Below are 115343 nucleotides of genomic sequence, written 5' to 3'. Positions count from 1 at the left end.
TTCCAGACAGCCAGTATATCCGCTATCCTCAGAAGGAAGGTGAAACTCTTATTGAAGAGTCAATTTATTTTGATTCAAATGGACTTCAGATTCTTTCGCTGACACTTGCAAACGGTGTACCTGTAAAAATGATTGCAGATGCAGAAGGAACTGAAGTAATGGTTTATGCCGGTGAAAATGAAAATATTTACTGGATAGACGAAAAAGGTTTACCTGATGAAGAGCAGGCAATTTTGAACTATGTTTCTCACGGACTTGAGCAGGGTAGAATTGATATATTTGATTACAAAGAAGAAGAAAGAATATCTGTTATAAAAGTTGGTGCTGCTTATTACTGCAGAAGAGTTCCTTTAACTTCTGTTCCATTAGATGAAGAAGGAGCTTCAAAATAATATGCAGCGTTTAATAAAATCTTTCTCATCTGCAGTTTTTTTAATCAGTGCACTTTTGTGCATTTCCTGCAGAACTATCCGCCAGCCTTCTTCAGTACCAGAGCCATTAAATTATTCTGATGATGACATTGTTCAAAATGAAATTGGCCGCATAGACGCCTTTATGGAAAGTGAACCTGTAAGAGCTCTGTGGCGTGCAAAACTTCTTGGCCGCGAAGAGGTAATCGACCGCTGTTTTTCAAATCTCGAAGAACTTTTTAATAAAGCTCTCGAAGAAGAAAAATATCTTGATGCAAAAAAATATTATATTTCTTTGAAGGCACTAAAGCCGGACTGGAAATCAGAAAAGCTTTCTTTTGGGGAGGTTGAAACTCTTGCCTGGAATAATGTTCCAGGTTTCTGTAAAAACACAACTCCTCCTTCAAAGATTTCTGAATGTATGAAGGCCGCTGTTACTATCTGGGTAGACCGTGGTGTTACAGTAAAACACGGCGCCGGCTATGCAGATGTTATTATTGGTTCTGGCTTTTTTATTGACAGCCGCGGTTATATCGTTACAAATCATCATGTAATTGATTCAATGGTAAATCCAAAGTATGAAGGCTATGTACGTCTTTATATAAAGCTGCCGGATGATAATATTACAAAGATTCCAGCCAAGGTTGTTGGTTATGATGAATTAATGGACCTTGCTCTTTTGAAAGCAGAAATAACTCCACAATATGTTTTGAATCTTGGTTCCAGCAGTGACCTTGAAATAGGAGATAAGATTTCTGCAATCGGAACTCCTGTTGGACTCGAGGGAACTCTTACTTCTGGAATAATTTCTTCTTTTGACCGCAAGCTGCTTGCTCTGGGAAATGTATTTCAGATTGATGCTGCAGTAAACTCTGGAAACTCTGGTGGTCCTCTTATTGATCAGAATCTTAAGGTACAGGCAATTGTATATGCGGGAATGCTTCAGCTTCAGGGATTAAACTTTGCAATCCCGGTTGAATACTTAAAACAGGAACTGATTTATCTTTATGGACGTGGAGAAATTGTTCATTCATGGATTGGCTGTTTTGGAAATACAAAACGCGAGAACAGCAAGAAACTTGGTCTTGAAGTTCAATATGTTCTTCCGGGTGGCTCTGGTTTTATGGCAGGTCTTTCTGAAGGTGATGTAATTACTTCTCTTGATGGTAAAAAAGTTTCTTCAATTGATGATTTCAATTTTCTCATGATGGGTTATGAAACTGAAACTATTCTTGAATGCCGTTATATTTCAAAAGATGATGGTACAGAAAAAAGCTGTCTTGTTTATCTTGATAAACGACCAGAAAATCCGGCACTTACAGTTTTTGATTCAGATTTGATTACAACATCATTTGTGCCTCTTTTTGGAATGAAATTAATTCCTTCATCGACAACAAACAAAAATTCCTATACAATAGAAAAAATTATTCCGGGCAGTTCCGCAGATGATTTAAGTTTTTCTGAGAACGATACAGTTACAGTACTTGATGTAGTTGTTGATCAGAAAAGCAAGGCAATTATCACTTCAGTTTCCACTAAGCGAAAGAAAAAGGCTTTCCTTGATGTAGTGATAAATCTTGGAACAAGTTTTGAAAGCCCTTACTACTTCTAACTCAGGAGCATATTAAAATGACCGAAATGAAATTCAAACGCAACTTCTGTATTGTTGCCCATATTGACCATGGTAAATCAACTCTTTCAGACCGTCTAATTCAGAAGGCAAAAATTATTGATGACCGCAAGATGATGAACCAGATTCTCGACAATATGGATATTGAACGTGAACGTGGAATCACAATTAAAAGTCAGGCAGTTACAATTCCTTATCATGCAAAAGACGGAAATGATTACGAGCTTAATTTCGTAGATACACCGGGCCACGTAGATTTCTCATATGAAGTTTCCCGCGCAATTGCATCTTGTGAAGGTGCTCTTCTTTTGATTGACGCAACTCAGGGTGTAGAAAGCCAGACTGTTTCAAATATGTATATGGCACTGGAACACGATCTTACAATGGTTCCGGTAATCAATAAAATTGACCTTGCTTCTGCAGATATTCCTTCCTGCAAAAATCAGATTGATAATGAGCTTGGACTGGATTCAAGTGAAGCAATGTGTGTTTCTGCAAAAACTGGTGAAGGAATCGATGAGCTTCTTGAAGCTATTGTAACAAAGTTTCCGGCTCCTAAAGGAAATCCTGATGGAAAACTTGCTGCTTTGATTTTTGACTGCCATTACGATGTTTACCGTGGCGTTGTTGTTCACGTACGTGTAATGGAAGGACGTCTTAAGACTGGTGACCTTATCAAGATGATGAGTACAAATACTCAGTACAAGGTAGAGCAGTGTGGTATCTTCAAGATCAACTATGAAGAAACCGGAGTGCTTGAAGCCGGCGATGTAGGTTATATTATCTCAGGTCTTAAAACTGTAAGTGATGTAAAAGTTGGTGATACAATTACTTCTGTTGAGGGCGGTGTAGAGGAGCCTCTTCCTGGTTTTAAGGAAGTAAAGCCTGTTGTTTATTCTTCAATTTATCCTATGGATTCAAATGATTATGAAGAACTCAAAGACAGCATGGAAAAACTCAAACTCAACGATGCAAGTTTGATTTATGAAAAAGATAATTCTCTTGCTCTCGGTAACGGTTTCCGCTGCGGCTTCCTTGGTCTTCTTCATCTTGAAATTATTCAGGAACGCCTTGAACGCGACTTTGACCAGGCTGTAATCTTTACTGCACCGTCTGTACGATATCTGCTTCATCTTCAGAATGGTGAAGATATGTATATCGATAACCCTTCTGAATATCCTCAGGGAAGAATACATGATGCAGAAGAGCCATATATCAAGGCTTCAATCATTACACCTGCAGAATACCTTGGTTCAATAATCGCACTTTGTACAGAAAAACGTGGTGTGCAGACAAACATGCAGTATCTTGATACAAAGCGTGTTGAACTTACTTACGAGATGCCGCTTGCAGAAGTTCTCTTTGATTTCTATGACCGTCTTAAGAGCTACAGCCGAGGTTATGCTTCTTTTGATTATGAAGTTACAGGATATCGTGCAACTGATCTTGTAAAGGTTGATATTCTTTTGAATGGTAAGATTGTGGATGCTCTTTCTCTTTTGACCTTCCGTCAGAACGCAGTAGATCGTGCTCGTAAGGTTTGTGAAAGACTTAAGAATGAGATTTCTCGTCAGCAGTTCAAGGTAGCAATTCAGGGTGCCATCGGCGGCCAGATTATTGCCCGCGAAACCGTAAACCCAGTGCGTAAAGACGTTCTTGCAAAATGTTACGGTGGTGATATCACTCGTAAGCGCAAGCTTCTTGAAAAACAGAAAGAAGGTAAAAAGCGCATGAAGATGATTGGTGATGTAGAACTTCCACAAAGCGCATTCTTAGCAGTATTGAAAGAGAACGACGATCAGTAATAGGTTAATTTATTAGAACACCGTAAGTTTATATAAAAATCGAGGTGTGGGACGCAGGCAAAATGAAAAAGAGGGCCCCAGGGTTGCGCAATTATTCTGGCGAAGCCAGAATGAAGCGCGATGGGACCCTGGGAGATTGCTTTTTCAGTTTTGCCGTCGCTGGGACCCGCACCTCGATTTTTATATATAGTTAAAGATATTTAATAAAGAAATCGAGTTCTGATCGTATTCTATTTAAAAACGACTGATTTAATTCAAACTTATGTCCATCTGGGAAATGCAGATATAAATATTCCCTTGGTTCAACAATTCTTCTGACTTCTTCAGATAACTTATCACCCTGTAATTCAGTTTTTCCGGTCAGTAAATCACGTAGTTTTTCAAGTGCATCTTTTTCTGACTGAAGATAATTCTTAATATCATTTTTCTGAATCTCAGAATATTCTGTGTCTTTGACGTTAATCTCATTCTTTTCTAAAGGCTCTGGGAAGGCTCTAGGAATTGCCAATGGTATACCGCATTCACCAGAATCAAAAAGATTTTTGGTCTCGCCAAAGAAGTTATTAAACATCATAGCATAGCTTTTAAGGGAAGGTGAGGTAATGAAGATTTTACTGCTTTTATCAATAAACTTTTCAGTTCCTGTTCCATAAGCCGCATTGTAATTTGCAATGCTTGTAAGTCTGTTTCCTGTAATGAGGCGGAGAATATGTGCAAGTGCATTCTTTGTGTGAGTGATTCCAGTTGAATAGGAAAAGTCCAACCCTGTAACATACACTGGAACAGAATCGTCTTTGCGGAACTTTAAGGCATAATGCACTGCTGTGAGTCCAACAGAGCCAAACGGCATGTTTGAAGGCGGCATAAAGTTTCTGCTTTTGAGATTATCTAGGAAAGCTGCCTTTGTGTATTCAGTAAAGAAATATGAAATATTTTTATTATCTGTTTTATGTGCAAGAGCTGGAATTGATGAAAGCCCTGCGAAAATCCGTATATCATCAGGCACTCCAATAAAGGCCTTTGAAATTACGGTCTGTGCTTCTTCAATAAAAACTCCATCTGGTTTGATTCCGTTTTTTAAGAGTGGTTGGAGGGCAGTGTCTGCGCAGAGAATAAAATAATCAGAAAAACTTGATTTCTTCGCATTTTGTGTTCGCAATGATGAGATAAGTTTCTGAGTACTTTCTCCGGCACCGAATACAATAATCGGTTTATTAACTGCTCCAAAGAAATCAGTGATTGGTTTTGATTTTCCAAGATAATGAAGATTTTCGAAAAGATTCTTTGAGTAGCGGCGGCCAAACTTTGTGAGTGTAATACGGTTTTTCCAGAAGGTCATTACAGAATCTGAACAGGCAGAGAAAAGTCGGTCGTAAAAATCTTTGTTGAAAGCTGTTCCTGCAGACATATCAAGTCTTTGAACACGCTTGTATACGCCTGTGGTAGCTAAATCATAAAGTTGTAATGGCAGGTTATTTAAGTTTTCTGGCTGGTAGCAAAGAACTCTTTTATCAGAAACATCCAGACATTTTTCAGTGACAGTAAAATCATAAAGTTCCTTTTCTGCTTCGCATAAAACAATAAGGCAATTTTCTGGAAGGTTAGAAAGAAGTTCTGAAAGGCCGTAGCCAAGTAGAGGAGAGCAGCACAGAATTATTGTGCCGGGGAGCAGCTGAAGGTTTTCAACTGCGGTGATTATATTTTTACTAGGATTATATTTTGAATAGAGAAAGTGTTCTTTGTAGGAAACAGAAAAGCCCTGAGACGTCTCGATTTTCTGAACGGCACAGGGCTTTTGAATAATCTTTTCTTCCAATGATTATCTCAAGTAGTTGTCAAAATAAACTGAAATGAAGTTGTCTTCCAGCTTATCACTATGCATGATTGAGTCTGCTGCAGAAGACTGGTCATGAGCAACAAGAAGGTTTACATTTACATCATCATCAGCAGCAGTTCCTGCTGTAGTGTACTGCAAAACTACAATGTTGTTGTTGACAACCATAGGTTCTGAGTATTCGTTGAGCTTGAGAGAGAAAGCAGCCTTAAGGAAGTTTTCATTCTTCTCAACATTTGACATTCCGTCTTCAGTAGTGCTCAATGTGTTCAATACATCAACATTACCATAGTTAAGAGGGAACTGAGCAATTTCACTTGTCTTTACAGAAAGCTTAGCTGCAGCTGAATCGAAATCAGATGCCTTAGCTTCTTTTACGAAATCATTAGCCTTTGCAAAGAAGTAGTCTTCAACAAGTGTCAATTCATAAGTATTGATGTAAGTAGTAACAACTCTCTGTGAATCTTCTGTATTGAAGTCTGGCTTTGTTACAGCAGCGTTGTTCTTGAAAATTGTGTAACCTGTGTTTGTCTGAATAACATCACTTACAGCACCAACTGCAAGACCTGTAACAGCTGCAAGGTCTTCTTTATTCTGAAGAATTGTTGAAATCTGATACTGGTAAGAGTTTGTAAGTTTACCTTCTGATGTAGAATAGCTCTTGTCTGAATATTCAGAAATTGCATCTTCGAATGTGATTTCATTGTTAGCAATGCGCTTAGCAATTGATTCAGCATTTGATTTTTCTTCTACAGTGATAAGTGACATATCATATTTGTTGAACAAAGCAGCGTTCTGATTAGCGAACTTAAGTTTTTCATCTAATGGATAATCGTTCTTAGAGAAAGCAGCCATTTTGAAACCGCGCTGTTCCTTGTTCATGTTTGCAATGAAGCTCTTTTCTGCGCTTGAAGTCTTCAAACCATAGAGTGGGTTAAGACCAACTGTTTCGCTGCTAGAAGCAAAGTTATCATTAGCAAAACGTTCAGCAGCAATAGAAGATTCTGCAGAGTCGTGGAGTTCCTGTTTGATTTCGTCAGAAGCCTGTTTGTAAAGCTTTGAAGAATAGTTTCCATTTTCATCTGAGAAGTATGGAAGAATTTCTCTTGTGATTGCAGACTGTGGAACTACATATCCAGATTTTTTTACTGCATCTGTATAAGCATAGTTCAATACAGTTGATTTGAAAGCCTGATTGAAAATCTGATAGTAAGTTGACTGATCAAGCTGCTGACCATACATCTGGTACATCTGGCCATACTGAGATACGAAGTTAGCGAACTCAGTTCCCTGCTCATATTTGATTTCCTTTCCATCATATTTTCCGAAAACTGGAATGTCAGCACCCTGCTGGCGGCTTGTTCTGCCTTCAACTGCCGGAAGAACGACAAAACAGAATGCACAGATCAAAAGAATAATTAATGATCCGAGTGTGTAAACAGTATTTTTTTTCATAATAAAAAGTCCTTTTTTTTATGATATTTTGATAAAAATGTGAAAATATTTTACCATATAATCATTGTGAAGTCTAGTTTTAAATTCTGCTGGTAGTCAGCTTGCTGTGTGCCTCGTAGCGGGCAACTGCTTCCTTAATCAAAAGCTCAACGAGGTCTGCAAACTTAAGGCCTGCTGCATCGCACATCTTAGGGAACATGCTGATTGGAGTAAAGCCCGGCAATGTGTTGATTTCATTGAGGTAAACAGCTTTTGAATCACGGTCAATAAAGAAGTCTACGCGTGAAAGTCCGGTTGCATCGAGCACTTTGTAAGCAGCACAGGCAGTTTTTCTGATTTTTTCGAGGTCATTTTCGCTGAGCTCAGCAGGAATAATCAGATTAGCTCCGTCAGGATCATTGTATTTTGCATCAAAATCATAAAAGTCATGATTTGGAATAATTTCACCAGGAATATAAGCAGTTACTTCTTCTACGTCACTGTCTGCAGGGAAGGTTACCGAGTTACCTGTAACGCTGCATTCAATTTCGCGTGCGTTATTCAGAGATTTTTCAATAAGAACTTTGTCATCCCACGCAAATGCTTCCATAATTGCAAAGTGTAGTTCCTTGCGGTCGTTTGCTTTAGAAGCACCGTTTGAGCTACCTGCGCAGCAAGGCTTTACGAACATTGGGTAGCCAAGTTCTTTTTCTGTTTCTTCGATAACTGAATCATAAACAATGCTGTCGAGAACAACCGAGCGTTTTACACAAACGTAAGGTACAACTGGAAGACCAACGCTCTGCCAGATCATCTTTGTCTTTTCCTTATCCATTGTGATTGCAGATGCGAGTGGTGTACAACCAACATAAGGAATGTCTGCCATTTCAAAGAGTCCCTGAATAGTACCGTCTTCACCATAAGTTCCGTGAAGGGCAGGGAAAACTACGTCGATGTCTAAAGGCTTGCCGCCTGCAACAAAGGCATTTTTACCACCGGCAGGAATAATGCTTACGGCCTTGCTTTCATCTTCTGTGATTGTAAGAACTGCCTTTGTGTCTTTGCAGATTCTTTCGTATTCTGATTCCGGCTGCAAATACCATTTGCCGGCCTTTGTAATACCAATCAGGATTACTTTGTGCTCTTTGCTAATTCCGCTTGCAACAGCCGCTGCAGAAATCAAACTTACTTCGTGTTCGCCTGAACGGCCTCCGTATATAACTGCGATATTCATTACTGTATCTCCTTTAATGCCTTTTTAGCCTCAGAAATTTCATCATAAGGCATAACGTGGTCTTTATAAATTATGCTGTTTTCATGCGACTTTCCAAGCAGAAGAACAATGTCTCCCTTCTGTGCCATTTTGAAAGTTTCGCGGATTGCCTGTGGTCTGTCGTGGATAATGAAAAGATTCTCATCCATGACTTTTCCTTCTTTGATGGCACCTTCTGCAATCATCTTAAGAAGTTCAACCGGGTCTTCACCGCGTGGGTCTTCATCTGCAAGCACAACTACGTCGCAGAACTTTGCCGCAATCTGGCCCTGAAGAGGACGCTTTGTAAGATCACGTTCTCCTCCACTACCAAACAAAGCAAAAATGCGGCCGTTACAGCGTTTGCGCAGCGGCGGGAAAATTGTTTCAAAACTAGAAGGTGTATGTGCGTAGTCTACAATCAGTTCAAAAGGCTGACCTTCATCAATAACAGTCATGCGGCCTTTGATTGGTGTGAGCTCTGGAACCTTTGCAGCAACTTCTTCAAAAGTAAGGCCGGTAACACTGCTTACTGCAGTAATTGCTGCCATCAGGTTGTATGCGTTGAAAGCTCCCGGAAGAGCGGCCTTTACGCTGAAGTGTGTGCGTGGACGTGGCTGAACCGGATCATAGTTTTCCGGATAAATACCGGTTTCGCCGTCTGCATCAACATCAAAAGTAAGACCGTAAGTTGCAGAAGCAATATTGCGCGCTGTCATATAGCGGAGGTTTTCTGGAATTGGTGGGAGCGGGGTAGCATCAATGCCACTTTCTGCCGCTGCCTTTCCAGCCTTACCTTCAGTTGTAAAGCCGTAAACATTGTGTTTTGTTGCTTCAATAAAATACTGAGCCGAAGGATCTTCCAGATTTACAATTCCAATAGAATTGATTTTCTGTTTTTCTCCTGCGATTGTTTTAATGTGATTATGCTTGTCGAGCGCGCGGAAAAGATTTGCCTTATCGTTGCGGTAAGTTTCAAAGTTTTTGTGGAACTCAAGGTGCTCGAGGGTAACATTCATAAATACGCCGCAGTCAAAAAGAATCTCGCCGCAGCGGTTGAGCTTTGTAGAAAGTCCGTGAGAAGAAGTTTCTACAACTGCGTACTTACAGCCGTTTTCAAGCATTTCATTAAGATGATGTTGAATGATTGGTGCCTCAGGAGTTGTCTGATGCTGAGGGTTTGGAAGTGCGTCTCCGCCAAAAGAATATTCAACAGTAGAAATAAAGCCGGCCTTGTGGCCGCAGGCACGAAGCAGCTGCCAGATAAAGCTTACAGTGCTTGATTTTCCTTCTGTACCGGTAACACCAATTACGATAAGACGTTCACTCGGGTTATCATAAAAGCGGGCAGAAAGCGGCGCCATTGAAAAACGTGCATCCGGCACATTGATGAGGGCAGGGGCAAATTTTGGAGTTTCATTTGATATTGCGTTATCAATTGTACGTTTAATGATTGCCTGAGCTACATCTTCTTTTTGAGAAGCGGTGAGTTCACCCTGGAAAACAACTGCATTTGCTCCGGCAAGAATAGCCTGCTCAATGTAATTGTTGCCGTCGGTATGTGTTCCCGGCAGCGCAAAGAAAAGCGAGCCCTGTGTTACTTCGCGTGAATCAAACACAAGGCTTGAAATCTGTATATTATTAATTTCTGATAAATCAGTTATTGTACTTCCGTCAGCTGCTACAACAGTATTCTTAAAAGCCGGCAGAATCTGTGAAAGTTGTTTTGTCATTCTTCTATTATATATGTTTGCTCAAAAATATAAAAGTGATATAATCACCTTATGTTTGAAGTACGCGTTACAGCCGATTTTGCGGCAGCACATTTTTTAAGAGATTACAACGGCAAGTGCGAAAACCTCCACGGCCATAACTATAAAGTTTACGCCCATGTTCGCGGCGAAGTGTTAAATGAAGGCGGCATGCTTTTAGACTTCACAAAACTAAAAGCTGCTCTTCGAAAAGTCTGCAAAGAACTGGATCACACAAATCTGAATGATAAAGAAGTTTTTGATCAGAATCCGAGTGCAGAAAGAATTGCAATGTATATTTTTCATGGTATAATAAATGAACTTAAAGATGAGGGTGTTGATTTAAGTTTTGTCCAGGGGAAAAAAGATCCGTACCTTTTTGCTGTTGATGTTTTTGAAACGGATACTTCCCGAGCAAGATATTCTATTTTATGAAAACAATTGACTTTGTAAGACGTCATGTAGAGCGTCTTGAAAGAAACGGAAGATTTTCACTACAAAAAGGTTTTATACAGCACGGAGTCTGCTCTGTATACGACCACAGCGTTCAGGTTGCAGTTTTAAGCGTTAGCCTTACAAGATGTCTTCGCCTGCCCGTAAATTATAATATTCTTGTGCGGGCAGCCTTACTTCATGATTATTTTCTTTACGACTGGCACTTGCCGCACGGAAAGCTTCACGGCTTTTTCCATCCAAGAGTAGCCTTAGAAAATGCCAGAAAAGATTTTCTGCTTTCGATTCGAGAAGAAAATACAATTTTAAGGCATATGTTTCCGCTAACCCCAATCCCTCCAAAATTCCTTGAAGGCTGGATTGTGTGTATCTGTGACAAAATCTGCGCAATCCGCGAAGTTTTCAAACGAAAAGTCCATAACTAGAAAAAGTGTTTGCTTTTTTTTGCGGAATGTGATCATAAATCAGTTTCTCGACGAGTCGTGTGGTAAGCGGTTCGCTTTGGATTTCCATTGTAATTATAAGATTGCGGCCGGCAAGAATTCCGTTTTCTGTGTAGAGGCGGAGTTTGCCGGCCGCATTGTTTGAGTAGTCTGGATTATCCATAAGACCAAAGTGTTCCCAGTAGAACTCGGTACGGCTTTCTACATTGAGGCAGAGAAAATCCGGGTGAAGTGTCACGATGTCTCCTGACGGGCGGCGAAGCTTCAGGGGATATTCGTAGCGAAAGGGAATATTATGGCGACTCAGAGCTTCTGCTATGAGTACTTCGGATTTTGAACGGACTTGGATTCCGCTTGTCGTGGTGTGGACAGGCGTGTCTGGAGAGAAGGGCCGCCGCGGCCAGGTTACGCTGAGCCACTGTTTTGCGTATTGTTCCGCTGTCAGGGTAACTGGGGTGACAAGGCTCTGGCGGGCGGGGCACATTTTAGCGTAGAGGTCCCCGAGCTTTGTTGCGGCGGAAGAGTTAGCCGTGGGGAGGCGGCCACCTCGGCAAATTTGGCGGAGGCAGCGGGTCATTGCGTGGATTTCATTTTCTAAAAGTTTTATAACCTTCAAATCATAATCTTTCTGTGCCAATTGTCTTGCTAAGTCATCATCACTACGTGGTATAAAGACCCCTTTGAAATCTTTTGGTTCAATGTAATGATAGTACTGAGGTTTATGCGAAGTCTGCGCTATTCGCAGATGCCCTTCGGGAAGTTCTTTTAAATCTTTGCGTTTTTGTTCCAGAGCAATATTCAATGCTGCAAGTCTTTTCCTCAAAGTATCTACTGTAAAATCCGGAGATAATAATTCTTTTGACATTTTATAAGCCTCCTCTTGGCTTTTTTTTAGCCTCTTATTTAATTGAATTACCTACAGAAGAATAAATAATATTTGTTTTGTAGGTATATTTCTTTTTTATCTGATAATTCTTTTTTATTACTGCCTACAGAAATATAAATATGAATAAATCTGTAGGTAATATTTAAGTTTTTCCTTCCAATATTTTTCCGAAAATACCTACAGAATAAGAGAAAAATTCAAAACTGTAGGTAATTTAAGAATATTTCTTGCCTCAGATTTTTCAAAATTACCTACAGATAGAATTAAATTTCCTATTCTGTAGGTAACTTTGCTTATTCCATATCTACCTTATTATGATTTTTTACCTACAGAATCCACAATTATTGTAAAACTGTAGGTAAAACCCAAAATGAGTTCATGTAATTAATTAAAAAAAATACCTACAGAACAAAAGAGTTCCTACTATCTGTAGGTATTCTTCAAAAATCCCTATATATAATATTGTCCAAACCTGTTCTTTTTTGACAAAAATTTTCGAAAATAAAGCAAAAAAATAAAAAAAATCCTGCTAACATCAAAGTCAGCAGGATTCTCATCTTAAATAAAACCATCTTCAGCTTTAAGTTACATTCTCATCGGAACGCCCATCTTGTTCAGTTCATCTTTTATCTGACCAACGGTATAAGTTCCGTTATGAACCATGCTGGCAACAAGTGCTGCATCAGCCTTTCCTTCTGTAAGGGCATCTGCAAGATGAGCTGGAGTTCCGCCGCCGCCGCTTGCAATTACAGGCACAGGAACATTTTCGGAAATAAGGCGGGTAAGCTCGATGTCGTAGCCATTCTTTGTTCCGTCCGCATCCATAGAGTTCAAAACAATTTCGCCGGCACCAAGTTCAACGCCACGTTTTGCCCATTCAAGAGCGTCCAGACCAGTGTCTACGCGGCCACCATTGATTGTTGTTCCAAATCCGCTTGGCTTTGTTGGGTCACGGCGAACATCCATACCAAGAACAATAGACTGACTGCCGAATACCTTTGCGCCTTCTGTAATCAGTCCCGGATTACGAACAGCCTGCGAGTTCAAAGAAACCTTTTCCGCACCCGCAAGAATAGTAGAGCGGATATCTTCGATTGTTCCGATTCCGCCGCCAACACAGAAAGGAATAAAGACCTGCTGGGCAACGCGTGAAATTAAATCCAGAATTGGTCCACGGCCACGGGCAGAAGCAATGATATCATAAAATACCAGTTCATCTACGCCTTGACGGTAATACTCAGCGGCCATTTCAACCGGGTCACCAATATCTATATTATTCTGAAATTTTACACCTTTAGTTGTACGTCCGTCTTTTACATCCAGACAAATTATAATTCGTTTTTTTAACATATATTCTCCAGGTTATAGGTGTCAGGTTCTAGGTTTTAGGGGGGGGGGAAGTCTCCCCCTCGCTCGCACTTCGTTGCTCGCTACCCCTTCTAACGGGGGACACCCCCGTAACGCCCCCGTCTATAATTTACAGAAATTCTCTATTATTCTTAATCCAGTCACTCCACTTTTTTCCGGGTGGAACTGGCAGGCAAAAACATTTCCTTTCTGAATTACAGCCGGAACTTTAATTCCGTATTCTGCGCTTGCTTTTACTATCGAACGGTCGTTAGGACAAATCACAAAGGAATGAACAAAGTAAACATCAGAATCATTTTTGATTCCTGCCAGAATAGGGCAGTTACCATTTTCAAAAGAAATGTTATTCCAGCCCATATGAGGAACCTTGATTTTATCTTCCTTCATCTTTGGCTCAATCGTATAAAAATGTTTGATTTCGCCTTCAACAAGCCCAAGACACTGAGCATCGCCTTCTTCTGAATGCTCAAAAATAATCTGCGAGCCGACACAGATTCCAAGCAAAGGCTTTCCGCCAGCAGTCTGCTCGCGCACAAATACATCAAAGCCGCTTTTTTTCAGCTCAGCCATAGCGTAGGAATCATCACCATCGCCAGGGAACATAAAGCGGTCGCAGTCTTTTAATTCAGAAGGATTTTTAGAACGGATATAAGGAATCTTCAGATAGTCCAGAGCCCGCTCCAGACTTGTGATATTTCCCGCATTAAAATCAATAATTCCAACCATGTTTCTAATTATAGAAAAATTTACAGGGATTGTGAACTATAGTGGAATAAAAAATCGTTATAAGATCGTCATTGCGAGCGCAGCGAAGCAATCCATATGAATAGATTGCTTCGTCGCATTCGCTCCTCGCAATGACGGTGATGGGGATTAATTAAACGTGAATTTATCAAATTCTGCAATTATTTCTTTTGAATCTGAAATAAATTCAAAGTAAACGGCGTGTTTACCAATGACACCAGAACTCAGCGGTGCAGTTGAAGTTTTGTCGCCTTTTTTCATCTTGAACGAAGCAATCACCTTGCCCTGATAGTTATCTACGCGGACATTTACAGTAAGATCTTCCTTAGCAAGAATATCTGCTGTAATAGTCTTAGGTGTATTTGCACCAAACTGAAGATAGCGGAAGCCTACAGTCAAAGCATTTGTAATATCAACAATCGGAGAACTGATATTATCATCCTTTTCGTAAACAGGTTTGATATAAGCGCCGCCCATACCACCGTTGTAGCCGCCTTTTGCTCCACCGTAAATGTGAACGGCATAGCCGGCAGAAATCCACTTGCGGGCATCCAGACCGTTGATATGGGCACCCTGGCTGGTCATCTCAACTGGTTCCGAAGCTACAGGCTCGCCATCTTTGTAAGTAATCTTACCGGCAAAAATACGGCCGTTCTTATCCATTGCTACATCAACAGGTTCAAGCATTGCCTGACGTGCATACTCATCAGTTCCAATCTGGCGGTGATAGAAAATGTACCACTGTCCGTTAACTTCCATAAGACTTCCGTGGTTGTTACCCCAGCGGTAGCTCATCTGATTTTTGCCATCCGGGCCAGGAAGAATCTCGCCGCCGTTAAAGCTGATGTCTCCTCCCATCTTGTAGTCTCCGAGCGGGCTATCTGAATATTTGTAAGACAAGAAGCCGTTACAGTCTTCATAAACTCCGTACTGAGGCTGATGAGTGTAGTAGCGCTTAGAATAAATGAAAACATATTTGCCGAAAAGCTTGCGAGGTGAAGATGCCTCAAAGAAAGCATCGTTTTCATCTTCCATATTATCTTTTGGAGACCATGGCGCAATACAGTGTTTTACAACATTTTCGCGCAAAGTTTCCTTTTTGATTGTAGCCATATCATCATTCAGTTCTGCGCAGTACTGCTTACAGAAGCCCCAGAAGGCATAAACTCGGCCATCATCATCAACTAAAATACCCGGGTCAAAACCAAGTTCAGTTTTTACAGGATTCGTAAAAGGACCGGCCGGATTCTTACTTGTTGCAAGCATGATTCGTGAGCCCCTAGCTTCTGCCGCATACATATAAAAAGTGTCTCCCTTTTGAACAACATCAGGAGCATAGAGAATGCCTCCGTCTGTTGCAGTGTAGCAGACTCCATGGCACTTCCAGTTAGTCAAATCGTCAACCGGAGCCGACCATACAACCTGGTCAGGTCCGCAGTATTCAGTTTTTACAGTATCGTGCGAACCGTAAAGATAAACGCGCTTTTCTCCATTGTATTCAAAAACACGAGGTTCCCCGTCAGGAACATGCTCCCAAAGCGGCATGTAAGGATTTGCTCCCTTAATGTATTCTTTTTTATTCATTTTATACTTCCTTTTTGTTAAACGTTTAATTTAAGATAAATTAGAAAACGTAATGTTTCAAGTATTACAGGCCGATAAAATGATTATGACAATAAAAGAATATATTCCGGTAATATTAGGTGTTCTCAAAGATATACGCGTTATTGGAACTGTTATTGTCATGATTCTTGTAATTGAGTTTGCAAAATTTGTAACAACTTACAGGAAAAAGCCTCCTAAGCCTAAAAAGTCTAAAGCCGCAAAAGCAGCTGCGCCAGCAAAAGAAGAAAAGAAAGAAGAAAAGCCTGCCGAAGGTGGAGAAGCTGCTGCCGGCGACTCAAAATAGTAAAAAATCCCGCTAAATTCTCAAAAAACTTCCTGAAATCACAACTCTTGCACCATATTATATATATGGAAACGCAGGAAAAACTTGAAAATCAAAATGAAGAAATCTCTGATGATTTTGTGACCCAGACTGCTTTTAAGAATTTTGGCATAAAGTATCTCTATCCCTGGCAGAGGCTTGTTGTAGCAAATATTCTTGAAGCCTATGAATATCACAAAAATATTGCTGATTATGAAGATCTAGGGGAGGCAGATGATTCATTCTGCAAGGGGCGTCAGATAGTTCTTTTGCCAACGGGAGCAGGAAAATCATTGTGCTTTCAGATTCCGGCACTTTTGCTGGAAGGACCATCCCTGATTATTTATCCTCTTCTGGCCCTTATGAGTGACCAGCAGAGACGAATGGAAGAGGGAAGCCTTCGCAGCGTTACCTTCAGGGGCGGACAGACTGAAGAGGAAAGGGAAGAAAATTTCCGAAAAATCCGGGAGGGCGCTCAGATTATTCTTGCAAATCCGGAGGTTCTTCAAAGCGAGACTCTTCTAAATCAGCTTAAGGAAGTTGGAATCAAACATATTGCAATTGATGAAGCGCATTGTGTTTCAGAATGGGGTGATTCTTTTCGTCCGGCATACCTCGGGCTTGGGAATGTAATTAAGGTTATAAATCCTCCTGTGATTACAGCCTTTACTGCAACAGCTTCTCCTCAGGTGCTTTCACGTGTAGCCGAGATTTTGTTTGATGGTCAGGCTCATATAGTTCGAAGCGAAAGTGACCGTAAAAACATTATTTACTACGTGCGTTATGCAGCTGCCAAGAAAAAGGAAGCTCTGCTTCTAGCCTCTACAGAGCAGCGTCCCATGATAATCTTCTGCGGGACGCGTAATAAAACTGAAGATATGGCTCGGGAACTCAACTTATGTTTTGGTGATGGAACAGCCCGTTTTTATCACGCAGGTCTAGAAAAAGCAGAAAAGGATGAAACTGAAAAATGGTTCTACGATAGTAAGGACGGAGTGTTATGCGCCACCTGCGCGTACGGAATGGGCGTAGATAAAAAAGACATTAAGACTGTTGTTCACTTAGTGCCATCCGCAACCGCTGAGGCCTACATTCAGGAAGCCGGCCGTGGCGGCCGCGATGGCAGCATCGCTAAAGCAATACTTTTATGGAGTCTCGCAGACTCCCTCGATTATTCAGTTTACGCACCGGGCTCTCGTCAGGCTGCCATGAGAGACTTTGCCGAAACCAAAGAATGCCGCCGCCAGGTTCTGCTAGACGCTCTGGGCGCCGAACAGACCGTATGTAGCGGCTGCGACCTCTGCGACGCCCGCCGTGCCACCACGAAGTCCACAAAGACAGCAGACTCAGACTGGCAGTTAGCCTTTAATATCATACGAAAAGCACGAAATTATTTTTCCGAAGATGATATAGAAACAGAACTATATGAAAAAATGAATGAACGAACACGTACATTGTTTGGACTCAATGTTTGGACTCATAAAGATACGGTGGAAGTTGTTCAGCAGTTGAAGGATAGTGGCAAAATAGAATTAGATAATTTCTTATGGAAAGGAAGATTAAGAGTTACGAAAGCGGGAAGAATAAAAAAACAACCTGAAATATCATAGAAGTCCGAATATTAAAAAACTTAGGTGCGCGAGCGAATCGAGACTACAAACTGCTTTGATGAGCGCGAGCCGAAGGCGAGTCAAATTTCCACTAGCTCATCACTGCAGTTTGCAGGCTCGAGCAGCGGAAGCACCTAAGTTTTTTAAGTGTACGGTTAATCCATAATTGTGATTTCAACTCGTCTATTTTTTATTCTTCCCGCTTCCGTATCATTAGATGCCACAGGCTCTGTCGCACCCTTACCCTGCGTAAAAATATGATACTGATCCCTGATTCCATTAGCTACAAGGAACTTCGCAACAGCGTCTGCGCGTTCTTCTGAAAGTTTCTGCTGTGCGCCTACAGTTCCGCGGGCAGCGCAGTGGCCTGTAATCAAAAGATCATTCTGGAACTCTTTGAGGATTTCACCAATCTTTTCAAGCTTTTTCTTTTCAGAAGGCATAAGAACATCCGAATCCGGTTCAAACTGAATGTTATCAAGACTGATTGTAAGTCCCTTGTCGCCCTGTTTTACAGAAATATTGTCGAGCTTGTATTTTTCAACTTTCTTCTGAAGCTTTTTGAGGTTATCTTTATTATTTACAGATTTGTATTCAGTAACTTCACCGTGAGCTGTTCCGCGGAAAGCATAGGTGTTGTTATAGGTGTCGTACAGATAAATCACAAATTCTTCGATGTAATGATCCAGTTCGCCTTTTTCATTATCCCACCAGATTTTCTGAACGGCCTGTCCCTGGGCACCTGCATATGTGCTGCCACTTGCAGTGCCATAAAGATAGCTGTCATACCAGTCCTGGCCGAGACTGCCTTTGTCACCTGCTTCTCCAGCATCCTGAAAGAATTTATATTCAACTTCAATTACATTAAGTTTTTTTCCATCAATTTCTTCGTCACCAGTGTATGTGTAAGTTGCAGTAAAAGGAACCTGAATGGCGTCTTCCATATTAAAAAGGTCGCGGCAGTCATGAACTTCAAGGCCTTCACTTGTCCATGATTCTCCAATTTTTACGGGTTTATCAGAAAAGGAAGGAACACTCTGAACAGTTGGCAGAAAATCATTATCAGAATCATGAAGATGGCCGTTTTTGTCGCGGTAGAGTCTTACAGATTCTTCTTCACCCCAGGAAAGCATTCTTCCTGTTGCATTGATAAAGTTGTTCTGAGTTGTCATATAGTGGGTAAAGAGTTTTGCCGAACCGTCTTTTTGAGTATCAGTAACAGTGGTTGAAGTGCGGTTAATGAACTCTGTGCGGTTATGGAGTCTGCCGTTTACATATGCTTCTTCTTCAACAGTTGCAACGTGAACAACTGCGTCGTCTTTAGTATGTTTGAATTCAAATAAAATGCCATCGTCTTCAGCGAAAGCAGATGCTGAAAAGAACGTAAGAATTGCGAAGGGAAGTAGTGATTTTTTTAACAATTTATTCATAGATAATAACCTCCGAAAATTGTAGATTGCCACGTCGCCTGAAGGCTCCTCGCAATGACAGTCATTGCGAGCGAAGCGAAGCAATCTATACTCTTTATGTATCGGTAAATTCATTGTATATTGTAAAAATGATTACACAGATTTTAGGTTACATAAAAAATACAGCCAGAGCAATACCTTTACCAGCCCTTATACTTCTTTGTATTCTGCTATTTCTTTTGATAATACAGACCATCCGCCTGCATTCGGGTAATTCAAAAGTACGAAAAGATGCAATAAAGCGTTCCCGTTCTGTGCTTGGCGGCCAGCTTGCAGAACAGGTTGCACCTTTTTTGCCGGGCTTTCCGTGCCATCCGGGAGATGCCCGCTTTATCGGTAAGCCTGTAGATTTCATTGCATTTCCGGGCCTCACAGAAGATAATACAGTACACGAAGTTCTGCTGATAGAAGTAAAAACCGGAAAATCTGCCTTAAGCGGACGAGAAAAAGAGATAAAACGGGCCGTTGCCGAAGGCCGTGTACGTTATGTAGAATACAGGGCCGGAGAATAAGGTTCGGTTAGTTTTTTAACAGTGCATTTACATCCCCTGCAAGGTATGCGTCGCAGAGGTTGTATGGCATTGGCTTTCCGCGTAAGAATCCCTGAACAAAATTACAGCGGAACTGATTGAGCATATTAAGCTGCTCATTGTTTTCAACACCTTCTGCAATTGTTTCAAGTCCCATTTTTTCTACCATATCAATGATAGAGCGGGTGATTGTAGCCTGAACTCCGTCTTCAGAAGTAATATCATTAATAAATGCTTTATCAATCTTAAGTGTATTCAAAGGAAGCATCTGAAGGTAGCTCAAAGAAGAATAGCCTGTTCCAAAATCATCAAGGGAAACACGGCATCCAAGCGCCTTAATCTGGCGGAGTTTTTCTATTGCATCTCCCATGTTATTAATCATAACGCCTTCTGTAATTTCAATTTCCAGAAGACTTGGATCTACCTTAAAGGTTTCAATCATATCCAGAAGCTCTTCAATAAAGCCGTCTCCAAGCAGCTGAATAGGCGAAACGTTTACAGAAATAATTCCACGGAAGTTGTATTTTGCCTGCCAGGTTTTAAGTGTATTGATTGCGGTGTACAAAACCCAGCGGCCGATTGGAACAATTAAGCCGGTTTCTTCTGCCAGCGGAATAAAAACCGAAGGCGAAATATTTCCAAGCTCATCATCATTCCATCTGATAAGGGCTTCAAAACCACGGAGCTGTCCGGTCTGAATATCAAACTGTGGCTGATAATACTGGGTAAAGTTACTTTCGAGGAGGGCAGCATTCATTCTTGTCTGAATTGTAAGATGCTGAATAAATACTCTCTGCATTTCCGGTTCAAAGTAAATAAAACTGTTCTTTCCATTTTTCTTTGCATAATGAACAGCCATATCTGCAAAGCGGATCATTTCATCTTTCTGTTCTGTATTTGTAGGGAACATAGAGATTCCACCCGAAACAGAAATTTGCTTAAGCTGGAAAGCGTCATAAATACAGTCTATAAAGTTTACAAGGGAATCCTGAGACTCAAAGTTTGTGATTATAACGGCAAACTCATCATCTCCATAGCGGAAAATCTGAATGTATTCTCGCTGAAACTGCTTTAATACCTCTGCTACATCAAGAATAACCTTGTCACCAGCCTGACTTCCAAGAGAATCATTTATGTTCTGAAGGTTATCAATATCTATTACAAGAAGTGCTGCATAGTATTTCTTAAAACGGGCTGTTTCAAGTGTGATTGCAAAAGAGTCTGCAAAGCCTGTGCGGTTCGAAAAGCCTGTCATAGGGTCTGTAATAAGTGTTTTCTTAAGCTTTCTGTAGTATTCCCGCTCAGAAGTTACATTAATAAAGGTAATGATGATATATTTATCTTCAGGAAGCCATTTCATTTCGATTTTGTACCAGGCTTGAGTTGAAGGAGAAAAATATCTTACATCATCATGGAAACGGCCGGCAATGGCATCAAGGGCCATCTTAAACCATGGAATGTCGGAAGTAATATTCATTGCAAAATCAGACCATCGTGGTTTGTTCTGCATTGCATAGCCTGACGCTATCTTTACTTCTTCATTTGTGTAGATTATATCAAAATCGATTATTTTGCCGGTGTGATCTTTGATAGGAGTTGCAGCAACAACAGGCGCTGCGATGTTGTCGAGAATGGTGGCAATGTTTACGCTCATTTTTTACCTACTATATTTTTAATTCCCTCTCGGCAATTATTATAGTAAGTCTAAAATGAGCATAAGTCAAATTATTTTTAATGTCTTGTTATTAGTCAGCAGTGAATCTAATGGTTTCCCATTTTTCATTAAATTTCTCGAGGTCTTCACCTACATCAAGCTTAAGTTCACCAGAAGCCATTTCCTCTGCCTTGTACATTGGAACTGTTGTACGGTGTTTTTCTGCTTCGAGGTTTACATAACCTGGGAAACGGAAGTCATCAAGGAACATTGCATAGATTTCTGGTCTGTGAATGAAGTTGATGAACTCGTTGGCGCGTTCGTAATGCTTTGCACCCTTAAGAATAACCATTGAGTCGAGGTACATAGGACCACCTTCTTTTGGAATAAAGAAGTCGATCATATCTTCCTGTTTTTCTTCTGGAACTTCGCCGAATACAACTTCTGCATAACCCTGGCAAACCCAGAAGTCACCTGCAGCAAATGATTTACCAAAACCTTCTGCGTCAAACTTTACAAGATTTGGCTTCCATGAAGCGTTGATAAGGTCTGTAGCAGCCTGAAGTTTTGCATCATCAACTGTGTTTACAGAAAGTCCCTGGAATGCAAGAGCATCACCAATAACTTCACGCATATCATCCATCATAGACATGTGGCCCTTAAGGTCTGTACGTGCAAAAATATTCCATGATTTTTCGTAGTTAGTTACCTTCTGCTTGTTTACGGCAATACCAGCCATACCAAGATAGTAAGGAACCTGCCATTCCATTTCCGGGTCAAAAGTCATAAGCTTTTTGCAGTCAATGTTGATGTATTTTTTGTTTGTGAACTTAGTCTGGTCAATCTTCTGGAGCATCTTCTGATTAATCATGATAGAAGTGTAGTCCTGTGAAGGGAATGTGATGTCGTAACCCTTAGCACCAGCCTTAAGCTTTGCATACATAACTTCGTTTGAATCGAAAGTATCAACTTTTACTTTACAGTTGAATTCTTTTTCAAAAGCTTCGAGAACTGAATCTGGAGTGTAATATGTCCAGTTGTAGAGGTAAAGGGTTCCGTCGTCTTTTTCGTCTCCACATGAAGTGAAACAGAATGAGGCAGCAACGAGTGCCATAATTGCAAGTGCAATCTTTTTCATAAAATGTGTCTCCTTTATGATTATGGATTGCTTCGCTACGCTCGCAATGACGTCATTGCGAGGAGCGCAGCGACGTGGCAATCCATTAATTACTATTAGTGTCCTGCGGCAAAACCTTTAAGTCCCTTACGGCAGATAAAGGCAACAGCACAGGTAAAAATAATCATAATAACTGAAAGTGAGTTTATTACAGGTGAAACGCCAAAGCGAATCATAGAATAAACGTAAAGCGGCAGGGTAGTAGAACCCGGTCCAGAAACAAAGAAGGTGATTACAAAGTCTTCAAGGGACATTGTAATTGCCATAAGGAAGCCCGAAAGAATTCCAGGCATAATTGCAGGTACAACAACCTTAAACATTGTCTGAACTTCAGTTGCTCCAAGGTCGTGTGATGCTTCTACGATAGAGTAATCAAACTCATCAAGACGGGCATTAACCATAAGGAAAACAAATGGAAGACAGAAGGTTGTATGTGCAGCAAATACGGTAAAAAGTCCAAGCGGCATATGAACACCACTAAAGAAGATTACCATAGAAATACCAATGATAACTTCCGGTAAAACCATAGGAAGGTAGGTAAGGGTCTGAATGAACTTCTTACCGCGGAACTTATACCAGTTTACGCCGATAGAAGCCATTGTACCAAGAACTGTAGAAACTACAGCAGAAGAAAAAGCTACCAGAATACTGTTCAAAAGAGCCTGCCAGAGGGCTTTTGAGTTGAAGAAAAGCTCTTTGTACCAGGTAAGGCTTACCTTTGTAAATTCTGCACCTTTGCTTTCATTGAAAGAATAAACAATGATTACAAAGAGAGGCAGGAAGAGGAATATAATTGTAAGCCAGAGAACCAGCTTAGAGAATGAGAATTTATGACCATGACGGCGCCATGCACGTTTTGCGTGGCGTGCATTTTCTGAGCGTGGTCTATTCATGCTGGAGAAGGCGTTATGAAGTAATACACCAAGAGTTCTTGCCATTACTGTACACCTCCAACATAGTTATCTTCTTTTGTGTTCTTTTTCTTGAGCTGTGCTTCCTGAGAGTTAGAACGTGTAATCATCATAATTCCAATTACAGAAATCAGAGTAATTACCATAGAGAAAGCAGCAGCAAGAGGCCAGTTACGGGTCTTCTGAACCTGGTCAACAATGATGTTTCCAAGCATGTAAGAATCCTTTCCACCAACGAGGAGAGGAACCGTATACGCACCGAAAATCGGGATAAATGTAAAAATCAAAGCAGAAATAATACCGCTGCGGATTCCAGGAATCAGAACCTTGAACATAGACTGAGGTTTTGTTGCTCCAAGGTCGCGGGCAGCTTCTAGAAGGGAGAAGTCAAAGCGGTCTACTGCAGTAAAGATTGGAAGAATTGCATACGGAATGTACATGTAAACGCTTACAAGAATTACAGCCTTGGTATTATAGAGGAAAGGCAGATAATCCTTAATAAGATGCAGCTTCATCAAAATCTGATTGAGAATACCGTCGTTGTTCAAAATGCTCATCCAGGCAAAAATGCGGATAAGAGAGTTTGTCCAGAACGGAATGATAATCATAAAAAGGAAGAGAGTCTGATGACGGCTGCGGGCCATTGCATAGGCACTCGGAATCGAAACTAAAATCGTTATTATAGTAGAAATAATAGTGATTTTGAGAGTTCTAAGTAAAATCAGACCATATTCCGGCTTGCACATCTGCTTGTAAGCCTTAAGAGAGAACTTCCATTCAACACCACCGTAAATACCTTTCTTCAGAAAACTGTAGATAAAGATGATTACAAGTGGAGCAACAAAGAAAATAATAAACCAGAGTCCCATCGGCCAGCCGTAGAATAATCCTACACGGCCGTCGCGGGCTGCTTTAGTGAGCTTCTTATCTTTCATTACTTGTTAATGTCCTCAACGATATATGCGTCTTCTGCAGACCAAGAAACATAAACCCTGTCTTTCCACTGAATAACAGGACCGTCATCCATGTAGTCCGTATGCTGCTTGAAAACCTTGATGATTTTACCAGTATCAAGCTTTACATAGAACTTAGACTGGAAGCCCGAATAGATAGGCTCCTCTACGATTCCAGAAAATACGTTTATATCTGTTCGGCCACCAGTTGAAGGCGGTTCAAGAGTAATTCTGATTTTTTCAGGGCGGATAGTGAAGGCAACCTTCTGGCCCTTGTCTGTGTGCTCGTAATCTGTAACCTGCATAAAGCGGTCGAGTGCAGCTTCTGCGGCAGTATCTGTTGCCAATGGAGCCTGCTTTCCGAGTTCCGGTACACTGAGGGTAGCCATAAAATCATCGTTACCGGCAGCGTCCTTATGAGGAACACAGTCAACAACTTCAGCATCAAAGAGGTTAGTTTCTCCAATAAACTGAGCAACAAACTGAGTTGCAGGACTTTCATAAATTTCGTATGGAGTACCAATCTGAAGTACATGTCCTGCGTTCATAACTGCAATGCGGTCAGAAACAGAAAGAGCTTCACTCTGGTCATGAGTTACATAGATAAATGTAATACCAATCTGATCATGGAGGCGGTCCAGGTCAATAAGAAGATTGGCGCGGAGCTTTGCATCCAGGGCAGAAAGAGGCTCATCAAGAAGAAGAACCTTAGGCTCGTTAATGAGGGCGCGGGCAATAGCAACACGCTGCTTCTGTCCACCTGAGAGCTGGTTTGGCTTTTTGTTAATATGCTGATCCAGCTGTACAAGGTGTACGTATTCGCGAACCTTTTTATCAATTTCATCCTTAGGGAGTTTTTTCAGACGCAGAGAGAATGCTACGTTTTCGTAAACTGTCATATGAGGAAAAAGAGCATATGTCTGGAAAACTGTGTTTGAGGCACGCTTGTCCGGTGAAAGAGGAATTACGTTCTTGTCATCAAAAAGAACAACTCCGTCATCTGGAGACTCAAAACCTGCAATTATGCGGAGAAGTGTAGTTTTTCCGCATCCAGAAGGACCAAGAAGAGAGAAGAACTCTCCCGGTTCAATAGTAAAATTGATGTCATCCAGGGCAACAAAATCGCCGAATCTTTTGGATACATGATCAATGGTAACCTGACTTCCTTTCACCAAGCAACCTCGAAAAATAATAATAATTTATAAGTGTAAAATGATACATATATGTGATTATGTCAATAAAAAAATGGAAATTAATTAAATTTTGTTAAGTCTTATTTGTTGCAATAGAAATCTTATTTTTTTATATATCCCACAGGTATATATAAAAAAGAAGCTCTGTGATTTTTTTATAATTATTTAATTAACTGTTAAGTATTTTATGGATGGACTGGGGAAGGGCGCTTGGCTGCCTCGAGGGTTTTTGGCGCTTAGCCATAGAAAACAATTAACATTTTTAGCGTGCTAAAAATGTTAATTGTTAACACAAAAAAACAGCTCGCGAGCAGCCAAGTGTACTTTCCCAGTTCGTCCATAAAATAAAGACTTAAATAATGTTTTAGTATCAAAAAATTAATTGAAAGATTTCAGAAATTGAATTATTCTAATTTATAGAGGTTTATATGGTATCTATTATTCTTGGAATTATTTTTATTGCGTTTACAGTTTTTGCGGTATTGCCAATGGGCCCGCTCGCTTGGGGCGCAGAAGTAATTGCATTTTTGAAAGGCGGCGCACCTGTAATCGCTGCATTTATCGGACTCATCTGCCTTTTCATTGGTGCAGCAGATATTAAAGATAAAAAAGAAGCAAAAAAAGAAGATGCTGCTAAAAACGACCAGCAGTAGTATTGACTCAATCTATTGAAATCTGATAATATACTTTACCCGTTATTGGATTTTTGACTGCTCATCTTAAATCCAATGCAGTTTCAGTTCAGATGCAAGGTTCTGAAGCCGCAGATAAACTTTAATTTTTAGTAAGGTATATCATGGAAACTATTTTCGTTAAAGAATACGAACAGGCTCGCAAATGGTACGTAATTGACGCAGCCGGAAAACCACTTGGACGTGTTGCTGCAAAGGCAGCTTATATTGCACGTGGAAAGAACAAAGCAACTTACACAAAGAATCAGCTTATGGGTGATTTCGTTGTAATCATCAATGCAGAAAAAGCTGTTGTAACTGGCGGTAAGGAACAGAAGAAGATCTATTACCATCACACAGGTTTCGTAGGTGGACTTCGCGCTCACACTTATGAGAAGCTTCTTGAAAAGCACCCAACAGATCCTATGGCAATTGCTGTAGCTGGTATGCTTCCACACGGAAGACTTGGTCGCAAGATGATGGATAACGTAAAGATTTACGCTGGTGCTGAGCATCCACATGCTGCACAGAATCCACAGCCAATTGAACTTTAATACGGGAGTTAGAAAATGGTAAAGAATATTGCTATTGGAACAGGAAGAAGAAAGACTGCTGTAGCCCGCGTTTTTGTTCGCGACGGCTCAGGAAAAATCGTAGTAAATGGTAAAGATGTAAAAGAGTATTTCGTAACTGCAGAACAGATTCAGATTGTTCAGCAGCCACTTCTCGTTACATCAATGAATACAAAGTATGACGTTCTTATCAACGTACAGGGTGGCGGTATGAACGGCCAGGCAGCTGCTTGCTTGCATGGTATTTCACGCGCTCTCGTTCAGATTGATCCAGATGCTCGTACATCTCTCAAGGCTAACGGATACCTCACACGCGATTCACGTATGGTTGAGCGTAAGAAGTACGGACAGAAGGGTGCTCGTCGCCGCTTCCAGTTCTCAAAGCGTTAGTATACGTTTTCTTCGGGCCCGACCCGAAGATCTTCAAAACACGGTCTTTTGGCCGTGTTTTTTTTTGCCCGTTGTCATACTGAACTTGTTTCAGTATCTTAATTATATGATTATCAAATCGATTGCAGAAACATCATACAGCGGAATGTTCAAAGTTGCACCTGAAGAGGGAAGTGCTTTTTATATACGTAAGGAATATCTTCCGGATGGGCTTTTTGAAAGAATCGATGTTGGTGCAGAGTTTGATCAAACTGAAACTGACAGTCTTATGGATGCGGGGCTTACCTGTGCTGTAGAACTCAAGGCTGTTTCATATCTTGCACGTGCTGAACAGAGTCGTTTTGGACTTACACGTAAATTAACTGAAAAAAAGTATGATAAAAAATATGTAGAAGCAGCGCTTACGTACCTTGAGGTTTGCGGTTATTTGAGCGACCAGCGTTATGCAATTGCCTGGCTGAATACAAGAAGTACAAATCATTATGAAGGCCGCAGCCGTTTGTCTGCAGAGCTGGCAGCCCGCGGAATTGCCCGCGATGTGGCAAACCAGGCTCTCAACGAGTTCTTTACAGAACACGACGAAGATGAAATCTGCCGCAAAGCGTATGAGAAATTATCGAAAACAAAATCCGGCGATAAATTAACCGAAGCCATGATGCGGGCCGGATTCTCATTTAAACAGATTAAATCTCTTCTATAAAAATCAGCTGTGCACGGAAATCTCCCCAGTCGCGGCGGATTGGGAGACCTGCGTTTGCCAGAGTTCGGCCGAAAAGTTCCATTGCAGGGAAGTCTTCAGCTTTTTCATCAGGCCAGGTAATGCGGTATTTTGATTCCGGCTTGAGTCCGTTAATCTTAAGGAATCGTGTTTTATAGTTTGGATGATTTAGAACCTGAACGAAAGTTACGAGAGCCTTTGTCTTATCTTTTGAGATGCTTGCCCAGCAGTCGTATTCGTTGTTTTCTCTGTAACTTGCAATTCGGCTGTAGTCCCCATTGCGGATGAGGCTGCTGAACTTTTTGTAGAGAGCGACCTGTCCCGGAATCATAGCACGTTCTTCTGGCGGAAGTTTTGTGATGTCCAGCTCGTAGCCAAAAGTTCCTGAGAGTGCAACATAACCTCGAGTCTTGAACGGAGTTACGCGACCGCAGGCGTGGTTAGGGCAAACGCTGACATGTGCTCCCATTGTAGATAGCGGATAGATGAGGGCAGTTCCTTCCTGAATTGCAAGGCGTTCGATTGCATCTGTGTCGTCGCTGCACCAGATCTGCGGGCTGTAGAAGAACATGCCTGGGTCAAAGCGTGCGCCACCGCCTGAGCAGTTTTCAAGCAGAAGTTTTGGGAACTCGGTGAGTAAGCGTTCCTGCAGACGGTAAACGGCAAGAACATAGCGATGGTAGAACTCGCCGATGCGGTCGGCCGGAAGGTTCACAGAACCGATGTCCGTTAATTGGCGGTTCATATCCCATTTTACATATTCAATGTTTGCGCTTCTTAAAATCTTTGCAAGGCTTTCGTAAGTATAGTCTTCAACTTCTTTTCTTGTGATGTCGAGGACAAGCTGTGCACGGCTCATACCAGGCTCGCGGCCAGGAATCTGAATTGCCCAGTCCGGATGTGCGCGATATAAATCTGAATCTGGAGAAATCATTTCCGGTTCAAACCAGATACCAAATTTCATTCCAAGCTTGTTCACTTCATCAACAAGATGTTTGAGACCACCTTTGATTTTTTCTTCATTTACAATCCAGTCGCCAAGAGAACTGTCGTCGAACGAGCGGTGACCAAACCAGCCGTCGTCCATAACAAGCATTTCAATTCCGTCTTTAGAAGCCTCGCGTGCAATATCAATCAGCTTATCTGTATCGAAATTAAAATAGGTTGCTTCCCAGTTGTTGATGAGGATAGGGCGGTCTGTCTTTTTATATGGAGAGCGGATAAGGTGCTCGCGGTAAAGGTCATGGAAGGTGCGGCTCATTCCGTTAAGACCCGAATCAGAATAAACCAGAACTGCCTGTGGTGTATCAAAAACATCTCCATTTTCAAGCTTCCAGGTAAAGCCTTCCGGATTAATTCCCATCACGGCACGTATATTTTCAAACTGATTTTTCTGAACATCCGCAACAAAGTTTCCGCTGTAGATAAAGTTCATTCCGTAAACTTTGCCGGAATCCCAGTCTGCGTTGTGGTCGAGCAGGGCAACAAAAGGATGTTCCTGATGGCTGGTTTCTCCGCGAATAGAAACTACACCTTGTTTTCCCATATGAACCGGGTGTCGCTCCATGTGGCGTTCGCGGGCCCATGAACCGTGCAGGGTAATCATATCATAATTATCATTATCAAGGTCGAGGGCGAGTGAAAGTGCCTTTTTGATATAGAGAGGTTTTGCACCATTATTTTTGATTCTTACAGAGCGAACGATTGCATCAAGCTTTTCGAAAACTGTGTATACGAGCGTAACTTCAGCTCCAAGAATATCGTCAGTGGCGGTAAGCTCAAGAACAGAGCAGTCTTCTGCTCCGCCAAAAACTGCAGGAAGTCCCGGAAGAGCCTTAGCACCGCCGGTAATTTTATGAGACTTATATTTTAATTCAATTGCGTTGTGTCCTTCGCTGTCGCAAACTGCAAGCGCAGACTCGCGAAAATCTCCAAGTCCTTCGGTAGGAAGTTCCTGAGGAAAGAAGTCTAAGAAAGAACCCTTTTCACGGAAAATCTTATTGTCAGAAAATCCGTATTCTTTGTTGCGGGTCAGATAAGAGACGTCATCATCCCCAATCTTGCTGCCATAATAAGCATGCCCAATATAGCCGCGTTCGTTGATAAAAATACTGTAAGTTGAGTTAGGAGTATCAAGTCTGAATGAGTTAGTTTTTGAATTGAATGAAATCATAAGAACCTCGTTTCAGAATTGTATATTTAATAAAACTGAAAAGCAATAAGAAAAATAACGTATGACTTCCTAAAATTGAAAGGTTAAATCTATATTATATATAGAGTTTTTGCAAATATAGATTGCTTCGCTACGCTCGCAATGACGATTATTTGAGCGCAATGACGTGTAAATGACAAAATAAACTAAAACCTATATAATAGAAGAATGAATCACAAGAGTTTTGTTTTTTTTGACTGTGAATGCGCGAATACTTTTGACGGCGTTGGAAAAATCTGTTCGCTGGGGTATGTTATCTGCGATGATGATCTGAATATTATTGAAAGCGAAGATGTTGTTATGAATCCGGAATGCGATTTTGACTGGTACCTGCTTTCTGGTAAGGGTGACTGCAAGCTTGCGTACTCTAAGGATTATTTCCGCACTAAGCCGAACTACGAGGCTTATTATAAAGATATCAAAAAACTTTTTACTACGGGTAACCGCTATATTGCAGGCTTTGCAGTTAGTAACGATGTTGGTTTTGTAAATGATGCTAATGAGCGTTACGAGTTGCCGTACATTCAGTTCCGCGCTTTTGATCTTGAGCGCTATCTTGAACGTAAATATGAAAAGAAGCAGAAGCTTGTTGAATGGGCTCAGGAATTTGGAGTAAATGTTGTAAAGTATCAGAGTCATAAATCTGAAGATGATGCAATTATGACTATGCTTTGTCTGAAGGCTGAATGCATGAAAACAGGGCAGAGTGTTGAAGAGATTATGACTTCTCCTGAAGGTAAAAAATGCTTTGTTTCAAACGAGCAGATTCTTGAGCAGGCTGCTGAGCGTGCATACCGCCGCGAGATGACAGAAAAAATCAAACGACTTTACGGCAAAAAATCTCCTATGCCTCATTTTAAGACTGTGCTCGGTGAACGCTTTGAACTGGATAATAAAATCCTTCGCGATGTAGATTATGCTTTCGGACTGGTAAAGCAGATTTATGATAATGGCGGCGTAATCGGTGAACATCTTACTGCCAGCGGCTGGGTTGTTTTTGAAAATATGCCTAACCCGGAGCACGTAAAGAAAATTGAAAAGCGCGGTCTTAAAGTAATGCTGTTAAAAGAACTGGCGGAAAAACTAAAGTAGCCTTATAATATTTTAGAGGCTGCATTTCAAGTGAAATTTCAGAGAGACATTTTTACTCATAGACAGAATAATGTTCGTACTCGGCAGGTTTTGCTTGTAACAGCGGCAACTTTACTTAACGTTCTTTTGTCATTTGCGGCTTATAAATTTGGCCTTCCTTTCTTTCTTGATTCTCTTGGAACTATACTTGTTTCTGCTGTAAGCGGAATGCTTTTGCTTGGTATTTTGACGGCAGTTATTACAAGCCTTGTCTGTTCTTTATTTAACCATCTTGCTTTATATCTGGCCTTTAGCAATGCACTGCTTGCAATTTTTACAGTCTGGTTTATTCAAAAATACACTTTTAAGAAATTCCGCAGAAACCTTGTATATGTTTTAATAGCTTCTGTTTACTCTGCAATTGTTATTTCTCTGGTTCATTTTGCAATTTACAAACAGACACAAACTTCTTTAATTACTTATCTTGCGCATTCCTGTTCTTCGGACACTGGCTTACCATATCTTCTTTCATTATCTTTAATTAATTTGATCTTACAGTTTGCAGATAAAAGTATTTCCTGTCTGATAGTTGTAACTATTTTTAGATTTATTCCGAAAGAGAAATTTAATATTTATACTCTTGGTGCCTGGCTTCAGAGACCTCTTACAGAGCAGGAGTTAAATGAAATTAAAAATATGCGCAAGAAGGTTAAACGAACCTTGCGCTCAAGAACCACAAATACTCTTGTAATTACTTCTTTTATGGTAATGTTTCTTACAGGATGGACTGGTTTAAGTATTTATTCAGATAACGAAAAAGCAAAGAAAACAGAAGCTGCCTGGAGTACCGTTAAGACTGCGGCTTCAATTATTGATGTTGATAAAATAGATGATTATTTACTGTATGGAACTGATGCAGAAGGCTACAACGAAACTTCTGAGCTTCTAAACAAAATGTTTAGATGTTCTACAGATATTGCCTATCTTTATGTTGTGAAACCAGAAGGTATAAACGGCAGGTTTATTTTTGATGTAGACACACGATTTATAGATCCGGATGCAGAACCTCCATACGTTCCGGGAGAGCTCGTTCCGTTTGAAGAATCCTTTAAGCCATATTTTAATGATATGCTGGAAGGAAAAGAGATTGGTCCTATTGAAACAGATGATGTATGGGGCTGGCTGCTTACTGTTTATTACCCGGTAAAAGATTCTGACGAAAATATGAGATGCTATGTTGGTGCTGATGTTTCCCTAAAATATATTGCAGACTATACAGTAGTTTTCTTCCTTAAGATTATTTTAACAATGGCAGGATTCTTTATTCTGATTGTTGCCTTTGCGTTATGGAAAACCGGAGTTTATACTTCAATTCCTATCAGTTCAATTTCTTCCTGCCTTGAACGTTTTGCCTTGTCTGGAGAAGACCAGGCAAAGCTTGATGAAAACGTAAAGATTATCCGTTCTCTTGATATTCATACTCAGGATGAGGTTGAAAGACTTTATTCTGCTATCTGTGAAATGACTCTTAAACAGGCCGAGCAGATGCGTGATATCCGTCACCTTTCTGAATCTACACTTAAGATGCAGGACGGACTTATTATCACAATGGCAGATATGGTTGAAAGCCGCGATTCTGATACAGGCGCTCACGTACAGAAAACTTCAGAATACGTAAAGATTATTGTTGAAGGACTTAAAAAGAAAGGCTATTACGCCCAGAAGATTACTCCAAAATTTATGTCTGATGTAGTGCGTTCAGCACCTTTGCACGATGTTGGAAAAATCAATATTCCTGATGGAGTCTTAAATAAGCCTGGAAAATTAACTCCTGAAGAATTTGAAATTATGAAGAAGCATACCATTGCCGGTAAGGTTCTTCTGGAAAATGCTATCAGTACAGTTCAAGGCGAAAACTATCTGAAGGAAGCAAGAAATATGGCTGCCTATCACCATGAAAGATGGGATGGAAAGGGATACCCAGAAGGTTTGCACGGCGAACTGATTCCTCTTTCTGCTCGTATTATGGCTGTTGCCGATGTTTTTGATGCTCTTGTTTCTCCACGAATTTATAAACCTGCCTTTACAATGGAAAAAGCAATTGAGATTTTACAGGAAGGCTCAGGTACTCAGTTTGATGCAAAATGTGTAGAAGTCTTTATAGATGCGCTTCCTGAAGTAAAGGAAATTTTGAATAAATACAGCACGAATGTCTGATTGGGAGTTACAGGTATGTTTGAGTTTATACGAAATCATCAGATGAACATGATGCTCGTTCTTACTGCTATTTGTACAATAATGGCATTTTTGCTTCTTATCACAAGATTTCTTCCAAAGCGAAGAAAGTGGATTCTTATTATTCTTGAATTAATTGCCGCTGGTCTTATTGGCTTTGACCGCCTTACATATATTTATAATGGAGATACTTCTGAGTTTGGCTATGTAATGGCAAGAGTTTCAAACTTTTTTGTATTTTCATTTACAGCCGGAATAGTTCTTATTTTTAACTATTATCTTGAAGATATTCTTTTCAGCTTAAACATCAAAACTATTTTTAAGAGACTGACAATTGTAAGAATTGCGACAATTGTTGAGATTCTTTTAGTTGTAGTAAATCTTTTTACGGGAATGTACTATTCTTTTACAGATGATAATGTATATTTCCGTGGTTCCTTTTTCTTAATCTGTTATATAGTGCCTATTTTCGGCCCGATTATTCAGCTTTCTGTAATTCTGCGATATAGAAAATCTTTCAGTCGTTTTATTTATTATGCGATGATTATCTATATCGTTGTGCCAATCATTGTTGGAATTATTCAGATTTTTACCTATGGTCTTTCAATTGTTAATATGGCAATTGTTTTCTCATCTATCACTATGTACTTCTTTACCTATCTGGACATTAATGATGAGGTTATGAGGGCACATAAGCTTGAGCTGTATGCGTTGAAAGCAGAGCAGAGAATGATGAAAGACCTGTTTGGTCAGACTGCCGAAGCCTTTGCAAAAGCAGTAGAAGCCTGCGATGAAAAGACAAAGGGAATTGCCCGTAAAAATGCGGAGCTTGCAAAAAAGATTGCAGAAGAATGCGGAAAGTCTTTTGAAGAATGTGAAGAAGTTTACTATGCGGCTCTTTTACACAAGGTTGCAAGTGAAGAAATTCTTGCCAGTATAAAAGATTATCCGTACCTCGCTGAAACCTCCCGTTACTGCACCGAACGTTATGATGGAAAAGGCAATAAATCTGATTTGAAGGGGGAAACGCTTCCTGTAATTTCCCGTATAGTTGCTGTTGCAGATGCGTGGTGTTTTTATACCGGTGACAACAAAGAAAATAAAGTGCTTCCGAACGTTGTAATTCGTGAAGAGTTTATTAAAGAAGCCGGTGCAAGATTTGACCCTGTTTTTGCTAAGGTTATGATTCATCTTATGGATGTTCAGACTTTAAGCTATATTTCTGAAAGGGAAGATAAACTTGAAACCGAGATTTCCTGTGGAACTTACCGTGAAAAAGTTTCTCTTGGAATTCCTGTAGAAAACAAAATCTCAAAAATCAGTTTTAAATGCGAAGGGGTAGAAAACGGCAGTGACACACAGTTTAGCGCTCCTTCTCTGGTGATTTTTGATTCTTTTGATAAGCATGTTTACAACACAGAAGAAATGATTGAGTCTTACCGCTATGTTGAATATGGAGAATTGTGGTTTGACGGGCATTCAATCTGTACTAATGCAAGAAATATTGAAGTAAAGGTAACAGATAAAAATGCGAAAAGTTCGGATGGTTTTTATACTATCACCTGTGGAAGATATGAAGACCATATGAAGCTTGAGCTGGAAAGTGAAAGCAAAACTGTAAGCGTTATTGTGGCTCTTTCTGACAGTTCAAAATCTGTTTATATAGGACTTACCGGAGAAAACTGCCGTCTGAGTCAGATTAAGGTTGAACAGACAGGTAAGCAGTATGATAAAAATGATATCCCGCGTATTTCTGATAAGGTGAGTTATATAGAAAGACTTGAAGCTGATGTTCCTAATATCCAGATTAACTCTCCGTGTTCTGTTTATACAAACGGATTTAAGCTCAAGGAAAGCGTGACTCTTGCCTTCCATTCAATGAGTTTTCCTGAATCTTCTTTTGTATGGCATTGTCCTTCAATTGTTTTGTTTTATTCTGAAGATGGAACAGTTGGTGGAAAAGGATACCGTGAATATGCTTTTATAAAACTGGATGGCGAAGAAAACGGTTCAAATGATTTTGCAGAAAATCAAATTATAATGGAAAAGAAAGAAGCCTTCCATGACTGGAACGAATGGAAATCTTTTAACAAGGCTGGTTTTGACTGCGAAATTGAATTACAGAAAAAAGATAATACAGTTATTCTTCATACCGAAAACTATGGAATCTCAATTGAAAATATCACGAAAATAAAGGGTGATAATACTGAAGTCTATGCTGCTCTTACAGGGGATCAGTGTGCACTTACAGATATCCGAATGCGTGAATTTTAGTAATTGCCATTCCTCTTACAATTCAATATTATAGATAGAAACATTATACATAGCTGATTTCCGACGTACCGCGAGGTGCGCTCGCCCGGATGTTCGGGGAAATTGCGGACTTTGGCAAGGTGGTACTTTTATGATTACTCTCAAATTCGGTGGAACGTCGATGGCTAATGCCCGACGTATTCTTGCTTCTGCGGACATTATTATCAACCGCGCAAAAGAAGACAGACTTAGTGTTGTAGTTAGCGCAGCAGCCGGCGTTTCTAACACTCTTCAGGCTGCAATCGATGCATGTATCTCGGGTATCTCCGGGACAAATTACGTAACCGACATTCGAAACACTCACAACGAAATCTGTCTTGAACTTCAGTCAAAGCTTCCAGGTTTTGATGCAGAAAAAACAATGGCTAAGATTGAGCCGAATTTTGGAGAACTCGAAAAACTCCTCGCTGGCTGTGTATCTTTCGGTGAGTGTCCTGACACAGTTCACTGCCGCATTATGGGTATGGGAGAACTTCTCTCAGCTCCTATTATGGAAAATGTTCTTCTTGCAAAAAAGCAGAGCGTAATTTTCCTTGATTCAAGAAAATTTGTTTTCACAACTGGAAATCAGAAAGAGGGTGAAGCTGATTATTCTGCATGTAATGAAGCATGTGCTCCATTCCGTGACGGTGCTTCTCCAACTCAGACAAAGATTCTTTTGTTCCCAGGATTCATCTGTACATGGAGTGGTGGAACTGGAACAAAGCCGGTAATGGGACTTCTCGGCCGTAATGGTTCAGACTTCTCTGCCGCAATTATCGGAGCAAGCCTCCGTGCTAAGCGCGTAGAGTTCTGGACAGACGTAGACGGTGTTTATACAGCAGATCCACGTGTTGTAAAAGACGCTATCCTCGTAGACGATATGTCTTATGAAGAAGCTATGGAACTTTCATTCTTTGGTTCTAAGGTTCTTCATCCAAAAACAATTGCACCTCTTCAGGCAAAGGGAATTGAAGCATGGAGCTTGAACTCTCACAATCCTAGTGCACGTGGTACACGTATTGGTCAGGGACCTTTTGAAAGCCGTAAGGGTAAATCAAGCATCTGTGGTATTTCTTCTTTGAAGCATGTTTCAATGATCAGCGTGGGCGGTTCACTTATGCGCGGCCGCACTGGCATGGCAAGCAAGATTTTCTCTGCTGTATCTTCTGCCGGAAGTTCAATACTTTTGATTACTCAGTCTTCTTCGGAATATACAATTTCTTTCTGTGTTCGCGACAGCGAGGCAGATATCGTAAAAGATGCTCTTGAAGCAAAGTTCGAACTTGAGATCCGCGAAAAGCTGATTGACGCAATTGATGTTCGTAAGGACTGCGCAATTGTTTCAGTTGTCGGCGATGGCATGATTGCTAACCGCGGTGTTGCAGGAAAATTCCTCAACGCTCTTTCAAGCCAGGATATCAATATTCTTGCAATTGCTCAGGGTAGTTCAGAGCGCTGTATTTCTGCAGTTATTGAAAATGAATATGCTGATACTGCTGTTCGTGCCGTTCATCAGTTCTTCTTCCATACTGCTCAGACAATCGAAGTATTTGCTTTCGGTGCCGGAACTATTGGTGGAACAATGATCGATCAGATCCGCGACCAGAGAGAAAAGCTTCTTAAAGAAAATGTTGATATCAAAGTTCTCTGTATTACTACTATTGACGGTATGATTTTGAATGAAGACGGTCTTGACCTCAGTAACTGGCGTGACCAGATGAAAAAGCCGGACTTCCCATTCAACTCAAATCAGAATGTTGATGATATCATTAAGTTTGTTCGTGAAAAGAAGCCTCTTAATCCAGTATTCGTAGACTGTACAGCATCTTATGATTTGCCTGAGCGCTACCTCGACATCTTAAATGCAGGTATGAGCATTGCAACACCAAACAAGCGTGCTAACTCTATGGACATTAAGTTCTATCACGAACTTCGCCGTACAGCAAACAAGATGCACCGCCGCTTCCTTTATGAGACAAACGTTGGTGCCGGACTTCCTATTATTGATACTTTGCAGAACCTTTATAAATCTGGTGATAAGCTTGATCATTTCAACGGAATTATGTCTGGTTCTCTTTCTTATATTTTTGGAAAACTCGACGAAGGTGTTCCTTTCAGCCAGGCTGTTCTTGAAGCAAAAGAGCTGCGCTACACTGAGCCGGACCCACGTGACGACTTGAACGGAATGGACGTTGCCCGCAAGGGACTTATCATTGCCCGCGAATCTGGTTATGACATCGAACTTTCTGATATTCAGATGTTCAAGGTATTTCCAGACAGCTTTGATTCAAGCGGAACTGTTGAAGAGTTCTTAAAGAAGCTTCCTGAAGTTGATGACTACTTTGCAAAGAAGATTGCAGACCTTAAGAAGAAGGGTAAGGTACTCCGTATGGGTGCTACAATCAAAGACGGACAGGTTAGCGTTGGTATGATGGAAGTTGGACAGGATGATCCACTTTATAGCGTAAAAGGTGGAGAAAACGCATTTGTATTCTACACAGAGCGCTATCAGCCAATTCCTTTGACTGTTCGCGGATACGGTGCCGGTGCAGGTGTAACAGCTGCCGGTGTATTCGGTGATATACTTCGTACAGTAAGCTTTAATATGGAGCGTTAGTGTAATATGGAAAAATACGTACTTTCAGTATTAGTAGAAAATAAAACCGGTGTACTCAGCCGTGTTTCTGGATTGTTCAGCCGCCGCGGTTATAACATTGACTCGCTCACAGTTTGTGCAACTAACAAACCTGAGCAGAGCCGTATGACAATTGTTGTTACCGGCGATGAATATATTCTGGATCAGATTCAGAAGCAGCTTGCAAAGCTTGAAGAAGTAATTGCAATTAAAAAGTGCGAAGCTTCTTCTTCTGTTCAGCGTGAAATGTCTTTGATTAAGGTAAAGGCAGAGGCAAACAACCGCGGCACAATTATTGAAACTGCTGATATTTACAAGGCCCGCATTGTTGATGTAAGCCTTGAATCTGTGATTATTGAAATTACTGGAAGTGAAGAGAAGGTGGAAAGCCTTTTACGACTGCTCGAGCCTTATGGAATTCTTGAATATGTACGTACTGGTTTAACTTCACTCGATCGTGGTAGTGGAGTGATGTAGCATGAGCGTCATTGCGAGCGCAGCGAAGCAATCCATTTGATATAGATTGCTTCGTCACTTCGTTCCTCGCAATGACGAATGATTATTTAATTTTAATCCACCTGGATTTCGTAATACATTTAGAGCTGGAACCTAGTTCCTTCTCATTACCCAGCCGGAAGACTTTTAATTGTCTTACCGGCTGTTTTATTTTATTAAGCTTATCTCTTTCAAAGCTTGTAAACTGGCGGCCACTATGCAGGTTAACTAACGTTAGTTTGGAATTATACGCTGCTGTATCGGTTGTGATTGTAACTGGAATAAAGATAGAGTTTTCTGACAGTTCTATATCATCGAGTTCTACTTGTCTAATATTGTATTTACTGAGTTCATTTTTCCTTTCCTGAGCGGAGTCAACGGGAGCGAAATTATCATGTATTTTTATCCATAGCGGTTTTACAGCATACAGAATTCTTCCTTCTTCAAAAAGTTCTGAAATAATTTCTTTCTGAAGCTTTATGAGTTTGAGTTCTTCTGTCGGATGTAAAATTATCACAGCCATACGGGGAGTATAACTTTTTTTGTATATTTGGTATAGTTTTTATATGAAATTACCGGAGCTTACAAAAAAATTAAAGTTAGATAAACTTTCTTCACTTAGTAAATCACAGAAAATCTTAGTTGCTGCAGTTGTAATTTTTCTTATTCTTGATATAGCTGCAGGAATTGTTCTTATAGCAAATAAAAATAAATCAGCAGTACATATTCTAGGTCCAAGAGGTGAAATGACCTCTCTTTATGCACTTGATTCAGCAGCTTCAAAGGGCACTGTAAATAACGAATATGCAAACTTTAAATTTACAAAAGCTCAGAAAGAATATTTTTCGAAGGTATATAAAGATCAGGGCTCAGTTTCATTAACAGTATGCTTTCAGATGATGCCTACAAAAAAACAGAAGGAACTTCTTGCTTCTGATGCAAATGCTGTTTTGCGTTATGGTTTTTTAAGCGGAGATGATTTTACAATTGACGGTAAGTTCATAAAGAAAAAATATCCGGATACAAGACGTATTCAGGTTCAGGCAGATGAAAAGAATGCGCCAACTGTTTTTGATATTTCATTTGCCGTTCAGAAAAATGACAATATTGAAAAATATATTCCAGAAGGATTTTATGTTTATTCAACTCTTCGCTGCAGGGTTCTTGCCGCAATTGTAGTACCTGCAGAAATTGGTTTTGATTTCAGATCTGAAATTCCATTTGCTGGTTTTGCCTGCAACGGCGGAATACTTGATTTTAAGAGTAAGACTTTTGATTTTTCTGGCAGTTCAATGGTATTCCCTGTTCAGAGTAATATGATGCAGTCTATGCCGGAATACAGAGTTATGCTTTCTGAGAATCAGGAAAATAAAACTACAAGAGAACATGCTGTAAGAATTCAGATGAATGTTGGCGGAGAAAAACTTTATCTGAATAATGTAACTGCAGCAAACGAACTCATTATTCCAACAGCTGCTTTGAATACTCCATTCTCACGTGTAGAATTTACAGATAATGCTGAGTGTGTTGAGTCTTTAATTATGCGCGGTACAAAGGCTGCCGGAGCCGAGGTCTTAGAGCCTGTCCGCACCGATCCAGGCCTTATCCTCAACTATAAAACTTCTCAGTGGCGCACCGCCGACTACGAGCTTTACGAATGGGACCGCTTCCCGCAGATTCTTTTCTTTGATACAAGAAACTATGAAGTTCAGGATAAACTTTTCCGACGTCTTGCTTTCTTTGTTGAGAAGCAGGGGTATAAGGGCCGGCTGCTTACTAATGAAGAACTCGGCGATATGCACGGCTACAACGCTCACGATTACAGTGCAGAAAGTATGGCACGCTTTTTCAACAAGGCAACAGAACTGAACTTCCCGTTGAACGAAGAAGAGGAGCTGCTTAAAAGAATTCTCATTCATAATAAACTTCTTGAAAGTGATGGTATGTATGTAAAGGCAAATGAGGGAGGGCTTGTTTCAATTTCCCGCGAGACACCTGGCTGGAGCCGAACAAATCTTCTTGCTCATGAAGGCTGGCATACAATCTTCTTCCGCGATGCAGAATTCCGTAATTTTGTTTCGGCAGTTTATTATACTTTTGATCCGGATTCCCGGGACTTCCTTATTGATTATTTTAAGTCTCAGCCTTCACTTGGATATGATGTTAATGATGAATATCTTATGCATAATGAGTTTATGGCATACATAATGCAGCAGAGACTTTCGGAAGTTGCAAATTATTTTGTGCATCTTGCTAACCGTGGAACTGTAATCAACTATACACCAAACCTTGCAGCCTATGTAAGAAAGACTGAAGGTCGTGGTTTCGAAGACGCCGCAAATGCCCTCAATGATTTTGTATATGACAAATACGGAATTGTGTGCGGAAATATTGCATTGGTAAGCCGGTAGTTTCGACCCTTCGACCAGGCTCAGGGACCGCAGGCTCAACCACCGGCTAGTTTCTTACACGATCATTCTGCGGACTTTGGATCATTTTCTGGAAGTCTGCAGTAAAGGCCTTTACTGCTCCAAGAGTTGTTGGAGGTCCGTGACCCGGCATAAGAATAACATTATCCTGCTGAGAAAAAATCTTCTTTTCAATATTAGATTTTAAGATATATTCAGAATAACTTGAGTTTGTACTTCCAATTTCTCCGGCAGAAAGAATATCACCTGTAAAAAGAATATTACCAATCTGATAAACAACAGAATCAGAAGTGTGTCCTGGAACTGACATATAACGAACAATCATCTTAGCAAGACGAAGAGTTCCGTCTCCAGAAATTACAGTTGTTTCTTCACCAGCAACTTCCCAGTCGGCAGCAAGAATTTTTGGAGAATAAATTTTTCTGAGAGTATGAAGTCCACCGGCATGTGAACCGTGGTTGTGGGTAATCAAAACAGCAACAAGCTTTAGGTGATTATCTTCAATACGTGAAATTATTTCTTCTGTAATTTTACCAGGGTCTATTATGATTGCCTCTGAGGTCTTTTCGTTTACTACGATATAGCAGTTTGAAAAACCGCCGAGGTTCAGATGGAAGTAGACTTTCATACACCGCCTCCATCAACAATTGAATTACCGAAAGCCAAATCTGATTCCCTAGGATTTTTTCCTTCCGGTGTAAAAAGAGCCTCTCGGGTATTAGACATCTTGAACGAAACGTTTGTACGCTTTGAATCATAAAAAAGTGATTTCTTGAGGTTGCAGTTTCTGAATGAAGTGTCTATGAGAGTTGAGGCAATAAAGCGGGAATTGAAAAGGTCTGAATCATCAAAAGAAGACTGATATGCCTTAATTCCATTAAAGTTGCTCTGAATAATATCGCTGGAAGTAAAGAGCGTATGAGTAAAGGTTGCTCCTGAAAAACTTGTAAACAGGGAATTACTTTTAATAAAACTGCAGTCATTGAAAATTGCAAAATCAAAAATACACATTCTGAAAACAAGATTACTTGAACTGATATTATTGAAGGTGCAGTTGATAAAAGTGCAGCCGTAAAATTTTTTATTTGAAAGATCAATATTAGAAAATAAGAGACCTGATACATTCAGCCCGATTATTTTATCGTGTTCTGCAATGTATTTATAAATATCTGCCTTAAATTTTCCGGGGTCAGGAATATGATCCAGACAATAGTTTTTCCCGTCGGTAATATTTCCATCATCATCAAAGGTGGAAATTGCGAGATTGCGGCAGTAATGTACGAGGCACTTATTCTGCGTGAACATAATTTTATTATAGTAGAAAGTGTTAAAAAATGATACTATATATTTATGATTTGCTGGAAATGCCATAAAGAAACTAATATTGTAAAACCAGTGCGTGGGGATGAATGTCCTTTGTGTCATGCTGATTTACATGTCTGCAAGGCATGTGAGTTTTATGAAAGTGGGGCTCATAATGATTGCCGCGAGACTTCCGCAGAATTTGTAAGTGATAAAGAACGCGGAAACTTCTGCGATTATTTCCGTCCTAACCCTAAAATTGCGGCAGGTGGCGGGGACGTTTCCGGTAAATCAAAAGCAGATGCTGCACGCGATGCGTTTAATGCGTTATTTAATTAAGAAGACAAAAAATGACTGACTTTGTATTTATAGATTCTGGCGTGGGTGGTATTCCATATATGATGAAGCTTCTTGAAAAGAAGCCGGATGCTTCCTGCGTATATGTAGCTGATACTGCAAACTTTCCATACGGAGAAAAGACCCACGAGCAGGTAGTAAAATGTGTTACTGACCTTGTTGGAAAAATCATCTCAAAGTTTGCTCCAAAGGTAATTGTTCTTGCCTGTAATACAATGAGCGTAAATGCTCTTGATACTTTACGTACAGATTTTCCTTCGGTGAACTTTGTGGGAACAGTTCCTGCAATTAAGCTTGCGGCAAGTCTTTCTAAAAAACGCCGCATAGGTCTTCTTGCCACAAAGGCTACCTGCGAAAATCCCTATAACATTGAACTCAAAAATAAATTTGCCAGTGACTGCGTCCTTGTTACCCGTGGCGACGGCCAGCTTGTATCCTATATTGAACATAACGCCTTTACCGCCAGTCGAGCTGAATGCCTCAATGCCATTAAGCCTGCAATAGATTTCTTCCGCCAGCAAGATTGTGACGCCGTAATTTTAGGCTGTACCCACTTTTTGAATTTCACAGACGTTTTCAACGAAGCCTGTGCTCCAGACATTAAAGTTGTCGATTCCGTTGATGGTGTTGTACGCCATGCCCTTGAAATCTTGCAGCCCTCTGAAAGTACACAAGAGGTTTCTTTCCCAACCTTATACATCACTGGCAATGCTGATTCAGATGAAAAAAAACAGTACGACACTCTATGTAATAAATTCAATATAAAATTCTCAGGCATCATTTAACTTTGACACAAATGCAAAAGGGCGTTTATAATATTTAGTAGAATTCATTTTTCGAGAGGTGAAAAAATGAAAAAGTTCTTCTATATGTTTGCAGCCTCCCTTTTGCTTTCTTTTCTTTATGTTTCCTGTTCATCTGGAATAAAAAAAACAGGTGAAGTTTCCTTTGTAATTTCAAACCATTCTGTGTCACGTTTTACTGCCCGCGATGCAGGCACCGATTCTCAATCTTATTATTCAATTACAGTAAAGTTTACCGCAGAAAGTGATATTCAGGAGCAGACAGTAAATCTTTCAAATGATCAAAATACCACAAAAATTTCTTTCTCAAATCTTACTGTTGGTGAAACTGCAAAGGTTGAAGCCTGGTTGTATTCTGGTTCAGACCTTATTTCAACTGGTTCAAGTGAGCCTTTTATAATCAGAGATGGAAGCAATTCTGTAACTGTTAGATTTTCATTGAATGGTGAGGAAGTTCCATATGTGTTCCCTGATTATTCACCTGTTCTTTTTTCTGTTACAGATGATGGTTACAATTACAATATTACACGTAATGGAAATGTTATTGCTGCCAATTCGAATACAAATCAATTTGCTTTTGATTCCGATGAAAATGTTTTTGTTGTTACAAGTACAGGAACAACAGAATTAACTATCGTAACAGACAAGCCTGGATGTGAAGGTAAGAATTATTACGTTTATAAAGAAGAGATGTGTAATCAATATGGAATTATTATAGATCCCGTAACAAATGATTTATATACATATAATTTTAATAGTGATTATTCAGATACACTGGTTAAACTTTATAAATACCCTGAATTTACTTCTTCAACAGAAGAATGGCCATCAACTGAAGATCCAATTTCATTTGATTGTTCTGAATATTTTAATGGACTATATGAATGGGGATATTTTATCATAAGATCTGTGACTGTGCATGATGGTATTATATATGTATATGCAAGTGGTGATAATGCTGAAGGCAATCACAATACACTGGCTAAATATGAGAATGGTTCTTTATCTAAAATATTTTATTCTGAAAATCCTGTTTTTCCGAAATTCGAGTCTGATAGTCCAGTTTCATATGGTAATTTTGCAGATATGATTTATCAGGATGGTTATATTTATTTATTATATAACGAAAAGATGATTAATCCTGATGGAGAAATACCAAATCTTTTGTGTCAGGGAGGAATCGCCAGAATAAAAGTTTCTGATGGAACTCTAGAGAGATGTGGCTGGGCATACGATTCTAATGCCCTTGTAAAATTTGATTTTTCTCAAACTTCATCTGATAAGTTTGTATTAGGACAATCCTGGTGGGATGGTGGACCCCATCCAACTATTATTTATGAGGATGCAACAAAAAGTAAACCAGTTGTTCTTGATAAAAATTATTTTAACGGAGAATATTTTGAATATTTGAATGATCTTCTTAATATGGAACAGACACAAATTGTTAATGATAAAAAAACAGATAAAAGCTTTTGTGGGCCTCAAAGAATAATTGCAGTTAAACCTAAAAAGCTTGTAATTGCAGATAATGGAATTGCCTTCTATACAGCAGCAGATGGAACCTGGGCTTATAAAAATAAAAACAGAATGGTTGTAGTAGACCTTGATCATTTTATAATAGAAGGGGTAAAAGATGTTGAATATGATTTTTCTAGCAAAATGAAGGATGTCCTTCTTCTAAGCGGATCTGGATATTCAAGATTTCAGAAAGAAGTGGCTGAGGGATATTATTGGATGAACAATGAATGGCTTCAGGGACCTATACCAAGTTCAATACCTTGTCTCGCAATTCCAAATAACGAATAAATGAAAACTTCAACTGATAACCCTCATATATCCGTTTGCATTCCTGTTTACAAAACAGAGCCTTATCTGGCTCAATGCCTTGCTTCTGTTTTTAAGCAGGATTATGATTCATTCGAAATTGTTATTGTCAATGACGCCAGTACTGGCCGGGACTCGCGAGGCTGGAAAGCAAAAAAGATAATTCGTCATGCACATAAAGAGGGGAATAGCTGGAGGCGTAAGCAAGGCCTTTCTGCCATAAAGGTTAATTATTCAGAACACAGCGAAAACCGTGGCATTATGGAAGTGCGCCGCACTCTTACTTATGAAGCAAAAGGCCAGTATTGTCTTCATTTAGATAGTGATGATGAACTAACTCCTGATGCTTTAAGCCTGCTGTGGCAAACAAACCAGAACCTGGGACCTTTTGATATTATTCATGGAAGTTTTAATTCAGGCTGGTATGATGAAAATGGAAAATTTATTTCTACCGATGAAACTAAATGTGGAGCCATCACTTACGGAAAAATTGAAAATCATGATGTGTTTCATAAATGGCTTTTTTATGAAATCTCAGGTAATGTCTGCGCTAAGTTGATTCGTAGAGATCTCTTTCTCCGAGCTTACGAAAACATTACATATTCCGAGTGTAATCTTGCAGATGATTTTTTGATTTTCTTTTTTGTATCGCTTTTTGCAAAATCCTACTTTGGTATCGAAAATAAAATCTATTTATATAGGGTAACTTCTGGTATGACTTCGGAGAATAAAATTGATTCTCTGAAAAGCTGGAAATTAATCTGTTCGGCTGCTAGTGTCTTTACCGTTATTTCTGAATGGATAAAAGATAATCCTTCTGACTGCAAAATCATCACAGAAGAAGAAATGAGCAAATTAAAAGAGCAGGGGAGATACTATCTTGTTTCAAGCCTTATTCAGCTTAATGATGTAGTCCTTCCCGCACTCCAACCGCAAGCCTATGAAATGCTTTGCGAGTACTGGGGAAAAGACCTTGTTGAAAGGATGAACTCTTATCACTATAATAGCAGAAAAAGCAAATAAGAGGCTCTAAATGAAGAAGATTATTTCCGGTAAGGTTCGCGAGGTTTATGACCTTGAAGATGGACGCATGGTAATTGTTACAACTGACAGAATTTCTGCTTTCGATGTTATTCTGCCAACAATGATTACAGACAAGGGTAAGGTGCTCAACGCTCTTGCTAACTTCTGGTTCGACTACACTAAAGACATTGTTAAGAATCACATGATTTCAAGTGACCTCAAAGACATGCCTGCTGAATTCCAGAAGCCGGAATTTGAAGGACGTACAATTCTCGTAAAGAAGCTTAAGATGATTCCTTATGAAGTAATTGTTCGTGGATATATGTTTGGTTCTATGTACGAGGCTTACAAGAAGGGCGAGCCTTTCCTTGGTCACAAGTTTGATAAGGAATACAAACAGGCTGAAAAACTCGATGAGCCTATCGTAACTCCTTCTACTAAAGCTGCCGAAGGTCATGACATCAACGTTACTCTTCAGTATATGAAGGATGATCTTGGTGAAGAGCTTGGAACAAAAATCGAACAGGCTGCTCTTGCTATTTACAAGAAGTGCTACGAGCACGCTAAGGCAAACGGAATTATCATTGCTGATACTAAGTTTGAGTTTGGTCTTGATGAGAACGGTGAACTTGTTCTTGGTGATGAAGTTCTTACTCCAGACAGCTCACGTTTCTGGGATGCTTCTAAGTACGAAGTAGGCGGAAGTCCAGCAAGTTACGACAAGCAGTTTGTTCGCGACTGGCTCAAGGAGCACAATCTTGCCGGCGACCCTAACATCAAAGAGATTCCTGCTGATGTAGTTGCCAAGACTGCAGCTATTTACAAAGAGTGCCAGGACCGCATTTGTCATATGTAATAGATTGCTTTGGTGGTTGAGTAGGCACGAAGTGCCATATCGAAACCACCAATATTCTGTACTAGGGTGGTTTCGATACGATGCTTCGCATCACTCAACCACCGGTTCAGTAAAAATTCTAACTTTTTTAAATAAATTTCCAACCATTTATCCTTAAACTTTTTCAAATTCCTAAAAATTCATAAAAAAATTCCTAAAAATCTTCATTCAAAAATACTCCTGACGGGCTTATTATGACGGTGTAATCTAAAAAAGCATCTATTAGGAGGAAAATTAGATGAAAAAAATCGTATCATTAGTTGCAATGGCAATGGTTGCTGCAAGCTTATTCGCTGCACCAAAGATCAAAATTGGTATTGTAAACAATCCACCTTCAGAGTCTGGATACCGCGCTGCTAACGTAAAAGACTTTGAATCTGTATTTACAAAGAAAAAGGGCTACAATGTAAAAACTTACTACAGCCTTAAGAACGATGAACAGTTGAATGCTGCTTCTCAGTTCATTACAGATGGTGTTGACTATCTTCTTCTTTCTGCTGCTGCAACAGACGGATGGGAATCTGTTCTTAAGCAGGCAAAAGCAAACGGTGTAAAAGTATTCCTTTTTGACCGTATGATTAACGTTTCAGATGATTTGTATGAAGCTGCTGTAGTTTCAGACATGGCTAAAGAAGGAGCAACAGCTGTAAACTGGCTTAAGTCTCAGAACCTCAAAGAATACAAAGTAATCCACATTCAGGGTGCTATGGGATCTGATGCTCAGATCGGACGTACAGGTGCTTTGGACAAGGAATTCAAGGCTGGAACAATGAAGAAAGTTGTTCAGCAGACAGCTACATGGGACGAAGCTGAAGCTAAGAAGATCGTAGAATCAGTTATCAACTCTGGTGAAGACTTCAACGTAATTTATGCTGAAAATGATGGTATGGCTAAGGGTGCAGTTGCTGCTCTTGATGAAGCTGGTATCACACACGGTGTAAATGGAAAAGTAATCGTAATGGGATTCGACTGCAACACATGGGCTCTTAATGAACTCCTTGCTGGAAACTGGAACTATGATGGACAGTGTTCTCCATTCCAGGCTGCAATCATCGAAAACATGATTAAGACTGGTATCATGACAAAGAAATTCATCAACCAGGAAAAGGGATTCGATGCAAAGACAATCACTAAGGCTGATGTTGAAAAGTATGGTATCTAATATCATAACCCTCTTGTAAATATGGCGGCGTAAAGTGTTTCTTTACGCCGCTTTTTTTGAAAATGTTAGACGTCATTCCGAACTTGTTTCGGAATCTATATTAAAGATGCTGAAATGAATTCAGCATGACATAGGTGTATAAATGGACGAAAAAATTGTTTTATCTATGCGCGGAATTTACAAAGAATTCCCGGGTGTAAAAGCTCTGCAGAATGTAGATTTTACTTTACGGGAAGGTGAAATTCATGCGCTTATGGGAGAAAACGGAGCTGGAAAATCTACTCTGGTAAAGGTTATTACTGGTGTTTATGAAAAAGATGCCGGTGAAGTCAATATTGCTGGTGTTGATGGACCTGTTAATATCCATTCTCCTCAGGAAGCCCAGAATCTGGGTATTTCTACAGTTTATCAGGAAATTACCCTCTGTCCGAATCTTACGGTCGCAGAGAATATGTATATAGGTCGCGGCAACTACAAGTTTGTAAATCGCCGTGCTCAGGAAAAAAATGCAGGAGAGCTTCTTGCAAAATTAAATATTCCGGCAAAGCCAAGTCAGCAGCTTGGAACTTGTTCTATTGCAGTTCAGCAGATGGTTGCAATTGCCCGTGCTGTTGATATGGATTGTAAGGTTCTGATTCTTGACGAACCAACTTCTTCTCTTGATGAAAATGAAGTTGAGCTTTTGTTCAAGCTTATGCGTGACCTTAAGAGCCATGGAGTAGGTATTATCTTTATTACTCACTTCCTTGAACAGGTTTATGAGGTTTGCGATAAGATTACAGTTCTTCGTAACGGTGAGCTTGTCGGTGAATACACAATCGCAGATTTGCCACGTGTTAAACTGATTTCTGCCATGCTCGGTAAAGACATGGAAGATATGACCAACCTCAAAAATCAGAAACGTCCTTATAGCGGGGCTGGTGAAGTTGTTTATGAAGCAGAAGGTCTTTCAAGTGCAGAAGGAGTAAAGCCTTTTGACTTCCTTATCAACAAGGGAGAAGTAAACGGATTTACTGGTCTTCTTGGTTCTGGCCGAAGTGAAAGTGTTCGTGCAATCTTTGCTGCAGACCGTGTAACTGGCGGAAAGGTAAAGGTTAATGGCAGAGACACAAAAATAAATCAGCCAAAAGATGCAATGAAAGCTGGAATTGGATATCTTCCGGAAGACAGAAAGGGAGACGGAATTATCCAGGATCTTTCTGTACGTGAAAATATTATCCTTGCCCTTCAGGTACTCAATGGATTTACAAAGCCTCTTTCAAGAGCAGAGCAGGAAAAACTTGCTGATGAGTTTATTGAAAAACTTCAGATTAAAACTGCTTCAAAAGATACACCAATCAAATCACTTTCGGGTGGTAACCAGCAGAAGGTTATTCTTGCACGCTGGCTTTTGACACATCCACAGTATCTGATTCTTGATGAACCTACACGTGGTATTGACGTTGGTACAAAAATCGAAATTCAGAAGCTCGTTCTTCAGCTTGCAGAAGAAGGTGTAAGTGTTACCTTTATTTCTTCAGAAATTGAAGAGATGCTTTCTGTATGTCAGAGACTCATCGTTATGCGCGACCGAAAGATTGTTGGTGAACTTAAGGATGACCTTTTGCGTCAGGATGTAATTATGCAGACAATTGCGGGAGGCAAGGCACAAAATGGCTAATAAAATCGTAAATCAGATTAAAAAACTTTTTCAGTCGCAGCTTGCAATTCCGCTTGTTGCCCTGATTGTACTGGTTGTATTCAACCTTATCAGAGACCCAAGCTTCTTCTCAATTGTAATTAAGAAGAACAATCTGGGGAACAACGTTCTTTCAGGAAACCTTATCAGTATTCTGAATGGAGCTTCTGAGCTTGTTATTCTTTCAATAGGAATGACACTTGTAACTTCAGCAACTAAGGGACAGGATATTTCCATTGGTGCCGCAGCTGCTATTGCAGGTTCTGTATTTGTAAAGATTCTTCGTGCTGGTACAATCAATGCCGGAACAATCTTTGTTGGTCTTCTTCTTGCTTGTATCGTAGCAATTATCTTCTGTCTGTTTAATGGTATTTTGATTGCAAAGTTCAACATCCAGCCGATGATTGCATCTTTGATTCTTTATACTGCAGGACGTCCTATTGCTTACTGGATTAATGGTGGTGCAACTCCAAACGTTGACAGCCCGCTTCTTACTTACATTGGTGGATTTATTCCTCACATTGCAGTTCCAACACCTATCTTAGTAGTTATAATTTTCATTGTGCTTATAAATCTGCTTTTGAAGAAAACAACGCTGAGTCTGTACATTCAGTCTGTAGGTATTAACGAAAGAGCCGCAAAACTCAACGGTATTAATCCTGTTGTATGGAAGCTTGCTGTATTTGTAATTCTTGGTATTTGTGTAACTATGGCAGGTTCTATCAACGTTTGCCGTATTGGACTTATCAACCACGAAACAATCCTTCTGGATATTGAAATGGATGCCATTCTTGCTGTTGCAATTGGTGGTAACTCACTTGGTGGCGGTAAGTTTAAGCTTTCTGGCTCTATTCTTGGTGCTTATATTATTCAGGCTTTGACAATTACTCTGTATGCAATGAAGGTTTCTTCAACTGCAGTTAAGGCTTATAAAGCAGTTGTAATCATCATCATTGTAGTTGCTGGTTCTCCTGTTGTAAAAGCATGGATTAGTCAGCTTAAGAATAGACTTGTGGAAAAGAAAGGTGCTAAGGCAACAGTTGCAGTTTCTGCAGGGGAGGCTAGATAATTATGGCAAATAAAATTGGAAAAAAAGAGAACAAACAACCGCTCTCAAATACATTGTTGCTTCTTACAATTACAGTTTGTACCTTCTTTGGAATGTACCTTCTTGGAATGATTATCTGGGGTGGCGGATTCTTGAATCCACAGCAGTTTATTAATCTTTTTAATAATAATGCTTATTTGATTGTTATTGCGTGTGGTCTTACTATTGTAATGATTACCGGTGGAATTGATATTTCTGTTGGTGGTACAATTGCCCTTATTACAATGACTACTGTTGTAGTTATGGAAGATATGGGTGGTGGAATCTTCACTTCAATTTTGATTTCACTTGGAATTGGTCTTGCAATGGGACTTGTTCAGGGATACTTTATTGCATACCTTAAGATTCAGCCGTTCATTGTAACACTTGCCGGTATGTTCTTTACTCGCGGTATGACAACAATCGTAAGTAAGGTTCCTAGAACTGCTACAAATGAAGCTTTTGTTGCATTAAAAGATCATTATTTTTACTTCCACTTTATTGGTATTCATAAGCATGGTAACTGGATTCCTTCTTACATTGAAATTGGAGCTATTATTGCAATTGTAGTTCTGATTTTGCTGTGGGCAACTTTACGATGGACACGCTTTGGTCGTAACTTATATGCAGTTGGTGGAAACAGCGAAAGCGCTTTGATGCTTGGTATTAATGTAAAACGTACACAGTTCCTGTCTTATGTTTTATGTGGAATCCTTGCTGGTATTGGTGGTTTTGTTTACCTTACACATACTGGTGCTGGTAACGCAAGTAATGCATCTGGTGCAGAGATGCAGGCAATTGCTTCTTCGATTATCGGAGGAACCTTGCTTAGTGGTGGTGTTGGTAGTGTAATTGGTACACTGTTTGGTGTACTTTCTTTGAAGACAATTAATATTATCGTTATTGCTTCGGGATTGCGTGAACCTTACTGGCAGAGTATTACAACTGGTCTTATGCTTGCATTCTTCATTGTACTTCAGAGTGTAATTCTGGACCAGAGAAAGAAGAAACTGGGAAATATGGCCGGGTAATGGATTGCCACGTCGCTGCGCTCCTCGCAATGACGTCATTGCGAGCGTAGCGAAGCAATCTATTTTTCTACACTAAGCTTATATTCACGGGGCGAAAGCCCCGTATTTTTTTTGAAGATATAGCTGAAGTAGTGCGGGTCAGAAAAGCCGCATTCATAGGCAATGTCGTACCCCTTCATATCTGTTTCGCGCATAAGGCGCTTTGCATTTTCCATACGAACGTTCGTAAGGTATTCAATAAAAGTGGTTTTACATTCCTGAGAGAAAATTGTACTGAAGTGGTTAGGACTCAGACATACAGCTTCTGCAACTGTAGTAAGAGTTGTATTTGGATCAGCATAATTTTCTTCAATAAAATGCTTTGCTTTAAGAATAACATCTGCATATTTTCCTGTAAACTTAGAATCACGGAATTCAAGAGCAAAAACTAAAACCTGTTCAAGAGTTTTTCTAAAGCGGGCTTCGTCAGAAACTGCATCATCAATAAATTTGCGTTGCAGAATTTCTGGATTTAATTCTTTGATGTTGCCACCAAGTTTTTCAACCAGTTTAGAAACGGCAAAAATCAAATCGACTAAAAGATATGAAGCAAATACACTAAACTGATCCGGATTCTTTTTTATCAGCTCCATAGATTCTTCTATAATGCTCTGAATATCACTTTTTGCTGCATATTTTAGTTTATCAACAAGAGGGTCACCTTCATTCAGATTCAGAAGGGCATCTGCAGAAGCTCCTCTTCCTTCAGAGTCTGTAAGGTCATCGGAAGAGATGATTCTGTTTTCCTTGCTTGTGCTGCTGGCTTCAAGAATCTTCTTTGCATCCTCATAAGAAACTTTAAGCTGTGAAAGATGTTCAACAGTTTTACCCATTGCAGTAAGAACCATACAGTCTTCGTTTTTAGTTGCAATATGATTTATAGTTTCTGCAGCACGGAAGGTGTTGTCATCCAGCTCTGTCTGGGTGCTGCCCTTAAAAATACAAACCAGAAGGTTAGAGTGGTGGAAGAAAGAAACCGCCTCATTAATGGCAGCAGAGTAGGAGTTCAAAAGAGAACAGGCTTCCTGCTGAGTTTCAGTATTTCCGCTGCGGCTTTCAATACGGCTTATCAAAACCTTATAATAACGGGAAATCAGGTTGATACCCAGTTCTGAGCTTTTTTGAATTACAGTGGACATTTCTTCCGAGCCGTGCACAAGGTTGTTCAGAAATTCTTTTTTAATTAAAGCTTCGCTGGTCTTAAGCTCTTCCCTCAGACGGGAAATAACAGACATCTGCTTGCGTTCTTTATCAATCTGGGCAGCAGTTTTATTAAGGCTGGTAAGAAGTTCTTCCGGGGTAAAAGGCTTTAGTAAGTAATCTTCAATGCCAATGGAAATGGCTTTTTTAGCATAGTCAAATTCATCGTGGCCGGAAAGAATAATTATTTTAATCCAGGGCTGGGTACGCTTAATAGCCTCTGCTAGCTGAAGGCCGTCCATAAAAGGCATTTTGATATCAGTAATCAGAATATCCGGTTTAATTTCGTGAATCATGGAGAGGGCAATTTCACCGTCCGTAGCTTCACCGGCAAAGGTAAAGCCGCTTCCTTCCCAGTCAATTTTAGAGCGAATTCCTTCGAGTACAATAGGTTCATCATCAACTGCAAAAACGCTATACATTGCTGCCTCCTGTGTATGGCACGTCTATGAAAATCGGAATGGTAAATGAGATTTTACTTCCTTTACCCACTGTAGATTCAATGATAATTCCCTCAGTCTGCTCTCCGTAATAGAGTTTAAGTTTTTTGTTCACATTATAAAGCCCATATACAGAAGAAAGCTTTTCTGAATCTTCCGCCCCGGTACGAAGCTCGTTGCGCACCTGGCCAAGTCTTTCTTCCGTAAAGCCTGCGCCATTATCTTCAACAGTAAAAGTAATTGCCTGCTTGCTTTCATCTGCATAATGAATGCTTACTTTTAGAACACCCCGGCCCCGCTTATTTTTGATTCCGTGATAAATTGCGTTTTCCACCAGAGGCTGCAGCACAAGTTTTATGATTTTATATTCCATCAAAGATTCGTCTGCATCAATCGTATAATTCAAAATATCAGCATAACGGATTTTTTGAATTGTAAGATAATTTTTAATGTGGTCGAGTTCCTGAGAAATAGTAATCCATTCGTGGCCACGGCTGAGCGAAATACGGAGGAAGTCTGAAAAGGCTTTTGTAATTCGGACAACTTCTTCTGTATGTTCTTCTTCTGCAAGCCAGACAATCGTGTCAAAAGTATTGTAGAGGAAGTGCGGAGTAATCTGTGCCTGAAGGGCTTTCATCTCTGCCTTCTGGAAATTCTTCTGTTCTTCCATATTCTTTTTGATAAGAAGATCAATCTGACTGGCCATTACGTTTAAGTTTCCGGCAAGCGTATCAAGCTCGTTTACGTGCGGAATATCAATACGGGCAGTAAGGTCTCCGTGGGCAACTTTTGTAGAAAGATTTTCCATGTCGGAAATAGGCTTTTGAATTGCGGCAGAAACAGTAATAAAGCTGTTAATAGAAATAATGATTGCAAGAAAAGTAATAATAATCTGAATTACCGTAAGAATAATAGAAGTGTTTCTAAGCGACTGGTTTGTTATGTAAGCTGATTCAATTTCAGTTACAATAAAATCCTGCATAATATCAGAAAAGAGGGAAGTGATGGTTCTGATTTCATCAAGAGTTGCTTCGTTCTGAGTTACAGAGCTTCCCTGTTCCATTTGAGAAATAAGCATGTAAACATTACGGCGCAAGGTAGTTCTTGCTCTGTATGCTACCTGAAGCTTTCCGTAGTTTTCTGCATTTTTATTTGTAAGAAGCATTTGAGAAAGACCGGAAGAAATTTCATCAAGCATTTCATTCTGACTTCCGTCTGCAATTTCTTTTTTGCCGCAGATGATGTTCCAGAGCTCGGCAGGGATGTCATTTTTTGCGATGGAGCTGATTCTGTTTGCAGTGCTTACGTTTGAAATAATCTGAGTATATTGTTTTGTATGAATCTGAGAAACAACAACGGAGTATACAGAAGGAATAAGAGTAATAAAAAGCAATGAGATATAAGTTATAAGCAGCGTTCGTCTAAGGCTCTTGTTTTTCATTTCTTCTCCAGCAAAGTCTTAATAGCCGCGCGGCTCATATTTAGAAAAATCATCATCTTCAGTAAACATAGTTTCGCTGTTATACGTAATGCGTGGAATTGTTTCTCCGTTTGCAATCTGCTTTACAAGTTCCATAAGTTTTGGACCAAGGTTCGGATTACATTCTACAACACAGTTGAGTTTACCTTCAGTTAATGCATCTATAGATTTCTGTTCAGCATCAACGCTGATCATTATAGTATCTTTTGTATTAATGTTATGTTCAGCCAGGGAATCTAAAAGTCCGAGAGTCATGGAATCATTATGGGAATAAACCGCATCAATCTTCGTGCCTTCGAAATACAGGCCGTGGCGGTTTGCTCCATAAAAATGCTTTGTAACAAGATTATCTCCGATTTCTTTTCCACGCGAACGAAGGAAGTCGCCGTTTTCTGAATGAATGATTTTGAACTTAGGATATGCTGAAAGAATCTCGCGGAAACCGTTTGAACGGTCTCGTACAACAGAAGAGTTTTCTGTTCCAGACATTTCAAAAATCGTAACTTCATCAGTTCTGTTTTTACATTTATTAACAAGATATCGTGCAGCTCTTCGGCCTTCTTCAATTCCATCTTCACCAAGGAAGCCGGCATAAAGGGAAGGATCTGCATTTATCTGGCGGTCAACAAGAATAACCGGGATTCCGGCATCTTTTGCTTCCTGTAAAACATTGTCCCAGCCATCTTCAACAATCGGAACAAAGGCAATAACATCAACCTGATATACAATAAAGGAGCGGATAGCTTTTAGCTGATTTTCCTGCTTCTGCTGGGCATCATCAAAAAGAATCTGAATGCCGTTTTCTTCAGCCGCTTCATAAATGGACTGAGTATTTCGGGTACGCCAGGCACTTTCAGAACCAATCTGAGAAAAGCCTAAAATAAGCCGTTCCTGTTGTTCTGGAGTTTTATTTTTGGATTTTGGTTTGAATTGCAGCGATAAAATAAAAATAAGCAGGAAAATAACGGCTGCAAGAAAAGAGATCATTGATATTAATTGAATTTTTTTTACTGTTTCTTTCATAAATAGTACTATTTATTTTAAATGCTAATATTTATGAAGTCAAATTAATTTTATATTATGGAAGAAATTTTATATTATTGAAAAAAAGCCCGGCAAAAAACCGGGCTCTTATAAAGATTCAGACTATAAAAGTTTTCAATAATGGGCTTACAGTCTTTCTTTGATAGCTGCAATGTATTCCCATGAATTGAGAACTTTTTTTGCAGCAGGTTCAGCGATACGTGCAATATCACCTGTCATATAGCCGTCTTCAATTGTCTGAAGAGTTGCTTTTTCAAGACGTTTTGCAAAGTCAACGAGCTCTGGAGTTCCATCAAGCTCACCGCGTTTTGCAAGAGCACCTGTCCATGCAAAAATTGTAGCTACAGGGTTAGTAGAAGTCTTTTCACCCTTGAGGTAGCGGTAGTAGTGCTTCTGAACAGTACCATGGCTAGCTTCATATTCAAAGTTTCCGTCTGGGCTTACGAGAACAGAAGTCATCATAGCAAGAGAACCGCAGGCAGAAGCAATCATATCAGACATAACGTCACCGTCGTAGTTCTTTGTTGCCCACATGAATCCGCCTTCGCTTCTCATAACACGAGCTACAGCATCATCAATCAAAGTATAGAAGTATTCAATTCCGGCAGCTTCGAACTTAGCTTTGTATTCTTCATCAAAAATACGCTGGAAAATTGCCTTGAAGTTTCCGTCGTAAGTTTTAGAGATTGTATCTTTTGCACCAAACCAAACGCTCATCTTGCGATCAAGAGCATAAGTAAAACAGCAGCGTGCAAAGCTTTCGATTGAGTTATCAAGATTGTGGATACCCTGAATGATTCCAGGTCCCTTCATATCCATAATTGTTTTGCGGATTTCTTTTCCATCAACACCTGTGAAAACAAGTTCTGCTTTACCGGCAGTAGGACATTTGATTTCGCAGTTCTTGTAAACATCACCATAAGCATGGCGGCCAAGAACGATTGGCTTTTTCCAGCAGCTTACTGTACCGTGAATGTTATTTACAAAAATCGGCTCACGGAAAACTGTACCGTCGAGTTCGGCACGGATAATTCCGTTAGGACTTGGAGTAAGCTGTTTCAGTTTGTATTCTTCAACGCGTGCCTGGTTAGATGTGATGGTAGCACACTTTACGCCGACGTGCAGACGTTTAATAGCAGCAGCGGCTTCGTAGGTAATCTTGTCGTCTGAGTCATCGCGGCTCTTAAGACCAAGATCAAAATATTCTGTCTTTAAATCGATATAAGGCAAGAGGAGCTCGTCCTTAATTACCTTCCACAAAACACGTGTCATCTCATCGCCGTCAAGCTCGGCGATTGCATTTTTCATCTGAATTTTAGCCATAGTGATAACAGTATACCTAAAATTCAGATGTGTTTCAATTTATAACCTGTTAGAATTAACGGCCCCAGGTAAGGATGAGGTCGTAGTTGTCTTCGCGAACTTCGAAGTACTGGTTGTATTCACCGCAGGTAGGGCAGTACTCTGGAGCGTTTGGTCCTGTTACGATGTGACCACACTTAAGGCATTCCCAAACCTTTACAGAGCTCTTTGCAAGTTCTGCTTTTGAGTCTTCATCATTCAAGAGTGAGCGGTAGCGGTCTTCATGGCGTTTTTCGATAGAAGCTACTGCGCGGAATTTTGCAGCGAGTTCTTTAAAGCCTTCTTCTTCCGCAGTTTTTGCAAAGCCAACATACATGTCGGTCCATTCGTAGTTTTCACCGTCAGCAGCGGCCTTGAGGTTTTCTGTTGTGCTGTTGATTCCGCCGAGTTCTGTGAGCCACATCTTTGCGTGCTGCTCTTCGTTGTTGGCAGTTTTCTTGAAGATGTCGGCAACTTTACCCAGTCCTTCTTTTTCTGCAACTGCGGCAAAGTATGTGTATTTGTTGCGTGCCTGAGATTCCCCTGCAAAGGCAGCCAAAAGATTTTTTTCGGTCTGTGTACCAGCGTATTTACTCATTTTTTTATCTCCTGAGTCTTTGATATTCTTTAATTATCATCCATAACTCAGGAGAAATCAAGATTAAAATAATCCGCCTATTAAGCAGACAATAAAGGCACAAATCCAGGCAATTGCGCACTGCCAGAAAGCAACTGCACAAGCCCACTTGGTACCAAGCTCTCTTTTTACAGAAGCAACAGCGGCAATACAAGGACAATAAAGCAGACTGAATACAAGAAGGCTTGCCGCAGAAACTGGTGAAAGAGCTGTGTTTACTCCACCGTCAAAAAGAATCTGAAGGGTAGAAACAACGCTTTCCTTTGCCATAACTCCCGAAATCAGAGATGTGCAGATTCTCCAGTCTCCAAGACCAAGAGGTCGGAAGATTGGTTCAATAAGGCCTGCAATCTTAGCAAGAATACTCTGTGAAGAATCTTCAACCAAAGAAAGATGAAGATTAAAGCTCTGCAAAAACCAGATTACAATTGTTGCCATAAAGATTACTGTAAACGCGCGTTCAAGAAAATCCTTTGCTTTTTCCCAGAGTAACTGGCCTACGTTTTTTGGACTAGGAAGACGATAGTTTGGAAGTTCCATAACAAAAGGAACCGGCTCTCCCTTAAACAAAGTCTTTCTATATAATAATGCGTTCAAAATACCACAGATAATTCCAAGCAGATAAAGACCTGTCATAATAAGGCCACCGTGCTTTGGGAAAAATGCTGCTGTAAAGAAGGCGTAAATCGGAAGCTTTGCAGTACAGCTCATAAACGGAGTCAGAAGAATTGTCATTTTTCGGTCGCGTTCAGATGGCAGAATTCGTGTAGACATAACGGCCGGAACCGTACATCCAAAGCCAATCAGAAGAGGTACTATACTTCGGCCGGAAAGTCCAATTTTACGAAGCATTGTATCCATCACAAAAGCAACACGGGCAATGTAGCCTGAATCTTCAAGAAGAGAAAGGAAGAAAAACAGCGTTACGATAATCGGCAGGAAGGAGAGAACGCTTCCAACGCCGGTAAAAATACCATCTATAATCAGGGCGTGAAGAACTTCGTTTGTGCCCATAGCGGTAAGCCCCGTATCTACAAGACCGGTAAGTGCGTCTATTCCAGTTTCGAGAAGGCCTTGTAAAAAGGCGCCGATTACATTAAACGTAAGGAAAAACACAAGAGCCATAATCAGAATGAAGAACGGAATGGCTGTATATTTTCCTGTAAGCAGTGTGTCTATTTTCTGTGAGCGGATTCTCTCGCGGCTTTCGTGTGGTTTACGAACGGTCTGGCTGCATACATTTTTGATGTAGGAGTAGCGCATGTCTGCAATTGCGGCACTGCGGTCGAGCCCACGCTCTGCTTCCATCTGAAGGGAAATATGTTCAAGAATCTCTTTTTCGTTTACATCAAGATCAAGTGCGTAAAGAATACGCTTGTCACCTTCAAGAAGTTTACTTGCTGCAAAGCGTACAGGAATTCCGGCTTTTACGGCATGGTCCTGAATAAGGTGAATTACTGCGTGGAGGGCACGGTGAACGGCACCGCCTGAATCATTTTCATCACAAAAATCCTGACGAAGTGGTTTTTCCTGAAAGTGCGCTACGTGGATGGCATGTTTAATAAGCTCATCAACACCCTGATTTTTTGCAGCAGAAATTGGAACAACAGGAACTCCGAGCAACTCTTCCATTTTATTTACATCAATTGAGCCGCCGTTGCCGGTAACTTCATCCATCATATTAAGCGCAACAACCATTGGAACATCCATTTCCAGAAGCTGCATTGTAAGATAAAGATTTCGATGGATGTTTGTAGCATCAACAATATTTATGATTCCGCGTGGTTTTTCATTTAGTACGAAATTCCGTGATATGATTTCTTCATTTGAATACGGCGACATTGAATAAATGCCGGGAAGGTCTGTTACAAGAGTATTTGGCTGGCCGCGGATTGCGCCGTCTTTTCGGTCAACAGTAACACCCGGAAAGTTTCCTACATGTTGATTAGAGCCGGTAAGCTGATTAAAGAGAGTAGTCTTTCCTGAGTTCTGATTTCCCACAAGGGCGTAGGTAAGGAGTGTTTCATCTGGAAGAGGATCTCCGTCTCCCTTAGCGTGGAACTTTCCGCCTTCACCAAGTCCCGGGTGTGCGGTAGATTTATAGGTACCCACGGTGGTTGAGCCTGCGGGCCCTGAGCCTGGTCGAAGGGTCGAAACTACCTTTTTCGAGTTCGTGGTGGTTTCGATACGCCCTGACGGGCACTCAACCACCGAACTTTCTGTTTCCACCTCAATCTTCTCTGCATCTGCAAGACGCATTGTGAGCTCATAGCCGTTTACATCGAATTCAATAGGGTCACCCAAAGGTGCCAGTTTGATTTTAGTTATGACTGTTCCGGGTATTACACCCATATCAAGAAAGTGCTGACGCAATTCACCGTTGCCACCGGTTTTAGAAACTCGCGCCGATTCACCAATCGCTAAATCTTTTAATGTCATTTATTTGTGCTCTTATAAAATATTATTATATTATGATAATGAATTTTATGTTATAATCCAAGCCATGAATCAGATACAAGAGGAAATTGCAAAAGCGCTCGTACAGCTTTCAGAAAAATCTTTAATTACAGAAGCTGTTGCAGCCAAAAAAATCAGAGAAAATCTTAAATTCGACGGTAAACCAAAAGCAGGTCTCTGCTTTCAGGATATAGAAGCCGCAATATTCTATATAGAAGAAAACAACAATCTGCATTATGCAGTTCACCTCAATTCAGCAAATGATATTTTAATTAAGCAGAGTGAAGCAGCCGCCGGCCTGGATGCAGATTCCCGCAAACGCCGCCTTCAAAGTGAAAAGTCAATGAGTGTTCTTACCAATGGAGATGTAAAAGCTGCACTTTCTGGCTCAGCCTCAGGTTCAAAGCCTTACAAAAAACGTACTGATAAAAAACGTCTGAACGTAAACAAAAACTACGACGACTGGGAGTAGTGATAAAAAAATAGCATAATTTAGCTTTCTGAAGTATAATAATAGAATATATACGGGAGTGAATCGGTAATGGAGTTTTTACGGCAGCACCAGCTTTCGATTATGCTGTTTTTGAGCGGAACCTGTACTGTTCTTGCTATCTTGAGTATTTTTACAAGTTCTATGCCAAAAAAAAGAAGGCGTGCCCTGACTCTGCTTGAAGTATATGCTGCACTTCTTTTGATTATGGACCGCTATGCCTATATTTTCCGGGGTAATACAACTTCCCTTGGCTGGTGGATGGTCCGAATCTCAAACTTTTCTGTATTCTTATTTTCAATTTGTATAATTCATGCATTTACGCTTTACCTTTGTGACCTTATGGTAAATGAAGGTGGACTAAAAACAATTCCACGCAGACTTATGGTTGCAGAAGTAATTTTTGGTGTAAGCATAATCTTCCTTGTATTTGGAGTTCTTACCGGTCTTTATTATACTTTTGATGAAACAAACTGCTACCATCGCGGTACAGGTTTCTTGATGAGTTATACAGGACCTGTTCTTATACTTTTGCTGCAGCTGTCAGTAATTATTCAGTATTACAAAAAGATTGCACGCAAAATCAGAATCCCTCTTTTATTTTTCTCAGTTATGCCAGCCTGTGCAACTGTATTGCAGCTATTCTTTTATGGTATTTCCTTCCAGAATCTTGCAAGTGTAGGAATGGCAGTTCTGGTTTACATCTTTGTACTTGTTGATATGAATAAGCGGGTAAATGATGTAAACCGCCTTGAAGTTCAGTATCTTAAAGATGAACAGCAGAACATTATGACCCTGTTTTCTCAGACTTCTATGGCCCTTGCAAATGCAATAGATGCAAAAGATGAATATACACATGGACATTCAATGCGTGTTGCAGAATATGCAAGAAAGATTGCACAGGCTGCTGGAAAGGATGAAAAATATTGTACAGATGTTTATTATGCAGGTCTTCTTCATGACGTAGGAAAGATTGGTGTACCAGTTAGCATCATAAATAAAACTGGAAAGCTTTCTGATGAAGAGTTTGCAGAAATAAAAAAGCACCCTGTAATTGGAAAACAGATTCTTTCGAGCATTAGTAAATCTCCATATCTTTCAATTGCCGCCAACTCTCACCACGAACGTTATGATGGTCGTGGTTATCCGGAAGGACTCAAGGGTGACGATATTCCAGAAATTGCCCGCATCATTTCTGTTGCCGACTCTTACGATGCAATGACTTCAAAGCGAAGTTATCGTGACCCGATTCCTCAGCAGAAGGTTCGAGAAGAAATAGTGAAGGGGACTGGAACTCAGTTTGATCCTGTTTATGCAAAAATCATGGTTCATCTGATTGACCTTGATACTGAATATGAAATGAAGGAACACGAGGAAGTAACCGAGCTTTCTGGAAAGAATATTCTTCGTTGTGGCGAATACCGCCAGGAAAAATCAGAAGGTATTTTCCTTAATGAGTGTGTTACAAAAATGCATCTTCATTTTGTTTGTGATGCAGATAAGGCAAGTCTTGATACAATTCCTTCTTTTGTCGTTTTTGATTCTCTTGATGCCCGTATTCATGAAACTGAGTCTAAGCGAAAAGATTTACTGTATATGGAATATGGAACTTTCCGTTTTGACGGTAAAACAGAAAAGATTGCAGCACGAGATCTTCAGGTAGAGTTTGAAAAGAATGCTACCGGTGCAGTAGATTTTGTAGAAGAGTATAAGAAAGGCCTTGATTATGATATTGAAGCAGTCCGCGTAAAAGATCATATGATGCTCAAACTTTCTAGCCCTCTTAATACAATGCGCTTTATTATGGCTCTGCCAGACTGCTCTCATTACTGCTATCTTGGACTTACCGGCTTGAATTGTACAATTTCAAATGTAGAAGTTCATAAGGAAGAAGAACCTGTTGCAGCAGATTATATTCCTCGTATTGCACCGGAAATCAACTATATTACAGGGCCTGAAGGCGATGTTCCAAGCATTCAGATTGATGACTGGCGTTCGGCTACTACAGAAGGTCTTCTTGTTAAAGAGCGCATGACTATAAGCTTCCATACAATGAGTTTACCTACGGCGCGGCTTATCTGGCATTGTCCGTATATTGTTCTTTATTATTCTGCTGATAAACAGGTTAATGGTCCGGATTATAAAGAGTTTGCGCTTATCCGTCTTGATGGTGAACACTGGGAATCAGATGGCCAGGCTACCAACAATATGATTGTTAATAAGAATGATGATTTTGAAGACTGGGAAACCTGGAAAAAACTGAATAAGACTGGAATGGACTGTAAGGTTGAAATCTACCGTGAAAGCCGCCGCATTACTGTAATTTCTGAAAATGCGGGAATTCAGATTCGTAATGTTACTATTATGAAGGAAGATATTCCGGAGATTTATGTTTCGCTTACCGGAGACCAGTGTGTTCTGACAAATATCAGAATCTCGTAAATGCCAAACGCTTGTTGAGCTAAGTCGAAACAGCGGAATCTATTCCCAAATAGAGCTAAATATGATATTCTTTCCTCTATATTACTATTAAGAGGAACAAAAATGAAACTCCACAATTCTGGCGTAATTTATGAAAACGGAACACTCCGTGACGCAGCTGCAAGTGCAGACGGTGCAAAAAAGACAATTGCATATTCAATTCTTCAGAAACACAACACAAGCGGCGACGAAAGTAAACTCAAAATCAAGTTTGACAAAATCACATCACACGATATTACTTACGTTGGAATTATCCAGACTGCCCGTGCATCTGGACTCGAAAAGTTCCCAATCCCTTATGTACTTACAAACTGCCACAACTCACTTTGTGCTGTAGGCGGTACAATCAATGATGATGACCACATGTTTGGTTTGACATGTGCACAGAAATATGGTGGAGTTTATGTTCCTCCACATCAGGCTGTAATTCACCAGTATGCGCGCGAAATGCTTGCTGAATGTGGTGCTATGATTTTGGGTTCTGACTCTCACACACGTTATGGTGCCCTTGGTACAATGGCAATTGGTGAGGGTGGTGGAGAGCTCGCAAAACAGCTCCTCGGAAAAACTTATGATGTAAACTATCCTGGCGTAGTTGCAATTTATCTTACTGGCGCTCCTGTTCCTGGAGTTGGTCCTCAGGACGTTGCACTTGCAATCATTAAAGAAGTATTTGCAAGCGGCTTTGTTAAGAACAAGGTAATGGAATTCATTGGACCAGGTGTCGCAAATCTTTCTGCTGATTTCCGTATCGGCGTTGATGTAATGACTACTGAGACAACTTGTCTTTCTTCTATCTGGGAAACAGATGGTAAGGTTGAAGAGTGGTATGCAATTCACGGCCGCCTTGGTGCTTATAAAGAATTGAAGCCAGGTGCTGGTGCTTACTACGACGCTGCAATTGAGATTGATTTGAGCGAAATCCGCCCTATGATTGCTATGCCGTTCCATCCATCATGTGCTTATACAATTGAAGAAGTTAATAAGAATCTTGATGATGTTCTTACTGATGCAGAAAAACGCGCTAAGGTAAGCTTCGGTGATAAGGTAGATTTCAATCTTCATAATAAGATTATTGACGGCAAGCTTTATGTTGATCAGGGTATAATCGCTGGTTGTGCAGGTGGTGGATTCGAAAACATCTGTGCTGCAGCTGATATCCTTAAGGGCAAGGACTCTGGAAACGGCAAGTTCGTATTGAGCGTATATCCTGCTTCTATGCCTGTTTACATGGAGCTTATGAAGAACGGTGCATTCGGTGCATTGATTGATGCCGGTGCTGTTGTTAAGACTGCCTTCTGTGGTCCATGTTTTGGTGCGGGTGATACTCCTGCTAACGGCGCATTCTCTATCCGCCACTCTACAAGAAACTTCCCTAACCGCGAAGGTTCAAAGATTCAGAACGGACAGCTTTCTTCTGTTGCTCTTATGGATGCACGCTCAATTGCCGCTACTGCTGCAAACAAGGGCTTCCTTACAGCTGCTACAGAATTCGATACAGAGTTCAGCGGAAAGAAATATTTCTTTGATAAGGCAATTTACGAAAAACGCGTATATGATTCTAAGGGAGTTGCTCATCCTGAAGTTGAGATTCAGTTTGGTCCAAACATTAAGGACTGGCCTGCAATGAAGCCTTTAAGCGATGATCTTTTGATCAAGATTGTAAGCGAGATTCACGACCCTGTAACTACAACAGATGAACTTATTCCATCTGGAGAAACTTCATCCTTCCGTTCAAATCCACTCGGCCTTGCTGAGTTCACCTTGAGCCGCCGCGACCCAGCTTATGTTGGTCGTGCAAAGGCTGTTCGTGATGGAGCAGATGAGGTTAAAGCTGAGGTAAAGACAGCCGCTGCCGCTCTCGATAAGTTCTCTGCTGGATTCGGTGCACGTGCTGAGGCTGCTGGACTTGGTTCATCAATCTTTGCTGTAAAGCCAGGTGACGGTTCTGCCCGCGAACAGGCTGCAAGCTGCCAGAAGGTACTTGGCGGATGGGCAAACATTGCAAACGAATATGCTACAAAGCGTTACCGTTCAAACCTCATTAACTGGGGTATGCTGCCATTCCTCTATAAAGATGGCGACAAAAATCTTCCATTTGCAAACGGCGACTATGTATTTATTCCGGATGTAAAGAAGATGGTTCAGGATAAGCTTCCGAGCTGCAAAGCATACGCTGTAAAGGCAGACGGAACAGTAAATGAGTTCGAATTAAGTACAGGTGATTTGACAGACGACGAAAGAAAAATAATCCTCGCCGGATGTCTTATAAACTTTTACCGCGGATAAACATTAAAGGTGGTTTCGACAGGCTCAACCACCACAGTACACAGAAAATACGGTGGTTGAGCTTGTCGAAACTACCGCAGAATACAGGAGATAGTATGGTAGACTACACAGAAGGTTCAGGAAAACAGTATCACACAGGCGTTGGTCCTAAAGACATTGGTAAATATGTTATCATGCCGGGCGACCCAAAACGCTGTGAAAAAATTGCTGCACACTTTGATAACCCGAAGCTTGTTGCAGATGTTCGTGAATACACAACCTACACAGGTACACTCGAAGGAGTTCCTGTAAGCGTTACCTCAACTGGTATCGGCGGACCTTCTGCCGCAATCGCCATAGATGAACTTGCTAAATGCGGTGCCCACACTTTTATCCGTGTAGGTACCTGCGGCGGTATGCAGGAAGACGTAATGGGCGGCGACATTGTAATTGCAACAGGTGCCGTACGCATGGAAGGAACTTCCCGCGAGTTCGCTCCTATTGAATATCCTGCAGTTGCTAACCTCGACTGTATAAACGCCCTCGTCGCAGCAGCTGCAGATCTTAAAGCTCCACATCACACTGGTGTTGTTCAGTGTAAAGATTCCTTCTTCGGTCAGCACGAACCAGAAGTTATGCCTGTAAGTTATGAACTTGAAAACAAATGGCAGGCCTGGCTTCGTATGGGCTGTCTTGCAAGCGAAATGGAAAGTGCCGCTCTCTTTATTGCCGGCCAGTTCCTCCGTGTTCGCGTAGGTTCCTGCTTCCTCGTAGTTGCAAATCAGGAACGTGCTAAAAAAGGCCTTCCAAACAAACAGGCACACGATACTGAACTTGCAATTACAGTTGGAGTAGAGGCCCTTAGACGTCTTATACTTCAGGATAAAGCAAAAGAATCAAAATAATCCAGACAACAATTTTTTGCGTGCCTCTTAAAACCGTGTTATAATAGAAGTCTATGAAGAGACGAATCGCGGTTCTTGCCTGTGGCTGGAGTACATATTTTCTCAAAGATTTCATACTCGGAATGCAGAGAGCGGTGAAGGATAAAAATATTGATATCTATGTATTCAATATGTATAACTACACCGAATATTCCGGCTTCCCGAATTGGACTGGTGCGTCTATTTTCAATCTTATTCATTATGAAGATTTTGATGGAGTTGTTGTCCTTGCAGATTTAATCGGCAACGTCAGAGTTCTTGAACGCGAGCGTCTTAGAATCTTAAAATCTGGAAAGCCTGCAGTCTGCATCAACAAGAAGATGGAAGGCATCTGCTGTCTTCGTATTGATAATTATTCGGGAATGTACGATGCAATTCAGCACATCATCACAATGCATAATGTGCGAGACATTGCTTTTATTTCCGGAAAAGAATCTTCAATTGATATCGGCGAGCGACATAAAGCCTATCTTCAGGTATTAAAAGACAATAATATCGAAGTTAATACAAATAATATCTGGACAATTGAATATACAGACTACCATTGCGCATATCGTTTCTTTTCTGAATATGTAAAATCAGGCCAGAAGCTTCCGCAGGCAGTGGTTTGTGCCAACGACCTCATCGCTCTTGGCCTTCTGAAAGTCTGTGTAGAGAATAAAATCACAGTTCCAGATCAGCTTAAGATTATCGGTTTTGATGATATTACAGAAACACAGTGTACGCTTCCTTCTATCACAACTGTTCACAACAATGCAGAACTCCTTGGTGCTGAGGTTGTAAACCGTCTTGAGTTTGGAGTAAATCCTTCACAGCTTTTGAAAATGAAGAGTACTCCGGTTCTGCGTCAGTCATGTGGTTGTGCTTACATGAATACAAAACAGCAGAGTCGTTTTACACTAAGTATTCTTGATGATGCCAATAAGAAAGAAGAGTTTGATACTCAGATAGAAGTAATAGGTGAGATTTTCGCCGAATCAGCAGATGTGTTTACTCTGCTTACAAACGTTGAAAACTTCTTCACTAAATCACACAATTTTGAAGGTTCAGACTTCTGTATCTTCATGAAATCAGACTGGACATCAGTTCTTATTAACTCAATGGAAAATCTTCCGCAAAACTTAAATTACGGAACACAGGTTCAGGCTATCTGTTCTATTCAGGGCAATAAAAAATATCTTCGCGAAATGATTAATACCCGTGAGCTTATTCCTGCAAAAATGAAGAGTGAAGAAAGTACAACCTTTATCTTTCTGCCAATTTTCCATCATTCATACGTACACGGATATTTTGTTGCAAAAAATAATCTTTCAATGATAGATAACCGTTACGGCTATATCTGGACGCGTGCTATTGGAACAAGTATTGAACAGTTCCGTAAAAAGAATATGTACCGCCAGATGAGCCAGCAGTATCTTAAACTTTCTACAAAGGATGCTCTTTCCGGCGCCCTCAACCGTCAGGGACTCGACAAGCTTGCTAAGCCTTACTATGCACAGAATAAAAAGAATGGTCTTACTACAGTTCTCTTCTTTGTTGATATCAATAAGATGAAACATATCAACGACCAGTTCGGACACCTTCACGGAGACCTTGCCGTAAAAACTGTTGCCGCAGCGGCAATGGAAACTGTGCCTAAGAACTGGCTTACAATCCGTTATGGTGGAGACGAATTCCTTATTGTAGGAAACAGCCGCAACTATAACGGAGAAGACTACTGTACAAAAATCAAAGAGCGTCTTGCCGCTAAAACTTCTGTAATGCATCTGCCTTATAATCTTTCTGCCAGCGTTGGTACTTACAGCGTTCCTGCAAATTCAGACCTGACTTTGGAACAGGCTGTTGAAAATGTAGACAACATCATGTATGAGCAGAAACAAGCCTTCCACAAGGAAGATGACCAGAAACATTAATAACTGATTGATATAAAAGGTGTTATAATATATAATTGTACACAATATAATATTTCTGGAGTGATGTATGAAGAATACACGTTTTGCAGCAAAGTCATCTATCAGAACAAGTCTTATTCTTTTCTTAGGATTAGGAATGGCAGTGATTTCTGTCGTAATGACTTTCTTTATCGGACGAACTGTTTTACAGAACAACAAAAACCAGATTACAAAAGGTATTATAACACAAAGTGAATCAAAAGGGCTTATGCTCGAACAACGCATGACAGAAAATGTTTATGCGACAGAATCTTTAGCCGGAATGTTAGGTGGAACCTGGGCAATTCCGGAAAAACAGAGAGCTTCTGCAGCAGAGCAGGCTGTCCGTTCCATGGTAAAAAGTTCAAGCATTAATTCTGCATGGGCTTACTGGCTTCCTGGAATGTTTGACCACAAGGATAAGCTTCGCGCAGATTATGATGATAATCCTTCAGGCCAGTTTAAAATTCACTATATTCGCGATAAGAATGGCCGTATCAAAAATGATATCGTAACAGAACTTACTGAAGCTCAAATTGAAAAGGCAACTAATACAAACTATACCTATATCAGCGAACCGGTATCTACCGTTATTGACGGTGAGTCAGTTCTCAGTGCAAAGGTATACAGCCAGATTCAGAACTCTCTTGGTCAGCGCAGTGGTATTGCAGGTATTGATATTGTGCTTTCAGGCCTTGATCAGATGATGGATGGGAATTCAATTTTCCAGGGAACCGAATGTCAGTTTATTACTTCGTCTGGTTCTATTCTTGCTGCTTCTGATAAAACTGCAGCCGGTTCAAAATCAAACTTCTTTCTTGATACAAATCTTAAAAAACTTTTTGACCCGGTATACATAAAGCCAGATGGTACTCTTGCACAGGATGGAGATGATATTTCTGACTGTACAATTGATTATTCAACAATTTCTCTGTTTACAAATTTCCGACAGCAGGATCTTTTTGTAACAATTGTAAAAGCTCGTGTAGACCGTTCAGGAACTCCCTGGTTTTTCGTTTCAATAACACCTGTATCCGAAATTGACAGCAACGCATGGCAGACAATCAGAATTATCATTTTTGCTTTCGCTTTACAGATTATCATTGTTATGATGATTGTATATGGAGTTGTAACAAGACTGACAAAGCCATTGAAGACTACTGTAAAGGCTCTTCAAAACATTAGTGAAGGTGATGGTGATATGACTGTCCGCCTCCACGCAAATCAGAATAATGAAATTGGCGATATGTGTGAAAGCTTCAACAAGACAATGGATAAGCTTTCCGTTTCAATTAAAGATGTTAAGGCTTCCAGTGAAGAGATGGATGCAATCGGAAACGAACTTGATGATTCAATGAAGCATACTTCAGCAGCTGTTGAAGATATTACTTCAAGTATTTCATCTATTCAGGAACAGATGCAGGAACATGCTGCAGGTGTTGAAGAGGCCCTTTCTGTTGTTGAACAGATTGTAAAGAACATCAAAAAACTCAATGAGAATATTGATCAGCAGGCAAACAGCGTAACGGAATCTGCAGCTTCGGTTGAACAGATGACTGTAAATATCCGTAATGTTTCAAACATTCTTGAAAACAACCGTTCTTCAATGAATATGCTTGAACAGGCTTCAGAACTTGGTCAGTCACTTATTAATAACATGTCGGATCTTTCTGCTAAGATTCATGATCGTTCAAAGAATCTTCAGGAAGCATCATCTGTTATCCGTAATATTGCGAGCCAGACAAACCTTCTTGCCATGAACGCTGCTATTGAGGCTGCACATGCAGGAGACAGTGGACGCGGTTTCTCTGTAGTTGCAGGAGAAATTCGTAAGCTTGCCGAAGAGTCTGCATCTCAGGGCTCTAAGATTCAAAATGAACTTAAGGATGTTCAGGACCTTATCAAGACTATTACAGAATCTACAGCTCAGGTTCAGCATCAGTTCAATAATATCTTTGCCCTTACAAAAACTGTAAGCGAACAGGAACTTATTATTGATGAAGAAATGCGTCAGCAGAATCAGGGTGGTGAACAGGTTCTTGAACTTATGCGCGAAATCAACAAGATTACCGTAAATGTAAAGAACGACTCTGATGAGATGATGGAAGGAAGTAAACAGGTTTCTTTTGAAATGGACCGTATTGCCCGCATGACAACTTCTGTTAATACAAATGTAAAGAACATGACAGATAAGACAGACGCAATTGGTAGTTACTCTAAGAAAGCACATGATTGTGTAGAAAAGAACGTTGACAGTATTGCAAAGCTTCGTGCTGCTATGAACAAGTTCAAGGTAGAATAGTTGATGGGGGTAGTTGATATGAAAAAGCTTTTTATTATTTTTACAATATTTCTTCTTTCAATGGCAGCGGCTTTTGCACAACCGGCTGACCCTGAAATTCCAGAGGGAACTCAGGAACTTTTTGATGGTTTTGAAAAAGGAAACTACTGGATATGGGCTGGTTTTGACTGGGATCAGTATGGTTCTCATAAAATCTCAACCGGTGCAAATATTTCTCGAGACTGGGCTTCTGAAGGAAAACACTCTCTTGAAATGACTATGGAAGTGATGGATAAGGATTCTTCAAAATCTGCAATCTGGTTCTATGACGGTACAAACGATATTTCCGGCGCAAGATATCTTGTTATGGATTTTTATAATCCGGAAAACTATGTATACAATATCAACGTTGTAATTCAGGCAACTGATGGCTGGAACTGGTGGAGCCTTGAACATTATAATCTTTATCCTGGTGTTCATACTTTTGTATTTGATCTTTCAGCGCATCCGGAAAGACTTAATGATGTTCGCCGTATTTCCATCAGTAACGACAGTGGAGCTGTTCTTATGAAAGAATCTCATTTTTATGTAGATAATATCCGCATAATAAAGTAGACTGTTTTTCATAATGAAAATAAACTCTTCTCAACTCAGATTCATTTTAGAGAATACTCCCGCAGAGCAGAATATTATGCTTGTGGGAAAGCATGGAATTGGTAAGTCGCGTATCCTTGAAGATTTTTTTGAGGAACGCGGCGAAAAAGTTGTCACTCTTTTTTTAGGTCAGATGAGTGATCCCGGCGACCTAATTGGACTTCCTCACCTTGATGAGACCACTGGCCGTACAGAGTTTATGCTTCCGTACTGGTTTCCGACTGACGGCCAGCCTGTAGTTCTCTTTCTGGATGAGTTGAACAGGGCCCGCCCAGAGGTTCTTCAGACTGTAATGGATTTGACCTTGAACCGTAAACTGGCCGGGAAGAGCCTTCCGAAAGGCAGCCGAATTATCAGTGCTGTTAATGGCGGAAACGAATACCAGCTCACTGATCTTGACCCCGCGCTTGTGAGCCGTTTTAATATTTATGAGTTTGCTCCGAGTGTAGAAGACTGGCTCGAGTGGGCGCGCGGGGCCTCACTGGACTCAAGAATCATTTCCTTTATTGATGAAAACCCTGAGTTCCTCGATGGAGATGAAAACTATAACTCTGAAAATCTTGAACGTTCTCCAGACCGCAGAAGCTGGGAACGCACTTCAAAAGTAATTGAAAAGTTCCCAAAACTAGATGAACTTGTTCAGTCTATGGTTTCTGGAATTGTGGGAAATCGTGCTACTGCAAGTTTCTTTGAATTTGTAAATTCTCATCATATTCCTTCAATGGGAAATCTTCTTGGCGGAGATCTTTCAAAAGCCACAACCTTGCTTTCTGATTTAAGTTTTACAGAATTTACCCAGCTCAACGAAGCAATCTTCCGCTGGCTGGAAAAAAATGCATCCAGTGCAGACCTTTCTGTGGCATCAAACCTCAACGTTTATTATGACTGGCTTGGCTCGAATAATAAAAAAGAACTACAGTCACATTTTGCAAGTCTGGTTTCTGCAGAACGATACCCTGCGGCTTTAAACTTTATAGTTGAAAAAGCGCCTTCTTTGTACGAAAAGCTTCTGAATCTATGCTCGTAGAAAGCCGCCTCAAAAATATAATTCAAAACTGGTTTATTACCGAACCTCTTCTTTTCTCTGTAGTGACAACGCACAGTCTTGTTTTAAATGACAGACTTTCAATCCCATTAAGAACGGGCCATCACTGCATAGAGTTTTCCAGTCAACTTACCAGCGAGCTTTCAGATGACCAGCTTACAGATTTTCTGAAAATTGAAGCTTACAGAATTCTCTTAAAACATCCCTATGCTCGCCAGCCTCATAAGGCAAATCCTACTGCCATGCTGCTTGCCAGTGATATTGTAATTTCAAAATATTTTACTCCTAAAAGCGGAATAGAAACTACGGGAATGCTTTATCTTAAGAGCTTTGTTGCACGAGATTTCCTGCGTTCTACAGAAGACCTTACCTATGAACAATGGTATAAAAGAATCTTAAAAATAATTCGTGAACGTTCCAGCGGAGGAGAAGCAACAGGTGAGGGTGCTCTTTCTGATTATGATTTGACTGCAATTACAGACAGTTCTGAACTCTGGCAGGAAGATGAAAATGCCCAGAATGAAATAAATGATAAAATCAAAAAAGCAGAAATTGAAGAAGGCTGGGGCGAAACCGGCGGCAACCTGCAGCGCACACTTCAGGCTGATATAGATTTTTCTTTTGATTACCGCCGTGCCCTCACAAAGTTCCGTGCAAATATTGTAAGTGCAAACCGCCGCCTTACACGCATGAAGCCAAGCCGCCGTTACGGTTTTTCTGCAATGGGCAGCCGCTATGAACGCAAGGCCGATATTCTCATTGCTGTAGATGTGAGTGGTTCAATTACAGATGAAAGTTTCAACCGCTTTTATCATGCCATCAAAAACTTTTTCTTTTTGCGGATTATTGAAAATATAGATTTGATTTTCTTTGATGTGAATCTTAAAAACACAACTCCTGTAAAGTTCTCAAAGAATTTTGATCTAAAAGAAATTACTGGCCGCGGAGGAACAAACTTTCAGCCGCCGATTGATTACTTCATTGAAAATCAAAATAAGTATTCAGGAATGATTATTTTTACAGATGGGGAAGGTGATGTTCCAAAGCTCAATAAATCTGCTACAATTCTCTGGATATTAGACAGCCGTCTTGCCTATGAAAAATCCCGCTGGTGGATAGAAAATCTTTCAGGTAACTGGGCAACATTTTTACCATAAGTAAAAAAGAGAGGAATATATGTCATCACAAAAATATATAGATAACGAAGCTGATTTCTGGAAAGAACATTTTGTTCACATTCAGCACAAGAATATGGTTCGCACAAATGCTGAGCCTCTTCGTCTTGAAAACTGTAAGGATGCTTTCGAACAATTCAAAGCATCTCATTCTTCTTTCCATATCACCACAGAATATTCCCTTTCATACTGTACGTTCGAAGTTGCCCTTACTGCAAATATAAAGCTCCGCCTCTACATTCAGTCTGCAATAAAAGGAAGCCTCATGCAAAAGAACGGAAGTGATTACGTTAAACTTTGCGATGCAAAGTTCCCGTATAATCCGCTTCCAGAAATTGATGAGTTTCTTTCTCATCTTCCTTCTTACCTTGAAGAACTTTCACAGACTCTTGAAAATAAGATACACACGGAGCGCCGTCAGAAGCTCGCAATGGAATTTATAAAAGCTTATGCATCAGTACATATTCCAAAAAATCGTCCGTGGAAGCTTGAACCTTCTGAAAACGGGACTTTTACCCTGTCTTTTCCTGTAGATAATACAACAATCACATTCACAGATTTAGATTTTATACAAAAAATCAACGCCATCCTCTAAATATCTTGCATATTTTTGCATAAAGATATATATTTTCTGTATATTTATGCAAAATAAGGTGGTTGAGTGCCGCGAAGCGGTGTATCGAAACCACCTCGGAGGATATTATGGCAAAAGATAAGGTTGTTCTTGCTTATTCTGGTGGACTTGATACTACTGTTATCATTCCTTGGCTTAAAGAAAACTATGATTACGATGTAATCGCTGTTTGTATTGATGTTGGACAGGGAGACGATTGGGAAGCAATTAAATCCCGTGCACTCAAAACTGGTGCTACTGCCTGCTATGTTGTAGATGCTCGTCAGGAATATATTGAAGAATACATCTGGCCTGCTCTTAAGGCAAATGCTGTTTATGAAGATGAATATCTTTTGGGTACATCAACAGCACGTCCTCTTATCGGAAAAATCTTAGTAGAATATGCACGTCAGGAAAAAGCAGTTGCAATCTGTCACGGAGCTACTGGTAAAGGTAATGACCAGGTCCGCTTTGAGTTTGCAATTAAGGCTTTTGCTCCAGATATCAAAGTAATTGCTGCATGGCGTGATGACAAATGGAATATGGACAGCCGCGAAGCTGAAATCAAATACCTTGAAGACCGCGGACTTGAAGTTCCAATGAAAAAGGATCAGTCTTACTCACGCGATGAGAACATCTGGCACCTCAGCCACGAAGGTCTCGAACTCGAGAAGACAGAAAACGAGCCTAACTACAAGCACATGCTTAAAAATACAACTGTTCCAGAGGAAGCTCCAAACGACGGTGAATATGTAACTATCGATTTTGAAAAGGGTATTCCTGTTGGACTCAACGGCAAGAAGATGAACTCTCTTGACCTCTTGAACGAGCTCAACGTAATCGGCGGACGCAACGGTGTTGGTCTTGTTGATATCTGTGAAAACCGCTTTGTTGGTATGAAGAGCCGTGGTGTTTACGAAACTCCGGGTGGAGCAATCCTTTACTTCGCTCACAGAATGATGGATCACATCTGTCTTGACCGCGAAACATATCACTACAAGCAGCAGGTAAGCCTCCGCATGGCAGAACTTATCTATGAAGGAAAGTGGTTCACAACTCTTATGGATTCTTGTATGGCATTTATGGATAAAGCCGAAGAAACTGTAACAGGTTGGGCAAAGGTAAAGGTAGTGAAGGGTGCAATCCGTGGTGCAGGTTCTGGATCAAAATACAGCCTCTACAACGAATCAATTGCTTCATTCACAACTGGTGAACTTTACAATCATAAAGATGCTCAGGGCTTCATTACACTGGCAGGACTTCCACTTAAAGTTCGCGCTATGATGGAGCAGACTGTAGGTGAAGGCCAGGCAATTGCCGAGAGCAAGAACCTCAAGAAGCGCCCAACTGAGTAGCCTAAAATCGAAGAACCGTTAAAAAGCGAGCTGCGACAGCGGGTCGCTTTAGGTTCATCGAAAAAACGGCTCAAGCTGCGAGACTATGCGAGCAGCCTAAAATCGAAGAACCGTTAAAAAGCGAGCTGCGACAGCAGTTCGCTTTTTTTATTTTACAAATCTCTTTTTAAGTAACATAATTATTGGTGTAAACTGTCTAATATATATAGACATCTTTATAAGGAGGATAACATTATGAAAAGACTTATTGTGATTTTATTTATTTTCTCCCTTATTATTGGAAATCTCTTTTGTGAAGAGACCAGCAAGCGTGACTCAGAAATTAAAAATGAAGCATATCTTAGCATCGGAACGGTTTCCGGCATTGGCTTAATAAGCGGATTTGCCTTTGCAATTACAGATGCAATTGGAAATTCTTTGAAAGAAGAGGAAGCCACACAGGAGGATAAACCCTTTGAAGCGTTTTCTATAAACTTAGGCTATAATCTCTTTCTTATAGATTTCCTGGGGCTTGGCGGTTTCCTTAATTTTGAAAGAGTAGGTCCGATGAATCTTATATCTGCACAGCTCAAAGTAACTGCTCAATACGGCTGGACACACTTTAAGTTCTACCATGCATTGAGTGGTGGAGTGCTGTTCATAGATGATGATTCAATCACCCCGATTTTTGATGTTACGCTTTTAGGTTTAAAATTTGATTTCGAAGATTTTAATATTTTTCTGGAAGCAAGTTTACCTTCAACCGCTATGTTAAAACTGGGAGCCGGCTACTACTTCTAATTTATTTCTTCTTCAGAATGATGATAGTAATATCATCGTTCTGAGGCTTATTTCCAATAAAGGTCAGAATATCACTTACAATGCAGTTTACCTGTGTTGTAAGTGGTCGGTCTGCATTTCTGAAAATGGACTTTAAAAGTCTGTCTTTTCCAAAATCTTCATCATTATTATTTACCGCTTCTGTTGCACCGTCAGTAAAGAAAATCAGCTCATCACCACGTTCCATTTCAATTGTGTGAGAAATAAAGTTTGTAGGAAGATCTGGAAGTCCAATAGCACCAAAGGCTGTGTTATCGTCTTCTATAAAGTTTGCTGAGTCTTCTTTTGCACTGTAATAAATTGGCATTGAATGACCGGCATTTATAAACTCAACCTTGTTTCCGTCTAAGCGTGTGATAATACCGGTAAGGTAGTTTTCAATATTTCCTTTTTCTTTTATATAGCGGATATTAATTCGGTCAATGATAGACTTAAGCTTATCTTTTCTTCCGTTATAGAATTCCTGGAAGATAATGTTTTTAACAAGCATGGTTACTAGTCCCGATGCAATACCGTGACCCGACACATCAAAAATACCAATACCATCCAGAGTATTTTGTGTACTGTAAATATCAAGGAAGTCTCCGGAAACTCCGGCCATAGGTTTGTTGTAGTAAGAAATAGCCCATTCATCATAAATAGTTTCGTTATGCTTAAAGAAGCTCTGCTGTACAACCTGAGCAAGTCTTAATTCATTTTCAATATTTTCTTTGTATTCGTGTTCACTGCGATGGTGAAGGAAGTTATCTTTTTCTGTTGCCCAGCGCTTAAAAGAAAGAAAGTAAAGAATCAAAACAAAGATAACAGAGTCCATTGCAACAAACATATCGTATTCTTCAATAATTTGAGGCATTAAGGCAATAGATTCTGCAGTTACAACAGAACAGAAGATTACCGGTGAAATATCAAAGAATACGGGAAAGTTTACAGTAATGCAGGCATAAACAATCATCGCATTAAAAATGTCATGTTCATAAAATAAGATAAACATTGGAAATGCCATCAGATATGTAAACAGAAAATAAGTTGGAACCATTTTTACGCGGGAACGAGTAAAAGTAATTTTTTTCAGCTTAATTGAAATTAAAATACAGAAAATACCAAGAACTATATAAATGGCAAAATAAATAAAGCGTGGTAAATAGGCAAGATAATCGCCTTGATGAATTATTAGAATACAAAGTAATCCTATAACTCCCATAATAATGAGCATAGTCTGGGCTTTGAACATTGTAGACAGATTTTTATCTGCCATTGCGAGTTTGCATTCTTCTGGCGCCTTATATTTATCTTCAAGGTGCTGTTTAATTCTTCTAAAAATATTATGCGAAGGATTACTCATATATCTTATCTTTTCATTTTACAATGGATTAATCGAATTAGCAAATTTCTTACTTATTATATATAGTAAGTATTATTTCTTTTTGATTATAACAATTGTAATATCATCCGATTGAGATTCTTCACCTGTAAATAATCCCATATCAGAAAGCATTAAATGAATCTGATTTTCAAAATCATGTTGCACTGCATTTCTTACTGAAGTCAGTAAACGTGCATTGCCAAATTCATCATGTTCTGAATTAAGAGCTTCTTTAACACCATCTGTATAAAGAATAATTTCGTCTCCGCTTTGCATTGTAATTTCTGCTTCCTGGAAGAAAGGATCTACAGAAGGAAGTCCAATTACACTGCTTGAATATTTTCTCTGTTCATCAAAAAAAGAACAGTTAAAATCAGATTTTTTATAAATGATAGGAGCAGGGTGGCCGGCATTTACAATCTCAATCTTGCTGTCATTAATTCTCAAAAGAATTCCGGTAAGGTAATTTTCAATACTGCGCTTTTCATCTTTAATGCGCTTATCAATAATCTCCATTACTTCATAAAGGTCTTTATCATAATTCTGATGGAATTCCTGCTGGAAGATATTTCTTACAAGCATGGTAACAAGCCCCGAAGCAATACCGTGGCCTGAAACATCAAAAATACCAACACCCTTCAAAATCGAGCCGTTAGTATAAAAATCATACATGTCTCCAGAAACACCCGACATTGCCTTGCTGTAATAGGAAATTTCAAAATTGTCGAGTTCTGGAATTTTCTTCTTTGTAAAGCTTTCCTGAACAAAGGCTGCAAGCTCAATTTCTTTTTCCATTGTTTCAAGATGAGATGTGCGAACCTTATCCAGAGTAAACTCTTTAATGATAGTGTTCCATTTGAAAAGGCTCAAAATACTCATAATGATTGCAGTAAGACACATGTTTAAAATCATGGTAACAGAGCCAATTGAATAAAGTCTTAGGCAGATAACAATTGTAAAAAATCCGAGCAGAGGAATAAAGAAAAGTGGTTCTACGGCAAGCATTACAATTGCAATAATGCATACGTTTACATAAACTGTGTAGGAACTAAGCGGTGTGCTTGAAGTAAACAGCAGCCACACGCTTAAGGCCAGAAGAAAAAATATTGCAAAATAAGTTGGCTGATTACGACGCCAGATTGGCCATTCAGGGTGATGTGTAATTCGTATTGCTGCAAGAAAAACTATAATGCTGCTAAAAATATAACTGCCATAATAAATAAAATCTTCAAGATATGGTTTGTAATCAGGATAATATCGAAATAATGAGACAATACACATGATTATACCGAATGAGAATAAAATCTGTTCGAGTTGTGCAAGTCTATGCAGGTTCTTAGAAATAATACCTTGCTTTAAGTCTTTAGGCATTATAAAGGAAGAGGTAAATTTCTTTTTTAAGTCTTTAATTTTCAATTTTGTTATCCTTATTACTTTGTGGACAACTATTTTTAAATGATTACTATATTATACGTGATGATTTGAAATAAAGCAAATCAGTAGATGATATAAAAATCTGTTATAAATTCATTGATTTTCAGCCTTCATAATTTAATATTGTACTATTCCACAAAAAATGGTATTTTATTCTATATATTTATTTTAACTCAGGAGCAAATATGACATACACTGCAGAAGTGGAACACATGTGTCCTTTAGCTAAAGGCGCATATCATGGACCAGCCCCAATTCCTGAAGAAGGAGAATGGGTAAAGGTTAAGAAAATTGAAGATGTTTCTGGATTCACACACGGTATCGGTTGGTGTGCACCACAGCAGGGAGCTTGTAAGCTTTCTTTGAACATCAAAAAAGGTATCATTGAAGAAGCATTGGTTGAAACTATCGGTTGTTCTGGTATGACTCACTCAGCTGCTATGGCTTCAGAAATCCTTATCGGAAAAACTGTTCTCGAAGCATTGAACACAGACCTCGTTTGTGATGCTATCAATACTGCAATGCGCGAACTTTTCCTCCAGATCGTTTACGGTCGTTCACAGTCTGCTTACTCTAAGGACGGACTTAAAGTTGGTGCTTCTCTTGAAGACCTCGGAAAGAACCTCCGCTCTCAGGTAGGTACAATGTTTGCTACTCGCAAGACAGGTCCTCGCTACCTCGAAATGACAGAAGGATATGTTGAAACTTGTGCAATCGACAAGGATAACCAGATTATCGGTTACAACTGTATCAACTTTGGTAAACTTATGGACGCTCTCAAGGCTGGAAAACCAGCTGAAGAAGCTATCGCTGGTGCACGCACACACTATGGTCGTGTAACTGCAGATCAGGGTATGGTAAAACTTATCGACCCACGTAAAGAATAGTCACAGGAGGAAATTGAATTATGGCATTATTTGAAGATTTTGAAGGCCGCATTCCTCAGGTGAATAAGGCTCTTAAAGAATATGGTTTTAAAGAAGGTGAGGCTGGTTTGAACGAAGCTCGCGACCTTTGTAAGGCTCGTGGTTTCGATCCATACGAAATCTGTCAGTCTACACAGCAGATTTGTTTCGAGGATGCTAAATGGGCATATGTACTCGGATCTGCAATCGCAATCAAAGAAGCAGAAAAGACAGGAGACAAGACTGGTTCTACCGCTGCTGCTAACATCGGTAAAGGACTTCAGGCATTCTGTCTTCCAGGTTCTGTAGCTGATGACCGTAAAGTAGGGCTGGGACACGGAAACCTTGGTGCACGTCTTCTTTCAGAAGAGACACAGTGCTTCGCATTCCTCGCAGGACACGAATCTTTCGCTGCTGCTGAAGGTGCTATCAAAATCGCTGCTAACGCTAACAAAGTTCGTAAGAACAAGCTCCGCGTTATCTTGAACGGTCTTGGAAAAGACGCTGCTCAGATCATTTCTCGTATCAACGGATTCACATACGTTCAGACAGAATTTGACTACTTCAACGGTGAAGGTACAGACAAGGCTCTTAAGGTTGTAAAGGAAGTTCCATACGGATCTAACCCAGACCGCCTTATCGTAAAGTGCTACGGTGCTGACGATGTACGCGAAGGTGTTGCAATTATGTGGCACGAAGACGTTGATGTTTCTATCACAGGAAACTCTACAAACCCAACACGTTTCCAGCACCCAGTAGCTGGTACTTACAAGAAGGAACGTCTCCTTGCTGGTAAGAAATACTTCTCTGTAGCTTCTGGTGGTGGTACAGGTCGTACACTTCACCCAGATAACATGGCTGCAGGTCCAGCATCATACGGCTTCACAGATACACTCGGTCGTATGCACTCAGACGCTCAGTTCGCAGGATCTTCATCAGTTCCAGCTCACGTTGAAATGATGGGCTTCATGGGAATGGGTAACAACCCTATGGTCGGTTGTACAGTTGCTTGTGCAGTTGCTGTAGCTGGTTCATTCTAATTAAACAACACGGTGGTTGAGCTTGTCGAAACCACCATAAACGAAGACACCTTCATTTGGAGGTGTCTTTTTTTGTGTATGAAAAAGCAACCCAAACTTTCCAGTCTTATAGACAAAGCATGTTTTGATTATAATCTCATTGAAAAAGGCGATCGCATTTTAATTGGGGCAAGCGGGGGAAAAGACTCTACTGCGCTCATTGAATATTTTGCTGAGCGGTCGTGTCGGCCGGACTGCGGGTTTAAGTATAAGGCGCTTTTTATTAAGAGTGATTTTGCGCCCGACTTTCCAGAAGGGATTATGGCGAAGTTCCGCGAGTGGAATGTTCCTTTTGAATCAATAAATGTAAATGTACTTGAGCGTGTAAAGCCCGGTCAGAAGATGAGCTGCTGGTGGTGTTCTACTCAAAGGCGTTCTAAACTTTTGAGTTATGCGCTGGATAATGGCTATAACAAAATTGCACTCGGCCACCACATGGATGATATTCTTGAAACTCTTTTGATGAACATGCTAAATAAGGGTGAGCTTGCTGCAATGCCGCCTAGGCTCAAGTATGATAAGTTTCCCGTAAGCGTTGTGCGTCCTCTTTGCTATGTCAGTGAAGAACGGCTGATTGAGCACGCAAAGGAAGAAGGCTACGCAGGCTTTACCTGTACCTGTAATTATCAGGATAACTCAGATCGAAAGGAAGCCCGCCATAAACTCGAAGAACTCACCGAAGGCTCGCAGGCAAAAAAAGAGAGGCTGTTTGCTTCGATGCGAAACATACAGCCGCTTTATCTGCCTTGAATACGGTGGTTGAGTAGCCGCAGGCGTATCGAAACCACCATTATCGAGTTCTGCGGTGGTTTCGATACGACACTACGTGTCACTCAACCACCGCAGACTTCGTTACCTGATATTCTTCTCAATAAAATCTTTCTTAAGTTCCATCAACTTCTCAGTGAGAGAAACCTTGTAGATATGAGGATTTAAGATTCTCTTATAAGACTCATCGAAGCTTTCGAGCTGGCTCTGCATTGTTGTGCGGCTGATTTTAAGCTGTTCGCTGTCTGGAAGGCGAGGAGTTACACGCTGACCCTTTTCGAGTCTCTTTTTCAAAAGTGGTTCTACCTTTGCAGCCTTGCATGTAAACTGGCGGTAGTCTACCATCGGGTGGTAGTAGCGGTATTCTTTTCCTTCCTCGAGTGTTTCATTTTCAAGAGAAAGAATATCAGCAAGAGCCATTCCGTTTTCATCATAAAGACGATAAACGTTTTTGATTCCAGGGTTTGTAGTTTTTGCAGGATTATCAGAGAACTTCATTGCTGGAACCATCTGATTTGTAGCCTTGTCATGACGGGCTGCAAGCTTGTAAACACCAGTGAATGAAGATTCATTTCCACCAGTAACCATGTGAGTACCAACACCCCAGCTGTTGATTGGAGCACCGCTTGCAACAAGAGTTGTAATGATTTCTTCTGTAAGTTCGTTTGATACGCTGATTTTTGCCTGAGGATAACCTGCGCGGTCAAGTTCTTTACGAACTTCGCGTGTGAGGTAAGAAATATCTCCAGAGTCAAGGCGAACACCAAAGTTATATCCTTTTTCAACAAGTTCGCCACCAGCAATGATTGCGTTCTTAATACCAGATTTCAAAGTATCATAAGTATCAATAAGGAAAACTGAATTCTGTGGATAGATTTTTGCATAATCACGGAATGCTTCAAGCTCAGAAGAGTGAGACATAATCCATGAGTGTGCCATAGTTCCCATTACAGGAATGCCGTATTCTTTTCCGGCGAGTGTATTTGAAGTACCAGCTGCACCACCGATGTATGAAGCACGGGTTGCGCTCATTCCACCATCTGGTCCCTGTGCACGGCGAAGACCAAATTCCATAATAGGTGCTTTTTTAGAAGCAAGCCAGATGCGGGCAGTTTTTGTAGCAATAAGACTCTGGAAGTTTACGTGATTCAAAACAAGAGCTTCGAGAATCTGTGCTTCAATAAGATTTGCATGAATGCGTACAAGAGGCTCTTGAGGGAAGATAACAGTTCCTTCATCCATGGTATAAAGATCACCTGTAAAATGGAAATCTTTAAGATAGTCAAGGAAGCCCTGTTCAAAGATTTTCTGATCAGCAAGATATTTAATATCATCTTCACTGAAACGGAAGTTAGTGATTACGTCCATCAAAGTTTCATTTCCGGCAAGAATAGAAAATCCGCCGTTGAATGGATTTCTTCGGAAGAACATATCAAAAACTACTTCCTGATTCATGTTATCTTTCCAATAGCCCTGAGCCATTGTAAGTTCATAAAAATCTGTAAAAAGTGCACTGGTAATCATATTCATAATTATTCCTTATATTGTGTCATTCTGTTTGTAAGGTCTCTTGTTGTATAAATAAGTATATCTCGCTCCTAAATATCTACCTACGAAACGACTCATAAACGCAGTTATACGCCATTTTGGACGATAAAGCGATAAGCGTTTATCCTTAAATGCGCGTTTCAAACACTGAGCTACAACCTTGCGTGGTGGAATGCCACCTTTTACTTCACGGCGTGCTCCGTTTGATGCTACGTTTGCAAACTCTGTACTTACAGAACCCGGGCATAATGCACAAACCTTAATTCCTTTGTCGTGAAGTTCTGCGGCAAGTGCTACAGAGAAGTTCAGAACGTAGGCTTTTGTCGCTCCATAAACTGCAAAGTTTCCAAGTGGTAAGAATGCTGCAAGTGATGCGGTGTTAATAATCACAGAGTCTTTTGTGAGATATGGAAGAACGATTCCACAGATTCCTGTAACTGTAGTACAGTTCAACTCAATCATGTCCATCTGACGGTCTATTGGTGTTTCTTCAAACGGACCATAAGTTCCAAAACCTGCATTATTGATAAGTAAGCCGATTTCGATTCCGCTTTCAATTTTATGAAGCTGTTCCTCTTCGGCTTCAATAAAAGCTTTGAGTCTGTTTACGCCTTCTTTTCCCGCAACATCCATAACTACAGGGCGAACAGTATTAAAGTTTTGGGTAGAGTTTAATTCTTTAGCAAGGGACTCGAGCTTTTCGCTGCGTCTGGCAATTATCCAGATTTCATCATAATGATAATTTGCAACTACCTGACGAGTAAATTCTTCTCCCAGTCCCGAACTGGCGCCTGTAACTATGGCAATACGTTTCATATATTTCTATTATATAGAATAACAGTAGATTATACAAATACTTCAGTTTACACAGAAAAAATGCTCCCGCAGAAAACATCCCTCGAAACCGAGGTGCCTCGACGCTTCGCTCTGTATTTTTCGCGAGGACAGATTTTCAGTATCGGCACCAAATGTTTCGAGGGCGTGTTTTCTGCTCCGCTTTTTTCTGTATCCCCAGAATTCCATAAAAACTAAGTTGTTGATATAATAGAAATATATGAAAAAAAAATGGTGGGTATTAACTTTAATCATCTTAATTCTTTTCACTTCCTGTACAGACAAGCAGACCAAAAAAGAAATACGTCAGCATCAGGCGGCGATGGTTACTCAGACTTATATAGATCAAATAAAGAAAGAACGTGAAGCTGCAATTCAGCGCTATGTGGAACGTATGCCGCTGGAGCAGAAGATTGCTCAGATGTTTATTGAAAATCTTGAAGGAAACGTTAGTTTTCGTTCTTATGAAACTGTTGGGGCAATGAATGGAACTAAGGATGATACTCCTCTTATTGCCGGCGGTTATATTTTCTTTTCTTATAATATTGCTCAGACACCGGAGCAGATGAAAACTTATATTGATTCAATCAGAATTTATTGTGATGAGTATAAAAATATTCAGCCATATCTTTCAGTAGATCAGGAAGGCGGCTGGGTAAACAGACTTAAAAAGCTTAATCCTGCGCTTCCGTCTAATGAGAATGTCGCTCAAACTTATGATATTTCAGAAACTTACAGCCTTTATACGCAACAGGCGGAATCAATGAAAGCTCTTGGTTTTGATATGAACCTGGCTCCTGTAGTAGAAGTTTGTACAGAAGATAATGCAGAGTTTCTTGATGGCCGCAGCTTTGGTGATGTAGAAAAAGTAATCCGCTATGGTACTGCCTGCATCAACGCTTATGAGAATCACGGAATTGCAACAGTATTAAAGCACTTTCCTGGAAATACAAATACCGACCCTCATACAGGACTTCCGGAAATCAAACTTTCAAAATCAGAACTTGAGAAGAGTATTATTTCATTTAAGGAACTGGTAAAGCTTGAGCCTGCAGCAGTTCTTATGTCTCATGCACGAACTTCTGCAATTGATGATGGAGTGCCGGCATGTCTTTCCAAAGTCTGGGTAACCGATATTCTTCGTAATGAATATGGTTATGAAGGATTGATTTTTTCAGATGATATTTTTATGGGCGCTCTTGCAGATAACGGATATCCTCCGGAAGTTGCCGCTTGCAGTGCGGTAGAAGCGGGTGTAGACTGTATTATGATTTCTGAAAAACGCTTTGCAAAGGCCGGAAAAGTTCTTTACAGCAAGGCAAAGCAGGATTCAGATTTTGCCGCTAAGATTGATGCTGCTGTTACGCGTATCATTAAATACAAACTCAATGCAGGTTTAATAGATGAAGCAGGAATCCGCTAAAACAAAACTTTTTGGTGCAGAAGGTTTTGAAGAGTATTATAAAGGCCTCTATGGTGAACGCTGGGATAAATTAAAGGAAGCGTTTGCAGGCGAGGGAAGCTCAGTTGAATATCATGTTACTGGAGCAGAAAAATCATACTTTCTGGACAGTGCTTCAGTACTTGCAGCTTTGTGTCTTCCCCTTGAAGGTGCTTCTGATATTCTTGATTTGTGTGCAGCTCCGGGTGGTAAAACTTTAGTGCTTGCTTCGCGAATGCCAGAAGATGCGCACCTTTCTTCAAATGAACGTTCTCCGGAAAGAAAACATAGACTTGCCGTAGTTGTAGAAACCTGCCTTCCTACTTCAATTTCAGAACGTGTAAAAACTTCCTGCAGTGACGGAGCTACCTGGTGTACAAGACAAAGCGAATGTTTTGACCGCATTCTTCTTGATGCCCCGTGTTCTTCTGAACGCCACGTAATTGCAGATCCAAAATATCTTAATTCCTGGTCACCATCCAGAATAAAAACTGTAACGACAGAGCAGTGGGCTTTGCTTTCTTCGGCTTATCGTCTTCTTTCTGCTGGTGGAATCCTTTTATATTCAACCTGTGCTTTGTGTCCGGATGAAAATGATGGAATGATAGAGCGTCTCTACAAAAAGTTTAATAAAGAAGGAGATGCCTTTACTCTCATTGAACCTTCACCGGATATTTCTGAGATTTCTGACTTTGCAGATATCAGTTTGCCTGGTTTTGAAAAGACAAAATATGGTTATATGATTATGCCAGATCAGCAGAATGGGGCAGGTCCAATTTATTTTTCAATAATCAGAAAAGAAAAAACGATTTAAAAATCACACCTAAAGCCTTGATTTTTTTTTATTATCATTCATAATAGAATAGATATGAGTGAACTTAACCATGAAGACAAACTTCAGCGCATTATAGATATTGAGCGCGAACTCGGAGAAATTCAGGACGTTGACGTTCTGCTTGAACGCATTCTCACTGAGACAAGAAAGATTGTCAATGCCGATGCTGGTTCTATTTATGTAGTTGAAGGCGATAAACTTAAAATTAAATACGGACAGAATGATACACATCTTAAAGAACTTGCACCTGGTGAAAAGCTTCCATATACAAGTTTCTCATTTCCAATAAACGAAAAACAGATTTGTGGTTATGTTGCAATTTCCGGCAAGCCTTTGAACATCAAAGACTGCTATAAGATTTCTGAATCAAAGCCATATAAGTTTAATAAGAATTCAGACCTTACAACTGATTACCGCACAAAATCAATGTATACACTGCCACTCAAGATGGCTAACGGAAACCTTCTTGGTGTGCTTCAGATTATCAACGCAAAGGATGCAGATGGCAATATTATTGCATTTGATGAAAATGCAGAAATGCTCATTGCACACTTTGCTTCAAGTGCAGTTCAGGCTTTACAACACGCATACCTTACTGCAAACATGGTAAAGCGTATGCTCAAGATGTCTGAGTTCCGTGATCCAAAAGAAACATATCCACATATTGAACGTGTTTCTTCTTACTCACTTGAAATTTATGACCGCTGGGCTTTCAATCATAATATTCCTGAAGCAGAAATTCATCGTTACCGCGATAATCTTAAGATTGCTGCAAAGTTCCATGATGTTGGAAAAGTTGGTATTTCTGATGTAATTCTTAAAAAAGCTTTTCCTCGTTTTACAGACGAAGAGCGTAATATTATGAAGGGCCACACTTGTATTGGTGCACAGCTTTTTGAGCCACCTGAGTCTCTGCTTGATGTAATGTCTCAGGAAGTTGCTCTTCATCACCATGACCGCTGGGATGGTGGTGCTTCAGGATACCCTGGAAAGATTTCTTTGAGTGAATTCTCTGTAAAAGATGGTATCGTTCCAATTACAGAACCTTTAAGCGGAAAAGATATTCCTCTTTCTGCACGTATTGTAGCAGTTGCTGATGTTTTTGATGCTTTAAGCCATAAGAGATGTTATAAGGAAGCATGGACAATTGAAGATGCCTTTACTGAAATCCTGAACAATTCAGGTACACAGTTTGACCCTGAGGTTGTAATGGCCTTTATGCAGGTTAAAGACCGAATCTGTTCTATTCAGATGGCTTATCCTGACGAGCCTGAAGATTAATTAATCTGTGAATAACCTTATCAAAAGAGTTCGCGAATTCCGCGAACTTTTTTTTATCATATCCTTCGTGAAAATGTTTTACTAAACCGATTTCTGCAAGCTGTCTGTCAAAGTCGCTTATGGAAAGACGTTCTTTTATCATTTCACGGGTAAACTCTACGCCGCGGTCGTTAATTGTACAAATGCCGCGTTCTACTAAACGGTCTGCAAAAACAATATCCCGAGTAATTACGAGATCGCAAGACTTACAGTGTTCAAAAATATAATTATCCGCCGCGTCTTTCTCGCTGCCACAAACCGCCATTTCATAAGGCCCCGCCGCAGCGTCACAGCCAATCTTTTTATTGGCCGCAAACACAGTTTTAAGACCGAGTCTGTTTCCCATTTTTACAGCGTGAGTTCTTACAAGAGAAGGGCAGGAATCTGCATCTACCCATATAGTGATTTTGTTTTCAGGATTATCCAACGCTAGAGTACCTTGTCGATTTTTTCAATCATATTTTGAGTGCGGCGTTCAATTTCGAGAGTGTCCATGTCATTTTCAACAGGAACATATTCGCCGTTTTCCATTGCAACTTTTGCCTGCTTTTCTTTGTAAAGTTCATCACAAATCATAATGCCGGAAAGAATTGCAGTCTGAAGAGGATTTTTGATTGAATCGATTTTATTTACGTCTTCTGTGATTCTTTTGTAGTAGCCTAAAAGCTTTTCGAGATATTCGTTATCTTCATTTGCCTGGATTGTAAAAGAAGTTCCAAGCATTTCAATTTTAAGTTTACCCATTGGAAAAATTATAAATTAGAAAATATCAAAGCCTAAGCCGTCGTGATTGTCATCTTCCTGTGTATCAATTTCTTCTTCGAAAATCTGATCAGGAATGTTTTCTGTGGTTTCTTCCGGTTCTTTATTTACCTGTGTCTGTGGAACTGTTTCCATTGTATTGAAGCTTGGTGTGCTCTGAACTGGAGCCTGAACCGGTTTTGGTGTTTCTGCCTGTGGGGCAGGTGTGTTCTGAACTGCAGGCTGTGGTGTAACTGGTGCCTGTGCAGCAGGTTTAGCAGCCTGACCGTCCTGATTAATCTGTGCAGCAGTTTTTAAAACTGAGTTTTCGATTGAATTAAGACGATCAAGCGCCTTTTTGATTCCGTTCTCGATCTGGCTCTGATCTGACTCAAAAGATGTAAGTTGCTCCGACTTAACAGATAACGCATTTGTGAGCTCAGCACATTTATTGCGCAGAGCATCGTTTTCTGCCTGCAGCTGTTGGATTTTTGCAACAGCACTTTCAACCTTTTGTTCAAGAAGATAAACCTGATCGAGTGAAATCATTTACAAACTTCCTTAAGCCTGTACAGCTTTCTTAGCTGCTTCAACAACAGCCTTGAATGCAACTGGGTCTTCAATAGCCATGTTTGAGAGAGCCTTGCGGTTCAACTTAATTCCGGCCTTGTTAACTCCGTTGATGAACTGTGAATATGTCATTCCTTCTTCACGAACAGCAGCGTTAATACGTGCAATCCAGAGAGTGCGGAATTCATGTTTTCTGTCGCGGCGGTCTACATATGCGTGACCAAGTGCTTTTGTTACAGCGTCTTTAGCTGGTTTGTAGTTTGACTTTCTGTCGCCACGGAAACCCTTAGCAAGCTTGAGGATCTTTACACGGCGATTCTTTCTTTTTGTTCCGTCTATTGCTCTTGACATCTTAAACTCCTATTAACCGTAAGGAAGCATCTGCTTTCTGATTTTCTTTGCATCTGCTTCTGCTACATAACCTGCAGCGCGAAGATTTCTCTTTCTCTTAGGAGAACGTTTTGTCAAAATATGACGAAGGTTCTGCTTCTTGTGCTTAACTTTGCCAGTTCCAGTAAGAGAGTATCTCTTTGCTGCTGACTTCTTTGTCTTCATCTTAGGCATTTCTAAACCCCTTATTTTGCGGCTTTTGCTGAGATTGTCATTGACATGTTTCTACCGTCCATTGCGGCAGGCTTATCAATGTTGTACGCCGAGGTAAGTCGCTTTAACACCTCATTCAGAACGTCATAGCCGAGTTCAGTGTGGGCAAGTTCACGTCCGCGGAAACGGATTGTAACCTTAACCTTATCACCCTCGTCAAGAAATTCCTGTATATGTTTGGCTTTTGTATCAAGATCTCCAGAGCCGATTTTTGGCTGCATACGGATTTCCTTCAACTTTAATACTTTCTGGTTCTTCTTGGAATCACGGAGCTTTTTTTCCTGTTCGAACTTGTATTTGCCATAATCAAGTATTTTACAAACCGGTGGGTTAGCATTTGGTGAAACTTCAACAAGATCCAAGTCTCTGTCTTTAGCCATTTTGAGGGCTTCCTGTGTCGCAACGATGCCTAACTGATTTCCCTCGTCATCGATAAGACGAACCTCGCGGACGCGAATCATTTCATTGATTCTCTGACCGTTTTTGTTGTTGTTATTGTTATTCACGTATGCCAATTTTCCTCCTGGTGTTTTGTAAAACACATTTTAAACATATAGCGTGTATCTTTGTATTATATTTATTTTCTTGTAGTGTGTCTAGTGATTGATAGGTATCTTTCAAAAACAAAAATTAGCGGAATATTCAAAAATACATTCAGAAATCGCGGGTCCCAGCGACGGCAAAACTGAAAAAGCAATCTCCCAGGGTCCCATCGCGCTTCATTCTGGCTTCGCCAGAATAATTGCGCAACCCTGGGGCCCTCTTTTTCATTTTGCCTGCGTCCCACGATTTCTGAATGTATTTTTGAAATTTACTGTGATATTTTTTTTGAACAATATCCTTCCGCTGTATAGCCAGAAAATAAATATAATACAATTTTTTAGAGGATTTCAGGAAAGGTGATGATTGGGTACGGAGTGGAAAAAGTCTGAAGGTTGCCTTGATGCCGATACTGATAGTCTGTCCTCGCAGATAATACAGAGCGCCCTTTGAAAAAGGGTGCGTCGAGGCATCACGAGCATGCCTTCAGGCTTTTTCCACGGGAGTATCCAATCATCATAGTGTCTGCATACTATTAAAAACTCAAAAAAGTATATATATTTATTCTCATGGCGGAATTTGTTTCTTCTTTTATTACCGGATTTCAATCTGTTATCGAACAGGATCTCACAAAACGTTTTAAGAATCTGAAAATTATTAATTTGTATGACGGCCTTGTGCATTACCGTTTTGACGGGGATTCTCGGGAACTTGATAAAATCATATATTTTAATAACACATTTTTTGTACTTAAGACAATGAAAGGGAAGGGACTTAGTTTTCCTTCTCTGGTTGGTTCTGTGTGTTCTGGTAAGAATTATTTTCTTGTAAATAAAGGAAGTTTCCGTGTTCGTTTTCAAAACGAAAATCAGTTTGCTAAGGTTGATAAGAATCTTACCCGTCGCGCCGAAGATTATGTGCTTCAAAACTCAAAGTTAAAACTCGACCGTCTTTCTCCAACTAACGAAGTCTGGTTTTCTATCCGCCGGGAAGGTTTTGCCTTTTGTGGAGAACTCATTTCAAAACGTGAGTTTACAGAAAAGAATCTGAATAAGGGAGAACTACGCCCGGAAATTGCATATCTTATCTGCTGTTTTGCAGACATTCAGGCATCAGATACGATTCTTGAACCATTCTGCGGTTACGGTTCAATTCCGGTTCAGCTTGCAAAAAAGTTCCGTTTTGAAAAGCTTTATGTGAGCGACCTCGATTCCGAGCGTGCCACTCAGACAGCAGCCCGAAAACAGCTTTCTGCACCGAATATTGAATGCTGCGCTGCTGATGCCACAGTTCTCAGCCATATTGCAGATAAATCAATAAATCTTGTAATTACAGACCCGCCTTGGGGTTACTTTGAAGAACTTCCAGATATCGAAGGCTTTTATAAAAAGATGTTTGCAAGCTTTGACCGCGTTCTTACCCAAGACGGCCGTATGGTTATTCTTTCTGCACGTAAAGAAGAACTTGAGCGCACAGCCGCAGCTGCAGGCTTTAAAATACAAAACAGCCTTCATACACTGGTAAATGGTAAGAAGGCTGGGGTATATCAATTAACAAGATAGGTGGTTTCGAAAGACTCAACCACCGGTGTTATTTTGCCAGATACATTGGAATCATGCTTGAAGATTGATCATTAATAGATTTCATAACTTCAACAGGAACTCCTAATTCAGCTGCTGCCTTTGCATTCTGAATTTCAAGAGCTTTTCCTGTAAGCATATCAACCCAAATTGAAGGCTTTTTCTGGTATTTGTAAGTTACAACTTTAATGCCAGGCTTTTTGAGTTCGTTTTCAGCAAGATCGCGGAGCATGTTGTTCCATGAATCAACGGCATCAATAAGACGGTTTTCAAGAGCCTGCTTTGCTGTATAAAGTCTTCCGTCAGATAGTTTTACACATTTGTCATACTGAATGCCTCTGTTTTTTGCAACAATTGAAACAAACTGAACATAACATTCATCACAGATAGATTGCATAATTGCTTTCTGTTCATCATTGAACGGCTCATTATAATTCATCATGTTTTTATTTCTACCTGAATGAATTGTTGTAGACTTAATTCCAAGCTTTTCAAAAAGGCCTGTGAGGTCATAAGAGCTGCCCATAATTACACCGATACAGCCGGTAAGAGTATTGCGGTTTGCATAAATCTTATTGGCTGCACAGGAAATATAGTAGCCGCCGGAAGCTGCCATAGACCCCTGATATACATAAACAGGGCGACCTGTAGTTTTATAATCCTGCAATGCAAGATACACTTCATCTGCCTGATATACAGCTCCACCTGGTGAATTAATAAAAATAGCAAGTGCTGTATTTTTCTTATTGTTCTTAAGGCTTGAAATTGTATCCATCAGCCATTTTTGGTTATAGTTCTGGTTTGCTTCAGAAATAGTTCCTTCAATATATAAGGCAGCAATAAACTCACTTTTGTAAGCTTTTGCGGCATTTGGATCATATGAATCTGAGTCTTCTCCAACACGATAACTTCCCGAAGAAGCTACTGTCTGAGCCGGGCTATTTTTATCCATTGTTGTAATTGAATAAACGGTATATCCGCAAATTCCAAGGATAAGAAGAATAAGAACTATGAGTCCAGATTTTGTTGTATTTTTCATTCAGATAAATCCTCCGGTCTGATTCTGCCTGTTTCAAGAGCTTCCTTCATAAGTGCATGATATGCGTTTACGTATGTCATGTTCATATATGGAGTAAGCCAGAAGTTTAGAATACCAAGGGTAAATGCAGAAAGAATCTGCCAGCCAAGGAAGCTGAGAGACAGAACAAAAAGATCCCATTTGTGACCTTTTGTAATTTCCATACTTATTCGCATGGCTTTTGTAACAGAAACTTCTTTATATTCTGCAATTATATAGTACATTTGAGAGTAGGCGATTGCTTTAATAATACCTGGGATGATAAAAAGCAAAGTCCAGAGGAAAATCCAGAGGAACTGCCAGAGAATTGTAAGTGCAGCACGTGCCCAGTTATTAAATCCTTCTATAAAATCAGAAAAAGAAACTGGTTCTGGTGAACGAGACATTTTTATATAAACACCGATGGCTGCAACTTCAAGAATTGCACTAACAATCATATTAATAATAGATGTTATAAATGACGTTGAGTTTGCGGCATTAACAGCTTCGGATGCAGCTACATAGTCTGAGTTCAGAATTGCGCTGATATAACCGTTTCGGATAAGCTGTAATGTATCTGGAATAGCAAAAATTGTTGAAATAACTGTAATTGTAATAGTTACAAGAATTGGAATTCCCCAGCGGCCGGCAAGTTGTTTTTTTGCAAAATTTTTATACTTTTTACGTTCGAACATATTTTTCTTCTCCATCTGATTTTTATATGCCTTATAATGATAATACTAAATGCAGGATATTTCAAAGAAATTTTGCTATAATATATAAGATATGAATAGAAAATTAATCTGTGGACCAATGGCTACTATTTCTCATCCGGCTTTCAGAATCCTTGTTGAACAGTTTGGCGGCTGTGATGAATATTTTAATGAAATGATTAATGCGGGCTCTCTTTTGAACGCCGGTCCTTTTGAAAAATACTATATAGATCCAACTCCCGTTCCGGAAAAGGTTGTATGGCAGCTTACCGGTCATGATATAGAAAAAATGGTTCCTGCTGCACGACAGCTTCTCTCTCTTCCGGGGCTTGGACTGGACCTTAATATGGGCTGCTCTGCTCCAGATGTTTATAAAACAGGTGCAGGAATTGGCTGGATGACACGGCCAATAGAAGAAACACGGCAAATGGTAAGTGAAGTAGGTAAGGAAGTAAACTTCTATAATAAGGAACATCCGGAAACTCCAAAAAGATTTTCTGTAAAGCTTCGCCTTGGAGATGAAGATTTTACAGATGAAGGCTTTTTTTCTTTCTGCGATATGCTTGTTGAAAATGGAGCAAAGCTTTTAACACTTCATCCAAGAACTAAAAAAGAAAAACTCTCGCGTCCGCCGCGTTATTCATATTGCCAGGCCTTGTGCGACCGTTATAAGGGGGATGGTGTTGAAATCTATCTTAATGGAAATGTAAAGGACCTGGCATCTGCTGAATATGCACTTAAAACCTGTCCGGATATCAGTGGAATTATGATTTCCCGCGCCAGTGTTCAAAAGCCCTGGATTTTCAGCCAGATTCGTGCAGAAAAAAATAAAGAAATTAAGGTAGATATGGAAAAAGTGTGTTATGATTATATAAGAAACATAGAACAGTATCAGCCGAAGGAATTTTATAAAACCCGGCTTCAAAGGTTCTTTACATACTTTTGCATGAACTTTCAGTTTGCGCATTATGCCCAGACACAATTTGTAAATGCGGCAGAAAAAGGAATTGATGAACTGAAGGACGCAATCAGAGAGTATTTTGAAAAATGCCCTGATGACAGAACAAAAGTGATTAAAAACTGAAACCTGTATGCTGTTAATGAATTTTACTTGATGGGGCGGAAATATACCAATGAGTGATTCTATTCCTGCTGAGGAAGAAGCAGAAAAAAAAGATAATACAACTTCTCAGGATACACCGGCAGCAGAACAGACTACGGAACAGCCAGCGGAAGAAAACGCAGAGCAGACTGAACAGATGGAAAATGCCCAGAACGAGGCAGAAGCATCTGATGAAGCAACTCCTCCTCCTGCCCCTGAACCTGTTCCGGTTGCAACCGCTCCAAGATGTGAAAACCCTATAATCGGGCGAAAAGTTTTCTTTGTTAATCCTCCTTTGTATGTAGAAAACTATCTTCATCTCGAATTAAAACTACATGAGTATGAAGCTTATATTATCAGCGATTATAAATACACAAAGAATGCGCTAAGAAAGTTCCCGGATGCACTTTGTTTTATCTTTATTGATGATGAACTGAGCTATGACGAATGGTTTAATTTTATTCAGTCTTTCCAGAAGGATGAAAAACTGAAAACCATTTTTGTGGGCCTCATGTCTGCAGTTATTCCAAAGCCCCAGAAAGAAAGATTTATGATGAATCTTTCTCTTCCTGGCGGATTTATTATGCTTGATGAGTTTAAAGGTTCGGCCCTTATTGAAAAGATTATTGGTATTCTTGAACTTAATGGTGCAAAGGGCCGCAGAAAATATGTTCGTCTGGACTGTGATCCTTCAATCACAATCAATGGATATTTTGCAACAAAAACTCAGCTTTTGCAGGTTACTATCCTTAATATTTCATCTGTTGGTTTTACTTGTTTTTATCCTAGAAGTTATGGAGATGCGCTCCAGAAGAAAATGCTCGTTCCAAGTTTTTCTATTACCCTTGGAAGACGTTCTATTGTAACTCCATCTGTTGTTTTTGATATTAAGGTTGTTGATGCAAACAGATTATTTGCTATAATGCTTTTTGCAAAGCAGGTAGGTGAGGATGATAAAAAGGTAATCAAGAACTTTATCTTTGAGCAACTGGAACAGCGCTTTGAAAATCTGATTTATGCTATTCCGCCGGATGTTGAAGATTATTCAAATAAGAAACCAAAAGTTGTAGAAGCCGACCAGAGTGCAGATTCTGCCGAAAATATAGAAGAGGCAGAAGAAGTAATAGAAGAAGCCGAAGAAGCAACTGAATTAAACGAATCAAAAGATTCAAGCGAAGAAAATAAAGAAGCTGCAGCAGAAAATTCTGAAGAAAAGAAAGCGGCTGCAGAAGGTTCAGAAGAAGCAAAGCCGGAAGCTAAAAAAGCTTCTGAGGATTCTGCAAAGTAGAAAAACTTTACAGATGTATTTATTGGAGAGTATAATTTATCTATATGGAATCAAGAGAGAATCCTTTGTTCGGGCGCAAAATCTTTTTTGTGAATCCGACATTCAATATTGAAAAATATCTTATCGATTATCTTCGTAAAAACGAATATGAAGTCTACATTTTAAAAGAATATAAAAAAGTTAAAAGAGTTCTTTCTGTTTATCCTGATTCCATGTGTTTTATTGATATTGATGAGCAGCTTTCCTATTCAGAATGGTATAACTATATGAAAAGCTTTTCTTTAATTCCGGAATTGCAGGGAATCTATCTGGGAATTGTTACACAGAATGCCACCTGGGAAGATAAAGATAAGTTTCTTATGAACGTAAGACTTCCGTGTGGTTTTACACTTATCTCAAAACAGGAAAAAATACTTGAACACTTTGCCGCTATTCTGGACTTAAATGGAGCAAAAGGCCGCCGTAAATATCTTCGTCTTGATACACGTAACGAAAAAGATGTAAGCGGTTATATGACCTCAGAAGGTAAACTTTATACTATTAATATAAAGGATATTTCCAGTGTAGGTTTTGCCATTACCTATAAGCAGGAATTAATGTCTATGTTCCAGAAAAACACACTTTTGCGAAATCTTTGTCTTTCTGCCGGAAGAAAATCTATGGTGTGTTCCTGCATTGTTTTTAATACACAGGTAAATCCTGATGGAACTGCAATGTCGGTTCTTATGCTTACAAATGAAAATCCTGAATCAACAAAAACTTATATCCGCGATTATATATTCCAGAAGTTTGATGAAAAAATGAATACCCTTATAGCTAATGTGGAAAAGGATGATACCCGTTATAATCAATCTGATGAATACTCTCAGCTGCATGCTGTAAGGGATAGAGATTACGGTGAACTTGAAACAGTTGATGCGCTTGAACCGCTTGAAGAAGAGGGCGAGGCAGAAGTAAAGTTTACAGGTTCAAATATTGATGATGATATTCTGTAATCTGTTTGCATACATTTCCTTTTTATGATAATCTCACATTTACAACTTAAAAACGCCATTGACGGCCTTTCCCGGTGCGTTGTGGCAAAAAAATCAAAAACGGCCCACGCCAGAGTCGTAAGGAGATATAAATGGCAAAAACTGAAACAAAAGACACACACGCATGTACCCTGGACAAAATCATCAGCTTGTGTAAAAGAAGAGGCTTTGTATATCAGGCTTCTGAAATCTATGGTGGCCAGGCAGGCGCTTGGGACTACGGTCCGCTCGGTGTAGAATTCAAGAGAAATATTCAGAACGAATGGTGGCACTACATGACTCAGCTTCACGATGATGTAGTTGGTCTTGATTCTGCTATCTTCCAGCATCATACAACATGGAAGGCTTCTGGTCACGTTGACCACTTCTCTGACCCTATGGTTGACTGTATTGAATGTAATGCACGCCACAGAGCAGATAAGCTTATCGAAGACTTCATCGCTGCAAATCCAGAAATCAATCCTGGAAAACCTGTTGATACAATGACTCACGATGAAATGAAAGCTTTCATCGATGCAAATATCAACTGTCCAACATGTGGAAGCAAGAACCGCAAGTACACTGCTGTACGCGAGTTCAATCTTATGTTCAAGACATATCAGGGACCAATTGCAGACGACAGCCATTTGATTTATCTCCGTCCTGAAACATGTCAGGGTATTTTCACAGACTTCAAGAACATTGTTCAGTCTAACCGCATGAAGGTACCTTTCGGTGTTGCTCAGGTTGGTAAATCATTCCGTAACGAAATCATCTTTAAGAACTTTATTTTCCGTACCTGCGAATTCGAGCAGATGGAAATGGAATACTTCTGTAAGCCAGGAACTGAGGATGAAACATTTGACCGCTGGAGAAAAGACCGCTGGCAGTTCTACCTCAAGTACGGTATTCCAGAGAAGCAGCTCAAGTGGCACCACCACGACAAGCTCGCTCACTATGCAAAAGACGCATACGATATCACATATAACTTCCCGATTGGATTTGAAGAGATTGAAGGTATTCACAGCCGTACAGACTTTGACCTTTCTCAGCATCAGACATACTCTAAGAAGGATATGTCTTACATCGACCAGGAAGATGGAAACAAGAAATACATTCCTTATGTGATTGAAACTTCTGCAGGTTTGAACCGCAACTTCCTTATGTTCCTTTGTGAAGCATACGAAGAGCAGAATGTTGCAAAAGAGGGTGAGCCGGAAGACTACAGAACAGTTCTTCACCTCGATCCACGTCTTGCACCTATCACAGTTGCAGTTCTTCCACTTATGAAGAAAGACGGTCTTGCAGAAAAGGCAAAGGAAATCCAGCACATGCTTAAGGAAGACTTTGTAACTGACTACGATACTTCTGGAACAGTAGGTAAGCGCTACCGCCGCCAGGACGAAGTTGGTACTCCTTTCTGTGTAACTGTAGACTACGATACAATCCAGGAAAAGAAAGAAGACGGTTCTGCAAACGAACTGTTCAACACAGTAACAGTACGTTACCGCGACTCTATGGAGCAGGAACGTGTTGCTCTTGATGACCTGGTATTCTATATCCAGAAAGCTATTAAAAACTATAAGCCGGTAGAACGCTAGTTTTATGGAATACGTTAGACTTGGAAAAACTGATTTATTGATTTCTCGCGTTGCCTTTGGTGCTATGAAACTCACCGAGGCAGGTGGAGACGAAAACGTTGCTTTGCTTGTACGCAATGCGTATGATGCGGGAATCAATCTGTTTGATACATCGCGAAAAACTCCTGAAAGTGAAAAACTTCTTGGAGATGCTTTGTATGATATCCGTCGTAACGTATTCCTTTCTACAACTACAGATGCAAAGACATCAGATGAAATCAGACAGAGTCTTGAAACCAGTCTGATGACTTTGCACTGTGACAACGTAGATCTGCTTCAGCTGGAAACAGAAAAGTTTCTTCCGCTTCCGGGTGGGGCAGACAAAATCTACGATACTCTTAAAGCATTAAAATCAGAAAAAAAAGCTTCGCATATTGGAATTGTTACTACTAATTTTGAAACTGCAAAAAAGGCAATCCTTTCAGACTGTTATGAAACTCTTCAGTTTCCGTTCAGTATGATCAGCAGTGATGATACAATTGAACTTGTAAAACTTTGCGAAGAACATGATGTTGGTTTTATTGCAATGCAGCCATTGTGCGGAGGTGTAATTGAAAATATTCCGCTCGCATTCGGCTTCCTTCATCAGTTTGAAAATGTTATTCCTATCTGGGGTGTAAAAACTCAGGACGAACTTAATCAAATCTTATATTTCAACGAGCATCCGCCGGTAATCGACGAAAAATTCCATGAGGATGTGGAAAAGATAAGGATGTTCTTTAATTAGGCTAAAATCGAAAATCCGTTAAAAAACGAGCCGTCAGGGTCGTTTTAGGATTATCGCTCGTTCCGCCTCAGAGGCAAGCTGTGCTTGCCGATTCTTATTATTTTAACCAAATATGCTTATATCTACTTCTTCTGTGCCATCATCAGCGGCAGGTGCATCGCCTTCTGGTGCTGCTGTATTTGCAGTCTCTGGCTGTGCTTCAGGAGAAGGAGCAGGTGCTGCTGCAGGGGCAGGTTCTGCTTTATTGATTTCAGAAACTTCTGGAAGTGTTTCTTCTTCCTGAGCTGGCGCGGCTGGAGAAGTTTTGCTTGTTTCCTTTTCCTCTTTTTCACGAACAAGTTTAAGAATATCTTCTTTTTCCTTCTTTGTGAGAATGCGAAGAATGTTAATATTATTTTCACCAATCTGAAGTGTCTTTAATGAACCATCAGCTTCTTTTTCTGTAAGCAGCTGAACAACTGGTGTTTTTGGATTGTCTGGATTTGTATCAATAACTTCTGCAATCTTACGGTTAGAAAGATATACATAAGTTCCAATAGGGTAGAGAGAAACTGTATACAAAAGTGCTTTGATTACAGAGCCGTCATAAGCATGTTCTTTGTTCTGAAGTAACTCAAGTAAAGCATCGAATGTAGATTTTTCATCTTTATAACTTCGAGGAGAAGAAATTGCTTCGTATGTACAGGCAACTGCAATAATCTTTGCAATTGAAGAAATCTTATCTCCGGTAAGACGGCGAGGGTAACCAGTTCCGTTTTCTTTTTCGTGATGTTCAAGAACACCAAGCTGAATAGAAAGACCAAAACTCAAATCTTTAATGATTGTATAACCAAGCAGTGTATGCTTTGAAATCTGGGCTTTTTCGCGAACGGAAAGCTTTCTTGATGTCATGTACAGCTGTGGAGGAAGACGGAGCATACCAATTTCATGAAGAATACTGGTAACACCAAGTTCAACCATCTTTGAAAGCTGGAGGTGAAGCTGCTGTGCAATTGCGAGACACAAAACAGTTGTTCGCATTGTATGAATGATAAGGAAGTTTCTGTCTTCAGCCTGAATAGTTGAGTTTACGCGCAGGATGTAACGTCTGTGCTCTTTGATAAAGATACAAAGATCCTGAACAGTATCTGAAAGTTCTTCCTGGTCAATTTCTTTATGTGTAGCGTAGTGGGTGAAAACAGACTCAATATAGTTCATGTATTCTTCATAAACTGAACGAACAAGTTCCATGCGGGCCTTATCACTGTTACCAACAGCAGTGTGCTTAGAGCTCTCAATGGCTTTCTTTACATTTTCACCGATTTTTTCTTTCTGGATTTCATTCTCGGAATCATCAGCTCTGGAAACACCGATATCACCACCAAGACTGATTGAACCGTCACTGATAACTTCTTCAAAGCCCCATTGTCTGAGAGCCTTGATAAGTTCATCTGTCATTTCAGCAGTTTTTGGCAGAATGAGAAAAGAGCTGTCTATCAAAAGGTCACTCGTGTAGGTTATTCCAGCACGAAGTGTATTGATGTTAATTGATTCCATTTTTCGATAATTACCCATTTATTATATCGGCAATTAATAAAAAAATCTTGAATTTAAAACGTTTTAAATAAAAAAAAGTTGAAAAGTCTCACACACTTTTCAACTTTTTAAAAGCAAACATAGGAGTTAATTTTCAGGTGTCTGGATGTCGTTTTCCCACCCGATATTATCACCAACACTTTAATTATCGGCCATTGTCATTTTGACTTTAGTATTTTCCTAAAAAAAGATTGACATTAATTCATTTTTTTTAGATTATGTTGAAATATGAATGAAGAACCTATAAATCGTGCTTCTCTTGAAAAACTTTCATTTTCAGACCTTGTGCAGCTGGCAGATGAATACGGCGTTGATGTTCCGGAAGATCTGGACAGACGCTTCCTTATCGCAGAACTTCTTGAACTTTCAGAAGAATCAAACAATAAAGAAGATGAAATGATTATCGCTACTGATGTCGATAATCAGCAGCCTCTGGTGCTTAACGGAAACTTTAATGAAACTCAGGTTTCATGCGTTTTACGAAATCCTGCATGGTTATTTGTTTTCTGGAATCTTAATGATAATGATTTAGCCAGAATCAATGATAATCCCGCCTGCAGCTTAAAGCTTAGAATCTGTTCATACGAAAATCCTGGTGATGCAAAACCAGATGAAGCTTTTGAAGTACAGACTCCTTCACAGAGTCAGGAACAGTACGTTCTTCTTCCTACAGGAAAAAAATATATAAAAGTTGAACTTATATGTGTTACTGGCAGTACAGGGGAAGTTATTGCTTTCTCTCCAGTAATTTCAATTCCGCAGGGGGCAGCAATGGTAAATGAAATGCAGCCTGGCCGCGAAGAACCTTTATCTCCGGTTATCGAACTTTCTGGAATGAAGGAACTTATAGTAGAGCAGTATAGAAATCACAGACATTCTTTTTCATGATCGGGTAAGGGTTTAGTTTATGCAGAAAATTTTGAGTATAGTTATTAAAGCAAGTCAGGAATTTATACGTCACTCCGATGAAGACTTGAAAGATAATGCTCCCGTTTTAAATAGTTTTTACGAATCAATTTCAAATGTTTATATTCCACTTTTAAGAATGATTGAAAAACTAGAGGCAGATAAGATTAAATATCGTTTTGCTCTTGTTCTTCCTCCGGTTTTGTGTAATATGCTTTCTGATCCGGAACTTCAGGAAGACTATATCACCTGGCTTGAAAAACGTAATACACTTGGTAAGGCAGAAATCAGACGTAATAAGGCTGATGAAAAGCTCTGCGCAATCATAAACGACACAATTGAATCAAACAAATCTCTTCTTGCAGATTTTACAAATAAATACAATAAAAACCTTATTCCTGTTTTTGCAGAGTATATGACCAGAGGCTATATTGAGCTTATGGGAACCTGTGGAACAGATATCTTTATGCCGCACTATGCAGATCTCAAAGAAATCATTTCTGCTCAGATTGAAAGCGGACTCCATGCATACCGTCAGTATTTTGGTGTTATGCCGGAAGGTTTCTGGCTTCCTGCAATGGGGTATACACCTGGTATTGAAAAGCTTATCCGCGCTTACGGCTATACCTACACAATTCTTGATTCAAGAAGTATTTTGTTTGCAGAAACTGTACCGGACGCAGGTATCTTCTATCCTTCTCGTACAGACAATTCTCTAGTTATTTTCGCAAGAAACCGAGTAATTGACTCTGAGCTTTTTGGTGAAAACGGAATTATTTTTGCTGAATGCTATAGAAATCAGAACAGAGATATTGGTTACGAACTTCCTATGGAAAAACTTACAAGTCTGATTGATAAGGATCAGATTCGCTATTCAACAGGCTATAAATACTGGAACCGCTGTTTTAAAGATTCCGGCTGTCTGTATAACAAAGAATGTGCAGAAGTTCAGGTAGAAAAAGATGCAGCAGCCTTTGTTGAAAAACGCTGCCAGACTCTTGATAAGGCTGCAGAGCTCCTTCCATCATATAATTATGTTTCAGAAATCTGTACTCTGGATATTTCAAAACTCAGTAAAACCTGGAATGAATGTATCAGCTGGCTTGAAAAAGTTATAAGAAAGGCTAGTGATGCAGGACTTTCTGTTCTTTCATGCGACAGAATGTGTGATGAACAGTACAATCTTGAAAAAATTGAGCCATATTTCTCTGCTGGAATTGGTACAGGATACGGTGAAAACCTTCTTTCAAGCAAAAACTGCTGGATGATGCGCTATATCAGAAAGAGTTGTGAGCGTATGATTGACCTTGCAGGCCGTTTTCCAATGGATACAGGACTTAAGACTCGTCTTTTGAATCTTGGTGCTAAGGAACTTATGCTTGCACAGAGCCTTAATCTTGCAAAAATGATTAACCGTTCCGAGTTCCCACAGTTTGCAGAAAAACGCTTTAAGGAATCTATTGCAGCCTTTACAGCTGTTTTTGATTCACTTGGTTCGAATACTGTAAGTACAGAATGGCTTACAAAGCTTGAAGCAAAAGATTCTATCTTCCCTTGGATGAACTACAGAATCTTTACTAAAAAGAGATAGTATTAATAATCTTGATCCAGCTGCAGGGAATCCTGAATCATCTGGAACATTTCAATCTGATAACGGGCGCTTTGAATACCCTGAATTGCCGGGTCAAAGCGCTTGTTTAATTTAATGGCTTCTTCCCAAACAAGAATTGCATCTTCCCATTTTGCATCTGCATAATATTTGAGGCCAATCTGGTAATATTCATCTACCTGAGCATCAATTACACTTCGTCCCTTATCACCAAGCAGAAGCTTTGCAGAAAGGCTGATGCGGTTTACCGGGGCCGCAGAAGTTGTAAGGTCAAGAGTATAGTTCATGTTCAATCTGATTTTTGCAACTTCAAATTCAAAACCGGTACTGATTCTTGGGTTTGCGCCTTTAAGAGAAAAACCTGCAAGCAGAGATACAAAAGAGGCAAACTGAATGGAAACTCCAGAGTTAAAATAAGGAATCTGATATGAATTGATGTTCTGAAGGTTTAGTGGCTGTACAAAATCTGCTGAAACTGTGATAGGTTTAATGAGTTTTACAGAAATACCTGCCGCAACAGTGGTTGGAAGCGGGTCATCAAGTTTAATTTCATCTCCAAAACCGGTTAATGCTACACCAACGTTCTGTGCAGAAAAACCAATTCGAACGTTCGGGTCTCTTGAGGAGTAGAACTTAAGGAAGTTGAACTGAAGCATAAAGCCTAAATCTGCCATAATAGCAAAGGCACTTTGTTTAATACCTGAACCTGCAATTATAGCCCCGGTTTCATTGTCTGTATAATCTGGCATTCCGCGCCAGCCGGCTTTTACGGTAATTCCTGAAGCAAGTCCCTTAAAATCATAACCTGCAAGGACGTTGTAAGAGGCATTAATAGCCGCTATACTTTCTGTATAGTAATTTGCTGCAACTCTATCACCAAAGAAATCATATTCTGTAAAAGGCAGATAGAAGCAGGAAATGTATCCGCCATAACTTAAATGCGGAATATTTTTGAATCTTGTGGTAAAGGCAAGACTTTCAAGTTTAGAGTCTGCAATCCAGGCATTATGAAAAAGGGCTATCTGAGTTTCTTTTTGAATTGCTCCCGCTGCAGGATTATAGCGCAGGTAACTGATGTCATCGCAAAGGCCCGTATAGGCATTTCCAAGACTTTCAGTGCGCCCTCCAAAAGGAACTAAAAGTGAACGGAAAGAGGTTGTACCTTCATTTGAATCAGTCATTGAAGAAAAAAGATCGCCCAGAACAGAGCTTACATCTGTAATAGTAAGGGCACCTGCTTTACTGCAAAGAAGAATGAGGAAAAATAAAACTGTCAATTTGCGGGGTAAATTACCCATTTTCTTCATAATCTACTTCTTTTTCGGAATTTTAATTCTTTTCTATAAGTATAATATCTTATTTGCCGAAAATAAAATATAATATAATTAATAATATGAAAGGGAAAGTTTTTCTCTGTTTAGCATTCGGAATCCTTCTCACCGTGCCTTGTGCCTATGCGCAGGAAAAGGATGATTTGTCTCTTTTTGAAATCGACAGACTTATCCGCCGAACAGAGTATGATGAAGCCCTTCGACAGCTGAATATCTACATCGAAAAAAATCCTGAAAATTTTGATAACGCACAAAGCCGTATAAAACGAATCATGCACGCTCGTAATCAGTATTCTATTCTGGCTGAACGCCTTATCAAACTGATTCAGACAGATCCTGGAAACAACAAGGAAATATATGAGATTACGGCCCAGCTTGAAAAATTCGAAAAGCATCCGTCAGACCAGAACCTTCAGTTTATTGCCGACTTGAAAAAGTCTGCAGAGTTTAACTATTTCCGTGCTCTGTTTCTTGAGATTCAGAATGCCACTGCAGAGCTTTCCGGCAAAGGTGAATATGTAGCCGCTGTTGAAAAAGCAAAAGAGGGCTTCTGGCTTTACCGCGACAACTTTTACGATCAGTGGGAAGACAATACTCAGCTTACAGATGCTGTTAATCAGACCCTTGCAAGACTGGATCAAAGAATTGCAGAGTTTGAGGAAAAGAACTATCTTCCTCGACTTAATAACCTTGTAAATGATTTTATAAAAGCCGCAAAAGCAGAGCAGTATGAACAGGCTATAAATAGACTTGCAGAAGTTGAAGATGCCTTCAGAAACTATAACAGACTGCGTCAGGGAATTATTACAGTTGGCCAGGAGCTGCAGACACAGTTTGCAGAAGTTCAGAAACTTGATTCGGATTCAACCGATGCTTCGTTCCTGCCTTTTATGTTCCGTTTTGTTTACGGAGTTGATTCAGTTCCGGGTTCTGGTATTCTTGGCGCGGTAGATGCACAGTGGAATCATGCTGTCGGAAATATGAATGATGCAGTATATGCTGTGATTCTGAAAAAATATGGGGGCTATTCAGTTTCTTTGAATAAGACTCTCGTTAATGAAGTAACTCGTTATTCTTCTCTGGAAGACCGTGTACTGGATATTTATAAACTCGCAGCAGCTGAATCTCATACTCTTGAAAATCCATATGCAGCTTATTATTCATTAAATGATTATGCAGAAAAGCTTTGTACAGAAGCATACAGAATTGCAGGAATCTATTCTCAGGTTCAGGATACTGCTGCCAGTCAGGAAAAGAGTATTGCAAGAATTACTGGAAACGAAGTTGATATAAAAGAGCAGGGTGAAATTGTAAGAGGCCTTTTTGAATCTAATTCAAAGCTTACAACAATTGTCGGAGAAAAATATAAACAGCAGCTTTCTGGTTATCCATGGACTGAGGCTTATGAAGTTGCTGCAAATACTTCCGGTCGCCGAGACTTTGACGGGCTTACTGCAGTTTATACAGAAACTCTTGATAAGATTTTTGATGAGACTTCTGGAATTATCAGCCGCGCCTGGAACGAAATTACCGGTTATTACAAGCTCAGCTCAGATTCTGTTTATGAAAATGTGCTTGCTTACAGTAATTCCGCAGATAAATACCGCAATGGCTTCTTCACAAAGATTCCTCAGAATATTTTGACTGAGCTTAATAGAGATATTTCTAAATCAGTTGTTTATGAAGATTCGTTTAACGCAGACCCGGAACTTGATTTTGGAATTTATTACAGTTATCCGGATATCTCGCTTTCAATTACACAGTATGTTCAAAAGACAGCTTTGGATGGAATCAGGTCTATTGATGACTATGAAACTGTAATTTCAGAAAACTATGCGGCACACGGAAGCCGTGGTGATGAATCGGTTCCAGCCTTAGTTGTTGAAACAAAAACTTATTTTGAACAACAGAGACAAAAACTCCGTGCCCTTATTACAACTGCACAGGAGCAGGGAGCTGTAGCTCGCCGTCAGATGACAGCCGCTCAGCTCGCTCGTAATGAAGCAGACCTGCGTTATACAGAAGCTCAGAATGCTCTTCGAAATGAAGATTTTGATACAGCACGAAAGAAGCTTCAGGATGCCCTTACAAAATATGATGAAGCTTTGATGAATCAGAATGATGAGACACTCAGAAGTCAGACAGATACAAAACTTCAGACTTTGGGTGAAAGTATTGCAAAGGCAGAAAACGAGCATGTTGTCCGCGAGGTTCGTGATCTTAAAACAAAGGCAAAGGATGCTTACTTTAACGGCCGCTTTGATGATGCAGAAAAATATCTGAATCAGGCAAAAATCCGCTGGGCAGTTACAAATATTAATGAAGATGAAGAAATTACAAACCTCCTGAACTTTGTAAATACTGCCATTTCAATGAAAACTGGTCGTGAGATTCTTCCGTCTGCGCCACAGTATCCGGAAATGTCTCAGCTTTTGAATATGGCTTATCAGTATTTTGATGAAGGAAGCCGTAAGATAGGAGAAGGTAACCGTGCTGCAGGAGAAGAAGATCTCGCCCGTGCCCTCGACAGTATTCAGAAACTTCAGTACGTATATCCTTTGAATCAGGAAGCATCAATTCTTACACTCAGAATTAACCGCCTCATGAACCCTCAGAAGTTTAATGAAGAGTTTGCTCAGAAAATCGAAATGGCAAAAATGATGTGTAAGAGCGCAGAAACAAGACAGGAAGGTTATGCAAATCTTCTTGACTATTATGAGCTTGAACCAAATTATAAAGGATTAAAGGATCTGATTTATCAGGTAGAAATTGATATTGGAATCAGACAAAAGCCTGTAAGTAATACCGGTGCAAACCGTGCAAAGAAGCTTGTAGCTGATGCACAGAAAATCTATAACTCTGCCGGAAACGATACAGCAAAACTTCAGAATGCACTTTCAAAAATAGATGAAGCTCTGGCCCTTGTTTCTGATAATCAGGAAGCAATGGCTTTGAAGGATAAAATTACAACAAAGATTGGCGGTAATACATCAACTGTACTTTCTACAGAAGATGAACGCCTTTATCAGCTTGCAATTCAGAGACTTCAGAATAATAATGTAGTAGGTGCGAATGCAATAGTTGATCAGCTTTTGAAAAAGCCTGCAAATGCAAACTCGCAGAAAATTAAAGACTTGAAGAATAAGATTGAGGCCCGCAGCTAGAGTATGAGAAAAAATATGTCGCTTTTCAAAAAATTATTCTTCCTCCTTCTGCTAGCTCTTACTCAGTTTTCTGCTATTGCGGCTGCCGATTTTTATTGGGAAAATCCTGTCGTAATTACTGATACAGATTCCCGCTTCCCGGTAACCTTGACTTCTTCTGACGGGGCGCGGACATATCTTTTCTGGCAGGAAGTTGATCCTTCTACACATCAGACATACATTTCTGTTCGAATATATACATCGCTCAAAGACTATACAGAGAACAGAGGCTTTGCAGGACCTTTCATTTATTCTGGAGATGAAGTTCCAGATTTGTATACAGCGGCAATCTTAAAGAAGGGGACAGTCGCTGTTGCTGTAATGACAGGTCTTTCAAATCTTTCGGTATTTGTTTCAAATGACGGATGTAAAAGCTTTACCGAATCAAAAATACCTTCATTATCTTCTGTTACTGTTGCACCTCGTATTTATAAAACCGGTTCAGATACTTTCAGACTCTTTACATCTGTAGGTGAGGAAAACTCATTTACAATTTTCTCTGCAGAATCTTCAGACGGTATTAAGTGGCCAAAGCTTTCACAGTTTACACCTGCTCAGAATTACAGAAACCCGTTTATTCCGGTTCTTTTGCCATCTTCGTTTGGTGATATAGTTGTATTCCAGGCACAGTACACTTCGGCAGAAACTAACAGACTTTCTTATCAGCTTTATATGACAGTTGATTCTTCCGCTGCCGGAAAAAACTGGACACCTCCTGTTTTAGTAACAGACAGAAGTTCTCTTCCATCTCGTGGTGGAAAACAGTTTCACGAATATCAGAACCAGAGACCTTCTCTTTATGAATATGAAGGAAAGGTGTATCTTACCTGGGAAAGAACAGATTCTGTAAACTCTTCAATCTGGGTAGAAAATATAACGGCTGCCGGAGTAACAGCCGGCACTTCAGAGCAGCTTACTCATAGCGGTAATGCGAGCCGGCCAGTTATGTTTGAATTTAACGGCGCACTTTACATGACCTGGTTTGATACAAGGCGCGGTCGTGAATCTGTTTATATGGTAAAAAAAGACGGAAGTTACTGGAATGAATCAAGTCTTGCAGAAAACAGAAATTCCAATATGTTCGTTTATCCTCTTGTGACAAAAGATTCTGCAGAAGGAATAAAGGTTCTTTCGTTTATATGGCAGCAGATAAATACTGCATCAAAAAATTCTATTGCAATTCTTTCTCCAGATAGATCAGTTCTTCCTCCAAACTTTACACCGCTTTCATTTAAGAAGGGTAAGAGTTCAAGGTCAGAAGATGTACGCATTCAGATTAATTTCCCAAGCGACTCTTCTAATATATCTGGATATTCATATACCTGGGCAAAGGAAAATGCTGTAGAGCCTCCAAAGCAGATTGAGCATTTTACAAAGGAAAATACAATAAGACTTAAGGCTAATGAAGATGGTAATTATATTCTTTCTGCCCGAGTTGCAGACTATGCGGGAAACTGGTCTGAGCCGGCACAGATTACCTATCATCTTGACCTTACACCTCCACTGGCTCCTGTAATTGAATTTAATAATCTTGATGAATATGGTTTTGTTTCATCAAATAATTACAGCCTTTCATGGAATGCTTCACCGTCAAAAGATACGGCACAATATCTTTATAAGATTGATTATCTGGGTGCTATTCCAAAATCAATTGCAGTTTCGAAAAAGCATCCTATGAGACTTTCTGCAAACTCTGTTGAACAGATTAAAGAAAGCCTTATTCAGCGATATGAAAATCAGCTTACCAAAGTGCGCCGTCTCACAACCAGCAACGCGACCCAGACAAGAAATCTAACGACTAGCCGCTACTACAACCGTGCAAACGGTGTTTACATGATATCCGTAGCCGCAGTGGACGAGGTTGGAAACATCAGCGAGCCGGTTTCATCTCTTTATATATTGAATAAATTTCAGCCGTCTACGTACATCACAAGCGTACAGCAAAGCCGCACAGAAGCAGGCGAGAGTATCCTTACAATTAACGGTGGCGGCTTTACATACGATGGAACCATCCGCGAAATCTATATTGATGTAGACGGTAAGGCTCCTTACGACCTTGTACTTACTTCTGCAAACGGACAGTACCGGGTACAGTCAGACACAAGAATCTCAAATGTTAATCTTGGAACCGAACTTGATGAAGGCACTTATAAAGTGGGACTCCTTCATACTGACCGCGGCCTTTACTTTACAGGCAATGTACTCAAGATTTCACAGACAGGTACAGTAAAGATCGAAGCTGAATATGTTCCAGAGAGCCGTCTGAGCCAGCAGTTCAGACAGTATAAATACAAGGTTGCAATCAGTTTTATTGTGCTGTTTATCATCCTTATGATTGTAGCCGTTACTTTGATTTTTATAACGATAAATATACATCAGAATATATACGAGAAAAAATTAATGCAAAGAGAAATTGCTTCTCTTTACACAGGAGCTGCCATGCCATTGAAGAACTTAAGGAAAAATTTCAAACGCTTACCAAGCTTAAAGCAAAAGCTTATTGCGTTCACCTTCTCACTTATTATCGCAGTTGTAATAGCCGTTTCTCTTGAAAACGGTTATAAGGTAATTAGACTTCAGGAGCAGACAATGGCAGCCGGTCTGCAAAACAGAACTGAGGTTCTTCTTGAAAGTCTCCATTCTGGTGTAAAGAATTTCTTCCCTGCAAATAACCTTCTTGAACTTTCTGCTTTGCCTGGTCAAAAGGACGCAATGGATGAAGTTAAATATGTTACGATTATAGGTCAGCAGCTGGATTCTGATTCAGCTGAAAATCTGAATTACATCTGGGCTACAAACGATTCTGATATAAGTGAAAAAATGGATAATTATTCTCTGGTATATGGAGAGTCTCAACTTACAGAAAAAGTAATTCTTGATGTAACTGAAAAACTGAAAAAACTTGATAAAACAATTGCTACAGAGGTAGCAGAGCTTTCAGATAAAATTGACAGCCTTTCAAAAGAAGCTGAATCTTTATATGCTTCAGTTCTTCCGGAAGATAATGAAGAAGCAGACAGGCTTTCGGATGTAATTGCAGAACTCAGAAATGAACTTGATGCCCGTCTTGCAGAATATTCAAAAGCAGCCTGCGGCTCATACCCGGCCTTCGATACCGAAAATCTTAACCGCAGTCTCACAGATTACATTTTCTATCGACCGGTAATGTACCGCAAGGGAACTACGGGAAATTATATTCACAGTGTAATCTATCTTGAACTTTCTACACAAAGCCTTATCGACAGCCTTAATGCAGAAATCAGAAAGATTGTGATTTTCTCTCTTGTAGTTGCAATTGCTGCCGTAGCCTTTGGAATTTTTGGCGCTTATGTATTTGCATCACTGATAGTCCTTCCAATCAAAAAACTTGAAAAGCACGTTATTATGATTGGACAGACAAAGAATAAGATTAATCTGAAAGGAAAAGATGTTGAGATTAAGTCGCGCGATGAGGTAGGTCGCCTTGGCGATGCGGTTAATAACATGACCCACGAGCTTGTTGCAAATGCAGAAGAAGAAGCGCTTGCAATGGACGGTAAGGCCGTTCAGAAAGCCTTCCTGCCGCTCGAAGCCCTTGGCGCAAATAACAAGAACACCTACGCCGAATATAAAGATAACGAGCTTGAATGCTTTGGTTACTACGAAGGTGAATCTGGTGTATCTGGGGACTATTTTGACTATAAGAGACTTGATGATACGTGGTTTGGAATTATTAAATGCGACGTTTCGGGACACGGTATTCCAGCGGCCATCATCATGACCGTCGTTGCTACAATTTTCCGCCGATACTTTGAAAAATGGTCATATGCTAAAAACGGAACTCACCTTGAAAAGCTTGTAGAACAGATTAATGACTTTATTGAAGGTCTTGGTCTTCGCGGTAAGTTTGCAACTCTTATCATCTGTCTTTTGAATGTGAAGACCGGCGAACTTTATATGTGTAATGCCGGAGATAACCTTGTTCACATTTATGATTCAGCCAGCCATAAGATAAAAGTGCTTACACTTGCATCTGCTCCTACAGCCGGAGTATTTACTTCAGACCTTGTTGCAATGCGCGGCGGCTTTGTTGTTGAAAAAACAGTTTTGAATCATGGTGATATTCTCTTCCTGTATACTGACGGTATTGAAGAATCAACCCGCCGAATCCGTGAACTGGATTATACAGTGCGCCAGAATGAAGTTGAAGTTAAGAAGATGAATCCGAAAACTCATGAAGAAGAAACTGAAATCAAGATGGAAGATGCAAAAGAAGAGTTTGGACCTGAGCGCGTACAGCAGATTATTGAAGCTGTTTATAACAAGAGAAAGTTTATTCTTACCAAGCAGGATAATCCGAATACAACAGAAACTCTTGAGTTTGATTTTACAAAGTGTGAGGGAAATGTACAGGAATCAATTCTTGCTCTTGCGTCACTTGAAAAGGTATTCCGTCTTTATAAATCAGATAAAGTTACACAGACAGACTATATAAGAATTGATAAAAAGATTGACGAATTCTTATTAAAATATTTTAATATGTATGATTATTACGCAGCTCATAAAACAGAAGATTCTTCTGGTGTGAACTATGTAGACTACGATCAGATGCTGGAAGATGAACAGTCTGATGACTTAACATTACTTGCAATCAAGAGGGTGTAATTATGAATATTGATGAAATTGGAAATAAGGTAAAAGATTTATTCTCTCGTGGAACTCAAGCTTCAAAAGAGGCACTGTCAAAGGCCGGAGATAAAGTTCAGGATTTTACTGATAAAAGCGTAACAAAAATTGAGATTCATAAACTCGAAACAAAACGTGACTGCAAGTACGAAGAAATGGGTTTAAAACTTTCTCAGATGCTTTTACAGGGCGCTTCAATCACCTGCGAGAACCCGGAAGATATTAAGATTCTCAATGATATTCAGGAAGAAATAAAAAATCTCGCTGAGCAGATCAGCGAGAAAGAAAACGAGTTATAACCTGGCCGGCGGTGGTCAAGCCGCCTGTACAGTGGTTGAAACCGACTGTACGGTGGTTGAGCTTGTCGAAACCACCGTAAACTAAACTACCTCTGCTGGCTTGAATCATGCACCTTCTTATAAACTACATCTCCAGCCAGAATCCTTACAAGTTCCATAGCGAATTCTTCTGCGGCTCCAGGTCCGCGTGAAGTAACAAGATTTCCATCTGTAACAAAAACCTTATTGCTGTATCCACTTAAATATTCCGGTTTTGATTCACCTTCCATTTCAGGATAACATGTCCACTTTTTACCGGCAGGAATCTTTGTCTTTCCAAGTACAACAGCCGGTGCTGCACAGATTGCTGCAACAAGACGGTCTGCGTCCCATGCTTTTTCAAGATGAGCAAGCAGAGTAGTGCATTCAGAAAGATTGATTGCACCTTTTCCGCCACCCGGGCAAACTACACAGTCTGGAATTGAATCTCCGTATTTTTTCATATATGTGTCCAGGCTCATGTCCATAATCATTGGAACGTTGTGAGAGCTGGTTACAATCATTGTGTCATTAAAAGGGGTTCCTTTTACACCAACGGTAATTACTTCAACACCAGCGCGGCGAAGGTAATCTACGGGTGAAAGTGCCTCGATGTCCTCAAAGCCATCAGCAAAAAAAACAGCAGCGGTTTTCATTTTTTAATCCTCCATAATATCAACAGTATATCATAATACAACGAGATCTTCACAAAAAAAAGTGCTGTTTCGAGACCTGTGGTAAGCCGGGCCTGAAATTGCGGGTCCCAGCGATGGCAAAACTGAAAAAGCAATCTCCCAGGGTCCCATCGCGCTTCATTCTGGCTACGCCAGAACAATTGCGCAACCCTGGGGCCCTCTTTTTCATTTTGCCTGCGTCCCACAATTTCAGCCCCGTCTTACCACAACTCCGTTTAGAGTAAATGATGCCCGTAATTTTTTATTCCCTGCAATCTCCCAACATAGAGTTAGATTTGTATTTTTTTTATAAGAACTCTGAAGATACACCTGGAGGTGGGCGGAGTGGGAAAGTGTATGAGGCTGCCTCGAGGAGTTTTGGCGAATGCCATAAAAAACAATTCGAGGATTTTTCGAAGAAAAACCGCAGAATTGTTTTCGCAAAAACTAGCTCGCGAGCAGACTCATACACTTTCCCACGGGAGCCTGCCTCCAGGTGATAATAGCCAGAAAATTTATTTAAAAAAATTGAAAAAAAAAGTAAAAAAAAAATACAAAAAAAACAGGGTGCGCTATTGACACTTTTTGGTGAAAGGGATATATTCATTTTCACCGTCGCAACACTGAGTTGCGGCAACGAACTAACAAAAAGTTCTTTGACAGATCAGGGAAGGAAATAACTGACTAAATAATTTTTTATGTTTTTTATATCAACGAACAAAAACATACCCGCAAGTTTCGGTTCTCGAAACTTGATTGTAAATCAATTCAGCAAATAGATAAAAGCTGGTTTGAACTGTTTATGAAGATCATTAGCCTTCGGGCTATTGAAATAATCATGGAGAGTTTGATCCTGGCTCAGAACGAACGCTGGCGGCGCGTCTTAAGCATGCAAGTCGAGCGGTAAGATTGGTGCTTGCACTAATCCTAGAGCGGCGGACTGGTGAGT

General features: G+C 40.0%; 95 protein-coding genes and 1 rRNA gene (1 of these 96 running past the window's edge). 57 read left to right on the top strand and 39 right to left on the bottom strand.

The features are described 5' to 3' along the window. The 3 genes in view from BM161_RS05185 to lepA are tightly spaced (at most 17 nt apart) and all read left to right on the top strand, a layout consistent with a single transcriptional unit that may run on beyond the window. Positions 1 to 392, top strand: partial view of a hypothetical protein gene (locus tag BM161_RS05185; RefSeq protein WP_074930946.1) — the 3' end only. The gene continues 1723 nt to the left of window position 1, outside the view; 392 of the gene's 2115 nt are visible here — the last part of the coding sequence; its start codon lies off the left edge, out of view; its stop codon occupies positions 390 to 392. Position 393: 1 nt separating this feature from the next. Further along, a complete protein-coding gene (locus BM161_RS05180; RefSeq protein ID WP_074931115.1) occupies positions 394 to 2022 on the top strand; it encodes a S1C family serine protease in 1629 nt (542 codons plus the stop codon). A gap of 17 nt (positions 2023 to 2039) precedes the next feature. Further along, positions 2040 to 3845, top strand: coding sequence for a translation elongation factor 4 (gene lepA / locus BM161_RS05175; RefSeq protein WP_074930945.1), 1806 nt, complete (start codon positions 2040 to 2042; stop codon positions 3843 to 3845). 190 nt (positions 3846 to 4035) lie between these two features. Here the strand turns inward: lepA and BM161_RS05170 are convergent, their stop codons facing one another. From BM161_RS05170 to BM161_RS05155, 4 genes are all read right to left on the bottom strand, one after another. Continuing rightward, positions 4036 to 5661, bottom strand: coding sequence for a 6-hydroxymethylpterin diphosphokinase MptE-like protein (locus BM161_RS05170; protein ID WP_074930944.1), 1626 nt, complete (start codon positions 5659 to 5661; stop codon positions 4036 to 4038). A gap of 3 nt (positions 5662 to 5664) precedes the next feature. Then, entirely contained in the window at positions 5665 to 7134 is a 1470-nt protein-coding gene (locus tag BM161_RS05165; RefSeq protein WP_074930943.1) for a SurA N-terminal domain-containing protein, read from the bottom strand. Positions 7135 to 7213: 79 nt separating this feature from the next. After that, positions 7214 to 8347, bottom strand: a complete 1134-nt coding sequence (locus tag BM161_RS05160; RefSeq protein WP_074930942.1) for a D-alanine--D-alanine ligase family protein — start codon at positions 8345 to 8347, stop codon at positions 7214 to 7216. Further along, the gene (locus tag BM161_RS05155; protein WP_074930941.1) at positions 8347 to 10098 is read right to left on the bottom strand and encodes a Mur ligase family protein; all 1752 of its coding nucleotides are present in this window, start codon (positions 10096 to 10098) and stop codon (positions 8347 to 8349) included. Before BM161_RS05155 ends, BM161_RS05160 begins: the two co-directional genes overlap by 1 nt. A 51-nt stretch (positions 10099 to 10149) precedes the next feature. On the opposite strand from BM161_RS05155, the gene queD reads away from it, so the two are divergent. Beyond that, positions 10150 to 10551, top strand: a complete 402-nt coding sequence (queD, locus tag BM161_RS05150; RefSeq protein ID WP_074930940.1) for a 6-carboxytetrahydropterin synthase QueD — start codon at positions 10150 to 10152, stop codon at positions 10549 to 10551. Then, positions 10548 to 10994, top strand: a complete 447-nt coding sequence (locus BM161_RS05145) for an HD domain-containing protein (protein WP_074930939.1) — start codon at positions 10548 to 10550, stop codon at positions 10992 to 10994. The genes queD and BM161_RS05145 overlap by 4 nt, the downstream gene beginning before the upstream one ends. On the opposite strand, the gene BM161_RS05140 is transcribed toward BM161_RS05145, so the two are convergent. The 4 genes from BM161_RS05140 to BM161_RS05125 all read right to left on the bottom strand — a co-directional run bounded on the left by BM161_RS05140 (position 10972) and on the right by BM161_RS05125 (position 15594). Beyond that, positions 10972 to 11877: a PDDEXK family nuclease gene (locus tag BM161_RS05140; RefSeq protein WP_074930938.1), complete on the bottom strand. Its 906-nt coding sequence runs from the start codon at positions 11875 to 11877 to the stop codon at positions 10972 to 10974. The two genes, BM161_RS05145 and BM161_RS05140, sit on opposite strands and share 23 nt — an antisense overlap. 606 nt (positions 11878 to 12483) lie before the next feature. Next, positions 12484 to 13248, bottom strand: a complete 765-nt coding sequence (gene hisF / locus BM161_RS05135) for an imidazole glycerol phosphate synthase subunit HisF (RefSeq protein ID WP_074930937.1) — start codon at positions 13246 to 13248, stop codon at positions 12484 to 12486. Between the two features lie 120 nt (positions 13249 to 13368). Then, positions 13369 to 13992 carry an imidazole glycerol phosphate synthase subunit HisH gene (gene hisH / locus BM161_RS05130; RefSeq protein WP_074930936.1) on the bottom strand — a complete coding sequence of 208 codons (624 nt, stop codon included), beginning with the start codon at positions 13990 to 13992 and terminating at the stop codon, positions 13369 to 13371. Positions 13993 to 14139: 147 nt separating this feature from the next. Continuing rightward, a complete protein-coding gene (locus BM161_RS05125; protein ID WP_074930935.1) occupies positions 14140 to 15594 on the bottom strand; it encodes a family 43 glycosylhydrolase in 1455 nt (484 codons plus the stop codon). Between the two features lie 52 nt (positions 15595 to 15646). Between BM161_RS05125 and BM161_RS05120 the strand changes: the two genes are divergently transcribed. Both BM161_RS05120 and BM161_RS05115 read left to right on the top strand, forming a co-directional pair. Next, complete coding sequence (locus BM161_RS05120; RefSeq protein WP_074930934.1) at positions 15647 to 15919, top strand: hypothetical protein; 273 nt, start codon at positions 15647 to 15649, stop codon at positions 15917 to 15919. 65 nt (positions 15920 to 15984) lie between these two features. Continuing rightward, on the top strand, positions 15985 to 17547 hold the full coding sequence (locus BM161_RS05115; protein WP_074930933.1) for a RecQ family ATP-dependent DNA helicase: 1563 nt from the start codon (positions 15985 to 15987) through the stop codon (positions 17545 to 17547). 155 nt (positions 17548 to 17702) lie between these two features. Here the strand turns inward: BM161_RS05115 and BM161_RS05110 are convergent, their stop codons facing one another. After that, positions 17703 to 18977 (bottom strand): OmpA family protein, encoded by a 1275-nt coding sequence (locus BM161_RS05110; RefSeq protein ID WP_074930932.1) that lies wholly within the window; start codon positions 18975 to 18977, stop codon positions 17703 to 17705. Between the two features lie 128 nt (positions 18978 to 19105). Here BM161_RS05110 and BM161_RS05105 point away from each other — a divergent pair, with 128 nt between their 5' ends. Further along, a complete protein-coding gene (locus tag BM161_RS05105) occupies positions 19106 to 19528 on the top strand; it encodes a Holliday junction resolvase-like protein (RefSeq protein ID WP_083425695.1) in 423 nt (140 codons plus the stop codon). Positions 19529 to 19535: 7 nt separating this feature from the next. Here the strand turns inward: BM161_RS05105 and BM161_RS05100 are convergent, their stop codons facing one another. From BM161_RS05100 to BM161_RS05080, 5 genes are all read right to left on the bottom strand, one after another. After that, the gene (locus BM161_RS05100; RefSeq protein ID WP_083425681.1) at positions 19536 to 21200 is read right to left on the bottom strand and encodes a putative bifunctional diguanylate cyclase/phosphodiesterase; all 1665 of its coding nucleotides are present in this window, start codon (positions 21198 to 21200) and stop codon (positions 19536 to 19538) included. Positions 21201 to 21291: 91 nt separating this feature from the next. After that, a complete protein-coding gene (locus tag BM161_RS05095) occupies positions 21292 to 22338 on the bottom strand; it encodes an extracellular solute-binding protein (RefSeq protein ID WP_074930931.1) in 1047 nt (348 codons plus the stop codon). A gap of 95 nt (positions 22339 to 22433) precedes the next feature. Then, positions 22434 to 23315, bottom strand: a complete 882-nt coding sequence (locus BM161_RS05090; RefSeq protein ID WP_083425680.1) for an ABC transporter permease — start codon at positions 23313 to 23315, stop codon at positions 22434 to 22436. Continuing rightward, the gene (locus BM161_RS05085; RefSeq protein WP_074930930.1) at positions 23315 to 24223 is read right to left on the bottom strand and encodes an ABC transporter permease; all 909 of its coding nucleotides are present in this window, start codon (positions 24221 to 24223) and stop codon (positions 23315 to 23317) included. Before BM161_RS05085 ends, BM161_RS05090 begins: the two co-directional genes overlap by 1 nt. Beyond that, complete coding sequence (locus tag BM161_RS05080; RefSeq protein WP_074930929.1) at positions 24223 to 25413, bottom strand: ABC transporter ATP-binding protein; 1191 nt, start codon at positions 25411 to 25413, stop codon at positions 24223 to 24225. The genes BM161_RS05085 and BM161_RS05080 overlap by 1 nt, the downstream gene beginning before the upstream one ends. Before the next feature lie 449 nt (positions 25414 to 25862). Between BM161_RS05080 and BM161_RS05075 the strand changes: the two genes are divergently transcribed. The 4 genes from BM161_RS05075 to BM161_RS05060 all read left to right on the top strand — a co-directional run bounded on the left by BM161_RS05075 (position 25863) and on the right by BM161_RS05060 (position 27767). Then, positions 25863 to 26087, top strand: coding sequence for a hypothetical protein (locus tag BM161_RS05075; RefSeq protein WP_074930928.1), 225 nt, complete (start codon positions 25863 to 25865; stop codon positions 26085 to 26087). A 143-nt stretch (positions 26088 to 26230) separates the two neighbouring features. After that, a complete protein-coding gene (rplM, locus tag BM161_RS05070) occupies positions 26231 to 26659 on the top strand; it encodes a 50S ribosomal protein L13 (protein WP_074644727.1) in 429 nt (142 codons plus the stop codon). 15 nt (positions 26660 to 26674) lie between these two features. Continuing rightward, positions 26675 to 27067: a 30S ribosomal protein S9 gene (gene rpsI / locus BM161_RS05065; protein ID WP_074930927.1), complete on the top strand. Its 393-nt coding sequence runs from the start codon at positions 26675 to 26677 to the stop codon at positions 27065 to 27067. A 106-nt stretch (positions 27068 to 27173) separates the two neighbouring features. Beyond that, positions 27174 to 27767, top strand: coding sequence for a regulatory protein RecX (locus BM161_RS05060; protein ID WP_074930926.1), 594 nt, complete (start codon positions 27174 to 27176; stop codon positions 27765 to 27767). Here BM161_RS05060 and BM161_RS05055 read toward each other — a convergent pair. After that, entirely contained in the window at positions 27751 to 29958 is a 2208-nt protein-coding gene (locus tag BM161_RS05055; protein WP_074930925.1) for an alpha-galactosidase, read from the bottom strand. The genes BM161_RS05060 and BM161_RS05055 overlap by 17 nt on opposite strands. 207 nt (positions 29959 to 30165) lie before the next feature. Between BM161_RS05055 and BM161_RS05050 the strand changes: the two genes are divergently transcribed. The 5 genes from BM161_RS05050 to ilvN all read left to right on the top strand — a co-directional run bounded on the left by BM161_RS05050 (position 30166) and on the right by ilvN (position 38710). Continuing rightward, positions 30166 to 31089, top strand: a complete 924-nt coding sequence (locus BM161_RS05050) for a 3'-5' exonuclease (RefSeq protein ID WP_074930924.1) — start codon at positions 30166 to 30168, stop codon at positions 31087 to 31089. Between the two features lie 30 nt (positions 31090 to 31119). Further along, a complete protein-coding gene (locus BM161_RS05045; RefSeq protein WP_074930923.1) occupies positions 31120 to 33285 on the top strand; it encodes an HD domain-containing phosphohydrolase in 2166 nt (721 codons plus the stop codon). A gap of 15 nt (positions 33286 to 33300) precedes the next feature. Then, a complete protein-coding gene (locus tag BM161_RS05040; protein WP_074930922.1) occupies positions 33301 to 35577 on the top strand; it encodes an HD-GYP domain-containing protein in 2277 nt (758 codons plus the stop codon). Positions 35578 to 35707: 130 nt separating this feature from the next. Beyond that, the gene (gene thrA, locus BM161_RS05035; protein WP_074930921.1) at positions 35708 to 38215 is read left to right on the top strand and encodes a bifunctional aspartate kinase/homoserine dehydrogenase I; all 2508 of its coding nucleotides are present in this window, start codon (positions 35708 to 35710) and stop codon (positions 38213 to 38215) included. 6 nt (positions 38216 to 38221) lie between these two features. Beyond that, the gene (gene ilvN / locus BM161_RS05030) at positions 38222 to 38710 is read left to right on the top strand and encodes an acetolactate synthase small subunit (RefSeq protein ID WP_074930920.1); all 489 of its coding nucleotides are present in this window, start codon (positions 38222 to 38224) and stop codon (positions 38708 to 38710) included. 82 nt (positions 38711 to 38792) lie between these two features. Here ilvN and BM161_RS05025 read toward each other — a convergent pair whose 3' ends face one another. Further along, a complete protein-coding gene (locus tag BM161_RS05025; RefSeq protein ID WP_074930919.1) occupies positions 38793 to 39251 on the bottom strand; it encodes a hypothetical protein in 459 nt (152 codons plus the stop codon). A 43-nt stretch (positions 39252 to 39294) separates the two neighbouring features. Between BM161_RS05025 and BM161_RS05020 the strand changes: the two genes are divergently transcribed. Then, entirely contained in the window at positions 39295 to 41139 is a 1845-nt protein-coding gene (locus tag BM161_RS05020; RefSeq protein WP_074930918.1) for a hypothetical protein, read from the top strand. A 46-nt stretch (positions 41140 to 41185) separates the two neighbouring features. On the opposite strand, the gene BM161_RS05015 is transcribed toward BM161_RS05020, so the two are convergent. Further along, positions 41186 to 41785 carry an MBL fold metallo-hydrolase gene (locus BM161_RS05015; protein ID WP_074930917.1) on the bottom strand — a complete coding sequence of 200 codons (600 nt, stop codon included), beginning with the start codon at positions 41783 to 41785 and terminating at the stop codon, positions 41186 to 41188. Then, on the bottom strand, positions 41782 to 42462 hold the full coding sequence (locus BM161_RS05010) for a pentapeptide repeat-containing protein (protein ID WP_074931111.1): 681 nt from the start codon (positions 42460 to 42462) through the stop codon (positions 41782 to 41784). The genes BM161_RS05015 and BM161_RS05010 overlap by 4 nt, the downstream gene beginning before the upstream one ends. Before the next feature lie 45 nt (positions 42463 to 42507). Between BM161_RS05010 and BM161_RS05005 the strand changes: the two genes are divergently transcribed. From BM161_RS05005 to BM161_RS04965, 9 genes are all read left to right on the top strand, one after another. Beyond that, positions 42508 to 42798 carry a hypothetical protein gene (locus BM161_RS05005; protein ID WP_074930916.1) on the top strand — a complete coding sequence of 97 codons (291 nt, stop codon included), beginning with the start codon at positions 42508 to 42510 and terminating at the stop codon, positions 42796 to 42798. 11 nt (positions 42799 to 42809) lie between these two features. Then, entirely contained in the window at positions 42810 to 43601 is a 792-nt protein-coding gene (gene murI / locus BM161_RS05000) for a glutamate racemase (RefSeq protein WP_074930915.1), read from the top strand. Between the two features lie 66 nt (positions 43602 to 43667). Beyond that, complete coding sequence (locus BM161_RS04995) at positions 43668 to 45425, top strand: hypothetical protein (RefSeq protein ID WP_074930914.1); 1758 nt, start codon at positions 43668 to 43670, stop codon at positions 45423 to 45425. Next, positions 45426 to 46466, top strand: a complete 1041-nt coding sequence (locus BM161_RS04990) for a glycosyltransferase family 2 protein (RefSeq protein WP_074930913.1) — start codon at positions 45426 to 45428, stop codon at positions 46464 to 46466. A gap of 10 nt (positions 46467 to 46476) precedes the next feature. After that, positions 46477 to 47322: a phosphoribosylaminoimidazolesuccinocarboxamide synthase gene (locus BM161_RS04985; RefSeq protein ID WP_074930912.1), complete on the top strand. Its 846-nt coding sequence runs from the start codon at positions 46477 to 46479 to the stop codon at positions 47320 to 47322. Positions 47323 to 47599: 277 nt separating this feature from the next. Continuing rightward, complete coding sequence (locus BM161_RS04980; protein WP_074930911.1) at positions 47600 to 48523, top strand: substrate-binding domain-containing protein; 924 nt, start codon at positions 47600 to 47602, stop codon at positions 48521 to 48523. Positions 48524 to 48665: 142 nt separating this feature from the next. After that, positions 48666 to 50183: a sugar ABC transporter ATP-binding protein gene (locus BM161_RS04975; protein WP_074930910.1), complete on the top strand. Its 1518-nt coding sequence runs from the start codon at positions 48666 to 48668 to the stop codon at positions 50181 to 50183. Beyond that, positions 50176 to 51270, top strand: a complete 1095-nt coding sequence (locus BM161_RS04970; protein WP_074930909.1) for an ABC transporter permease — start codon at positions 50176 to 50178, stop codon at positions 51268 to 51270. The genes BM161_RS04975 and BM161_RS04970 overlap by 8 nt, the downstream gene beginning before the upstream one ends. A 2-nt stretch (positions 51271 to 51272) precedes the next feature. Next, positions 51273 to 52319 carry an ABC transporter permease gene (locus BM161_RS04965; RefSeq protein WP_074930908.1) on the top strand — a complete coding sequence of 349 codons (1047 nt, stop codon included), beginning with the start codon at positions 51273 to 51275 and terminating at the stop codon, positions 52317 to 52319. 59 nt (positions 52320 to 52378) lie between these two features. Here BM161_RS04965 and BM161_RS04960 read toward each other — a convergent pair whose 3' ends face one another. From BM161_RS04960 to feoB, 6 genes are all read right to left on the bottom strand, one after another. After that, complete coding sequence (locus BM161_RS04960) at positions 52379 to 53980, bottom strand: response regulator (protein WP_074930907.1); 1602 nt, start codon at positions 53978 to 53980, stop codon at positions 52379 to 52381. Continuing rightward, positions 53973 to 55439 (bottom strand): sensor histidine kinase, encoded by a 1467-nt coding sequence (locus BM161_RS04955; protein ID WP_074930906.1) that lies wholly within the window; start codon positions 55437 to 55439, stop codon positions 53973 to 53975. The genes BM161_RS04960 and BM161_RS04955 overlap by 8 nt, the downstream gene beginning before the upstream one ends. A gap of 18 nt (positions 55440 to 55457) precedes the next feature. Continuing rightward, positions 55458 to 56501, bottom strand: a complete 1044-nt coding sequence (locus BM161_RS04950) for an ABC transporter substrate-binding protein (RefSeq protein WP_244882698.1) — start codon at positions 56499 to 56501, stop codon at positions 55458 to 55460. Between the two features lie 147 nt (positions 56502 to 56648). Next, positions 56649 to 57845 (bottom strand): NADP-dependent isocitrate dehydrogenase, encoded by a 1197-nt coding sequence (locus tag BM161_RS04945; RefSeq protein ID WP_074930905.1) that lies wholly within the window; start codon positions 57843 to 57845, stop codon positions 56649 to 56651. 55 nt (positions 57846 to 57900) lie between these two features. Further along, positions 57901 to 58461: a rubrerythrin gene (gene rbr, locus BM161_RS04940; protein WP_074930904.1), complete on the bottom strand. Its 561-nt coding sequence runs from the start codon at positions 58459 to 58461 to the stop codon at positions 57901 to 57903. A gap of 63 nt (positions 58462 to 58524) precedes the next feature. After that, on the bottom strand, positions 58525 to 60939 hold the full coding sequence (feoB, locus tag BM161_RS04935) for a ferrous iron transport protein B (protein WP_074930903.1): 2415 nt from the start codon (positions 60937 to 60939) through the stop codon (positions 58525 to 58527). A gap of 64 nt (positions 60940 to 61003) precedes the next feature. Here feoB and BM161_RS04930 point away from each other — a divergent pair, with 64 nt between their 5' ends. The 12 genes from BM161_RS04930 to BM161_RS04875 all read left to right on the top strand — a co-directional run bounded on the left by BM161_RS04930 (position 61004) and on the right by BM161_RS04875 (position 76974). Further along, complete coding sequence (locus BM161_RS04930; protein WP_074930902.1) at positions 61004 to 61429, top strand: hypothetical protein; 426 nt, start codon at positions 61004 to 61006, stop codon at positions 61427 to 61429. Between the two features lie 69 nt (positions 61430 to 61498). Further along, positions 61499 to 63889, top strand: coding sequence for an HD-GYP domain-containing protein (locus BM161_RS04925; RefSeq protein ID WP_074930901.1), 2391 nt, complete (start codon positions 61499 to 61501; stop codon positions 63887 to 63889). Positions 63890 to 63991: 102 nt separating this feature from the next. Further along, positions 63992 to 66217, top strand: coding sequence for a hydratase (locus BM161_RS04920; protein ID WP_074930900.1), 2226 nt, complete (start codon positions 63992 to 63994; stop codon positions 66215 to 66217). A gap of 95 nt (positions 66218 to 66312) precedes the next feature. Further along, the gene (udp, locus tag BM161_RS04915; protein ID WP_074930899.1) at positions 66313 to 67101 is read left to right on the top strand and encodes a uridine phosphorylase; all 789 of its coding nucleotides are present in this window, start codon (positions 66313 to 66315) and stop codon (positions 67099 to 67101) included. A gap of 53 nt (positions 67102 to 67154) precedes the next feature. Continuing rightward, positions 67155 to 69053 carry a substrate-binding and GGDEF domain-containing protein gene (locus BM161_RS04910; RefSeq protein WP_074930898.1) on the top strand — a complete coding sequence of 633 codons (1899 nt, stop codon included), beginning with the start codon at positions 67155 to 67157 and terminating at the stop codon, positions 69051 to 69053. Between the two features lie 67 nt (positions 69054 to 69120). After that, on the top strand, positions 69121 to 71373 hold the full coding sequence (locus BM161_RS04905) for a methyl-accepting chemotaxis protein (protein WP_074930897.1): 2253 nt from the start codon (positions 69121 to 69123) through the stop codon (positions 71371 to 71373). 18 nt (positions 71374 to 71391) lie between these two features. Then, positions 71392 to 71967 carry a hypothetical protein gene (locus BM161_RS04900; protein WP_074930895.1) on the top strand — a complete coding sequence of 192 codons (576 nt, stop codon included), beginning with the start codon at positions 71392 to 71394 and terminating at the stop codon, positions 71965 to 71967. Positions 71968 to 71980: 13 nt separating this feature from the next. Continuing rightward, complete coding sequence (locus tag BM161_RS04895) at positions 71981 to 73033, top strand: AAA family ATPase (RefSeq protein WP_074930893.1); 1053 nt, start codon at positions 71981 to 71983, stop codon at positions 73031 to 73033. Further along, a complete protein-coding gene (locus BM161_RS04890; RefSeq protein ID WP_074930891.1) occupies positions 73024 to 74208 on the top strand; it encodes a VWA-like domain-containing protein in 1185 nt (394 codons plus the stop codon). The genes BM161_RS04895 and BM161_RS04890 overlap by 10 nt, the downstream gene beginning before the upstream one ends. A 19-nt stretch (positions 74209 to 74227) precedes the next feature. Beyond that, positions 74228 to 74821 (top strand): hypothetical protein, encoded by a 594-nt coding sequence (locus BM161_RS04885; protein ID WP_074930889.1) that lies wholly within the window; start codon positions 74228 to 74230, stop codon positions 74819 to 74821. Between the two features lie 107 nt (positions 74822 to 74928). Then, positions 74929 to 76194, top strand: coding sequence for an argininosuccinate synthase (locus tag BM161_RS04880; RefSeq protein WP_074930888.1), 1266 nt, complete (start codon positions 74929 to 74931; stop codon positions 76192 to 76194). Between the two features lie 234 nt (positions 76195 to 76428). After that, the gene (locus tag BM161_RS04875; RefSeq protein ID WP_074930886.1) at positions 76429 to 76974 is read left to right on the top strand and encodes a hypothetical protein; all 546 of its coding nucleotides are present in this window, start codon (positions 76429 to 76431) and stop codon (positions 76972 to 76974) included. Between the two features lies 1 nt (position 76975). On the opposite strand, the gene BM161_RS04870 is transcribed toward BM161_RS04875, so the two are convergent. Together BM161_RS04870 and BM161_RS04865 are read right to left on the bottom strand one after the other, a co-directional pair. Continuing rightward, on the bottom strand, positions 76976 to 78355 hold the full coding sequence (locus BM161_RS04870; protein WP_074930885.1) for a PP2C family protein-serine/threonine phosphatase: 1380 nt from the start codon (positions 78353 to 78355) through the stop codon (positions 76976 to 76978). Positions 78356 to 78427: 72 nt separating this feature from the next. Then, the gene (locus BM161_RS04865) at positions 78428 to 79792 is read right to left on the bottom strand and encodes a PP2C family protein-serine/threonine phosphatase (RefSeq protein WP_074930883.1); all 1365 of its coding nucleotides are present in this window, start codon (positions 79790 to 79792) and stop codon (positions 78428 to 78430) included. 203 nt (positions 79793 to 79995) lie between these two features. Here BM161_RS04865 and BM161_RS04860 point away from each other — a divergent pair, with 203 nt between their 5' ends. The 3 genes from BM161_RS04860 to BM161_RS04850 all read left to right on the top strand — a co-directional run bounded on the left by BM161_RS04860 (position 79996) and on the right by BM161_RS04850 (position 82544). After that, positions 79996 to 80697, top strand: a complete 702-nt coding sequence (locus BM161_RS04860) for an iron-sulfur cluster assembly scaffold protein (protein ID WP_022933257.1) — start codon at positions 79996 to 79998, stop codon at positions 80695 to 80697. 20 nt (positions 80698 to 80717) lie between these two features. Further along, positions 80718 to 81755, top strand: coding sequence for a GGGtGRT protein (locus BM161_RS04855; protein WP_074930882.1), 1038 nt, complete (start codon positions 80718 to 80720; stop codon positions 81753 to 81755). A gap of 78 nt (positions 81756 to 81833) precedes the next feature. Further along, positions 81834 to 82544, top strand: a complete 711-nt coding sequence (locus tag BM161_RS04850) for a tRNA 2-thiocytidine biosynthesis TtcA family protein (protein ID WP_074930880.1) — start codon at positions 81834 to 81836, stop codon at positions 82542 to 82544. A 102-nt stretch (positions 82545 to 82646) separates the two neighbouring features. Here the strand turns inward: BM161_RS04850 and BM161_RS04845 are convergent, their stop codons facing one another. Both BM161_RS04845 and BM161_RS04840 read right to left on the bottom strand, forming a co-directional pair. Beyond that, complete coding sequence (locus tag BM161_RS04845; RefSeq protein ID WP_074931109.1) at positions 82647 to 84086, bottom strand: nicotinate phosphoribosyltransferase; 1440 nt, start codon at positions 84084 to 84086, stop codon at positions 82647 to 82649. A gap of 15 nt (positions 84087 to 84101) precedes the next feature. Then, a complete protein-coding gene (locus BM161_RS04840; protein WP_074930879.1) occupies positions 84102 to 84926 on the bottom strand; it encodes an SDR family NAD(P)-dependent oxidoreductase in 825 nt (274 codons plus the stop codon). A 238-nt stretch (positions 84927 to 85164) separates the two neighbouring features. Between BM161_RS04840 and BM161_RS04835 the strand changes: the two genes are divergently transcribed. Genes BM161_RS04835 through BM161_RS04825 form a run of 3 tightly spaced genes read left to right on the top strand, consistent with a single transcriptional unit; the run spans position 85165 to position 88501 of the window. Beyond that, positions 85165 to 86367, top strand: a complete 1203-nt coding sequence (locus BM161_RS04835; RefSeq protein WP_074930878.1) for a glycoside hydrolase family 3 N-terminal domain-containing protein — start codon at positions 85165 to 85167, stop codon at positions 86365 to 86367. Then, the gene (locus tag BM161_RS04830; RefSeq protein WP_074930877.1) at positions 86348 to 87199 is read left to right on the top strand and encodes an RsmB/NOP family class I SAM-dependent RNA methyltransferase; all 852 of its coding nucleotides are present in this window, start codon (positions 86348 to 86350) and stop codon (positions 87197 to 87199) included. Before BM161_RS04835 ends, BM161_RS04830 begins: the two co-directional genes overlap by 20 nt. Before the next feature lie 54 nt (positions 87200 to 87253). Next, positions 87254 to 88501 carry an HD domain-containing phosphohydrolase gene (locus BM161_RS04825; RefSeq protein WP_074930875.1) on the top strand — a complete coding sequence of 416 codons (1248 nt, stop codon included), beginning with the start codon at positions 87254 to 87256 and terminating at the stop codon, positions 88499 to 88501. Here the strand turns inward: BM161_RS04825 and BM161_RS04820 are convergent. Genes BM161_RS04820 through infC form a run of 6 tightly spaced genes read right to left on the bottom strand, consistent with a single transcriptional unit; the run spans position 88464 to position 90969 of the window. Continuing rightward, positions 88464 to 88967 (bottom strand): DUF188 domain-containing protein, encoded by a 504-nt coding sequence (locus BM161_RS04820; protein WP_083425677.1) that lies wholly within the window; start codon positions 88965 to 88967, stop codon positions 88464 to 88466. The genes BM161_RS04825 and BM161_RS04820 overlap by 38 nt on opposite strands. A gap of 2 nt (positions 88968 to 88969) precedes the next feature. Next, positions 88970 to 89284: a cell division protein ZapA gene (locus BM161_RS04815; RefSeq protein WP_074930873.1), complete on the bottom strand. Its 315-nt coding sequence runs from the start codon at positions 89282 to 89284 to the stop codon at positions 88970 to 88972. 15 nt (positions 89285 to 89299) lie between these two features. Then, positions 89300 to 89830, bottom strand: coding sequence for a cell division protein ZapB (locus tag BM161_RS04810; RefSeq protein ID WP_074930872.1), 531 nt, complete (start codon positions 89828 to 89830; stop codon positions 89300 to 89302). 12 nt (positions 89831 to 89842) lie between these two features. After that, on the bottom strand, positions 89843 to 90202 hold the full coding sequence (gene rplT / locus BM161_RS04805) for a 50S ribosomal protein L20 (RefSeq protein ID WP_022933236.1): 360 nt from the start codon (positions 90200 to 90202) through the stop codon (positions 89843 to 89845). 12 nt (positions 90203 to 90214) lie between these two features. After that, positions 90215 to 90415 (bottom strand): 50S ribosomal protein L35, encoded by a 201-nt coding sequence (gene rpmI, locus BM161_RS04800; RefSeq protein WP_074930870.1) that lies wholly within the window; start codon positions 90413 to 90415, stop codon positions 90215 to 90217. Between the two features lie 11 nt (positions 90416 to 90426). Beyond that, the gene (infC, locus tag BM161_RS04795; RefSeq protein WP_074930868.1) at positions 90427 to 90969 is read right to left on the bottom strand and encodes a translation initiation factor IF-3; all 543 of its coding nucleotides are present in this window, start codon (positions 90967 to 90969) and stop codon (positions 90427 to 90429) included. 594 nt (positions 90970 to 91563) lie between these two features. On the opposite strand from infC, the gene BM161_RS04785 reads away from it, so the two are divergent. Next, on the top strand, positions 91564 to 92556 hold the full coding sequence (locus BM161_RS04785; protein ID WP_074930864.1) for a TRM11 family SAM-dependent methyltransferase: 993 nt from the start codon (positions 91564 to 91566) through the stop codon (positions 92554 to 92556). A 28-nt stretch (positions 92557 to 92584) separates the two neighbouring features. Here BM161_RS04785 and sppA read toward each other — a convergent pair whose 3' ends face one another. After that, positions 92585 to 93613 carry a signal peptide peptidase SppA gene (sppA, locus tag BM161_RS04780; protein WP_074930862.1) on the bottom strand — a complete coding sequence of 343 codons (1029 nt, stop codon included), beginning with the start codon at positions 93611 to 93613 and terminating at the stop codon, positions 92585 to 92587. Beyond that, positions 93610 to 94326 (bottom strand): DUF975 family protein, encoded by a 717-nt coding sequence (locus BM161_RS04775; protein ID WP_074930861.1) that lies wholly within the window; start codon positions 94324 to 94326, stop codon positions 93610 to 93612. The genes sppA and BM161_RS04775 overlap by 4 nt, the downstream gene beginning before the upstream one ends. A 91-nt stretch (positions 94327 to 94417) precedes the next feature. Between BM161_RS04775 and BM161_RS04770 the strand changes: the two genes are divergently transcribed. From BM161_RS04770 to BM161_RS04750, 5 genes are all read left to right on the top strand, one after another. Continuing rightward, on the top strand, positions 94418 to 95428 hold the full coding sequence (locus BM161_RS04770; protein WP_074930859.1) for a tRNA-dihydrouridine synthase family protein: 1011 nt from the start codon (positions 94418 to 94420) through the stop codon (positions 95426 to 95428). Positions 95429 to 95477: 49 nt separating this feature from the next. Continuing rightward, positions 95478 to 96734 (top strand): hypothetical protein, encoded by a 1257-nt coding sequence (locus BM161_RS04765; RefSeq protein ID WP_074930857.1) that lies wholly within the window; start codon positions 95478 to 95480, stop codon positions 96732 to 96734. Between the two features lie 44 nt (positions 96735 to 96778). Continuing rightward, positions 96779 to 97729: a hypothetical protein gene (locus BM161_RS04760; RefSeq protein ID WP_074930855.1), complete on the top strand. Its 951-nt coding sequence runs from the start codon at positions 96779 to 96781 to the stop codon at positions 97727 to 97729. A gap of 131 nt (positions 97730 to 97860) precedes the next feature. Continuing rightward, positions 97861 to 99348, top strand: a complete 1488-nt coding sequence (locus BM161_RS04755; protein ID WP_074930854.1) for a glycine--tRNA ligase — start codon at positions 97861 to 97863, stop codon at positions 99346 to 99348. A 4-nt stretch (positions 99349 to 99352) separates the two neighbouring features. Then, entirely contained in the window at positions 99353 to 100114 is a 762-nt protein-coding gene (locus BM161_RS04750; RefSeq protein WP_074930852.1) for an aldo/keto reductase, read from the top strand. A 102-nt stretch (positions 100115 to 100216) separates the two neighbouring features. Here the strand turns inward: BM161_RS04750 and BM161_RS04745 are convergent, their stop codons facing one another. After that, a complete protein-coding gene (locus BM161_RS04745) occupies positions 100217 to 101650 on the bottom strand; it encodes a cyclic di-GMP phosphodiesterase (protein ID WP_074931107.1) in 1434 nt (477 codons plus the stop codon). A 267-nt stretch (positions 101651 to 101917) separates the two neighbouring features. On the opposite strand from BM161_RS04745, the gene BM161_RS04740 reads away from it, so the two are divergent. Together BM161_RS04740 and BM161_RS04735 are read left to right on the top strand one after the other, a co-directional pair. Next, positions 101918 to 102577: a DUF4912 domain-containing protein gene (locus tag BM161_RS04740; RefSeq protein ID WP_074930850.1), complete on the top strand. Its 660-nt coding sequence runs from the start codon at positions 101918 to 101920 to the stop codon at positions 102575 to 102577. A 19-nt stretch (positions 102578 to 102596) separates the two neighbouring features. Next, positions 102597 to 104186, top strand: coding sequence for a 1,4-alpha-glucan branching protein domain-containing protein (locus BM161_RS04735; protein ID WP_074930849.1), 1590 nt, complete (start codon positions 102597 to 102599; stop codon positions 104184 to 104186). A 2-nt stretch (positions 104187 to 104188) separates the two neighbouring features. On the opposite strand, the gene BM161_RS04730 is transcribed toward BM161_RS04735, so the two are convergent. Beyond that, on the bottom strand, positions 104189 to 105502 hold the full coding sequence (locus tag BM161_RS04730) for a UPF0164 family protein (RefSeq protein ID WP_074931106.1): 1314 nt from the start codon (positions 105500 to 105502) through the stop codon (positions 104189 to 104191). A gap of 95 nt (positions 105503 to 105597) precedes the next feature. Here BM161_RS04730 and BM161_RS04725 point away from each other — a divergent pair, with 95 nt between their 5' ends. From BM161_RS04725 to BM161_RS04715, 3 genes are read left to right on the top strand one after another with little or no spacing between them, the layout of a single operon-like run. Continuing rightward, entirely contained in the window at positions 105598 to 108699 is a 3102-nt protein-coding gene (locus BM161_RS04725) for a hypothetical protein (protein WP_074930847.1), read from the top strand. Positions 108700 to 108714: 15 nt separating this feature from the next. Further along, positions 108715 to 113382: a SpoIIE family protein phosphatase gene (locus BM161_RS04720; RefSeq protein WP_074930845.1), complete on the top strand. Its 4668-nt coding sequence runs from the start codon at positions 108715 to 108717 to the stop codon at positions 113380 to 113382. Between the two features lie 2 nt (positions 113383 to 113384). Then, positions 113385 to 113702 carry a hypothetical protein gene (locus BM161_RS04715; protein ID WP_074930843.1) on the top strand — a complete coding sequence of 106 codons (318 nt, stop codon included), beginning with the start codon at positions 113385 to 113387 and terminating at the stop codon, positions 113700 to 113702. Between the two features lie 86 nt (positions 113703 to 113788). On the opposite strand, the gene BM161_RS04710 is transcribed toward BM161_RS04715, so the two are convergent. Beyond that, positions 113789 to 114376, bottom strand: coding sequence for a DJ-1 family glyoxalase III (locus BM161_RS04710; RefSeq protein WP_074930842.1), 588 nt, complete (start codon positions 114374 to 114376; stop codon positions 113789 to 113791). An 853-nt stretch (positions 114377 to 115229) separates the two neighbouring features. On the opposite strand from BM161_RS04710, the gene BM161_RS04695 reads away from it, so the two are divergent. Beyond that, positions 115230 to 115343: ribosomal RNA gene (locus tag BM161_RS04695) — 16S ribosomal RNA — on the top strand; the annotation flags it as partial.

The organism is Treponema bryantii (assembly GCF_900113965.1).
Taxonomy (GTDB): Bacteria; Spirochaetota; Spirochaetia; order Treponematales; family Treponemataceae; genus Treponema_D; species Treponema_D bryantii_A.
This window is presented reverse-complemented; position numbering and strand designations above follow the sequence as displayed.

Excerpts from the sequence above, each read along its gene's own strand:
- BM161_RS05180 (WP_074931115.1), top strand. The coding sequence starts at position 394 with ATGCAGCGTTTAATAAAATCTTTCTCATCTGCAGTTTTTTTAATCAGT.
- lepA (WP_074930945.1), top strand. The coding sequence starts at position 2,040 with ATGACCGAAATGAAATTCAAACGCAACTTCTGTATTGTTGCCCATATT.
- BM161_RS05165 (WP_074930943.1), bottom strand. The coding sequence starts at position 7,134 with ATGAAAAAAAATACTGTTTACACACTCGGATCATTAATTATTCTTTTG.
- BM161_RS05160 (WP_074930942.1), bottom strand. The coding sequence starts at position 8,347 with ATGAATATCGCAGTTATATACGGAGGCCGTTCAGGCGAACACGAAGTA.
- BM161_RS05155 (WP_074930941.1), bottom strand. The coding sequence starts at position 10,098 with ATGACAAAACAACTTTCACAGATTCTGCCGGCTTTTAAGAATACTGTT.
- queD (WP_074930940.1), top strand. The coding sequence starts at position 10,150 with ATGTTTGAAGTACGCGTTACAGCCGATTTTGCGGCAGCACATTTTTTA.
- BM161_RS05145 (WP_074930939.1), top strand. The coding sequence starts at position 10,548 with ATGAAAACAATTGACTTTGTAAGACGTCATGTAGAGCGTCTTGAAAGA.
- BM161_RS05140 (WP_074930938.1), bottom strand. The coding sequence starts at position 11,877 with ATGTCAAAAGAATTATTATCTCCGGATTTTACAGTAGATACTTTGAGG.
- hisF (WP_074930937.1), bottom strand. The coding sequence starts at position 13,248 with ATGTTAAAAAAACGAATTATAATTTGTCTGGATGTAAAAGACGGACGT.
- hisH (WP_074930936.1), bottom strand. The coding sequence starts at position 13,992 with ATGGTTGGAATTATTGATTTTAATGCGGGAAATATCACAAGTCTGGAG.
- BM161_RS05125 (WP_074930935.1), bottom strand. The coding sequence starts at position 15,594 with ATGAATAAAAAAGAATACATTAAGGGAGCAAATCCTTACATGCCGCTT.
- BM161_RS05120 (WP_074930934.1), top strand. The coding sequence starts at position 15,647 with ATGTTTCAAGTATTACAGGCCGATAAAATGATTATGACAATAAAAGAA.
- BM161_RS05115 (WP_074930933.1), top strand. The coding sequence starts at position 15,985 with ATGGAAACGCAGGAAAAACTTGAAAATCAAAATGAAGAAATCTCTGAT.
- BM161_RS05110 (WP_074930932.1), bottom strand. The coding sequence starts at position 18,977 with ATGAATAAATTGTTAAAAAAATCACTACTTCCCTTCGCAATTCTTACG.
- BM161_RS05105 (WP_083425695.1), top strand. The coding sequence starts at position 19,106 with ATGATTACACAGATTTTAGGTTACATAAAAAATACAGCCAGAGCAATA.
- BM161_RS05100 (WP_083425681.1), bottom strand. The coding sequence starts at position 21,200 with ATGAGCGTAAACATTGCCACCATTCTCGACAACATCGCAGCGCCTGTT.
- BM161_RS05095 (WP_074930931.1), bottom strand. The coding sequence starts at position 22,338 with ATGAAAAAGATTGCACTTGCAATTATGGCACTCGTTGCTGCCTCATTC.
- BM161_RS05090 (WP_083425680.1), bottom strand. The coding sequence starts at position 23,315 with ATGGCAAGAACTCTTGGTGTATTACTTCATAACGCCTTCTCCAGCATG.
- BM161_RS05085 (WP_074930930.1), bottom strand. The coding sequence starts at position 24,223 with ATGAAAGATAAGAAGCTCACTAAAGCAGCCCGCGACGGCCGTGTAGGA.
- BM161_RS05075 (WP_074930928.1), top strand. The coding sequence starts at position 25,863 with ATGGTATCTATTATTCTTGGAATTATTTTTATTGCGTTTACAGTTTTT.
- rplM (WP_074644727.1), top strand. The coding sequence starts at position 26,231 with ATGGAAACTATTTTCGTTAAAGAATACGAACAGGCTCGCAAATGGTAC.
- rpsI (WP_074930927.1), top strand. The coding sequence starts at position 26,675 with ATGGTAAAGAATATTGCTATTGGAACAGGAAGAAGAAAGACTGCTGTA.
- BM161_RS05060 (WP_074930926.1), top strand. The coding sequence starts at position 27,174 with ATGATTATCAAATCGATTGCAGAAACATCATACAGCGGAATGTTCAAA.
- BM161_RS05055 (WP_074930925.1), bottom strand. The coding sequence starts at position 29,958 with ATGATTTCATTCAATTCAAAAACTAACTCATTCAGACTTGATACTCCT.
- BM161_RS05050 (WP_074930924.1), top strand. The coding sequence starts at position 30,166 with ATGAATCACAAGAGTTTTGTTTTTTTTGACTGTGAATGCGCGAATACT.
- BM161_RS05040 (WP_074930922.1), top strand. The coding sequence starts at position 33,301 with ATGTTTGAGTTTATACGAAATCATCAGATGAACATGATGCTCGTTCTT.
- thrA (WP_074930921.1), top strand. The coding sequence starts at position 35,708 with ATGATTACTCTCAAATTCGGTGGAACGTCGATGGCTAATGCCCGACGT.
- ilvN (WP_074930920.1), top strand. The coding sequence starts at position 38,222 with ATGGAAAAATACGTACTTTCAGTATTAGTAGAAAATAAAACCGGTGTA.
- BM161_RS05025 (WP_074930919.1), bottom strand. The coding sequence starts at position 39,251 with ATGGCTGTGATAATTTTACATCCGACAGAAGAACTCAAACTCATAAAG.
- BM161_RS05020 (WP_074930918.1), top strand. The coding sequence starts at position 39,295 with ATGAAATTACCGGAGCTTACAAAAAAATTAAAGTTAGATAAACTTTCT.
- BM161_RS05015 (WP_074930917.1), bottom strand. The coding sequence starts at position 41,785 with ATGAAAGTCTACTTCCATCTGAACCTCGGCGGTTTTTCAAACTGCTAT.
- BM161_RS05010 (WP_074931111.1), bottom strand. The coding sequence starts at position 42,462 with ATGTTCACGCAGAATAAGTGCCTCGTACATTACTGCCGCAATCTCGCA.
- BM161_RS05005 (WP_074930916.1), top strand. The coding sequence starts at position 42,508 with ATGATTTGCTGGAAATGCCATAAAGAAACTAATATTGTAAAACCAGTG.
- murI (WP_074930915.1), top strand. The coding sequence starts at position 42,810 with ATGACTGACTTTGTATTTATAGATTCTGGCGTGGGTGGTATTCCATAT.
- BM161_RS04995 (WP_074930914.1), top strand. The coding sequence starts at position 43,668 with ATGAAAAAGTTCTTCTATATGTTTGCAGCCTCCCTTTTGCTTTCTTTT.
- BM161_RS04990 (WP_074930913.1), top strand. The coding sequence starts at position 45,426 with ATGAAAACTTCAACTGATAACCCTCATATATCCGTTTGCATTCCTGTT.
- BM161_RS04985 (WP_074930912.1), top strand. The coding sequence starts at position 46,477 with ATGAAGAAGATTATTTCCGGTAAGGTTCGCGAGGTTTATGACCTTGAA.
- BM161_RS04980 (WP_074930911.1), top strand. The coding sequence starts at position 47,600 with ATGAAAAAAATCGTATCATTAGTTGCAATGGCAATGGTTGCTGCAAGC.
- BM161_RS04975 (WP_074930910.1), top strand. The coding sequence starts at position 48,666 with ATGGACGAAAAAATTGTTTTATCTATGCGCGGAATTTACAAAGAATTC.
- BM161_RS04970 (WP_074930909.1), top strand. The coding sequence starts at position 50,176 with ATGGCTAATAAAATCGTAAATCAGATTAAAAAACTTTTTCAGTCGCAG.
- BM161_RS04965 (WP_074930908.1), top strand. The coding sequence starts at position 51,273 with ATGGCAAATAAAATTGGAAAAAAAGAGAACAAACAACCGCTCTCAAAT.
- BM161_RS04960 (WP_074930907.1), bottom strand. The coding sequence starts at position 53,980 with ATGTATAGCGTTTTTGCAGTTGATGATGAACCTATTGTACTCGAAGGA.
- BM161_RS04955 (WP_074930906.1), bottom strand. The coding sequence starts at position 55,439 with ATGAAAAACAAGAGCCTTAGACGAACGCTGCTTATAACTTATATCTCA.
- BM161_RS04950 (WP_244882698.1), bottom strand. The coding sequence starts at position 56,501 with ATGAAAGAAACAGTAAAAAAAATTCAATTAATATCAATGATCTCTTTT.
- BM161_RS04945 (WP_074930905.1), bottom strand. The coding sequence starts at position 57,845 with ATGGCTAAAATTCAGATGAAAAATGCAATCGCCGAGCTTGACGGCGAT.
- rbr (WP_074930904.1), bottom strand. The coding sequence starts at position 58,461 with ATGAGTAAATACGCTGGTACACAGACCGAAAAAAATCTTTTGGCTGCC.
- feoB (WP_074930903.1), bottom strand. The coding sequence starts at position 60,939 with ATGACATTAAAAGATTTAGCGATTGGTGAATCGGCGCGAGTTTCTAAA.
- BM161_RS04930 (WP_074930902.1), top strand. The coding sequence starts at position 61,004 with ATGAATCAGATACAAGAGGAAATTGCAAAAGCGCTCGTACAGCTTTCA.
- BM161_RS04925 (WP_074930901.1), top strand. The coding sequence starts at position 61,499 with ATGGAGTTTTTACGGCAGCACCAGCTTTCGATTATGCTGTTTTTGAGC.
- BM161_RS04920 (WP_074930900.1), top strand. The coding sequence starts at position 63,992 with ATGAAACTCCACAATTCTGGCGTAATTTATGAAAACGGAACACTCCGT.
- udp (WP_074930899.1), top strand. The coding sequence starts at position 66,313 with ATGGTAGACTACACAGAAGGTTCAGGAAAACAGTATCACACAGGCGTT.
- BM161_RS04910 (WP_074930898.1), top strand. The coding sequence starts at position 67,155 with ATGAAGAGACGAATCGCGGTTCTTGCCTGTGGCTGGAGTACATATTTT.
- BM161_RS04905 (WP_074930897.1), top strand. The coding sequence starts at position 69,121 with ATGAAGAATACACGTTTTGCAGCAAAGTCATCTATCAGAACAAGTCTT.
- BM161_RS04900 (WP_074930895.1), top strand. The coding sequence starts at position 71,392 with ATGAAAAAGCTTTTTATTATTTTTACAATATTTCTTCTTTCAATGGCA.
- BM161_RS04895 (WP_074930893.1), top strand. The coding sequence starts at position 71,981 with ATGAAAATAAACTCTTCTCAACTCAGATTCATTTTAGAGAATACTCCC.
- BM161_RS04890 (WP_074930891.1), top strand. The coding sequence starts at position 73,024 with ATGCTCGTAGAAAGCCGCCTCAAAAATATAATTCAAAACTGGTTTATT.
- BM161_RS04885 (WP_074930889.1), top strand. The coding sequence starts at position 74,228 with ATGTCATCACAAAAATATATAGATAACGAAGCTGATTTCTGGAAAGAA.
- BM161_RS04880 (WP_074930888.1), top strand. The coding sequence starts at position 74,929 with ATGGCAAAAGATAAGGTTGTTCTTGCTTATTCTGGTGGACTTGATACT.
- BM161_RS04875 (WP_074930886.1), top strand. The coding sequence starts at position 76,429 with ATGAAAAGACTTATTGTGATTTTATTTATTTTCTCCCTTATTATTGGA.
- BM161_RS04870 (WP_074930885.1), bottom strand. The coding sequence starts at position 78,355 with ATGAGTAATCCTTCGCATAATATTTTTAGAAGAATTAAACAGCACCTT.
- BM161_RS04860 (WP_022933257.1), top strand. The coding sequence starts at position 79,996 with ATGACATACACTGCAGAAGTGGAACACATGTGTCCTTTAGCTAAAGGC.
- BM161_RS04855 (WP_074930882.1), top strand. The coding sequence starts at position 80,718 with ATGGCATTATTTGAAGATTTTGAAGGCCGCATTCCTCAGGTGAATAAG.
- BM161_RS04850 (WP_074930880.1), top strand. The coding sequence starts at position 81,834 with ATGAAAAAGCAACCCAAACTTTCCAGTCTTATAGACAAAGCATGTTTT.
- BM161_RS04845 (WP_074931109.1), bottom strand. The coding sequence starts at position 84,086 with ATGATTACCAGTGCACTTTTTACAGATTTTTATGAACTTACAATGGCT.
- BM161_RS04840 (WP_074930879.1), bottom strand. The coding sequence starts at position 84,926 with ATGAAACGTATTGCCATAGTTACAGGCGCCAGTTCGGGACTGGGAGAA.
- BM161_RS04835 (WP_074930878.1), top strand. The coding sequence starts at position 85,165 with ATGAAAAAAAAATGGTGGGTATTAACTTTAATCATCTTAATTCTTTTC.
- BM161_RS04830 (WP_074930877.1), top strand. The coding sequence starts at position 86,348 with ATGAAGCAGGAATCCGCTAAAACAAAACTTTTTGGTGCAGAAGGTTTT.
- BM161_RS04825 (WP_074930875.1), top strand. The coding sequence starts at position 87,254 with ATGAGTGAACTTAACCATGAAGACAAACTTCAGCGCATTATAGATATT.
- BM161_RS04815 (WP_074930873.1), bottom strand. The coding sequence starts at position 89,284 with ATGGGTAAACTTAAAATTGAAATGCTTGGAACTTCTTTTACAATCCAG.
- BM161_RS04810 (WP_074930872.1), bottom strand. The coding sequence starts at position 89,830 with ATGATTTCACTCGATCAGGTTTATCTTCTTGAACAAAAGGTTGAAAGT.
- rplT (WP_022933236.1), bottom strand. The coding sequence starts at position 90,202 with ATGTCAAGAGCAATAGACGGAACAAAAAGAAAGAATCGCCGTGTAAAG.
- rpmI (WP_074930870.1), bottom strand. The coding sequence starts at position 90,415 with ATGCCTAAGATGAAGACAAAGAAGTCAGCAGCAAAGAGATACTCTCTT.
- BM161_RS04785 (WP_074930864.1), top strand. The coding sequence starts at position 91,564 with ATGGCGGAATTTGTTTCTTCTTTTATTACCGGATTTCAATCTGTTATC.
- sppA (WP_074930862.1), bottom strand. The coding sequence starts at position 93,613 with ATGAAAAATACAACAAAATCTGGACTCATAGTTCTTATTCTTCTTATC.
- BM161_RS04775 (WP_074930861.1), bottom strand. The coding sequence starts at position 94,326 with ATGTTCGAACGTAAAAAGTATAAAAATTTTGCAAAAAAACAACTTGCC.
- BM161_RS04770 (WP_074930859.1), top strand. The coding sequence starts at position 94,418 with ATGAATAGAAAATTAATCTGTGGACCAATGGCTACTATTTCTCATCCG.
- BM161_RS04765 (WP_074930857.1), top strand. The coding sequence starts at position 95,478 with ATGAGTGATTCTATTCCTGCTGAGGAAGAAGCAGAAAAAAAAGATAAT.
- BM161_RS04760 (WP_074930855.1), top strand. The coding sequence starts at position 96,779 with ATGGAATCAAGAGAGAATCCTTTGTTCGGGCGCAAAATCTTTTTTGTG.
- BM161_RS04755 (WP_074930854.1), top strand. The coding sequence starts at position 97,861 with ATGGCAAAAACTGAAACAAAAGACACACACGCATGTACCCTGGACAAA.
- BM161_RS04750 (WP_074930852.1), top strand. The coding sequence starts at position 99,353 with ATGGAATACGTTAGACTTGGAAAAACTGATTTATTGATTTCTCGCGTT.
- BM161_RS04745 (WP_074931107.1), bottom strand. The coding sequence starts at position 101,650 with ATGGAATCAATTAACATCAATACACTTCGTGCTGGAATAACCTACACG.
- BM161_RS04740 (WP_074930850.1), top strand. The coding sequence starts at position 101,918 with ATGAATGAAGAACCTATAAATCGTGCTTCTCTTGAAAAACTTTCATTT.
- BM161_RS04735 (WP_074930849.1), top strand. The coding sequence starts at position 102,597 with ATGCAGAAAATTTTGAGTATAGTTATTAAAGCAAGTCAGGAATTTATA.
- BM161_RS04730 (WP_074931106.1), bottom strand. The coding sequence starts at position 105,502 with ATGGGTAATTTACCCCGCAAATTGACAGTTTTATTTTTCCTCATTCTT.
- BM161_RS04725 (WP_074930847.1), top strand. The coding sequence starts at position 105,598 with ATGAAAGGGAAAGTTTTTCTCTGTTTAGCATTCGGAATCCTTCTCACC.
- BM161_RS04720 (WP_074930845.1), top strand. The coding sequence starts at position 108,715 with ATGTCGCTTTTCAAAAAATTATTCTTCCTCCTTCTGCTAGCTCTTACT.
- BM161_RS04715 (WP_074930843.1), top strand. The coding sequence starts at position 113,385 with ATGAATATTGATGAAATTGGAAATAAGGTAAAAGATTTATTCTCTCGT.
- BM161_RS04710 (WP_074930842.1), bottom strand. The coding sequence starts at position 114,376 with ATGAAAACCGCTGCTGTTTTTTTTGCTGATGGCTTTGAGGACATCGAG.